91 protein-coding genes, 6 tRNA genes and 1 pseudogene (2 of these 98 only partly in view) are annotated in these 115343 nt (G+C 60.6%); 58 read left to right on the forward strand and 40 right to left on the reverse strand.

The window, feature by feature from the left end:
- On the reverse strand, nt 1-565 hold the 5' portion of the coding sequence (locus V6943_RS17825; protein ID WP_197445122.1) for a phosphoadenylyl-sulfate reductase. 170 nt of this gene lie to the left of the window's left edge; the window shows 565 of its 735 coding nt (coding positions 1-565); its start codon is at nt 563-565; its stop codon lies beyond the left edge, outside the window.
- 185 nt (nt 566-750) lie between these two features.
- Here V6943_RS17825 and thrH point away from each other — a divergent pair, with 185 nt between their 5' ends.
- A complete protein-coding gene (gene thrH, locus V6943_RS17830; protein WP_131648925.1) occupies nt 751-1368 on the forward strand; it encodes a bifunctional phosphoserine phosphatase/homoserine phosphotransferase ThrH in 618 nt (205 codons plus the stop codon).
- A 133-nt stretch (nt 1369-1501) separates the two neighbouring features.
- On the opposite strand, the gene V6943_RS17835 is transcribed toward thrH, so the two are convergent.
- The 8 genes from V6943_RS17835 to rloA form a co-directional block, all read right to left on the reverse strand.
- Nucleotides 1502-2182: a DUF7281 domain-containing protein gene (locus V6943_RS17835; RefSeq protein ID WP_340554909.1), complete on the reverse strand. Its 681-nt coding sequence runs from the start codon at nt 2180-2182 to the stop codon at nt 1502-1504.
- Between the two features lie 128 nt (nt 2183-2310).
- Entirely contained in the window at nt 2311-3531 is a 1221-nt protein-coding gene (locus V6943_RS17840) for a phosphoenolpyruvate carboxylase (protein ID WP_340554910.1), read from the reverse strand.
- The gene (locus V6943_RS17845; protein WP_181104067.1) at nt 3528-4169 is read right to left on the reverse strand and encodes a hypothetical protein; all 642 of its coding nucleotides are present in this window, start codon (nt 4167-4169) and stop codon (nt 3528-3530) included. The genes V6943_RS17840 and V6943_RS17845 overlap by 4 nt, the downstream gene beginning before the upstream one ends.
- Nucleotides 4169-7843: an ATP-binding protein gene (locus V6943_RS17850; RefSeq protein ID WP_340554911.1), complete on the reverse strand. Its 3675-nt coding sequence runs from the start codon at nt 7841-7843 to the stop codon at nt 4169-4171. Before V6943_RS17850 ends, V6943_RS17845 begins: the two co-directional genes overlap by 1 nt.
- 68 nt (nt 7844-7911) lie before the next feature.
- Nucleotides 7912-9258, reverse strand: coding sequence for an aminodeoxychorismate synthase component I (gene pabB / locus V6943_RS17855; RefSeq protein ID WP_340554912.1), 1347 nt, complete (start codon nt 9256-9258; stop codon nt 7912-7914).
- Between the two features lie 59 nt (nt 9259-9317).
- Complete coding sequence (locus tag V6943_RS17860) at nt 9318-10301, reverse strand: alpha-L-glutamate ligase-like protein (RefSeq protein WP_131648919.1); 984 nt, start codon at nt 10299-10301, stop codon at nt 9318-9320.
- A gap of 3 nt (nt 10302-10304) precedes the next feature.
- A complete protein-coding gene (rloB, locus tag V6943_RS17865; RefSeq protein ID WP_131648918.1) occupies nt 10305-11831 on the reverse strand; it encodes an osmotic stress tolerance membrane protein RloB in 1527 nt (508 codons plus the stop codon).
- Between the two features lie 4 nt (nt 11832-11835).
- Nucleotides 11836-12372, reverse strand: a complete 537-nt coding sequence (gene rloA, locus V6943_RS17870; protein ID WP_131648996.1) for a retropepsin-like aspartic peptidase RloA — start codon at nt 12370-12372, stop codon at nt 11836-11838.
- 276 nt (nt 12373-12648) lie between these two features.
- Between rloA and V6943_RS17875 the strand changes: the two genes are divergently transcribed.
- From V6943_RS17875 to prpF, 5 genes are all read left to right on the forward strand, one after another.
- Complete coding sequence (locus V6943_RS17875; protein WP_256058998.1) at nt 12649-13371, forward strand: GntR family transcriptional regulator; 723 nt, start codon at nt 12649-12651, stop codon at nt 13369-13371.
- A complete protein-coding gene (prpB, locus tag V6943_RS17880; RefSeq protein WP_131648916.1) occupies nt 13368-14255 on the forward strand; it encodes a methylisocitrate lyase in 888 nt (295 codons plus the stop codon). Before V6943_RS17875 ends, prpB begins: the two co-directional genes overlap by 4 nt.
- A gap of 79 nt (nt 14256-14334) precedes the next feature.
- Complete coding sequence (prpC, locus tag V6943_RS17885; protein ID WP_340554913.1) at nt 14335-15462, forward strand: bifunctional 2-methylcitrate synthase/citrate synthase; 1128 nt, start codon at nt 14335-14337, stop codon at nt 15460-15462.
- Nucleotides 15463-15534: 72 nt separating this feature from the next.
- Nucleotides 15535-18138, forward strand: a complete 2604-nt coding sequence (acnD, locus tag V6943_RS17890; RefSeq protein ID WP_340554914.1) for a Fe/S-dependent 2-methylisocitrate dehydratase AcnD — start codon at nt 15535-15537, stop codon at nt 18136-18138.
- Between the two features lie 115 nt (nt 18139-18253).
- Nucleotides 18254-19441, forward strand: a complete 1188-nt coding sequence (gene prpF, locus V6943_RS17895; protein WP_340554915.1) for a 2-methylaconitate cis-trans isomerase PrpF — start codon at nt 18254-18256, stop codon at nt 19439-19441.
- A gap of 192 nt (nt 19442-19633) precedes the next feature.
- On the opposite strand, the gene ppsR is transcribed toward prpF, so the two are convergent.
- Nucleotides 19634-20452 carry a posphoenolpyruvate synthetase regulatory kinase/phosphorylase PpsR gene (ppsR, locus tag V6943_RS17900; protein WP_131648912.1) on the reverse strand — a complete coding sequence of 273 codons (819 nt, stop codon included), beginning with the start codon at nt 20450-20452 and terminating at the stop codon, nt 19634-19636.
- Between the two features lie 155 nt (nt 20453-20607).
- On the opposite strand from ppsR, the gene ppsA reads away from it, so the two are divergent.
- Entirely contained in the window at nt 20608-22980 is a 2373-nt protein-coding gene (ppsA, locus tag V6943_RS17905) for a phosphoenolpyruvate synthase (protein ID WP_340554916.1), read from the forward strand.
- A 161-nt stretch (nt 22981-23141) separates the two neighbouring features.
- Entirely contained in the window at nt 23142-23630 is a 489-nt protein-coding gene (gene rraA / locus V6943_RS17910) for a ribonuclease E activity regulator RraA (protein ID WP_340554917.1), read from the forward strand.
- Between the two features lie 517 nt (nt 23631-24147).
- Here the strand turns inward: rraA and acnB are convergent.
- Nucleotides 24148-26757, reverse strand: coding sequence for a bifunctional aconitate hydratase 2/2-methylisocitrate dehydratase (gene acnB / locus V6943_RS17915; protein ID WP_340554918.1), 2610 nt, complete (start codon nt 26755-26757; stop codon nt 24148-24150).
- A 403-nt stretch (nt 26758-27160) separates the two neighbouring features.
- Between acnB and V6943_RS17920 the strand changes: the two genes are divergently transcribed.
- Nucleotides 27161-27628, forward strand: coding sequence for a DUF1289 domain-containing protein (locus V6943_RS17920; RefSeq protein ID WP_340554919.1), 468 nt, complete (start codon nt 27161-27163; stop codon nt 27626-27628).
- A gap of 50 nt (nt 27629-27678) precedes the next feature.
- Here V6943_RS17920 and V6943_RS17925 read toward each other — a convergent pair whose 3' ends face one another.
- A complete protein-coding gene (locus V6943_RS17925) occupies nt 27679-28542 on the reverse strand; it encodes a universal stress protein (RefSeq protein ID WP_181104028.1) in 864 nt (287 codons plus the stop codon).
- A gap of 180 nt (nt 28543-28722) precedes the next feature.
- Here V6943_RS17925 and V6943_RS17930 point away from each other — a divergent pair, with 180 nt between their 5' ends.
- A complete protein-coding gene (locus V6943_RS17930) occupies nt 28723-29328 on the forward strand; it encodes a tRNA-(ms[2]io[6]A)-hydroxylase (RefSeq protein WP_340554920.1) in 606 nt (201 codons plus the stop codon).
- 5 nt (nt 29329-29333) lie between these two features.
- Here the strand turns inward: V6943_RS17930 and lpxH are convergent, their stop codons facing one another.
- Complete coding sequence (lpxH, locus tag V6943_RS17935) at nt 29334-30056, reverse strand: UDP-2,3-diacylglucosamine diphosphatase (protein WP_340554921.1); 723 nt, start codon at nt 30054-30056, stop codon at nt 29334-29336.
- Nucleotides 30057-30062: 6 nt separating this feature from the next.
- Nucleotides 30063-30557, reverse strand: a complete 495-nt coding sequence (locus V6943_RS17940; RefSeq protein WP_131648904.1) for a peptidylprolyl isomerase — start codon at nt 30555-30557, stop codon at nt 30063-30065.
- A gap of 194 nt (nt 30558-30751) precedes the next feature.
- Here V6943_RS17940 and V6943_RS17945 point away from each other — a divergent pair, with 194 nt between their 5' ends.
- Together V6943_RS17945 and cysS are read left to right on the forward strand one after the other, a co-directional pair.
- On the forward strand, nt 30752-32431 hold the full coding sequence (locus tag V6943_RS17945) for a glutamine--tRNA ligase/YqeY domain fusion protein (protein ID WP_340554922.1): 1680 nt from the start codon (nt 30752-30754) through the stop codon (nt 32429-32431).
- Nucleotides 32431-33816 (forward strand): cysteine--tRNA ligase, encoded by a 1386-nt coding sequence (gene cysS, locus V6943_RS17950; RefSeq protein WP_340554923.1) that lies wholly within the window; start codon nt 32431-32433, stop codon nt 33814-33816. The genes V6943_RS17945 and cysS overlap by 1 nt, the downstream gene beginning before the upstream one ends.
- 440 nt (nt 33817-34256) lie before the next feature.
- Here the strand turns inward: cysS and V6943_RS17955 are convergent, their stop codons facing one another.
- Nucleotides 34257-36122 (reverse strand): sigma-54-dependent Fis family transcriptional regulator, encoded by a 1866-nt coding sequence (locus V6943_RS17955; RefSeq protein WP_340554924.1) that lies wholly within the window; start codon nt 36120-36122, stop codon nt 34257-34259.
- A 218-nt stretch (nt 36123-36340) separates the two neighbouring features.
- Between V6943_RS17955 and V6943_RS17960 the strand changes: the two genes are divergently transcribed.
- The 6 genes from V6943_RS17960 to V6943_RS17985 are packed head-to-tail and all read left to right on the forward strand — an operon-like array spanning nt 36341 to nt 42267.
- A complete protein-coding gene (locus V6943_RS17960) occupies nt 36341-37423 on the forward strand; it encodes an ABC transporter ATP-binding protein (RefSeq protein WP_340554925.1) in 1083 nt (360 codons plus the stop codon).
- A gap of 11 nt (nt 37424-37434) precedes the next feature.
- A complete protein-coding gene (locus tag V6943_RS17965; protein ID WP_131648899.1) occupies nt 37435-38532 on the forward strand; it encodes an ABC transporter ATP-binding protein in 1098 nt (365 codons plus the stop codon).
- Nucleotides 38529-39392: a carbohydrate ABC transporter permease gene (locus tag V6943_RS17970; RefSeq protein WP_131648898.1), complete on the forward strand. Its 864-nt coding sequence runs from the start codon at nt 38529-38531 to the stop codon at nt 39390-39392. The genes V6943_RS17965 and V6943_RS17970 overlap by 4 nt, the downstream gene beginning before the upstream one ends.
- Nucleotides 39393-39406: 14 nt before the next feature.
- The gene (locus tag V6943_RS17975; protein WP_131648897.1) at nt 39407-40207 is read left to right on the forward strand and encodes a carbohydrate ABC transporter permease; all 801 of its coding nucleotides are present in this window, start codon (nt 39407-39409) and stop codon (nt 40205-40207) included.
- Between the two features lie 11 nt (nt 40208-40218).
- Nucleotides 40219-40491, forward strand: a complete 273-nt coding sequence (locus V6943_RS17980) for a DUF2160 domain-containing protein (protein WP_131648896.1) — start codon at nt 40219-40221, stop codon at nt 40489-40491.
- A 42-nt stretch (nt 40492-40533) separates the two neighbouring features.
- Nucleotides 40534-42267: an ABC transporter substrate-binding protein gene (locus V6943_RS17985; protein WP_340554926.1), complete on the forward strand. Its 1734-nt coding sequence runs from the start codon at nt 40534-40536 to the stop codon at nt 42265-42267.
- A gap of 143 nt (nt 42268-42410) precedes the next feature.
- Here the strand turns inward: V6943_RS17985 and folD are convergent, their stop codons facing one another.
- Nucleotides 42411-43265: a bifunctional methylenetetrahydrofolate dehydrogenase/methenyltetrahydrofolate cyclohydrolase FolD gene (folD, locus tag V6943_RS17990; RefSeq protein WP_340554927.1), complete on the reverse strand. Its 855-nt coding sequence runs from the start codon at nt 43263-43265 to the stop codon at nt 42411-42413.
- Nucleotides 43266-43536: 271 nt separating this feature from the next.
- Here folD and V6943_RS17995 point away from each other — a divergent pair.
- The 3 genes from V6943_RS17995 to V6943_RS18005 all read left to right on the forward strand — a co-directional run bounded on the left by V6943_RS17995 (nt 43537) and on the right by V6943_RS18005 (nt 43853).
- Nucleotides 43537-43613: transfer RNA gene (locus V6943_RS17995), tRNA-Arg, on the forward strand.
- A 33-nt stretch (nt 43614-43646) separates the two neighbouring features.
- Nucleotides 43647-43722 (forward strand) — tRNA-His (locus V6943_RS18000).
- Nucleotides 43723-43768: 46 nt separating this feature from the next.
- Nucleotides 43769-43853 (forward strand) — tRNA-Leu (locus tag V6943_RS18005).
- A gap of 371 nt (nt 43854-44224) precedes the next feature.
- Here V6943_RS18005 and V6943_RS18010 read toward each other — a convergent pair.
- Entirely contained in the window at nt 44225-45511 is a 1287-nt protein-coding gene (locus tag V6943_RS18010) for a hypothetical protein (RefSeq protein WP_340554928.1), read from the reverse strand.
- Nucleotides 45512-45639: 128 nt separating this feature from the next.
- On the opposite strand from V6943_RS18010, the gene V6943_RS18015 reads away from it, so the two are divergent.
- Nucleotides 45640-46404 carry an SDR family NAD(P)-dependent oxidoreductase gene (locus tag V6943_RS18015; protein WP_340554929.1) on the forward strand — a complete coding sequence of 255 codons (765 nt, stop codon included), beginning with the start codon at nt 45640-45642 and terminating at the stop codon, nt 46402-46404.
- Nucleotides 46405-46593: 189 nt separating this feature from the next.
- On the opposite strand, the gene V6943_RS18020 is transcribed toward V6943_RS18015, so the two are convergent.
- Together V6943_RS18020 and V6943_RS18025 are read right to left on the reverse strand one after the other, a co-directional pair.
- Entirely contained in the window at nt 46594-47034 is a 441-nt protein-coding gene (locus V6943_RS18020; RefSeq protein ID WP_231752173.1) for an HU family DNA-binding protein, read from the reverse strand.
- Nucleotides 47035-47144: 110 nt separating this feature from the next.
- A complete protein-coding gene (locus V6943_RS18025) occupies nt 47145-47948 on the reverse strand; it encodes a redoxin family protein (RefSeq protein ID WP_340554930.1) in 804 nt (267 codons plus the stop codon).
- A 176-nt stretch (nt 47949-48124) separates the two neighbouring features.
- Between V6943_RS18025 and V6943_RS18030 the strand changes: the two genes are divergently transcribed.
- The 8 genes from V6943_RS18030 (at nt 48125) to V6943_RS18065 (ending at nt 62594) form a co-directional block, all read left to right on the forward strand.
- Nucleotides 48125-48601: a GreA/GreB family elongation factor gene (locus V6943_RS18030; RefSeq protein WP_340554931.1), complete on the forward strand. Its 477-nt coding sequence runs from the start codon at nt 48125-48127 to the stop codon at nt 48599-48601.
- Nucleotides 48602-48896: 295 nt separating this feature from the next.
- Complete coding sequence (locus V6943_RS18035) at nt 48897-50069, forward strand: isochorismate synthase (RefSeq protein ID WP_340554932.1); 1173 nt, start codon at nt 48897-48899, stop codon at nt 50067-50069.
- Nucleotides 50066-51688 (forward strand): (2,3-dihydroxybenzoyl)adenylate synthase, encoded by a 1623-nt coding sequence (locus V6943_RS18040; protein WP_340554933.1) that lies wholly within the window; start codon nt 50066-50068, stop codon nt 51686-51688. The genes V6943_RS18035 and V6943_RS18040 overlap by 4 nt, the downstream gene beginning before the upstream one ends.
- Nucleotides 51689-51699: 11 nt before the next feature.
- The gene (locus V6943_RS18045) at nt 51700-52572 is read left to right on the forward strand and encodes an isochorismatase family protein (RefSeq protein ID WP_197445103.1); all 873 of its coding nucleotides are present in this window, start codon (nt 51700-51702) and stop codon (nt 52570-52572) included.
- A complete protein-coding gene (locus tag V6943_RS18050; RefSeq protein ID WP_340554934.1) occupies nt 52569-55664 on the forward strand; it encodes an amino acid adenylation domain-containing protein in 3096 nt (1031 codons plus the stop codon). The genes V6943_RS18045 and V6943_RS18050 overlap by 4 nt, the downstream gene beginning before the upstream one ends.
- Before the next feature lie 11 nt (nt 55665-55675).
- Complete coding sequence (gene dhbA / locus V6943_RS18055; protein ID WP_445324153.1) at nt 55676-56434, forward strand: 2,3-dihydro-2,3-dihydroxybenzoate dehydrogenase; 759 nt, start codon at nt 55676-55678, stop codon at nt 56432-56434.
- A 155-nt stretch (nt 56435-56589) separates the two neighbouring features.
- On the forward strand, nt 56590-61152 hold the full coding sequence (locus V6943_RS18060; protein ID WP_340554935.1) for an amino acid adenylation domain-containing protein: 4563 nt from the start codon (nt 56590-56592) through the stop codon (nt 61150-61152).
- Nucleotides 61149-62594, forward strand: a complete 1446-nt coding sequence (locus V6943_RS18065) for an amino acid adenylation domain-containing protein (RefSeq protein ID WP_340554936.1) — start codon at nt 61149-61151, stop codon at nt 62592-62594. Before V6943_RS18060 ends, V6943_RS18065 begins: the two co-directional genes overlap by 4 nt.
- 38 nt (nt 62595-62632) lie before the next feature.
- Here V6943_RS18065 and V6943_RS18070 read toward each other — a convergent pair whose 3' ends face one another.
- The 7 genes from V6943_RS18070 to V6943_RS18100 form a co-directional block, all read right to left on the reverse strand.
- Nucleotides 62633-63577 (reverse strand): iron-siderophore ABC transporter substrate-binding protein, encoded by a 945-nt coding sequence (locus V6943_RS18070; RefSeq protein WP_340554937.1) that lies wholly within the window; start codon nt 63575-63577, stop codon nt 62633-62635.
- Nucleotides 63574-64425, reverse strand: a complete 852-nt coding sequence (locus V6943_RS18075; protein WP_340554938.1) for an ABC transporter ATP-binding protein — start codon at nt 64423-64425, stop codon at nt 63574-63576. Before V6943_RS18075 ends, V6943_RS18070 begins: the two co-directional genes overlap by 4 nt.
- Nucleotides 64425-65468 (reverse strand): FecCD family ABC transporter permease, encoded by a 1044-nt coding sequence (locus tag V6943_RS18080; protein ID WP_340554939.1) that lies wholly within the window; start codon nt 65466-65468, stop codon nt 64425-64427. Before V6943_RS18080 ends, V6943_RS18075 begins: the two co-directional genes overlap by 1 nt.
- Before the next feature lie 2 nt (nt 65469-65470).
- Nucleotides 65471-66508, reverse strand: a complete 1038-nt coding sequence (locus V6943_RS18085) for a FecCD family ABC transporter permease (protein ID WP_340554940.1) — start codon at nt 66506-66508, stop codon at nt 65471-65473.
- Between the two features lie 56 nt (nt 66509-66564).
- Nucleotides 66565-68568: a TonB-dependent receptor domain-containing protein gene (locus V6943_RS18090; RefSeq protein WP_340554941.1), complete on the reverse strand. Its 2004-nt coding sequence runs from the start codon at nt 68566-68568 to the stop codon at nt 66565-66567.
- Nucleotides 68569-68628: 60 nt separating this feature from the next.
- Nucleotides 68629-69846, reverse strand: coding sequence for an MFS transporter (locus V6943_RS18095; RefSeq protein WP_340554942.1), 1218 nt, complete (start codon nt 69844-69846; stop codon nt 68629-68631).
- Between the two features lie 217 nt (nt 69847-70063).
- On the reverse strand, nt 70064-71803 hold the full coding sequence (locus tag V6943_RS18100; RefSeq protein ID WP_340554943.1) for a glycoside hydrolase family 5 protein: 1740 nt from the start codon (nt 71801-71803) through the stop codon (nt 70064-70066).
- A gap of 522 nt (nt 71804-72325) precedes the next feature.
- Here V6943_RS18100 and V6943_RS18105 point away from each other — a divergent pair.
- Both V6943_RS18105 and V6943_RS18110 read left to right on the forward strand, forming a co-directional pair.
- A complete protein-coding gene (locus V6943_RS18105) occupies nt 72326-73465 on the forward strand; it encodes an aminotransferase class V-fold PLP-dependent enzyme (protein ID WP_340554944.1) in 1140 nt (379 codons plus the stop codon).
- Between the two features lie 222 nt (nt 73466-73687).
- On the forward strand, nt 73688-73906 hold the full coding sequence (locus V6943_RS18110; RefSeq protein WP_177493025.1) for a hypothetical protein: 219 nt from the start codon (nt 73688-73690) through the stop codon (nt 73904-73906).
- Between the two features lie 166 nt (nt 73907-74072).
- Here V6943_RS18110 and uvsE read toward each other — a convergent pair whose 3' ends face one another.
- Nucleotides 74073-75101: a UV DNA damage repair endonuclease UvsE gene (gene uvsE, locus V6943_RS18115; RefSeq protein ID WP_340554945.1), complete on the reverse strand. Its 1029-nt coding sequence runs from the start codon at nt 75099-75101 to the stop codon at nt 74073-74075.
- A gap of 168 nt (nt 75102-75269) precedes the next feature.
- On the opposite strand from uvsE, the gene V6943_RS18120 reads away from it, so the two are divergent.
- On the forward strand, nt 75270-77240 hold the full coding sequence (locus V6943_RS18120; RefSeq protein WP_340554946.1) for a DEAD/DEAH box helicase: 1971 nt from the start codon (nt 75270-75272) through the stop codon (nt 77238-77240).
- An 82-nt stretch (nt 77241-77322) separates the two neighbouring features.
- Complete coding sequence (locus tag V6943_RS18125) at nt 77323-77943, forward strand: glutathione S-transferase (RefSeq protein WP_340554947.1); 621 nt, start codon at nt 77323-77325, stop codon at nt 77941-77943.
- Nucleotides 77944-77949: 6 nt separating this feature from the next.
- Here V6943_RS18125 and V6943_RS20535 read toward each other — a convergent pair.
- The 5 genes and pseudogenes from V6943_RS20535 to V6943_RS18145 all read right to left on the reverse strand — a co-directional run.
- Nucleotides 77950-78047, reverse strand: a pseudogene (locus V6943_RS20535) (LysR family transcriptional regulator); the annotation flags it as partial.
- A gap of 106 nt (nt 78048-78153) precedes the next feature.
- On the reverse strand, nt 78154-78921 hold the full coding sequence (locus tag V6943_RS18130) for an SIR2 family NAD-dependent protein deacylase (protein WP_197445095.1): 768 nt from the start codon (nt 78919-78921) through the stop codon (nt 78154-78156).
- A gap of 91 nt (nt 78922-79012) precedes the next feature.
- Nucleotides 79013-80509, reverse strand: a complete 1497-nt coding sequence (locus V6943_RS18135; protein ID WP_197445094.1) for a methyl-accepting chemotaxis protein — start codon at nt 80507-80509, stop codon at nt 79013-79015.
- 74 nt (nt 80510-80583) lie between these two features.
- Entirely contained in the window at nt 80584-82008 is a 1425-nt protein-coding gene (phrB, locus tag V6943_RS18140) for a deoxyribodipyrimidine photo-lyase (RefSeq protein ID WP_181103469.1), read from the reverse strand.
- A 10-nt stretch (nt 82009-82018) separates the two neighbouring features.
- Nucleotides 82019-82975, reverse strand: coding sequence for a YbgA family protein (locus V6943_RS18145; protein ID WP_181103472.1), 957 nt, complete (start codon nt 82973-82975; stop codon nt 82019-82021).
- Nucleotides 82976-83134: 159 nt separating this feature from the next.
- Between V6943_RS18145 and V6943_RS18150 the strand changes: the two genes are divergently transcribed.
- Together V6943_RS18150 and hemH are read left to right on the forward strand one after the other, a co-directional pair.
- Nucleotides 83135-83341 (forward strand): hypothetical protein, encoded by a 207-nt coding sequence (locus V6943_RS18150; RefSeq protein ID WP_340555025.1) that lies wholly within the window; start codon nt 83135-83137, stop codon nt 83339-83341.
- 58 nt (nt 83342-83399) lie between these two features.
- Nucleotides 83400-84425, forward strand: coding sequence for a ferrochelatase (gene hemH, locus V6943_RS18155; RefSeq protein WP_340554948.1), 1026 nt, complete (start codon nt 83400-83402; stop codon nt 84423-84425).
- Nucleotides 84426-84434: 9 nt separating this feature from the next.
- Here the strand turns inward: hemH and V6943_RS18160 are convergent, their stop codons facing one another.
- The gene (locus V6943_RS18160) at nt 84435-84881 is read right to left on the reverse strand and encodes a PAS domain-containing protein (protein ID WP_131648868.1); all 447 of its coding nucleotides are present in this window, start codon (nt 84879-84881) and stop codon (nt 84435-84437) included.
- Between the two features lie 139 nt (nt 84882-85020).
- Here V6943_RS18160 and V6943_RS18165 point away from each other — a divergent pair, with 139 nt between their 5' ends.
- The gene (locus tag V6943_RS18165; protein ID WP_445324155.1) at nt 85021-85965 is read left to right on the forward strand and encodes a MerR family transcriptional regulator; all 945 of its coding nucleotides are present in this window, start codon (nt 85021-85023) and stop codon (nt 85963-85965) included.
- Nucleotides 85966-86063: 98 nt separating this feature from the next.
- Nucleotides 86064-88589, forward strand: a complete 2526-nt coding sequence (pqqF, locus tag V6943_RS18170; protein ID WP_181103475.1) for a pyrroloquinoline quinone biosynthesis protein PqqF — start codon at nt 86064-86066, stop codon at nt 88587-88589.
- Nucleotides 88590-88663: 74 nt separating this feature from the next.
- Here the strand turns inward: pqqF and V6943_RS18175 are convergent, their stop codons facing one another.
- Nucleotides 88664-89086 (reverse strand): VOC family protein, encoded by a 423-nt coding sequence (locus tag V6943_RS18175; RefSeq protein WP_131648866.1) that lies wholly within the window; start codon nt 89084-89086, stop codon nt 88664-88666.
- A 63-nt stretch (nt 89087-89149) separates the two neighbouring features.
- Entirely contained in the window at nt 89150-89857 is a 708-nt protein-coding gene (locus tag V6943_RS18180; protein ID WP_181103478.1) for a 3'-5' exonuclease domain-containing protein 2, read from the reverse strand.
- A 288-nt stretch (nt 89858-90145) separates the two neighbouring features.
- Between V6943_RS18180 and V6943_RS18185 the strand changes: the two genes are divergently transcribed.
- On the forward strand, nt 90146-91507 hold the full coding sequence (locus V6943_RS18185; protein WP_219853137.1) for a pectate lyase family protein: 1362 nt from the start codon (nt 90146-90148) through the stop codon (nt 91505-91507).
- Nucleotides 91508-91625: 118 nt separating this feature from the next.
- On the opposite strand, the gene V6943_RS18190 is transcribed toward V6943_RS18185, so the two are convergent.
- The gene (locus V6943_RS18190; RefSeq protein ID WP_340554950.1) at nt 91626-92825 is read right to left on the reverse strand and encodes an MFS transporter; all 1200 of its coding nucleotides are present in this window, start codon (nt 92823-92825) and stop codon (nt 91626-91628) included.
- 334 nt (nt 92826-93159) lie between these two features.
- On the opposite strand from V6943_RS18190, the gene pqqA reads away from it, so the two are divergent.
- From pqqA to V6943_RS18220, 6 genes are all read left to right on the forward strand, one after another.
- Nucleotides 93160-93231 (forward strand): pyrroloquinoline quinone precursor peptide PqqA, encoded by a 72-nt coding sequence (gene pqqA / locus V6943_RS18195; protein WP_110660746.1) that lies wholly within the window; start codon nt 93160-93162, stop codon nt 93229-93231.
- Between the two features lie 45 nt (nt 93232-93276).
- A complete protein-coding gene (gene pqqB, locus V6943_RS18200; RefSeq protein ID WP_340554951.1) occupies nt 93277-94188 on the forward strand; it encodes a pyrroloquinoline quinone biosynthesis protein PqqB in 912 nt (303 codons plus the stop codon).
- 77 nt (nt 94189-94265) lie between these two features.
- A complete protein-coding gene (gene pqqC / locus V6943_RS18205; protein ID WP_340554952.1) occupies nt 94266-95018 on the forward strand; it encodes a pyrroloquinoline-quinone synthase PqqC in 753 nt (250 codons plus the stop codon).
- A gap of 136 nt (nt 95019-95154) precedes the next feature.
- Complete coding sequence (gene pqqD / locus V6943_RS18210) at nt 95155-95433, forward strand: pyrroloquinoline quinone biosynthesis peptide chaperone PqqD (protein ID WP_131648861.1); 279 nt, start codon at nt 95155-95157, stop codon at nt 95431-95433.
- Nucleotides 95405-96559 (forward strand): pyrroloquinoline quinone biosynthesis protein PqqE, encoded by a 1155-nt coding sequence (gene pqqE / locus V6943_RS18215; RefSeq protein ID WP_340554953.1) that lies wholly within the window; start codon nt 95405-95407, stop codon nt 96557-96559. Before pqqD ends, pqqE begins: the two co-directional genes overlap by 29 nt.
- Before the next feature lie 37 nt (nt 96560-96596).
- Complete coding sequence (locus V6943_RS18220; protein ID WP_340554954.1) at nt 96597-98531, forward strand: alpha/beta hydrolase family protein; 1935 nt, start codon at nt 96597-96599, stop codon at nt 98529-98531.
- Nucleotides 98532-98543: 12 nt separating this feature from the next.
- Here V6943_RS18220 and V6943_RS18225 read toward each other — a convergent pair whose 3' ends face one another.
- Nucleotides 98544-98870, reverse strand: coding sequence for a YnfA family protein (locus V6943_RS18225; RefSeq protein WP_340554955.1), 327 nt, complete (start codon nt 98868-98870; stop codon nt 98544-98546).
- Nucleotides 98871-99022: 152 nt separating this feature from the next.
- Nucleotides 99023-99754, reverse strand: coding sequence for a hypothetical protein (locus tag V6943_RS18230; protein ID WP_340555023.1), 732 nt, complete (start codon nt 99752-99754; stop codon nt 99023-99025).
- A gap of 219 nt (nt 99755-99973) precedes the next feature.
- Between V6943_RS18230 and gacA the strand changes: the two genes are divergently transcribed.
- The 8 genes from gacA to V6943_RS18270 all read left to right on the forward strand — a co-directional run bounded on the left by gacA (nt 99974) and on the right by V6943_RS18270 (nt 104529).
- Nucleotides 99974-100618 (forward strand): response regulator transcription factor GacA, encoded by a 645-nt coding sequence (gene gacA / locus V6943_RS18235; RefSeq protein ID WP_131648857.1) that lies wholly within the window; start codon nt 99974-99976, stop codon nt 100616-100618.
- On the forward strand, nt 100618-102438 hold the full coding sequence (gene uvrC / locus V6943_RS18240; RefSeq protein WP_371924032.1) for an excinuclease ABC subunit UvrC: 1821 nt from the start codon (nt 100618-100620) through the stop codon (nt 102436-102438). The genes gacA and uvrC overlap by 1 nt, the downstream gene beginning before the upstream one ends.
- A 34-nt stretch (nt 102439-102472) precedes the next feature.
- Nucleotides 102473-103030, forward strand: coding sequence for a CDP-diacylglycerol--glycerol-3-phosphate 3-phosphatidyltransferase (pgsA, locus tag V6943_RS18245; protein WP_131648855.1), 558 nt, complete (start codon nt 102473-102475; stop codon nt 103028-103030).
- Between the two features lie 67 nt (nt 103031-103097).
- A tRNA-Gly gene (locus V6943_RS18250) sits at nt 103098-103173 on the forward strand.
- Between the two features lie 44 nt (nt 103174-103217).
- A tRNA-Cys gene (locus tag V6943_RS18255) sits at nt 103218-103291 on the forward strand.
- Between the two features lie 288 nt (nt 103292-103579).
- Nucleotides 103580-103666 (forward strand) — tRNA-Leu (locus tag V6943_RS18260).
- 174 nt (nt 103667-103840) lie between these two features.
- The gene (locus V6943_RS18265) at nt 103841-104113 is read left to right on the forward strand and encodes a hypothetical protein (protein WP_340554956.1); all 273 of its coding nucleotides are present in this window, start codon (nt 103841-103843) and stop codon (nt 104111-104113) included.
- Between the two features lie 143 nt (nt 104114-104256).
- Nucleotides 104257-104529, forward strand: a complete 273-nt coding sequence (locus V6943_RS18270; protein WP_340554957.1) for a hypothetical protein — start codon at nt 104257-104259, stop codon at nt 104527-104529.
- A gap of 55 nt (nt 104530-104584) precedes the next feature.
- Here V6943_RS18270 and V6943_RS18275 read toward each other — a convergent pair whose 3' ends face one another.
- Nucleotides 104585-104830, reverse strand: coding sequence for a hypothetical protein (locus V6943_RS18275; protein WP_131648852.1), 246 nt, complete (start codon nt 104828-104830; stop codon nt 104585-104587).
- A gap of 165 nt (nt 104831-104995) precedes the next feature.
- Between V6943_RS18275 and V6943_RS18280 the strand changes: the two genes are divergently transcribed.
- Entirely contained in the window at nt 104996-105745 is a 750-nt protein-coding gene (locus V6943_RS18280; RefSeq protein ID WP_131648988.1) for a FadR/GntR family transcriptional regulator, read from the forward strand.
- A 192-nt stretch (nt 105746-105937) separates the two neighbouring features.
- Here the strand turns inward: V6943_RS18280 and murJ are convergent, their stop codons facing one another.
- Nucleotides 105938-107404, reverse strand: coding sequence for a murein biosynthesis integral membrane protein MurJ (murJ, locus tag V6943_RS18285; protein ID WP_340554958.1), 1467 nt, complete (start codon nt 107402-107404; stop codon nt 105938-105940).
- A 273-nt stretch (nt 107405-107677) separates the two neighbouring features.
- Here murJ and V6943_RS18290 point away from each other — a divergent pair, with 273 nt between their 5' ends.
- The 4 genes from V6943_RS18290 to V6943_RS18305 all read left to right on the forward strand — a co-directional run.
- Nucleotides 107678-108925, forward strand: a complete 1248-nt coding sequence (locus V6943_RS18290) for an MdtA/MuxA family multidrug efflux RND transporter periplasmic adaptor subunit (protein WP_340554959.1) — start codon at nt 107678-107680, stop codon at nt 108923-108925.
- A complete protein-coding gene (locus V6943_RS18295; protein WP_340554960.1) occupies nt 108922-112002 on the forward strand; it encodes an MdtB/MuxB family multidrug efflux RND transporter permease subunit in 3081 nt (1026 codons plus the stop codon). Before V6943_RS18290 ends, V6943_RS18295 begins: the two co-directional genes overlap by 4 nt.
- Before the next feature lie 181 nt (nt 112003-112183).
- Nucleotides 112184-115288 (forward strand): efflux RND transporter permease subunit, encoded by a 3105-nt coding sequence (locus V6943_RS18300; RefSeq protein ID WP_197445077.1) that lies wholly within the window; start codon nt 112184-112186, stop codon nt 115286-115288.
- Nucleotides 115285-115343 carry the start of an efflux transporter outer membrane subunit gene (locus V6943_RS18305; RefSeq protein ID WP_340554961.1) on the forward strand. It continues 1417 nt past the right edge of the window, so the window shows 59 of its 1476 coding nt (coding positions 1-59); the start codon lies at nt 115285-115287; the stop codon falls past the right edge of the window. Before V6943_RS18300 ends, V6943_RS18305 begins: the two co-directional genes overlap by 4 nt.

Here is a 115343-nt window from a genome sequence, read left to right on the forward strand (position 1 = left end):
CCAACATGCGGATATAGCCCCAGACTTCCTCGCTGGTCATCTGCGCCAGGGGGTTGAATTTGTACAGTGTGTGTTCAGGCGTTGAAAAAGCACTGTCGACTTCCAGCACCGAAACCTGACTGCGAGTGCCTGGGCTCTGGTCGCGGCGCTGGCCAGTGGCCCAGGCGCGAACGCCGGACAGTTTGCGCCGAAGCGGCTCGATTTTGCGTATGCCGCAGCATTCGCCATGGCCGTCGCGGTAGAAGCTGAACAATCCTTTTTCGTTGATCATCGGCTGGAGCAGGGCAGGATTGGGCGTCATGATCTCGATCGCAATGCCGTAGTGCTCTCGCACCTGCTCGATGAAACGGTAGGTTTCGCTGTGCAGGCGGCCGGTATCGAGGCTGAACACTTTTACGTTTTTGTTCAGTTTCCAGGCCATGTCCACCAGCACGACGTCTTCAGCGCCGCTGAACGAAATCCACAGGTCATCTCCGAAGAGGTCGAAGGCGAGCTTGAGAATCTCTTGCGGGGATTTGCCGGCATAGGCCGCGGCCAGCTCGGCTACTTCAATTTGGTGAGTCATCAGGCGGCTTCCTTGATTGGCGCTTGGGCGCTCTGCTGGCCGCGGATGGTAACAAATAGGCTTTATGACGCTAAATAACGTTTGCTGAGGCGCCGCCTAACTTTAGTGAATAAGGCGTCGCGTTGCACCGCTCCGCCCTTGTCGTTAGAGTGCCGCTTCAATTTTTCTGCTTTAAGGAGTGGCCCGTGGAAATAGCCTGTCTTGACCTGGAAGGTGTGCTGGTTCCGGAAATCTGGATCGCCTTTGCCGAGGCCACTGGAATCGAATCCCTCCGGGCGACCACGCGGGACATTCCTGACTATGACGTGCTGATGAAGCAGCGGCTGCGCATCCTTGACGAGCACGGTCTGAAATTGTCGGATATCCAGGCCGTCATCGCGACCCTGAAACCGCTCGACGGCGCCGTCGAGTTCGTCGACTGGCTGCGCGAGCGCTTCCAGGTTGTGATCCTGTCGGATACGTTCTATGAGTTTTCGCAGCCGCTGATGCGTCAGCTGGGCTTCCCGACGCTGCTTTGCCATCGCCTGATCACTGACGAATCAGGGCGTGTCGTAAATTACGAGCTGCGCCAGAAAGACCCCAAGCGGCAGTCAGTGATCGCGCTGAAGAGCCTGTACTACCGCGTCATCGCGGCGGGCGACTCCTACAATGACACCACCATGCTGTCCGAGGCGCACGCCGGCATCCTCTTCCATGCACCGGACAACGTCATCCGCGAGTTTCCGCAATTCCCGGCTGTGCATACGTTCGAGGCGCTGAAGCAAGAATTCCTGAAGGCGTCGAACCGAGAGCTATCGCTGTAAGCGCGACGGTTCAAGCGACGCAGCAGGAAGAATCGAGATCAGGTCGATGGCCAGCGACGAGCGGTGACAGGCTCGACTTGATCTTCGAGTGCCGTTTCAAGCTGCCGGTGAGTTGTGCCTCAGGCTCACACAGCTAGCGCATTACCAACTGTAAGTCTGCATCAAATGCCAGCATGTGCTGCTGTTTGATGCTCAACCGCTGCTCACGCATTGCCTGCCAGACGGGCTGCCAGCCATCCAGTTGCAGTTGATCCAGATGCTTGCTTTGGCGGTATTGGCGCTCGAAATGATCGCGGTGGCTTTTATCCAGTAGCACATTGCTGAGCGCCGGAACCAGCAGGCCGCGGGCTGGCGTGCTGATCGCGATTACCAGACCCGCCGGATCGAAATCGGCAAAGACATGCAGACTCACCGACTCGGGCAATTGTGCGAGCAGCTTTCGCGCGCCTCGGGCCAGACCGCCATGGCCTCGGTACAACACCAGGGCGTCGTTGAGCGTTTCTGGGATGCGGTACTCCTGCCACTGGTCAAAGCTGTCCAGGTTCTCTACCAACACGAGATTGCGAACCTGTGCCAAGGCTAGTCTGTCCAGCGGGACTCGTAGGCTGAGTTCTGCGGGCAACTGCGGCAGTGGCGCAGGCAGGTTACCCTTGACCAGTACGAAGTTATCGCCCGGGCGTTCCGCTCCTCGCTTGTCATCTCGGGATTGGCGGGCGATCTCCGTGCGATTACCGGCAGGCGGTGGCGTTATCGGGTCCCAGCCTTCTACCCGAAGAAAAAACGTACGCAGCGCCCGGTAATCGGCGTCGTTCAATTTTAGTTTTCCACTACGCGGCGTACCGATTTCAACGTGGCGGCGAATATCTTCCCAGATAGTGCCGAGCGTCACCGCGAGTGGTTTGTTCCGCACCGCACGGTGAACAGCATTGAGATGGCGTGTCTCTAAGCGAGCCACAGGGCAATGTCTCGCACGATGTAGTTGCCGCTGTAAATCGGATGGGACTCGCCCTGCAGGTCCAGTTCGAAATGGCTTTTCTGATCATCGGGCAGGGCGTCGTAGCCGCCGATCACCTGGTAGAGCCAGGATTCCGTTTCCCAGGGCAGCGCCTGTTGCGAATGCCAAGTCAGGGCTGTGACGGGGTGACCGTTCTCGATCACATGGCAGAGATAGTCCTGCACTGCTTCCTGAATCGGACTGGTCTGCACCTCGAAGCCTTCGACTTCCTGTAACAGCAACTCTTCCGCTTCTGGTAGCGGGGTGAGCATATTCTCCGCTTGTTGCGAGGCCTTGATTTGCGCGAGCAGGGCGAGCAGGTCGGCTTCATGACTACTGGCATGGATGTTAACTGCGGCTGGGCCCAGGGTAGGCGGGGCTAGGCTGAAAAGCTGCGGCAATTGTGAGCGGGCCGTGTGATTGCCGACCTGATAGTCCGGTTGCTGCTCGCCGTGCAGCAGCCAGCCCTTGAGCAACAGGGTGCGGCCTTGAATCTTTCGAAAGCGGCCCAGCAGCTCCAACAAACGGCCCTGGACGATACTCAGCTCCTGCGAACAGGCACTGACGCTGCGTTGCAGGCTGGCCACCAGTAGACGGCGTAGCTCTCTTAAATCGCCCGCGGTATCTGCTAGCTCCTGGAAATCGATCATTTCCAGCCCATTGAGCAGTTCGCTCACCTGCGACTGGGCCAGCTCGTTTTCGCGGATTTTCGCAGTCAGGCTGCCGACATAGCCGAACTCGTTATTGATCCGGCTCCACAGCACTCGAATGCTGTGGCTCAGCCCTTCGGTAAAGCTGTAGACGTGCTCGCGTAAATCGGCCAGATAGGCGTCTGCCGCCGGGAAGTCACCCTGGTGATGGGCTTCCTTGTAATGCGCCGCCAAGGTCTTGAACGTAACAAGTGTCGAGCCGGTGTTGGCGTCGATCTGCCGATTGCGGTCGTCGCGCAGCGCTTCCTCGAGTAGCGCGCGTACCACACGGCGCAAGTGCAGATCGGAGCCAGGCTCGGGGCGATACAGAATGCCGTCCTTGATCAGGCGCTCCTGTACGCCGGGCTCAAGGCTCTGGTCAGGCACAGAGCCCGCCAGATAGGCACCCATAATTGGTTCGGCATGGCGCCCCAGCTGGCGTAGGAAGCGCACGCCGGCCTGATGCAGGTTGTTATTCATATCAGATTGCCCTGGCTGGAGGCTTCGGCACGCTCCTCCAGTGCCAGCCCTTCTGCTTCATCGATGAAACGGATCACTTCGTAGAGGTAATCAAGCTTACCGGTGCCGAGAAATATCTGTTTGTCGGGATTTGGGCGCAACAGATAGCCCAGTTCGCACAGCTTTTTAAATACCTGCTTGATCTGAGCGTCGACGTTGCTACTGGTAGAGCGAAACAAGGCGTAATGGCTGATACGGTTGAGCTGCTCGCGGAACGCCGGCGTGTCTTCGACGATGCTTTGCAGTTCGTTGAGACGAATCGGGCTTCCTTCAGTCAGCGGGGCGTCCTGGGCGCTGGCTTCCTGTACCAAGACCAGCCACTCCGCGAGCGGCGTCAGCGCATTGCAAATGTCGCGGAATTGCTGGCTGACGATCCGTCGCTCGGCGTCTCCCAACTGGCGATAGCCGCAGAAGAACACGTCGGCGTCGGCAGCGCCACCGACCGTGGCGACAACTCGGTTGAGGGTGTTCAGGTACTCGTCCACTTGTTCGCGGTTGGCCGGGTTCTTCAAGAATCGCCAGCCCTCTTCATTGCTGGTCCGGCAGATGAAAGCCCCTTGCAGCAGCAATTCAATCACGTTGCCTTTGATGGATAACATTAGACGGTCTCCTCGGCCATGCGCGCCTTGAGGCGTTCGCCGATCACGTCCAGACGCGGTTTGACCACCTGCAGCTGGCGGGTCTGTTTGTTGACAATGTAGCGATTGGCAAACAGCGACAGCACTTCAGAGTCCGGGTTAGGGAAAGCGCCGAGGATGCGGATCGAGTTGTTGCCGCAAGCATCGAAGATTTTCTTCACGTTGGCGTGGTGTAAGGTGCCCAGCTCGTCGATCGGCCAATGAATAACCGCGGGCGCGTTACCTCGTAGCAGCCGAGTAAACGCCAGCAGAAACTTGCAGAGAATCAGATAAGCCATCCCGTGACTGGAGGATTCATTGAGCTGGCGGTCGGTGCGGATGACGAGATCGCTTCGGCCTTCACGTAGACGCAGTTCGATTTCCAATAAACCTGCAATACCGCTGTTCAACGCAGAGCGGCCAAGAACTTCCAATGCGCGGCGCATGCTGCCGGTGTAGTCGCCATTGGGCAGCTCGGCAAAGCCGCTTTCTTCCCAGGCTAGGTAGGCACGAGCGAAGGCACGCAGCTCCGGCCAGAACTCCAGTTCGGTGATGCGTGAGCGAATCGTCACCGCGGAATTGGATACGCCTTCGAGAAGCAGGTCCTCGCTGACTTCACGAGTGATGCGGGCGCTCTGGTTGGCGATGCGTTTATCGATATCCGTCAGAATGTCGAAGAAGGTAAACAGCTCGTTACCGAAGATCCGCCCTTGCTCGCGCAGGCCGTTGAGGCTTTGCGGAACCAGCTTGTTGAGCAGCTCGTCGAGCGCCGGTACCAGGCGGCGATAATCCAGGCTGGGGATGCCACGTTCGTTGATTCGGCTGCATTCTTCACGGCTGCGCTCCCAGGTTTCCGCCAGGCTGGAGCCGGACTTGCTTGCGATGAGGGTGTCGAAGCGGTCCACGTGCTGTTTGATGGCGGCGAGCAGGGCGTCGCGGTGATGCAGTTGTTCCTGGCCGTGCCGCAGACGCTCATCGAGCTCGCCTTCTGCGAGCGTGCCTTCGCGCGGCAGCTTGAGCTCGCCCAAACGACGCAGCAGTGTTTTCAGGCTGTCCAGCTGGTCGCCGACAATGCCTTGGGCCTGCTGAGCCTGTTGCTTCTGCTTTTCCAGAGCTCCGCGGTTGGCCTTGAACCGGGTGGAGGCGGCATCCAGCTGCTGCTTGAGATCGGTGGCCAGTACCTTCTGGCTGGTCAGCTCATCCTGCAGCCTGGGTTTGACCTTCAGCCAGCTCAACGCATACCACTCCTGGTAGCGGTTGACTTCGGCTCGGCGGGCTTCGGTGTCCCTGATGCGCTGGTCGAGCGTGCGCAGATCGGTTTTGAGCTGGATCAGCTGGGTTTCATCCACGCCGCGAGATTTCAGTTCGTTCTGGTACCACTGTTCACAGGCGGCCAGTTCGGTCTTACCAGTGCGACGCTGGTTGTCGATCTGGGTCTTGAGCTGCGTCAGCCGTTGATCCAGATCGCCGATGACCTGCTGCCAATGCGCAAGAGTTTCCATTCGTGCTTCCTGGAATTGCGCTTCCAGCTCTTCCTGCAGGTTTTCCTGTTCCAGCTGGAGTTGTTTGATCACATTGTCCAGCTCACTGAGCTGTTTCTTGGCTTCAAGTCGCCGTTCGGCTAAGGCAGTCTCCAGACGCCCCTTGAGCGCAGCACGTTCTTCCTTAAGCCGCTGATGATTGTCCTTGCGGTTCTGAAGCTCTGTACGTGCTACCACAAGGCGGGGGTTGAGCGCTTCCAGGACGGCGCTGGTTTCCGCCAGTTCCTGCTCCGTCTGCTGCTGCTGATGCTGCGCATCCTGCAGGTTGTCTTCGGCAAGTTGCAGGCGATGGCGCAACTCGACTTCGCTAGCCGCATGCTCCGGTGTTTCCAAGGCAGCCAGTTCGAGGTGCACGCCATACAGGCTATCGCTCTGCAGCTCGCTGAGTACGGGTTTCAGGTCGGTTCGCTGCAGCAGGGCAGGCTCGATCACCTTCCCCAGCTGCAATTCCCAACCAGGCTGTTCGCGGCGCAGGAATTCGAGCAAGGTATTCTGGCGTGGGTAGAGGAGCTGTTCGGCTTCATCTCGCGTCCGCTGACGCTCGGCCACGCGGCGAGCGGCCAGGTTGAGTTGCTGGCTGCCTCCTTCTCGCTGTCGCAGCAGCTTGCGTTCTTCTTGAATCAGGGTATCCAGCGTCTGGCTGGCTTCTTCTCGCTTGTGTTCGGCATCATCCAGGCGGCGGTCGAAAATGTTCAGGCTAAGGACTTCTTCCTCGCTGTAGCTGAAACTGGCGATCTGCTGTTCCAGGCTGCGCTGCTCTAGCTGGACGGCGTGTTTCTGCTCGCGAAAGCGACCATCAGCTTCCTGTTGGCGATTTCCGAAAGATTTTTCCAACTGGCCAATGGCGCTGTTCTTCTGTTGGTTGCGTGCGGCCAGCTCGTCGTGCAGTTGACGCTCCTGATCGTGCAGGCGTTCCAGCGCTTCCTGCTGTTGCTCCTGAATCTCCTGTTTGCGCTCCAGGTAAGCGTTCTGAACGTCCGCATGCTGCTCGGTAAGCAGTCGCAAGCGCTCCTTGAGATTGTTGAGTTCAAGCTTCCAGCCATCGAGCTTTTCCAGGTCGGCCTTGGCCTGATCGATGTTGACGTCAAGGTAACCCTGATATTGCTCCTCGATGTGGGTCAGCTGAGTTTCTGCGCTTTCAATTTGGCCTTGGGCCTGGGAAAGCGAGAGGGAGAGCTCGTCGCGCTCGTCGCGCCACTTTTCTTCAAGCTGCTTGAGCGCGAAACCGGTCTGTTCGAGCGTGTCCTTGAGTTGTTCCTGGCGCGCAAACAGCACGGGCTCGTCAGTGCGATAGGCCAGCAGCAGGCCGCTCAGGCGAGCCTCGCAGCTTTGCAAGTCTTGATGATCGCCTTCCAGCCGGGCGAACTCCGGTCGAATCGCATCGAAGCCCTGGATCAGCTGGCTGTCGCGAATCCAGTCCTCGACCCGCTGGGGGTTCAGGTGAGTAGTCGGCGGTGTCACACCATCCTCTTCGAGAATGGCCGCGATCATCGACTTGATAGTCTCCATCTTGCCTTCGCGCGAATGTACGGCGCGCACCAGCTTTTCGATATGCCGTAGAGAATGCTCGCCCGCGCACAGGGAGAATTGGCGAGCCAGACTGCGTAGCTCGCTGCGCTGGTTGTCGGCAGCGAGCAGGCTGCGATCGTTTTGAATGATCGCGCGGAACTGACGAGTATTCAGCTGATTGGTCGTGGCCACACCCATCTGTTTGAAGTGGCGGCCCAGCTCATTCATGGTCAGACAGCTGATGCGGTCGCCCTGGCGGTTCTTGATGTAATCGTCCAGTTCGAACGCCTTGTGCACCAGGCGATAGTCGACACCCCGGCCGTCACTGGCGGCTGCGAGCACGGCCTGACACAGCTCGTCGTCCATGCGCCGGTACTCGAACACGATGAAGCTCTGGTCCGTCGGTAGATACCAGCGCTCGAAACTGTCGCGGGTGGAGGGCACCACGCGGCTCGGATATTCGCCATAAAACACCGGTACCAGGCGCTGGAGGGTGGTTTTACCGGAAGCGTTGGTACCGCAGATGTTGGTGTGATCATCCACCACCAGCTCGACCACACCCTTGAGGTGGGTGTTTATGAGAATGATGCGATTCAGGCTGGGCATTGGGTTTCTTCTATCAATGGTTATGTGTCCGACCGTGGACGGCAATTCGAGCCATGCCTGGCGCATGGTTAATGAGGGATGGTTTCCAGCACTTCCATTAGCACCTTGACCTTGCCTATGGACTCCTCGTATTCCGCTTGCCAATCGGAGTCTGCGACGATTCCGCCACCACCCCAGCAGGTAACCTGCTGGTCTTTTATCAGCAGGGTACGGATGGCGATGGAGCTGTCCATTTCGCCGCGAACGTCGATATACAGCAGAGAGCCACAGTAAATCGAGCGACTGGTGGCTTCCAGTTCGTCGATGATCTGCATCGCGCGGATCTTCGGTGCGCCTGTGATCGAACCGCCGGGAAAGCTGCCAGCAAGAAGATCGAACGCGTCCTGACCATCGCCCAGGGTCCCGCTGACGCAGCTGACCAGGTGATGCACGTTGGGATAGCTTTCCAACGCGAAGAGCTCAGGCACCTGCACGCTGCCGATTCGGCAGCTGCGGCCGAGGTCGTTGCGCATCAGGTCGACGATCATTAGATTTTCCGCTCGATCCTTGTCGCTTGCCAGCAGTGCCTGAGCTTGCTCCGCATCGGTGTGCGGGTCCATACCCCTTTGGCGGGTGCCCTTGATCGGCCGGGTTTCAACGCGACCTTCCTCTAGCCGAAGAAAGCGCTCTGGTGAAAAGCTGGCAATAGCACCACCGTCGAGCGCGATAAAGCCAGAAAAAGGCGTGGGGCAGACGTTACGCACACGACGATAAGCATCCCACTCATCGCCCTGACAGGGCGCCTGGAAGCGCTGGGCAAAGTTCACCTGATAGCAATCGCCTTCCTGGATATAGCGCTGGATCTTCTCGACGGCCTGCTTATAGCCGTTAAGCTCGAGTTCGGCAGTGAACTTCGCTTGGAGCTCGAATGGCTGGCGTTCATATTCGGCATCGGTCTCGAATAACCGTATCAGGCGCTGGCGGTCTGTATCGCCAAGGTTGGGATGAAATACCAGATGGCTGCGCTTGAGCTGATGATCATTGATCAATGCCCACGGGTAGAGGCCGAACCGGGCGGCGGGTAGCGTCAGGTCATCCAGGGCACGGTTCGGTAATGCCTCGAGCCGTCTGCCGAAGTCGTAGGCCAGCAGGCCGATCAAGCCACCCGCAAAGGGTAAGGGGCAATCGTCAGGGATGTCGGCGCGGCCAAGCAGCTCGAGCGCCTGGCGCAGGCGCTGGAAAAAAGCTGCACCGGATTCGTTTGCGCCGGGCTCGAAGATGCTGAGCGGCCAGGCGCTGAGCAGATCATAGCGACCACGCTCGGCGACTGGCCTGCCGGAGTCCAGCAGCACCGCGCCGTGGGCGTGACGAATTCGCTCGAACCAGCTCGCGGGATCAGGTTTGTATTCGAGGGCGTATAGGGTACAGACAGGCATTGGCGATGATTGGCTGGACAGGAGCGCCCGACCGCTGAGGGTCGGGCGAGAGCGGTAAGCTAGTCGTGGGCTGGAATATGCCCGAACAGCTGTTGGGCGAATGCCACTCGCTCTTCCGGGGTCTCCTGGATGCCTTTTTCCTTAAGCTGGGCGATGCGCGATTCTACCGCATGCGCCCGGTGAGTCAGACCGCAGTCATTGGCAATCTGGATGTTCAGGCCAGGGCGTGCGTTGAGCTCGAGAATCAGTGGGCCCTTGTCCTGGTCGAGCACCATGTCGACGCCGATGTAGCCCAGCCCGCACAGCTCATAGCAGCCGGCGGCGAGCTTCATGAAGCCGTCCCAGTTGGGTAGCTGCACGCCATCCACCGCGTTGGTGGTGTCGGGGTGCTTGGTGATCTTGTTGTTCAGCCAGGTGCCGCGCAGGGTGATACCAGTGGCCAGATCCACGCCGACGCCGATGGCGCCCTGGTGCAGGTTGGCCTTGCCGCCGGACTGGCGGGTCGGCAGGCGTAGCATGGCCATGACCGGGTAGCCCATCAGTACGATGATGCGGATGTCCGGCACGCCTTCGTAGCTGATGCTCTTGAAGATCGGGTCCGGCGTAACGCGGTATTCGATCAGCGCCCGATCGCGGTGTCCGCCCAGGGAGTAGAGCCCGGTGAGGATGTTGGAGATCTGATGCTCGATCTCCTCATGGGTGATGATCTTGCCCGAAACCGTCCGGTAGCGGCCCTCGAATCGATCGGCGATCACCAGAATGCCGTCTCCACCAGCGCCCTGTGCCGGCTTGACGACGAAATCGGGGCGCCCCTTTACGATGTCCTTGAGCTTCTCGATATCCTTCTCGGTCTCGATGATGCCGTACATTTCCGGCACATCGATACCGGCTTCGATGGCCCGTTCCTTAGTGATGATCTTGTCATCGACGATCGGGTACAGATTGCGCTTGTTGTACTTGAGCACGTAGTCCGCGTTGCGGCGGTTGATGCCCATGATGCCCTTGGCTTCCAGGGCCTTCCACGTCTTGATCAGACCGAACATGGCTCAATCCTTCAGAAAGGCTTTGAAACGGAACAGCTCGGTCAGGCGGTAGCCACGATAGCGACCCATGGCCAGCATGAAGCCCACCATGATCAGCAGCACTGCCGGGAAGGTGAAGATGAAGTAGGTCAGTTCCGGGATGTTCATCAGCATGAACGCCAGGCTTGCCGCGATCAGGGTGCCGACCGCCACCTTGAAGGCATGACCGCCACCGCGTTCTTCCCAGGTGATCGACAGGCGCTCGATGGTCATGGTCAGGATCACCATTGGGAACAGCGAGACGGAGAGTCCGCGCTCCAATCCAAGTTTGTGGCTCAGCAGGCTGATCACTGCAATCAACACGACGACGAACGTGAGTACGACCGAGAGACGCGGCAGCATCTGCAGCTTGAGGTGTTCGAGATAAGAGCGTAGGGACAGACCAAGCGCGGTAATGAGGGTAAACAGAATGATGCCGAAGCCAATCTGGGTTTCACGGAAGGCCAGGGCGATCAGTACCGGGGTGAAGGTGCCCAGCGTCTGCAAACCGCCGAGGTTGCGCAGAATCAGAATCACCAGTACGCCGATCGGGATCATGATCATGATCTGGTAGGTCTGCTGAGTCTGCAGCGGCAGGCCATACAGCGAGTATTCGAGGAAGTCCGCGTCGGTGTTCTCATCCGTCAGCTTCGCCAGGCGGATGGCGTTCATCTCGCTGCTGTTGAGGGTGAACGTCACTTGCGCGTTACGCCCACCTTCGAGAGTCAGGAGCGGTTCGCCACCGGTCCACCAGACCAGACGATCCTTCGGCAGACCCTGCTCGCCGGTTTCCGGATTGAAATACAACCATTTGTCACCGTTGAAGCTGCGCAGCCAGAGCTCGGGCGTTTGCGCCATATCGGCGAGCAGGCGAACGGTGTGCACGCGCTCCATCGGCACATGGGCGATGGACAGCAGCAAATCGATCACGCGGGCCTTGTTCGGAGTCGACGAGTCGCCGCCGAGCAGCAGCTTAACGTTGTCATCATCGACATTGTTTACACGCTTGATAGCTTCGCTGATGAAGGTCTCGACATCGGCCGAATGCTGGCGGATCGGTGAGAGCAGGGCCTCGGCAGCAATTTTTTCGGCCCCTTCGACCGGAATGCTGTCGCGGAAGATCGGGCCGGTGGCCGCGGTTTGTTCGCCGCTGTAGCGTCTGGTGAGCACCAGGCGGTAGTAGAGCGTCTGATTACCACTGGCGCGCCGCGCCGACCAGGTGACACGACGGTTGCCGTCGGCGCGGTTGATGCTGACACCGTAATTGTTGGAGATGAAGCTTTCGTTGAGGCTAACGAACTCCTGGTTCAGCGGAGGTACGTACATCTGCAGCTTCACGGGCTCGCGCGGGCTGGCCTGGAACTCGACTTTGGCGTCGATATTCCATAGGTCATCGGTTTCGTCTTCGGTAATCGGGATGCCGAGGACGAAAATCTGGTACGCGGTGATCGCGATGCCCAGCGTGACGAGCAGGAAAATCAGGACTTTGAGATGCAGGGTAAGGGCGCGCATGGAATTACTCGTCAGCGTCGGATTCGATAATGCAGCCGGGTTTGCCAGCAGCGTACTTAAGGCTTGGATCGACCAAGGCACCGAAGCGAGTAAGCGCATCGGAACCTATTAAAAGTGGATATTGGAATGCACTTCTGTCCGTGAGGTTCACTTCAATGCTGCGTTTGGCCTTGCCCATGCACAGCTCGAGCTCCACGACGGGGCGCGGTGTATAGGTTTTTTCTTCTTCTGGATCGAAGTCTCCAGCGCGACGTTTGATCTTGCTGATGCGCTGCAGCGGCAGCTCGATCGGGTGGTCATGAGCCTCGTCGACGGCGAGGTAGAAGCGAACCCACTCCTTCCCTTTGCGCTTGAAGTTTTCGATATCGCGCGCGCTGAGCGAGGCGGTTTGCGCGCCCGTATCGAGTTTCGCGGGTAGCTCGATACCAAAGTTGGGTAGAGCGACATGTTCGTTCAGGCCATAGATGGTTTTGCCATCCGCCTGGGCGAAGAGCGGGGAGGCCAGAAGGCACAGCGACAGAAGGAAGGGTTTGGCGCTCATAGGTCCAGGATTAGTCGAGTCGGAAAGCATGGGCGGAACGGCAGCCCGTGAGCTTGGAGGGCATGGCGAGGCGAGCGCCAGGCGCGGAATACCGGCGCATTCTACATGTCCGTTCGTTCGCCCGACTAGGCTTATGCCTTGAGCTCGGCTGCGTAAAGTCATCGATACCAATCGCGCCTCGCTGGCCATATTGTCGACAATCTACTTTCGTCCCATTGACCATCTGGCGATTAAGGGCGTAATTTATTGCCAATTGTTATCCGTGGTGTCAACAATATGCTCGATACCGTCGAAAACCTCCGTTCTGATCAATTAGATAGCGGAACCCTGTCCGAACACGTGTTCCGGCTGATCCAGGCGGCCATCGTCAAGGGCGATATCGCACCCGGCAGCAAGATTTCCGAGCCGGAGCTGGCGCGCACCTATGGCATCAGTCGTGGGCCGTTGCGCGAGGCGATCCACCGCCTGGAAGGGCAGAAGCTGCTAGTGCGGATTCCCCATGTGGGCGCACGGGTTGTTTCCCTCAGCCATGCCGAGCTGATCGAGCTCTACGAGATCCGCGAATCCCTGGAGGGCATGGCCTGTCGGCTGGCCGCCGAGCGCATGAGCGACGCCGAGATCGAAGAGCTGCGGCGCGTGCTGAGCACGCATGAGCGCGATGAGGCCTTCCAGGCGGGCGTCGGTTATTACCAGCAGGAAGGCGATTTCGATTTTCACTACCGGATCATCCAAGGCAGTGGCAATCGCACCCTGGCCAAGTTGCTCTGCGACGAGCTTTATCAGCTGGTGCGCATGTATCGCATCCAGTTTTCCACCACGCCGAACCGGCCGCATCAGGCCTTCGCCGAACATCACCGAATCCTCGATGCCATCGCCGAGCGCGATGGCGAATTGGCGGAGCTGCTGATGCGCCGTCATATCGCGGCTTCCAAGCGCAACGTCGAGCGTCACTTCCAGGGCGTTCTCGAACAAACACCATATGAAAGGGGCAATGCATGACTCTTCCTACTGCCGGTCAGCGTTTCCGTGACGCCGTGGCCAGTGAGCACCCGCTGCAGGTCGTCGGCGCGATCAATGCCAACCATGCGCTGCTGGCCAAGCGCGCCGGCTTCAAGGCCATTTACCTGTCCGGTGGCGGTGTCGCGGCCGGTTCGTTGGGACTGCCGGATCTTGGCATCACCGGGCTCGACGATGTGCTGACCGATGTGCGCCGCATCACCGATGTCTGCGATCTGCCGCTGCTGGTGGATGTCGACACCGGTTTCGGCTCCTCGGCCTTCAACGTGGCGCGTACCGTCAAGTCGATGATCAAGTTCGGCGCGGCGGCGATCCATATCGAGGACCAAGTTGGCGCCAAGCGCTGTGGCCATCGCCCGAACAAGGAGATCGTTTCCCAGCAGGAGATGGTTGACCGCATCAAGGCGGCGGTGGATGCGCGCACTGATGACAGTTTCGTGATCATGGCGCGCACCGATGCGCTGGCAGTGGAGGGGCTGGAGTCCGCCCTCGAGCGTGCCCAAGCCTGCATTGAGGCGGGCGCTGACATGATATTCCCCGAGGCCATCACCGAGCTGTCGATGTACAAGACATTTGCCGATCGCGTGAATGCGCCGATCCTGGCCAATATCACCGAGTTTGGAGCGACGCCGCTGTATACCACCGAGGAGCTGGCCAGCGTCGACGTCTCTCTGGTGCTCTATCCGCTATCGGCCTTCCGCGCCATGAACAAGGCGGCGGAGAACGTCTACACCGCGCTGCGCCGTGACGGCACGCAGAAGAACGTGATCGATACCATGCAGACCCGCATGGAGCTGTACGACCGCATCAACTACCACGCTTTCGAGCAGAGCCTCGATGCGTTGTTCGCTCAGAAGAAGAGCTGAGCGCGTCCGGTTCCGGCAGAACCGTCGGAGCCTTCCACCGATGTGCGATATCCAGAATAAATCCAATAAGGAGATAACCATGGCTGAAGCAAAAGTATTGAGCGGGGCGGGCCTGCGCGGTCAGATCGCTGGACAGACCGCTTTGTGTACCGTCGGCAAGGAAGGCGCCGGTCTGACCTATCGCGGTTATGACGTTCGCGATCTGGCTGCCGTGGCCGATTTCGAGGAAGTGGCCTACCTGCTATTCCACGGGGAGCTGCCCAATGTCGAGCAACTGGCGGCTTACAAGAACCGCCTGAAGACGCTACGCGATCTGCCGCAGGCGCTGAAGGAAGTGCTGGAGCGCATACCGGCCAGCGCTCATCCGATGGATGTCATGCGTACCGGCGCTTCGGTGCTCGGCACTCTGGAGCCGGAAGTCAGCTTCGAGCAGCAGCGTGACGTCGCCGAGCGCCTGATGGCCGCATTCCCGGCGATCATGTGCTACTGGTATCGCTTCACCCACGACGGCGTACGCATCGAGTGCACCAGCGACGAAGACACCCTGGGCGGGCATTTCCTCGCGCTGCTGCACGGCAAGAAGCCGAGCGACCTTCACGTCCGGGTGATGAACGTCTCGCTGATCCTCTATGCCGAGCACGAGTTCAACGCCTCGACCTTCACCGCGCGGGTCTGTGCTTCGACCCTGTCCGACCTGTACTCCTGCGTGACCGGCGCCATCGGTTCGCTGCGTGGCCCGCTGCATGGCGGCGCCAACGAGGCGGCCATGGAGCTGATCGAGCGCTTCAATACTCCCGAAGAGGCCCGCGAAGGCCTGTTGGGCATGCTCGAGCGCAAGGAAAAGATCATGGGCTTCGGTCACGCCATCTACAGCGTTTCCGATCCGCGCAACGAAGTCATCAAGGTCTGGGCTGAGAAATTGGCCGAGGAAGTCGGCGATACCGTGCTGTATCCGGTATCGGTAGCTGTCGACGAGACCATGTGGGAGCAGAAGAAGCTCTTCCCCAACGCCGACTTCTACCACGCTTCGGCCTATCACTTCATGGGCATCCCCACCAAGCTGTTCACGCCGATCTTCGTCTGCTCGCGTGTCACCGGCTGGGCGTCCCATGTGTTCGAACAACGCAGCAACAACCGGATCATTCGGCCGAGCGCCGATTACATCGGTCCGGAACAGCGCAAGGTCGTACCGATCGCCGAGCGCTGATCGGAAGAGGGGAGGCCCGCAAGGGCTTCCCTTCCTTGCTTTACGGAACATTTCTGATTGAGTTCTTCCGGCATGAATACAGAACACCGCAAACTCCTGCCTGGCACCGTGCTTGACTACTTCGACACCCGCGAGGCAATCGAAGCGATCCAGCCGGGCGCCTACGACACGCTGCCCTATACTTCCCGCGTGCTGGCCGAACAGCTGGTGCGTCGCTGCGAGCCGGCGATGCTGACCGACTCGCTGAGCCAGATCATCGAGCGCAAGCGCGACCTGGACTTTCCCTGGTACCCGGCCCGCGTGGTCTGCCACGACATTCTCGGCCAGACCGCGCTGGTGGACCTGGCCGGTCTGCGCGATGCGATCGCGGAGCAGGGCGGTGATCCAGCCAAGGTCAACCCGGTGGTGCCGACCCAACTGATCGTCGATCACTCGTTGGCGGTGGAACATGCCGGCTTCGATCCGGATGCCTTCGAGAAGAACCGTGCGGTGGAAGAGCGTCGCAACGAAGACCGCTTCCACTTCATCGAGTGGACCAAGACTGCATTCAAGAACGTCGATGTGATCCCGGCCGGCAACGGCATCATGCACCAGATCAACCTGGAGAAGATGAGCCCGGTAATCCAGGCGCGCGGCGGCGTCGCCTTCCCGGATACCTGCGTCGGCACCGATTCCCACACCCCTCACGTCGATGCCCTGGGCGTGATCGCCGTCGGTGTCGGCGGCCTGGAAGCCGAGACCGTCATGCTCGGCCGCCCCTCCATGATGCGCCTGCCCGATATCGTCGGCGTCCGGTTGACCGGCAAGCGTCAGCCCGGTATCACCGCTACCGATATCGTCCTGGCGCTGACCGAGTTCCTGCGCAACGAGCGCGTGGTCGGGGCCTGGGTGGAGTTCTTCGGCGAAGGTGCCGACAGCCTGTCCATCGGCGACCGCGCCACCATCTCCAACATGTGCCCCGAGTATGGCGCCACGGCGGCGATGTTCTATATCGATCAGCAGACCATCGATTACCTCAAACTCACCGGTCGCGAGCCGGAGCAGGTGGCGCTAGTCGAGAATTACGCGAAAACCACCGGCCTCTGGGCCGATGCGCTGATCAGCGCCGAATACGAGCGCGTGCTGGAGTTCGATCTGTCGACCGTGGTGCGCAACCTGGCCGGCCCGTCCAACCCGCATCGCCGCCTGCCGACCAGTGCGCTGCAGGAGCGTGGTATCGCCAGCGACGCTCAACTGGCGGCTGCCCAGGCGGAAGAAGCCAAAGGCCTAATGCCCGATGGCGCGGTGATCATTGCCGCCATCACCAGCTGCACCAACACCTCCAACCCGCGTAACGTGGTCGCGGCCGGTCTGGTGGCGCAGAAGGCCAATGAACTGGGCCTGCTGCGCAAACCTTGGGTCAAGACATCCTTCGCGCCGGGCTCCAAAGTCGCCAAGTTGTACCTGGAAGAAGCCGGCCTGCTGCCGGAGCTGGAAAAGCTCGGCTTCGGCATCGTTGGCTACGCCTGCACCACCTGTAACGGCATGTCTGGTGCGCTGGACCCGAAAATCCAGCAGGAAATCATCGACCGCGACCTGTACGCCACGGCCGTATTGTCCGGCAACCGCAACTTCGACGGCCGCATCCATCCCTATGCCAAGCAGGCGTTCCTCGCCTCGCCGCCGCTGGTGGTCGCCTATGCCATCGCCGGCACCGTGCGCTTCGATATCGAGCAGGATGTGCTGGGCCATGACGCCCAAGGCAACCCTGTCACCCTCAAGGATCTGTGGCCGAGTGACGAGGAGATCGACGCCATCGTCGCAGCCTCGGTCAAGCCTGAGCAGTTCCATCAGGTCTACATTCCGATGTTTGACCTGGGCAATGTGGAAGAGGCCGAAAGCCCGCTGTACGACTGGCGCCCGATGTCCACCTACATCCGCCGTCCGCCGTACTGGGAAGGCGCGTTGGCCGGCGAGCGCACGCTCAAGGGCATGCGCCCGCTGGCGGTGCTGCCGGACAACATCACCACCGACCACCTATCGCCATCCAACGCCATCCTGCTGGATAGCGCCGCTGGCGAATACCTGCACAAGATGGGCCTGCCGGAAGAGGACTTCAATTCCTACGCGACTCACCGGGGCGACCACCTCACGGCGCAACGCGCCACCTTCGCCAATCCGCAGCTGGTCAATGAAATGGCCGTCGTCGATGGACAGGTGAAGAAGGGTTCGCTGGCGCGCGTCGAGCCGGAAGGCACCGTCATGCGCATGTGGGAAGCCATCGAAACCTACATGAACCGCAAGCAGCCGCTGATCATCGTCGCTGGCGCCGACTACGGTCAGGGTTCGTCCCGTGACTGGGCGGCCAAGGGCGTGCGCCTGGCGGGTGTGGAGGCCATCGTCGCCGAAGGCTTCGAGCGCATCCACCGCACCAACCTAGTAGGCATGGGCGTGTTGCCTCTGGAGTTCAAGCCGGGCACCGACCGCAAGACCTTAGGGATAGACGGCACCGAGACCTATGACGTGATCGGCGAGCGTACGCCGCGCGCAACGCTGACGCTGGTCATTCATCGTCGTAACGGTGAGAGCGTCGAAGTGCCGGTGACCTGCCGTCTGGATACTGCCGACGAAGTGTCGGTCTACGATGCGGGAGGCGTGCTGCAGCGCTTTGCCAAGGATTTCCTAGGGCAGGCCTGAGCGCGTTTTCGCTGATCGATCTCCTGCTGTCGACGACAGCAGAAAGATCGGTCTGGCAGAGACCGCATTCCATTCCCGTTGCCGCCGTGGCGGCAACGTTTCATGAGAACTCTTTATGGCTTGTGTGCCCCAGACCAAGATTCCCGCTACCTATATGCGTGGCGGCACCAGCAAGGGCGTGTTCTTCCGCCTGCAGGACCTTCCCGAGCGCTGCCAGCTTCCAGGCGCAGCCCGCGACAAGCTGTTCATGCGCGTGATCGGCGGCCCAGATCCTTATGCCGCGCATATCGACGGCATGGGCGGCGCCACCTCCAGCACCAGCAAGTGCGTGATCCTCTCGAAGAGCAACCAGCCCGATCACGACGTGGATTACCTCTACGGCCAGGTTTCAATCGACAAGGCGTTCGTCGATTGGAGTGGTAACTGCGGCAATCTGTCTACCGGTGCCGGCGCCTTCGCCATTCATGCCGGACTGATTGATCCGACGCGCATTCCCGAGAACGGCACCTGCGAGGTTCGCATCTGGCAGGCCAATATCCAAAAGACCATCATCGCCCATGTGCCGGTCAGTAATGGCCAGGTGCAGGAAACCGGCGATTTCGAGCTGGACGGCGTGACATTTCCGGCGGCCGAAATCGTGCTCGAATTTCTCGACCCGTCCGATGATGGCGAGGAGGGCGGCTCTATGTTCCCCACCGGCAACCTGGTCGACGAACTAGAGGTGCCGGGCATCGGCGCGTTGAAGGCGACCATGATCAGCGCCGGTATCCCCACTGTGTTCGTCAATGCCGAGGACATTGGCTATCAGGGCACGGAGCTGCGCGAGGATATCAACGGCAACCCCGAGGCGCTGGCGCGTCTGGAGGCCATCCGCGTGGCCGGTGCGTTGCGCATGGGGCTAATCAAGACGGCGGACGAAGCGCTGACCCGCCAGCACACGCCAAAGGTCGCCTTCGTCTCCAAGCCGAAAACCTACGTGGCTTCCAGCGGCAAGACCATCGAGGCCGGCGAAGTGGACCTGCTGGTGCGTGCGCTGTCCATGGGCAAGCTGCACCATGCCATGATGGGCACCTGTGCAGTCGCGATCGGCACGGCAGCGGCGGTTCCGGGTACGTTGGTCAATCTGGCGGCCGGTGGCGGTGATCGCGAGGCGGTGCGCTTCGGCCATCCATCCGGCACCCTGCGGGTCGGCGCCGAGGCGAAGCAGGTAGATGGTCAGTGGACAGTGACCAAAGCAGTCATGAGCCGCAGCGCGCGCATCCTGATGGAGGGTTGGGTGCGCGTGCCGGGCGACTGCTTCTGAGCCGAGCCACTTTGGCTAGAAAGCCGAAAGTACTCAGCCGAGGCAGGCTGTTGGGTCGAGCCTCGGCGGGATGAAAGAGGGGGTTAGCTTCGCGTTGTCCGCCAGTCCTGCTTTTTGCTTCCAGAAGGAATCACTCAAAAAACCGCTATCGGTTGCACCTATCAGGCTTTTTGTTGTCTAGCGAAGCGGTGCTTATTTCAGTCTGCGCTCGACGCCTTTTTCCACCAGGATCTTGGCGGATATTTCTTCAACGGAGAAATGCGTGGAATTGATGTAATTGATGTTCTCGCGGCGGAACAGGTTTTCCACCTCGCGTACTTCGAATTCGCACTGAGCGAAACTCGCATAGCGGCTGTTGGGTTTGCGTTCGTTGCGAATGGCGGTGAGGCGGTCCGGGTCGATGGTCAGGCCGAAAAGCTTGTCCCGGTGAGTTTTCAAAGCGGTCGGTAGTTGCAGGCGCTCCATGTCGTCTTCGGTCAGCGGGTAGTTGGCTGCCCGGATGCCGTACTGCATTGCCATATACAGGCAGGTCGGGGTTTTGCCACACCGAGAGACGCCGACCAGAATCAGGTCCGCTTTGTCGTAGTAATGGGTACGGGCGCCGTCATCGTTATCCAGAGCGAAATTGACCGCGTCGATTCGCTCCATGTAGTTGGCGTTATGGCTGATCGAATGGGATTTGCCGACCGAATAGGAAGAACGTGACATCAGTTCATGTTCCAGCGGAGCAAGGAAAGACGAAAAGATGTCGATCATGAAGCCATTGGACTCGGCCAGGATGTCGCGAATCTCCTGGTTCACCAGCGTATCGAATATGATCGGGCGCGCGCCGTCGCTTTCCGCCGCTTTATTGATTTGCTGTACCATCAGCCGCGCTTTGTCGGCGGTATCTATGTATGGCCGAGTCAGCTTGGTGAAGCTGATGTTTTCGAACTGTGCCAGCAGGCTCTGGCCAAGTGTTTCGGCCGTGATGCCGGTACCGTCGGATATGAAGAATGCAGTTCGTTTCATTGCACCTGGGGCCTTAAGTCAAGAACGGTTCTCAGCTATAGTAGCCCCCTTCGCCGAGCCACAAGTGGCGGGCATTGTCACCCATTTTGCAGGGGCAGGCCACCGGATCGCGGATGGAGCCGACCGAGTTTCCAACACAATGTGGAGAGAGCACCTTGGTAGAGTACGTAGTTTCCCTCGATAAGCTCGGCAATCATGACGTTGAGCGTGTAGGGGGCAAGAACGCCTCCCTAGGCGAGATGATCAGCAACCTTGCTGGCGCGGGCGTTTCGGTACCTGGTGGTTTCGCCACTACGGCACAGGCCTATCGTGACTTCATGGAACTCAGCGGCCTGAACGAGCAGATCCATGCGCTCCTCGATGCGCTGGACGTAGACGACGTGAATGCACTGGCCAAGGCCGGTGCTCAGATTCGCGGCTGGGTCATGAAGGCTGAATTCCCTCAGCAGCTGGATGCCGATATCCGCGCAGCCTTCGCCGAGATGTCCGCCGGTAACGACAATCTGGCGGTAGCGGTGCGCTCTTCGGCAACTGCGGAAGACTTGCCCGATGCTTCCTTTGCAGGTCAGCAGGAAACTTTCCTCAATATTCGTGGCGTGGATAACGTGATCCGCGCTGCCAAGGAAGTGTTCGCCTCCCTGTTCAATGACCGTGCCATTGCCTATCGCGTGCACCAGGGCTTCGACCACAAGCTGGTCGCCCTATCCGCCGGCGTGCAGCGCATGGTGCGCTCCGAAACCGGCACTGCTGGCGTGATGTTCACGCTGGACACCGAGTCCGGCTTCCGCGATGTGGTCTTCATCACTGGCGCCTATGGCCTGGGCGAGACCGTGGTGCAGGGCGCGGTCAACCCTGACGAGTTCTACGTCCACAAGCACACCCTCGAAGCGGGCCGTCCGGCAATCTTGCGCCGTAATCTCGGTAGCAAGGCGATCAAGATGATCTACGGAGAAGAAGCCAGCGCCGGCAAGTCGGTCAAGACCGTCGATGTCGATCAGGCTGAACGCATGCGTTTCTGTCTCACAGACGAAGAAGTCAGCAATCTGGCCCGCCAGGCGATGATCATCGAGAAACACTACGGCCGCCCGATGGATATCGAGTGGGCCAAGGATGGTGATGATGGTCAGCTTTACATCGTCCAAGCGCGCCCCGAGACCGTAAAAAGCCGCACCAGCGCCAACGTCATGGAGCGCTATCTGCTCAAGGAAAAAGGCACTGTGCTGGTCGAAGGCCGCGCCATCGGTCAGCGCATCGGCGCAGGCCCGGTGAAGATCATTCGCGACGTCTCGGAAATGGACAAGGTTCAGCCGGGCGATGTTCTTGTATCGGACATGACCGACCCCGATTGGGAACCGGTGATGAAGCGCGCCAGTGCCATCGTCACCAACCGCGGCGGCCGTACCTGTCACGCGGCGATCATCGCGCGTGAACTGGGTATCCCGGCGGTCGTGGGTTGCGGCAATGCCACCGAGCTGCTGAAGGACGGTCAGCGCGTCACCGTCACCTGCGCCGAAGGCGACACCGGCCTGATCTTCGAAGGCGAATTGGGCTTCGATATCCGTCAGAACTCCATCGACGCCATGCCGGAACTGCCGTTCAAGATCATGATGAACGTCGGCAACCCGGATCGCGCATTCGACTTCGCTCAGTTGCCGAACGAGGGCGTGGGCCTGGCCCGCCTGGAATTCATCATTAACCGCATGATCGGTGTGCATCCCAAAGCGCTGCTGAATTTCGACGGCCTGCCGGCGGATGTGAAGAGTAGCGTCGAGAAGCGCATCGCCGGTTATGGCGATCCGGTCGATTTCTATGTGGAGAAGTTGGTCGAAGGCGTAAGTACGCTGGCTGCGGCGTTCTGGCCGAAGAAAGTCATCGTGCGGCTGTCGGACTTCAAGTCCAACGAATACGCCAACCTGATCGGCGGCAAGCTTTACGAGCCGGAAGAAGAGAATCCGATGCTCGGCTTCCGTGGCGCCTCGCGCTACATCAGCGAATCCTTCCGCGACTGCTTCGAGCTCGAATGCCGGGCGATGAAGAAGGTCCGCGACGTCATGGGGCTGACCAACGTCGAGCTGATGGTGCCTTTCGTACGTACGCTTGGCGAGGCCTCGCAGGTCATCGACATTCTCGGCCAGTTCGGCCTCAAGCGCGGTGAGAATGGTCTGCGCATCATCATGATGTGCGAACTGCCTTCCAACGCGCTGTTGGCCGACGAGTTCCTGGAGTTCTTCGATGGTTTCTCCATCGGCTCCAATGACATGACCCAGCTCGCGCTCGGCCTTGATCGCGACTCCGGCATCATTGCCCATTTGTTCGACGAGCGTAATCCTGCCGTGAAGAAGTTGCTGGCCAGCGCCATCCAGGCGTGCAACAAAGCGGGCAAATACATCGGGATCTGCGGGCAGGGCCCATCGGATCATCCAGATCTAGCCAAGTGGCTGATGGAACAGGGCATCGAAAGCGTATCCCTGAATCCGGACTCCGTGCTAGACACTTGGTTCTTCCTGGCCGATGCCGAAATCGGCTGATAGGGGCTGGAACGAAAGGGCGGATATTCCGCCCTTTTCTATGCGCAATATCTTATTTGGCGGCTTGTTAATCGCGGTTTTGCTTGGTCCGCTTCGCTAGGTTCACGAGGAGTGGAACGCCGACTAAACCAAGATGGTTTCAAAGGTGAAAGGAGATTTCCATGCAATATGTCACGCCTGATCTATGCGATGCCTACCCTGACTTGATTCAGGTGGTAGAGCCGATCTTCAGCAACTTTGGCGGTCGCGACTCCATTGGTGGCCAGATCGTCACGGTCAAGTGCTTCGAGGACAACTCCGTGGTCAAGGAGCAGGTCGAGCTCGATGGCACCGGCAAGGTGATGGTGGTCGATGGTGGTGGCTCGCTGCGCTGCGCCTTGCTGGGCGACATGCTCGCCGAGAAGGCTGCACGTAACGGCTGGCACGGCTTGGTCATCTACGGGTGCATTCGCGACGTGGATATCGTTGCGCAAACCGATCTCGGCGTGCAGGCACTGGCCAGCCATCCGTTGAAGAGCAACAAGCGTGGTGTCGGTGAATTGAATATCCCGGTGACCTTCTGCGGCGTGACCTTTCGTCCTGGTGAATACCTCTATGCCGACAACAACGGCATTGTCGTCTCGCCTGAAGAGTTGAAGATGCCCGAGTGAACCGAAGATCCGGTTATGCCGTAATGCTGTTTACGTTAATGGAGCGGCTTTACGGTTACCGGTTAACGTTACCGAGTCTTTGAAACGCGGCCGTCCAGGCTTTGCAGGCCTGGGCGGTTTTTGTACATCCCTCCGCAGCAACTCCTTTGCCGCAGTGATCGCTTCCCCGCTGACAAGGTTTTTTGAACAGATAGCAATTACTGCCGTTCTGGCTTGTACGAGTCAGGCTCAGCAGCCAATCGCGTTCAGAAAATCCACAGTCTTGTCAGGTGCGCTCTATGTTCCCGACTCACCACTCCCTTGCAGATACCGTTTAACCGGGTCGGGGGTCTGCAATGCTCTGACTGAAGTACTCAGATCGGCGCGGACAGATTACCCAGGCCGGACCATCGTTATTGGTAAGGCAAAAAAAAATCCGATGCCAAAGCTTGGCATCGGATTTCGAGGAGACCCGGCATTGGCTAATGCTGAGTGAAACAGCATTTAGCCGACGCGGGCTGTTTCCATCTTTACAGCGTCAGACAGCGACTACGTCGATCCTTGCCTTGGCCGCGGACTCGCGGAACTCAGCGATCTGATCGAAGCTCAGGTAGCGGTAGACGTCCGCTGCCATGGTGTCGATCTGAGCGGCGTAGACCAAGTATTCCTCAACAGTCGGCAGGCGGCCGAGAATCGAAGCGACCGCCGCCAGTTCGGCGGAAGCCAGGTATACGTTGGTCGCATCGCCCAGGCGGTTCGGGAAGTTACGGGTCGAAGTGGAGACCACGGTCGAGCCGGTTTCTACCCGTGCCTGGTTGCCCATGCACAGCGAGCAGCCCGGCATTTCCAGACGCGCACCGGCGCGACCGTAGATGCCGTAATAGCCTTCCTCGGTCAACTGATGCTGGTCCATCTTGGTCGGCGGCGACAGCCACAGACGAGTCGGCAGCGAGCCTTCGACCTTGTCCAGCAGTTTGCCGGCGGCACGGAAGTGACCGATGTTGGTCATGCAGGAGCCGATGAAGACTTCGTCGATCTTCTCGCCCTGTACGCTGGAAAGCAGACGGGCATCGTCCGGGTCGTTCGGAGCGCAGAGAACCGGCTCGGTGACTTCGGACAGATCGATTTCGATAACTTCAGCGTATTCGGCGTCGGCATCGGCAGCAAGCAGCTCCGGCTTGGCCAGCCAGGCTTCCATCGCCTGAGCGCGGCGCTCGAGGGTACGCGCATCTCCGTAACCTTCGCTGATCATCCAGCGCAGCAGGGTGATGTTCGACTGCAGGTACTCGGCAATTGCGCCTTCCGGCAGCTTGATGGTGCAGCCTGCAGCGGAGCGTTCGGCGGAGGCGTCAGATAGCTCGAATGCTTGCTCGACGGTCAGGTCGTTCAGGCCTTCGATTTCGAGGATGCGGCCAGAGAAGATGTTCTTCTTGCCCTTCTTCTCGACGGTCAGCAGACCTTTCTGAATCGCGTAGTAGGGGATGGCATGAACCAAGTCACGCAGGGTGATGCCAGGCTGCATCTTGCCCTTGAAGCGAACCAAGACCGATTCCGGCATGTCCAGCGGCATGACGCCGGTAGCAGCGGCGAACGCGACCAGGCCGGAACCGGCCGGGAAGGAAATGCCCATCGGGAAGCGGGTATGCGAGTCACCGCCGGTACCTACGGTGTCCGGCAGCAGCATACGGTTCAGCCAGCTGTGGATGATGCCGTCACCCGGACGCAGGGAAACACCGCCGCGGGTCATGATGAAGTCCGGCAGGGTGTGATGCGTGGTAACGTCGATCGGCTTCGGATAAGCGGCAGTGTGGCAGAAGGACTGCATCACCAGGTCGGCCGAGAAGCCCAGGCAAGCCAGGTCCTTCAGCTCGTCGCGAGTCATCGGGCCGGTGGTGTCCTGAGAGCCGACGGTAGTCATCTTCGGTTCGCAGTAGGTGCCCGGACGGACGCCTTTGCCTTCCGGCAGACCGCAGGCGCGGCCAACCATCTTTTGCGCGAGGGTGAAACCCTTGCTGCTCTCGGCGGGGGCTTCTGGCTTCTTGAACAGATCCGATGGACCCATGCCCAGTTCGGCGCGGGCTTTTTCGGTCAGGCCGCGGCCGATGATCAGCGGAATACGGCCGCCGGCGCGCACTTCGTCGAGCAGAACGTCGGTCTTCAGTTCGAAGGTGGTAACCAGCTCATCGCTATCGTGGCGGCGAACTTCACCCTTGTATGGGTAAACGTCGATCACGTCGCCCATGGCCAGATCGGAGCAGTCGAACTCGATCGGCAGTGCACCGGCGTCTTCCATGGTGTTGTAGAAGATCGGGGCGATCTTGGTGCCGAAGCAGAAGCCACCTGCACGCTTGTTCGGTACGTTCGGGATGTCGTCGCCGAAGAACCACAGCACCGAGTTGGTAGCCGATTTACGCGAAGAACCAGTACCCACCACGTCGCCGACATAGGCGACCGGGAAGCCTTTGGTCTTCAGTTCTTCCATCTGCTTGAGCGGACCAACCGAGCCGGGAACGTCGGGGTTGATACCGTCGCGGGCCATTTTCAGCATGGCCAGGGCATGCAATGGGATGTCCGGACGCGACCAGGCGTCAGGCGCTGGCGACAGGTCATCGGTGTTGGTTTCGCCGGTCACCTTGAACACGGTCAGGGTGATTTTTTCGGCAACCGGGGCGCGGTTCTTGAACCACTCGCCTTCGGCCCAGGACTGCATTACGGCCTTGGCGTTGGCATTGCCGGCCTTGGCTTTCTCGGCCACGTCATGGAAGGCATCGAACATCAGCAGGGTGTGCTTGAGTTGCGCTGCGGTGGTATCGGACAGTTCCGGATCGTCCAGAAGATCGACCAGCGTGACGATGTTGTAACCGCCTTGCATGGTTCCCAGCAGCTCGACGGCATGCTGCTTGCTGATCAGTGGTGAAGCGGCTTCGCCCTTGGCGATAGCGGCCAGGAAGCCAGCCTTGACGTAGGCTGCTTCGTCCACGCCCGCGGGGACGCGGTTGGTGATCAGATCGAGGAGGAATTGTTCTTCGCCGGCTGGCGGGTTTTTCAGAAGTTCGACCAGGCCTGCGGTCTGCTCGGCGTTCAGCGGCTGGGGCACGACGCCCTGGGCGGCACGCTCTTCTACGTGTTTGCGATAGGCTTCAAGCACAGTTATATACCCTCATCATTGGTCCCTTGGGTGTCTCGGGACGCGCATCCGGAAGCTGTTTTCAAAGTTTTACGCCGGCGGCGTGACGGGTGCGCAGGAGAGAGGGATCTGCGCACCCGACGGATGACCGGTTCAACTGTGCTCGTGACGCTTTGAAAACAGCTTCGTACGGATTGTGGCGCCGAAAACGGCGGAGCGATTCTACTGGAATGGGTCCGTAAAGTTAAGTGAAACGCCATGGCGCCCGAATATCGAGGGTTCTGTCGGGCGTTCGCGAAAGTCTGCTGGAGCGCCGGGCGGCGCGGGGTACACGGCCAGAAAAGAGGCGCTGCAGTGGATTCATTCGTGACCTGGCTTGGACAAAAGTCTAAGATGCGGCGCTGTTCATCGACTCACCCTCGCTATGTCCAACCAGCGCATCAAAACCCCTTGTGTGGGTCTCTGTTCCACTGTTTATGGTGATCTCGTCTGCCGTGGCTGCAAGCGCTTCCACCATGAGGTGGTGAGTTGGAATGCCTATGAGGAGGAGAGCAAGCGCTCCGTCTGGCGGCGTTTGGAGCTGCTCCTGGCGCAAGTGATGGCCGCCAAGCTTGAAATCTTCGATGCCGATTTACTTCGCCGCCAGATGGAAAGCCGGCAGATCCGCTTCGTCGCGGAGCAGTCACCGTATTGCTGGGCTTATCAGCTTATCGCTCGAGGCGCACGGGTTATTCAGCAGCTCGATGCTTATGGAGTCGTGTTGCTGCCGGAGTTTCGCGAGTGGGCACTTCCCGAACTTCGCGACGCCATCGATCGGGAGTTTTTTCTGCTCTCCGAGGCGCATTACCAGCGCTATATCGCGCCTCGGTTTCTCAACGATACGGCTGAATGAGTGTCTGCCTTCACCGGAAGCGCGGCAGTATTCCGCCCGGGTGAAATGAGTCAGCGATGGGCTACCAGCTCCTCGAGGTGGCCAATGATGTCTTCCGGTTTGAGAACCAGCACGTCGCTTTCCAGCGTATCGAGTACCACCTCGGCGGTATTGCCCATCAACGCGCCGGAAAAACCGGTGCGGGCAACCGTGCCGATGACCGTCACGACGGCCTGAATTTGATGGCAGACGCGTGGGATCAGCGCATCCGCAGGGCCTTCCTCGATATGCAGCTGCCCATCGGGGATGCCGTAGTCGGCCTGGAATTGCTTGCAAGCGCTGCGATAGCGTGCCTCGATAGTTTCTTTCAGTTGAAAAGCCGGATCGGCTGCCGACAGCATCGGCGAAGGATGGGCGCTGATGACATGCAAATTGCCTTCGGCAAGCGCGGCGATCTGGTAACCATGATTGATGATGCTCGAGTGCAACGTACGGTGTTCGATGTCGGCGTTACCGACGTCCACCGCGGCGAGAATATTGCCGCCGGTCCAGGGTGCCTCGGTTTTGACCATCAGCACGGGACAAGGGCAGTAGCGCAGCAGCTTCCAGTCATCGGGCGTCAGCAAGGCGCGCTTCAGTGGGTTGTCGGGCACGTGTTGCTTGATTACCAGACCGCAGCCTTCAGCTTGTTGCACCGTGACGATCGTGTGATGCAGGTTGTCATGCCAGGCTTGCTGCGTGGTAACGGTGTGCCCTTGCTCCTCCAGTTCTGTGCGGATTTTGGCGAGGTAGGCGTTGTGATCCTGCTTGGTATCGCAGACGAGTAGATGCAACTCCGATTGGCTGACGCTGGAAATGAGGCGCGCCCGCTTCAAAGCCAGGTTTTCAGGAAGTTTCGGGTCAATTATCACAAGGATACGGCGTATGGCTTGCATGATCGGCTCCGTTTCCAATATCGGTTGAACTCACTATAGACAACGCAAGCGCGCCGGCTACTGATCCATATCAAGCAGCTCTGGCTGTCTGTCGTTGGCTTCGTATAATGCGCCGCTGGCGGCAGCGCTGACGTCGATCGCCGCATCCATCACTTTTTTGCGAATACCAAGACCTCACCCATGCTCCCCAAATTGAACGAATTTCTTGGCTGTGCCACTCCGACCGCCTGGGTCGAGGTTGCGCTGCAGAACCAGGACGTGATGCTCATCGATCACGGCAACTGCGAGAAGAAAGCTGCCGGGGCCGCTTTTCAGCTTATGTTCCGGTATGTCGACAAGCCTGATCTGCAAAACAAGATGTCGCGTTTGGCTAGAGAGGAGCTGCGGCACTTCGAGCAGGTGCTTTCCATTATTCGCAAGCGCGACATTGGTCTGCGAAACATCGGCTCGTCACGCTATGCGGCGGGTCTGCGGGAGTTGGTGCGCAATCACGAGCCCTATCGACTGACCGATACGCTGGTGATCGGGGCGTTCATCGAGGCCCGCTCGTGCGAGCGTTTCGCGATGCTGGTGCCGCATCTGGACGAGGAGCTCGGCAAGTTCTATCACGGCCTGCTCAAGTCAGAAGCGCGGCATTTTCAGGATTATCTGAAGCTGGCTTATCTGTACGGTGACGCCGTCGACATCGACGCGACCATCGTCCGAGTGCGGGCGCGTGAGCGCGAATTGATTGAAAGCGTCGACACTGAGTTTCGCTTCCATAGCGGCGTTCCGGTCGCCGGCTGAGCGGCTCAGCTCAGTTCGAACGGCGCCTGATGAACGCCTGATTCATCGATCTGTAGCGCCCAACCTTGTCGGTCCCAGTCGCCCAACACGATGCGCGTAGCGGGTTGACCGGCAACCTGTAGCCTGTGGTTTGCTGGGCGGTGAGTATGGCCATGGATCAGGGTCCGGACGCCGTAACGCTGCATGACATCAATGACCTCATCAGGCGTGACGTCGACGATGTCGCTGGCTTTCATGCGCGTCTCTTCCTTGCTGCTCGATCGCAGTTTCTGCGCCAGCTTCTGGCGTCTGGCGAGCGGCAAATGGTGAAGGATGAACAGGCTGGCGGGATTACGCAGCCACCGTCGTAGCCGCATATAGCCTTGATCTCGCGTACAGAGGGTATCGCCGTGCATCAGCAAGACCCGTTGGCCGCCGAGCTCGGCAACGTGCGTATCAGGTAGCAATGTGCAGCCCGCCTCGCGACAGAACGCCTTGCCCATCATGAAGTCGCGATTGCCGTGCATCAGATAGATGCGGGTTCCGCTTTCGCTCAGGACGCGGAGGGCAGCGGCGATCTCGTGCTGATAGGGTGTCATACCGTCGTCGCCGACCCAGACCTCGAAAAAGTCACCGAGGATATAGAGCGCCTCGGCCTGGATTGCTCGAGTTTCGAGAAAACGAAGAAACGCCCGGGTGATGTCCGGGCGTTCTTCTTCGAGATGCAGATCTGAAATCAGCAGAATCAACGAGGCTTACTCGACGATCTCGGCTTTCTCGATGACCACGTCGTCCACCGGAACGTCCTGATGGCCGGACTTCATGGTGGTGGAAACGCCCTTGATCTTCTCGACCACGTCCATGCCTTCGACCACTTCACCAAACACCGCGTAGCCCCAGCCTTGCACGGTCGGTGCGGTGTGATCCAAGAAGTCGTTGTCCTTTACGTTGATGAAGAACTGCGCGGACGCCGAATGCGGCTCCATGGTGCGCGCCATGGCCAACGTGCCGACCTTGTTGGAGAGCCCGTTGTTGGCTTCGTTCTTGATCTGTGCGCGGGTAGCTTTCTGCTTCATGCCCGGCTCGAACCCGCCGCCCTGGATCATGAAATTGCTGATCACGCGATGGAAGATGGTCCCGTCGTAGTGACCGCTCTTAACGTATTCCTTGAAGTTGGCCGTGGTTTCTGGGGCTTTGTCTTCGTACAGCTTGACGGTGATGACGCCGTGGTTGGTGTGGAGCTTGATCATTGGGAGTCTTCCTTATGAAGGGAATAAACCGCGCCGCGATAACAGGGCGGCGCGGCAACGGAGAAGGACCGCTGCTGCAGAGCGATGCGGCCGGGCGCTTTGCTCTGTCAGGGGGTTGACGGGTCCGCTATGATAAGCGCTTTGATTTGGCCGGCCTACCCTGAGCCGCGCACTCGCAGATCGTTAAGGACACCATGAGCAAGCCTGAGACTACCGCCGCCACCAATTTTCTCCGCCCGATCGTCCAGGCCGACCTGGATTCTGGCAAGCACGCCAGCATCGTCACGCGCTTTCCGCCCGAGCCCAACGGCTATTTGCACATTGGCCATGCCAAGTCGATCTGCCTGAACTTCGGTCTGGCCCAGGAATTCGGTGGCGTCTGCAACCTGCGTTTCGACGACACTAACCCGGCCAAGGAAGACCAGGAATATATCGACGCGATCAAGAGCGACGTGCAGTGGCTGGGCTTTCAATGGGCCGGCGAGGAGCATTACGCCTCTGATTACTTCGACCAGTTGCATGCATGGGCCGTCCATTTGATCGAGAGCGGCAAGGCTTATGTCTGCGATTTGACGTCCGAGCAGGCACGCGAATACCGCGGCAGCCTGACCGAACCGGGTAAGAACAGCCCGTTCCGCGAGCGCAGCGTCGAAGAGAACCTCGATCTGTTCGCACGCATGAAGGCCGGCGAATTCCCCGACGGCGCCCGTGCGCTGCGGGCGAAGATCGACATGGCCTCGCCGAACATGAACCTGCGTGACCCGATTCTCTACCGCATCCGCCACGCCCATCATCATCAGACCGGCGACAAGTGGTGCATCTACCCTAGCTATGACTTCACCCATGGCCAGTCGGACGCCATCGAGGGCATCACTCACTCGATCTGTACCCTGGAGTTCGAGGACCATCGCCCGCTCTACGAGTGGTTCCTGGAGCAACTGCCTGTGCCGGCACAGCCGCGTCAGTACGAATTTGCCCGTCTTAACCTGAACTACACCATCACCAGCAAGCGCAAGCTCAAGCAGCTGGTCGACGAGAAGCACGTGAGTGGCTGGGACGATCCGCGTATGTCGACGCTGTCCGGCTTCCGTCGCCGTGGCTATACGCCGGCTTCGATCCGCAACTTCTGCGACATGATCGGCGTGAATCGCGCCGGCGGCGTGGTGGATATCGGCATGCTGGAATTCGCTATCCGTGAAGACCTCGATGCCAACGCGGCGCGAGCCATGTGCGTGCTCAAGCCGCTTAAGGTGGTAATCACCAACTATCCGGAAGGGCAGTTGGAGAACCTGGAGCTGCCGCGTCATCCCAAGCAAGACATGGGCGTGCGCGTACTGCCGTTCAGTCGCGAGATCTTTATCGATGCCAGCGACTTCGAAGAAGTCCCGCCGACCGGCTTCAAGCGTCTGATTCCCGGTGGCGAAGTGCGTCTGCGCGGCAGCTACGTGATCCGCGCTGATGAGGCGATCAAGGATGCCGAGGGCAACGTCATCGAACTGCGTTGCTCCTACGACGAGAACACCCTGGGCAAGAATCCCGAGGGCCGCAAGGTCAAGGGCGTGATCCACTGGGTACCGGCTACGGAAAGCGTCGAGTGCGAGGTGCGACTGTACGACCGCCTGTTCCGCTCCGCCAATCCGGAGAAGTCCGTTGAAGGCGAAGGGCAGGGCGGCAGCTTCCTCGACAACATCAATCCCGAGTCGCTGGTGGTACTTGCAGGCTGCCGCGCCGAGCCGTCCTTGGCCAACGCGCAACCCGAGGAGCGCTTCCAATTCGAGCGCGAAGGTTACTTTGTCGCTGATCTCAAGGATTCGCAGCCCGGCAAGCCGGTGTTCAACCGGACTGTCACCCTGCGTGATTCCTGGGGGCAATAATGGCGCTGTCGATCTACAACACCCTGACCAAGGCCAAGGAACCGCTCAAGCCGCTGATCGATAACCAGGTACGCATGTACGTCTGTGGCATGACGGTCTATGACTTCTGCCACATCGGTCATGCGCGGGTGATGGTGGCCTTCGACGTGGTCTCGCGTTGGTTACGCCAGCGCGGGTACGAGCTGATCTACGTGCGCAACATCACCGATATCGACGACAAGATCATCCGTCGCGCTCAGGAAAACGGTGAAAGCTTCGAGGCGCTGACCGGTCGTATGGTCGCCGCGATGCATGAGGACGAGGCTCGGCTCAATGTGCTGCGCCCCGACCTCGAGCCGCGTGCCACCGAGCACATCGTCGGTATGCACGGCATGATCCAGACCCTGATTGACAAGGGCTTCGCCTACGCGCCGGGTAATGGCGATGTTTATTATCGGGTCGGTAAATTCGTCGGTTACGGCAAGCTCTCGCGGCGCAAGATCGAGGATTTGAAGATCGGTGCCCGTATCGAGGTCGACGAAGCCAAGGAAGATCCGCTGGATTTCGTGCTCTGGAAAGCAGCCAAGCCTGGCGAGCCGAGCTGGGATTCGCCTTGGGGCAAAGGCCGCCCGGGCTGGCACATCGAGTGCTCCGTTATGTCCACCTGCTGCCTGGGCGAGACCTTCGACATTCATGGCGGCGGCCCGGACCTGGTCTTCCCGCACCACGAAAACGAAATCGCCCAGAGCGAGGCGGCGACCGGCAAGCTCTACGCCAACGCCTGGATGCACGCCGGTGCGGTACGGGTGGACGGCGAGAAAATGTCCAAGTCCCTGGGCAACTTCTTCACCATTCGCGAAGTGTTGGAAAAGTATCAGCCGGAAGTAGTGCGCTATCTGCTGGTTTCTAGCCATTACCGCAGCCCGATCAACTATTCCGAAGACAGCCTCAAGGAAGCCAAGGGCGCGCTGGAACGTTTCTATAACGGCCTGAAAGGCTTGCCCGAAGCGGCGCCCGCAGGTGGTGAGGAGTTCGCCGAGCGCTTCAGCGCCGCGATGGACGATGACTTCAACTCGCCGGAAGCCTGCTCTGTGCTGTTCGAGATGATCCGAGAGGTCAACCGCTTGCGTGACACGGATTTGCAATCCGCTGCTTCGCTGGCTGCGCGCCTTCAAGAACTGGCCTCCGTACTCGGCGTGCTGCAACTCGAGCCTGAGGCCTTCTTGCAGGCCGGGGCCGCAAACAAAGTGGATGCGGCTGAAGTTGAAGGCTTGATTGCTGCGCGCCTGCAGGCCCGCACCGAGAAAAATTGGGCAGAGTCCGACCGCATTCGCGATCAATTGGCGGCCATGGGCGTGGTGCTGGAAGACGGCAAGGGCGGAACGACCTGGCGTCTAGGTGAATAAGTTGCACACTCCATCGAGGCCGCCGCGTGCGGCCTCTTTTGTTTCCGGTAAGCGAACAGAAGCTTTCGTCAGGTGCGGATAAACAGGGCTGGATTACCGATCCCTGTCGACCGGTAGGGCCAAGCGGCGTCCGCTTCAGCCTCGCGAACCGTCAGCCCTCCACAATCGATCAGGTACTTCCGGTGGGCTGAAGCCCACCCTACGTCGCTGAACTCGAAGCGGACAGGCAGCCGGGGCGGGGATTCGAGCGCCGGTGTTCTTGTCTGGACGGGGCGATCCCGCCAGGGTTCGCCTGAACGAGGTAGAAGTAGGACGGGCCGGGCGGCGTTCCGCTTCAGCCCACCGCTGCGAGGACGGAGCCTTGGAACATTGGTGGGCTAAAGCCCACCCTACGTCGGGCCGTATCGACTCAGGTCGTTGAAACGCACTATGCAGCGAACTTAACCTGGATAAAGACCCTCGGCGCGTAAGCGCTTGTAGAGAGTGTTGCGGCTGACGCCTAAATGCCGGGCGAGGTGCGAAACGTTGCCACGACAGGCTTCGAACTGTGAGCGCAGCGGCTGGTTCGTGGGTAACGAAAGCGAAGGCGCCATGCCGATAGAGTGGGTTGGCTCTGTTCTTCCGTTACTTTCGGCGCTTTCGATATCCACGAAGAAGTCGTCAGGCAAATGCTCCGGGCGGATTGGCTGATCGTCGGCCAGTACCAGGGCAACCTGAATGACGCTGCTCAGTTGGCGGATATTCCCCGGCCAAGGGTGACGTTCGAACAAGCGCTGCACTTCGGCGCTCAGTCCGGCCCATTGCCGAGGTTCTCGATGTTGTTCCCAGACGCGCTGGAAAAGCGCGAGCTTGTCGTGACGAGCACGCAAGGGCGGCAACTCCACGCTGAGGCCGCTGACGCGGTAAAACAGATCCTGGCGAAAGCGACCGCTATCGACGTCCTGGCGTAGCGAGCGGTTCGTGGCGCAGATCAGGCGAAAGTCGACCGGGAATGGTTCTCCGCCGCCGAGCGGTTGCACGCTGCGATCCTGCAGTACGCGCAACAGGCGCGCCTGCAGGCTCATCGGCATGTCGCCGATCTCGTCGAGAAACAGCACGCCTCGGTCCGCCTTGCGAATCAGGCCGAGGCTGCCTTTCTGGTGGGCGCCAGTGAAGGCGCCTTTCTCATAGCCGAAGAGTTCGGATTCGATCAGCTCGTTGGGGATGGCAGCGCAGTTCACCGCGATCAAGGGCGCATCGGCTCGCGAGCTGGCTGCGTGCAGTGCCTTGACCAGGACTTCCTTACCGACACCCGTTTCCCCCTGTACAAGAATCGGAACGTCCTTTTCGAGCATGAGCTGTGCCTGGCGGATCACCTTGTGCACCTGCGGATCGCCTTGATCGATGCTGGTTAGATCGAGCAACCGTTCCCGCCCCGACGTCGTACGGAAGTCCCGCGGCTGGATGCATGGTTTCTGTGGGCGCCGAACGATGCCATGGAAGCGGTGGCGACCCATCGCCCGCAGCAGCAGGGGCTGATCTTCCGGTTGATTGATCAGTTGCAACAGCGGCACGTCGAACAGCCTATCGATGCGGGTCCGCGTCAGCTCCATGCCGAGCAGGTTGTCGGCGCGCCGGTTGGCCGACACGATGAGCCCGGATTCATCGAATATCAGCAGCCCGGCCCACTGGCTGTCGAGATTGTCCTGTCCGGTATTGAAAGTCAGCTGAAAGTAATCATCGTGGAACAGGTTGAGAATCAGCCGATTCTCAACCGACTGGCTCATCATCTTCACCATGCCGAGCGTGTGCGAAGGCGGAAGGTAGCTGTCGCTGGACACATCGAGCACGGCGATCAGCTGGCGTTGCGCATCGAAGATCGGCGAAGCCGCACCGGATAAGTAGCGGTTGGCCTTGAGGAAGTGCTCGTCGCGCTGGATATGCACGGCGTGCCCACTGGCCAGCGCCGTGCCGATGGCATTGGTCCCCGTATCGCGCTCCATCCAGCTGGCGCCCGGTTTGAATCCGCGTTGCTGGGTTGGCTCGACGAAGCGCCGATCACCCCACGATTCAAGCAATTGGCCACCGCTGTCCGCCAGCAAAATCAGACAGCTCGAATTCGAAAGAATGTTTTCGTAGTAGGGCAGTACTTCACGTTGGGTGGTTTGTACCAGACTGCGTTGGCGCTCCAACAGGGCGTTCACTTCCTGCGTGGCCGGCTGACCGAAGCTTGGCGTGCTGAGCGGATTCAGCCCGTAGCGCTCGCAGCGGCTCCAGGAATCTTCGATCAGCGTCTGGTGTGCGATGGACTGGGCTGGGTCGGCCATGTTGCCCTCTGAAGATGCAAATTCTTGTTGTTATTCGCTACTGCCGTAGCGCGCATCTTGAACAGTTTTGTTCATTTCTACGCGCTGTCAATGTTCAAAAATGTTCAGTTTGAACACTTGAGAAAACAGCACTTTCACCTCAGGCCCGACCTAGAGCCACATGCAACATTGGCACGGATATCGCTTCCTATCCTTCACAACAATTAGAAGGATGCAGCATGTCCCTCACGCTGGAACACGTCAGCAAGACCGTCGATGGCCACGTGCACATCGCTGACGCGTGTCTGAACTTCGAACCAGGCTCGTTCAACGTGCTGATCGGGCGAACGCTGTCGGGCAAGACCTCGCTGATGCGGCTCATGGCGGGGCTCGACAAGCCGAGCAGCGGACGCATCCTGATGAACGGCGCCGACGTTACCGGCGTGCCGGTCCGCAAGCGGAACGTGTCGATGGTTTACCAGCAGTTCATCAACTACCCCACGCTGAGCGTGTTCGAAAACATCGCCTCTCCGTTGCGGCAGGCGGGTGCTGGCAAGGCAGAGATCGAGCGAAAGGTTCGTGAAACCGCCGAGATGCTGCACATCGAAAACTTTCTGCAGCGATACCCGTTGGAGCTTTCCGGGGGCCAGCAGCAGCGCACCGCCATGGCCCGGGCGCTAGTCAAGGACGCGGATCTGATCTTGTTCGATGAGCCGCTGGTCAATCTCGACTACAAGTTGCGCGAAGAGCTGCGGCAGGAAATGCGCGAGCTGTTCAAGACGCGCCGCAGCATTGCCGTTTATGCGACCACCGAGCCCAACGAGACGCTGGCGCTGGGCGGAACGGCGACAGTCCTGCATGAAGGGCGCGTCATCCAGAGCGGTCCCACGTCGGAGGTCTATCACCGGCCAAGCCGGATGCTCAGCGCCGAACTGTTCTCGGAACCGCCGATCAACTTGCTGCCGGGGCGTATCGCCGCCAACGAGGTCAGCTTTCAGGACTGCATGCACTTTCCGCTCAATGCGGACCTGCGAACCCTGAGCGAGGGCGATTACCGCTTCGGCATACGGCCCAGCCATATCGGCCTGGTGCCGTCCAACGACGACGACCTGGAAGTCTCCGGCACGGTCGAGCTGGCTGAAATCAGCGGTTCGGAAAGCTTCCTTCATGTGCGCAATGAGCACCTCAGCCTGGTTCTGCACCTGCAGGGGGTACATGACTACCCGGTGGATTCGCCGATTCGCGTGTACATCCCAACCCACAAGTTGTTCGTGTTCGATGCTGCCGGCGAGCTGGCTCAGGCACCGGTCCGACGCGTCTGAAGGAGCACACCATGTCGGAGATTCGATTGCAGAACCTTGCCCACAGCTATAGCTCGCAGCCGCAAGGTGCGGCGGACTATGCGATTCGCGAGATGGATCATGTGTGGGAGCAGGGCGGTGCCTACGCGTTACTGGGGCCGTCCGGCTGCGGCAAGTCGACGTTGCTCAACATCATCTCCGGCTTGCTCAGTCCATCCGAGGGACAGGTGCTGTTCGACGCACGCGAGGTGAACAGAATGACACCCGAGCAGCGCAACATCGCCCAGGTTTTCCAGTTTCCGGTCGTCTACGACACCATGACCGTTTTCGACAACCTGGCCTTTCCGCTGCGCAATCAGGGCGTTTCGGAGGCGCGCGTGACCAGCAAGGTGCACGAGATCGCCGAGGTGCTCGACCTGCATCCGCTGCTCAAGCGCAAGGCCCGCAATCTCACTGCGGACGAGAAACAGAAGGTGTCCATGGGGCGCGGCCTGGTGCGCGATGACGTATCGGCGATTCTCTTCGACGAGCCGCTGACGGTCATCGACCCGCACCTGAAATGGAAGCTGCGTCGCAAGCTTAAGCAGATCCATGAGCAGTTCAATATCACCATGATCTACGTCACCCACGATCAGTTGGAGGCCTCGACCTTTGCCGACAAGATTGCCGTGATGCATGGCGGGCAGATCGTTCAGTTCGGTACGCCGAGAGAGTTGTTCGAGCGGCCACAGCACACTTTCGTCGGATTCTTCGTTGGCAGTCCGGGAATGAATCTGATCGAGGTGCGTGCCGAGGAGGGCGGTATAGGTTTCGGTGATTTGCATCTGCCGCTTTCCAGCGGATTGGCGGCGCGTTTGCCCGAGCTGGCGATGAGTCGACTGCAACTCGGTATTCGTCCGGAGTTCGTACAGGTTGGTGAGGAAACGGCTTCCGGCGGCATGCGGGCCGAGGTGGTGCGGGTGGAAGATCTGGGCACCTATAAAATTCTTACGCTTCGTCTGCAGGGACATCTGCTGAAGGCGCGTTTGCCGGAAGATCACCCCATCCCGAAAGGGCAGGCTTGGGTGAGCTTTCCCGCTCAGTGGCTGATGCTCTATGCCGACGACCGGCTGGTGGAGGCCAGGCCATGATCAAAATTCAGGATAACCGTGCCTGGTGGCTGGTGTTGCCAGTCTTTCTGCTGGTGGCTTTCAGCGCCATTCTGCCAATGATGACTGTGGTGAATTATTCGGTTCAGGACATCTTCGATTCCTCGACCCGGTTCTTCGTCGGTGCGGACTGGTATCGCCAAATCCTTCACGATCCTCGTCTGCATGACTCGCTGCTGCGGCAGTTCATCTTTTCCGGCTGTGTGCTGCTGATCGAAATTCCGCTGGGCATCGCGGTTGCGCTGACCATGCCGACTCGTGGTCGCTGGGCCTCGCTGTGCCTGATTCTGATGGCGATTCCGTTGTTGATCCCATGGAACGTGGTGGGCACGATCTGGCAGATTTTCGGCCGTGCGGACATCGGCCTGCTGGGCTACGGCCTTCGTGAGTTGGGCATCGACTACAACTATGCATCCAACACCCGCGATGCCTGGGTGACGGTGCTGGTCATGGATGTCTGGCACTGGACCTCGTTGGTCGCGCTGCTCTGCTATTCGGGCTTGCGGGCCATACCGGATGCCTATTACCAAGCGGCGCGCATCGACCGCGCCTCGGCCTGGGCCGTGTTCCGCTACATCCAGCTGCCCAAGCTCAAGAGCGTGCTGCTGATCGCCGTGATGCTGCGCTTCATGGACAGCTTCATGATCTATACCGAGCCCTTCGTACTCACCGGTGGCGGGCCGGGCAATGCCACAACCTTTCTCAGTCAGACGCTCACCAAGATGGCGGTGGGGCAGTTCGACCTTGGGCCGGCGGCGGCGTTCTCGCTGATCTACTTCTTGATCATCCTGTTGGTGTCCTGGCTGTTCTATACCGCCATGACCCACGGCGACCAGAAATGACGAGGGTCTGCTGAATGCATCTGCGCAAACGAATGGTATTGATCCTCTACATCGTTTTTCTGATGGTGCCGATCTACTGGCTGATCAACATGTCGTTCAAGAGCAACACCGAGATCCTGGGCGGCCTGACGCTTTGGCCTCGGGCTTTCACGCTGGACAACTACCGAGTGATCTTCACTGACCGTAGCTGGTACAGCGGCTACATCAATTCGCTGTACTACGTCTGCCTGAACACGGTCATTTCACTCACCGTGGCACTGCCGGCGGCCTATGCTTTTTCCCGCTTTCGCTTCCTCGGCGACAAACACCTGTTCTTCTGGCTGCTGACCAATCGCATGGCGCCGCCGGCGGTCTTTCTGCTGCCGTTCTTTCAGCTGTATTCGTCGATCGGGTTGTTCGATACGCATATCGCGGTAGCCCTGGCGCATTGCCTGTTCAACGTGCCGCTCGCGGTGTGGATTCTCGAGGGGTTCATGTCGGGTGTACCCAAGGAGATAGACGAAACCGCCTACATCGATGGCTACAGCTTTCCCAAATTCTTCGTGAAGATTTTCGTCCCGCTGATTGGCCCCGGCATCGGTGTGACGGCGTTCTTCTGCTTCATGTTTTCCTGGGTCGAACTGCTGCTGGCCCGCACGCTGACCTCGGTGGATGCCAAACCCATTGTCTCGGTGATGACGCGCACCGTCTCGGCTTCCGGTATCGACTGGGGCGTGCTGGCGGCCGCCGGGGTGCTGACGATCCTGCCGGGGATGCTGGTGATCTGGTTCGTCCGCAATCACGTCGCCAAGGGCTTCGCCCTCGGCCGGGTATAGGAGAATCACGTATGAACTGGATGGCCTGGACCACGCCGACCGCCGTATTTTTTGCCGTGATCGGCCTGACCCTTACATTGATGAGTGTCTGGGAACTGAAACGGCCTTGCGTTGCGCGCAAAGGTTTCCTGCCCATCGTCACCACGCGGGGCGATCGGTTGTTCATCGGACTTCTGGGCAGCGCCTATTGGCATCTTCTGCTGATAGGGCTGACCGACTGGAGCATCTGGATAGCGTCCGCGCTATCTCTCGTCTGGTTGTTTGCAGTGATGCGCTGGGGTTGAGCCGCGCGGCCCATCCCTCCGAAAAACCCAAAGGAGGTGTGTATGTTCGAGAATAAAAACAACACCCGACATTGCATGGCGCTCGCGGCCCTGCTGACGTTGTCCGGTACTGCAGGTACGGCATGGGGCGATGCCCAGGAGGAGGCGGCGAAGAAATGGATCGAGTCGGAATTCAATCCCTCGACCCTGTCGCCGGAACAACAGATGGAAGAGCTGCGATGGTTCATCAAGGCTGCCGAGCCGTTCCGCGGAATGGAGATCAACGTCGCGTCAGAGACCATTACCACACACGAATACGAGTCCAAGACCCTGGCGAAGGCGTTCAGCGAGATTACCGGGATCCGCCTGCGGCACGACTTGATGCAGGAAGGCGATGTCGTAGAGAAGCTGCAGACGCAAATGCAGTCCGGCAAGAACATCTACGACGGCTATATCAACGATTCCGACCTGATCGGCACGCATTTCCGCTATGGAAAAGCAGTCGCCATCAGCGACATGATCGAAGGCGAAGCCAAGGATTACACCTCGCCGACCCTTGATCTCGACGACTTCATCGGCATTTCGTTCACCACCGGCCCGGATGGCAAGATCTACCAGCTGCCCGTTCAGCAATTTGCCAACCTCTACTGGTTCCGTGCCGACTGGTTCGAGCGGGACGATCTGAAACAACAATTCAAGGAGCGTTATGGTTACGAGCTCGGCGTGCCGGTGAACTGGTCAGCTTATGAGGACATCGCCGAGTTCTTCAGCAAGCACGTCAAGGAGATCGACGGCCAGCGCGTCTACGGCCACATGGATTACGGCAAGAAGGATCCGTCGCTGGGCTGGCGCTTCACCGATGCCTGGTTCTCCATGGCGGGCGCCGGTGATAAAGGGCTGCCGAACGGCTTGCCGGTGGACGAGTGGGGCATTCGCGTCGAAGATTGCCATCCGGTCGGCTCGAGCGTCGCTCGCGGCGGCGCCACCAACGGGCCGGCTGCGGTCTACGCGACGCAGAAATACGTCGACTGGATGCGCGAGTACGCACCGCCGGAAGCTCAGGGTATGACCTTCTCCGAGTCCGGACCGGTACCGGCACAAGGCAACATTGCGCAGCAGATATTCTGGTACACCGCCTTCACCGCGGACATGACCAAGCCCGGCTTGCCCGTGGTCAACGAAGATGGCACGCCGAAATGGCGGATGGCGCCATCGCCGAAGGGGCCTTACTGGGAAGAGGGGATGAAGCTCGGGTATCAGGATGCTGGCGCCTGGACCTTCCTTGAATCGACACCCGAAAAGCGTCGTTTGGCGGCCTGGCTGTACGCGCAGTTCACCGTGTCGAAGACCGTGTCGCTGAAAAAAACCTTGGTCGGGCTAACGCCGATCCGGGAATCCGACATCAACTCCGATGCCATGACCGAAGCGGCGCCCAAGCTGGGCGGCCTGGTGGAGTTCTATCGTAGTCCGGCGCGCGTGCAGTGGACGCCAACCGGAACCAACGTACCGGATTACCCGCGTCTGGCTCAGCTCTGGTGGCAATACATCGCCGAAGCTGCCAGCGGTGACAAGACGCCTCAGGAAGCGCTGGATGGCCTTGCTGAGGCACAGGACACCATGATGGCGCGGCTGGAGCGTGCCAACGTACAGCCGAAGTGCGGGCCTAAGATGAACGAACCGCGCGACCCTGAATACTGGCTTAGCCAGCCTGGCTCGCCGAAACCCAAGCTGGAAAACGAGAAGCCCCAGGGGCAGACCGTCAGTTACGAAGAGCTGAACAAATCTTGGAACCAGTAACGTTAAACCACGGATAGCGGTTAGAAGCGACAATCAAACGGCACCCTAGGGTGCCGTTTGATTTGAAACGCCGAAGATATTTACACCATCTGGAGATCTCGCCGAACCTCTGAAGGATACGGCTCCTCTGATGGCCTGCGTGATCAGTCGTGCAGATGTTCCGCGGCATGCAGCGTGTTTTCCAAGAGGCAAGCGCGAGTCATGGGGCCAACTCCGCCGGGCACGGGTGTAATCCAGCTGGCGCGCTGCACCGCCACGTCGAACTCGACATCGCCGACCAGTTTGCCATCGGCCTGTCGGTTGATGCCGACATCGATGACGATGGCGCCTTCCTTGATCCATTCGCCTTTTACCAGGCCGGTGATTCCCGTCGCGACCACGATCAGATCGGCGCGTTTGACGTGCTCGGCCAGGTCCTGGGTGAAGCGGTGGGTGACGGTGGTCGTGCAGCCTGCCAGCAGCAACTCCAGTGCCATGGGGCGACCGACGATATTGGACGCGCCTACAACTACCGCGTTGAGGCCGTGCAGGTCGACACTGGTGCTCTCGAGCAACGCCATGATGCCTTTCGGTGTGCAGGGGCGGAGCAGGGGCATGCGCTGCGCGAGGCGTCCGATGTTATAGGGGTGGAAGCCATCCACATCCTTGTCGGGCCGAATGCGTTCGAGCAGCTGCGAGGCGTCCAGGTGCTTGGGCAACGGCAACTGCACGAGAATCCCGTCGATAAGCGGATCGTCATTGAGCTGATCGATGAGCTCCAGAAGTTCGCCCTGGCTGGTCGTCGCCGGCAGATCATGGGCAGTGGACTTGAATCCCACTTCCTCACAGTCCTTGCGCTTGTGCGCGACATATACTTGCGAGGCCGGGTCCGAACCCACGAGGATCACTGCCAGCCCCGGAACTCTGAGGCCCTGCTGGGAGCGCTCGGCCACTCGGCCGGCGATCTGCAGGCGGATATTGGCAGCAATCTGTTTACCGTCGATCAGTTTTGCGGTCATGACGCGTGATTAACCATCGAGAAGGATTGAAAAAGGAGGCGCATTCTCTCACGGTGACACCGTCCGGCAAAGGCGATGCGGTGTCCCCTATCCGTAACTCCTTTACCTGCCTGAAATTTTTTCGGTTTAGCTGTTGACGGCCCGCGGACAGGCCATTAAGATTCGCCCCGCTTGTCGAGCACAGCTTGCTGCTGGGTAAGACGGCTTTTGGAGGTAAATTCTCCATTAGCCGGAGCTTGAAGTCTGCGCTCCGAATAGATTGCAGATAAAAGCGCCCGTAGCTCAGTTGGATAGAGCATCCGCCTTCTAAGCGGATGGTCGCAGGTTCGAGTCCTGCCGGGTGCGCCAGTTTCTGGGCTCTGGCACAAGCAATGCAATATGGTGGGCGTAGCTCAGTTGGTAGAGCACAGGATTGTGGCTCCTGCGGTCGTGGGTTCGAACCCCATCGTCCACCCCATATTCCGAAACGCCAGGCGTAGCCTGGCTTTTTCGTTTGAAAGACTGCGGACGTGGTGAAATTGGTAGACACACCAGATTTAGGTTCTGGCGCCGCAAGGTGTGAGAGTTCGAGTCTCTCCGTCCGCACCATCTACAACGCTGAAAGCCCCGTAATTCGGGGCTTTCGCGTATCTGAGGCAGCGTAAAAGGGCGTGTGTTTGTTCGCCGCGCGTTCCCATGGAAAGAGAGACGGCAGACCAAAAAAAACAAACCGGGGAAAACCGCGATTTGGTTGAGCGTTAGTGCCTCATTTCTCAGCGTATTACTAGAATTTGCTCACCCGAGTGCATTATTCCAGCTACCAATAGGCGCTTGCGTCAAGGCTGGGCCTATTGCTTGAGCTCGGAGGAAAAACTTACGTCGTCACGGCGCGCTGGCGTTGGTCCAGCACGCCGGCCCATGATCGAGCCGATACGAGCCTTGGTTGCAGCACTAGCTGTTAATCGGCTCGCCGAAACGACTTACTGACCCTGGGTCACGAAGGCCAAATTTCCAGTACCGTTTTGCATGATGAGCGCCGTTTCCTGAGTGACGCTGCTGGAGTTTCCGATCTGCACCAGCGATGCATAGTTCTCGGTGCCTGTCTGCTGGATGTCGCCGACACCGTAGTAACCCGTCTGGTCAACGTCGATCTCGTTGCGAGTACCGTTCTGGGCGATGGTCAGGCTGCTGCCGTCGAAGTCCTGACGAATGTCTACACGGTTGAAGTCGCCGGTGGAGGTGCCTTCTACCGTGGTCGAGCGACCACCGTGCTGGGCGGTCAGCTCATTTCCCGTTCCGTCCTGGGTGAAGCTGAAGCTGCCGAAGCCGCTGCTTTCCGATACGTCGGCGATATTGCCCGCGCCGATCTGTACCAGGCGCACGTCGCCTGCGCTGTATCGACTGGCTTGCTGTGAGAGGTTGACCTCGTTACCGGTACCGTTCTGACTGATTGAGGAAAAAGCGCCGGAAAATGCGCCGTCCTGATGAAAGTTGATGGCGTTGGCAGTCCCGGTCTGGCTTATATAGGCGGTCGTGTTCCCGAACTGCTCGACCAGAGCGGTATTGCCGTCGCCGGTCTGCTCCGCGTCGAGGTGGTTGGCCGTCATTTGTTGAGTCACGTCGATAGAGTTGCCTTCACCGTTCTGATAAATGTCCGAGACGCTGGCGGCCCCGTCAATTTGCTCGATGTAGGCGAGATTCTGACTACCGATCTGCGAAAGGGTCACCGTATGGCCGACCTCCTCGTTAGTCTCCTGATAAACCGTGGCGAGGTTGTAGTTGCCGTCCTGCGAAACGTTCGCTTGGCTGTTCATCCCATTCTGCTCGATCGTCGAGATATTGCCCGCGCCGCGTTGCTCGCTAGAGGCTGACAATAGCGTCCCGCTCTGCAGTGTGTAGGAGACATTGGCGTCTCCATCCTGGAGCTGGCTGCTGTAGTTGTCCGAACCGATCTGCTGCACCACATCGGCATAGTTATCGGTGCCGGTCTGGTCCTGTTGCGCGTCGTTGAGGGCCGCGGCCTGATTCGCAATCAGTAACGAGATGGCGCCTGCTAGTAGTGTTTTTGTTTTAAGCATTTCAGATTCCTTTTGAAGGGGCGGGAGCCCGGCTTTTAACTGGCGCTTTCCCGGCTGGGAATAAGCCTCAAGGGCTATACAGACTGAACGGCGAATTAATCCCAAAACGAACCGTGCTGAAAGGTCGAGAAATCGTGCTCGATCGGCAAAAAGGCCATCGTTGTGCTTTGTATTTTGTTGGAATAACAAGACTGGTCGTTCAGTTGTTAAGAAATGAAGCGGAGAAACCGCTCGAACTTTTCTTCCTATGCACGGACCATAACCATCGATACCACCGCGCGCTTCTACGAGCGCGCCAATCGGAAAAGAGGAAAAGCATGAACAGCAAGGTCGTATTCATCACCGGTGCCACATCAGGTTTTGGTCGCGCTACGGCTCGCCGTTTTGCTGAAGCAGGCTGGTCGCTGGTACTGACCGGTCGACGCTCGGAGCGACTAGAAGCACTGAAAGAAGAGTTGGCCGACAAGGTTCCGGTGCATGTTGCAACGCTTGATGTGCGCAAGAGCGAGGCGGTCAAGGACGTCGTCGCCGAACTGCCCGAAGCCTTCCGTGCCGTGACTTGTCTGGTCAATAACGCGGGCTTGGCACTGGCTCCGGAACCTTCGCAGAAGACCGATCTGAACGATTGGCACACCATGATCGACACCAATATCACCGGCCTCGTAAACGTAACCCATGCATTGCTGCCAACGTTGATCGAGACAGGAAAGGGCGCCAGCATCGTCAATATCGGCTCCGTAGCAGGCCAATGGCCCTATCCCGGAAGTCATGTCTACGGTGCCAGCAAGGCATTCGTCCAGCAGTTCAGCTACAACCTGCGCTGTGACCTGATCGCCACGGGCGTGCGGGTCACCGACATCGCGCCTGGTATGGCCGAAACCGAGTTCACGCTGGTGCGGACCAAGGGCAATCAAGCGGCGTCCGACGCGCTTTACAGCACCACCACGCCATTGTCCGCCGAAGACATCGCCGAGCAGATCTTCTATGTCGCCACGCTACCGGCGCATATCAATATCAACCGGCTGGAGATCATGCCGTCGCGGCAGGCCTGGGCGGGCTTTGCGATCGACCGCGACAAGTGAGTCGCAACGACGAATAGAGCTGGCATGGCTGGGTCGAGCCTAGGCGGCTGACAAAGCCCACGCTTCGTTCCGGTTATGCCCGAGAGCAAATGTAGCGGGGAGTGGAGCGGGGTGCGCGACCGAGGCGGTCAACGCCAGGCGCTGCGTCCGTAAGGACGTCAGCGACCCGGTATCCGAGATATGGATGGATTAGTTCACCGCATCCTTCAGCGACTTGCCTGGCTTGAAGCCTGGCAGCTTTGCTGCGGAGATCTTGATCGTTGCGCCGGTCTGCGGATTGCGGCCGTCACGGGCGGCGCGCTCCTTGACAGCAAAGGTACCGAAGCCAACCAGCGTCACGCTGTCGCCGTTCTGCAGGGTATTGGTCACGCTTTCGGTGAAGGCGTCCAGTACGCGAGTGGCGGTACTCTTAGGGACATCGGCGGAGGCTGCGATCGCTTCAATCAACTCGGCTTTATTCACGGGTGTGGCTCCAGATTGGATGGGGGGACAGTATAAGCAGCGTCTCGCTCTGTCGCCTGCGGCAAATTTCCTCTTTTTTAAAAATATCCCGCGCGGGCCGACAAATCCGCATGCTGCGGCTGATTCGAACGCTTCTGTCTGGACAGCGGCTTTTCGGCTTCGGTTCATTCATCTGCAGCCCGGCTATCGGCAGCGCCGATGACTTGCGGCTGTTGCAGAAGTGTGACTGGGTAGACGTCCGACCAGCGCGTTCAGGTAGATGTGTGGGGTATCGAGAGCTATTGCCGCAGTGCTTTCATCGCTCTTGCCAGGCTGGCGCGTGACAGCTCGCCTAGATGGCTGCCGACTTGCCGACCGTCTGCGTCGTAGAACAGCGTTGTCGGAAATGCTCGCGAGCCGACGTGCTGTCCAAGGCGACCACCGCTGTCGATCAGCACGTTGCGTAATCCAAGGTCGTGACTCTGCAGAAATTGCCTGATTTCGCCTTCACCTTCGCCCTGGTTGACGAACAGGAAGACCAGCTCATGGTTGTTCGTCTGTGCCTCGGCGAGTACCGGCATTTCACGGCGGCACGGTGGGCACCAGGTGGCCCAAAGATTGATGACCATCGGCTTGCCGCTGTAGTCGGCCAAGCTGACCGACCTGCCGTCTATGTCGCGCAGGGCTATCTCAGGCAGACGCGTCCCTCGTTCGAAGGCGTGCCAGCCAAAGCTGGCGAAGGTCCAACTGGCGAGTCCTACCACCAAGGCGAGGCCCAATGGTTTGCGCAGTTCTCGGTCACGCCATATCAGCCAACCACCGGCCAGTAATGCGGCTCCGATACCCGGCCAGGCGATGAAGCCGCCGTCGCGGATATCCAGTACTCGCCACCAGGCGCCGGAAAAATCTTCGATGTAGACCGCTACGAAGGACAGGCGCGCGACCAGCACAGCCAGCAGCATAAGCCGGAATATCTGTCGCTCGGGGTTCCGCCCGTGCGGTCGGCCCGCCCACCAGCCGGTCAGCGTCGCCAGTAACAAACAGCCGACCAATATCAGATGGGGTATGCCGATCGTCAGCGGGCCCAGGCTCAGGGTAAGCATCTGTCTCGATCCTTTGCGTTGGTTGGTTTCGAATAGGGTCGCACTTTACCTGTCATGTCAGGCGGCTCTGTGTTCGACAGGTCGCCGGATGTTGCAGAAAGACGTATTCAGTCGGCGTGGCTCTGTGGGCGTAGCGATGCCATGCTAGAGGCCCGGCACTACCGTCCCGAGCCTGCATGAACAAGACCGATCTCCAAGCACTTATCATCGAAAAGCTGCAAGCCGATCTGACAATTGCCAAGGACGCGCTTAAGGCCTCTCACGAGGCGGCAACGCATGCCGAGAGCAAGGCGGAAAACAAGTACGACACTCGCGGGCTCGAGGCTGCCTATCTTGCTGACGGGCAGCGTCGCCGTGTGCATGAGATCGAGACGGCGCTGAGCCGCTATCGCAATCTTCCGGTGCGCTCGCAGGTCGATGAGCCGATCACGCTCGGCGCGCTGGTTTCGCTGGAGCAGGCCGGTATCGGGCGCTGGGTTTTCCTCGGCCCGGATGCCGCTGGGTTGAGAGTGGTTGTTGCAGAAACAGAGGTACTGGTGATATCGCCGCGATCGCCGTTGGGCCACGCGTTGCTTGGGCGCTGCGATGGTGATGAGGTTGAAGTGCTTGTGGATCGGCGCCGCCAGCAATACGAAATTGTCGAGGTTCGTTAGTAGACTTTTGCCTGTCTCTCTTATGCTGGTTTTATTACACAAATCAACTGGTTAAGCGAAATATCTAAAGTACTTTCAATGGTTATAGCCATGACGACATGGCCGTATAGCCGGCGACCGATACCCCCTCTCGCTCCATCCCTTCTTAAACCAGCCGCAACCGCCTTAGACCTAACCGCCAGCAAAACGTCTCTGCGCCCCGCGAACAGAAATAATTTGACGCATCTATCACCGATGACTATCGTTGCCGCCGGCAAATGATAATCAATACCATTATTGTTATGTGGAGGTGGTGGTGAACGCATTGACTCGCGTCGCCTACGACGGACCAGGCGTGGGATACAAATTCCCGCCGTCGTATCGATTTTATTCACCGGCAGGCGGCATTGAAGCCAGCGGTTGTTTCAAGACGATAGACACACCGGCCGAAGGCGCCGGACCGGGCCTGGAGCATGACGTTCAGCGGGCTTTCGCCGAAGCGCAGGCAGCCGGTTTGAAGAATCCCGTGCTGGTTGGCGTGATTCCCTTCGACAAGCAGCAATCCTCCAGTCTGTTCATCCCGCGACACGTTTCCCATCTTCCTCCCGCGTCACCTCCGACCGCGATTTGCGGGTTCGCCTGCGGCGCGGCGCGTCAGTGCACCGAACAGCCCGATCAGGTTGGCTTTCAAAAAGCCGTTACCCGCGCGCTGGGCGCGCTGCGCAGTGGTCGGCTGGATAAAGCGGTGCTGTCACGCCTGCTGCAGCTTGAGTTCGACGCACCACCCTGTGCCGCGACAATCTTCCAGGGGCTACGCCAGCAGAATCCCGAAGCGTTTCATTTCTTCACCGATCTGCCGGATGGCGGCGTTCTGATCGGCGCCAGCCCTGAGCTGCTGCTGCGCAAAACCGGTAAACGCCTGGAGACCAATCCGCTGGCCGGTTCCGCCAGACGCTACGCCGATCTGGCAGCGGACGAACAGTCGGCGCGAAGCCTGCTCGATTCGGGCAAGGATCAGCATGAGCATCGCCTGGTGATTCGAGATATCGAACGCCAGTTGCGTCCGCTATGCCGGGAGTTGCAGATACCGGCGGCGCCTTCGTTGATGAGCACCGCCAAGCTATGGCACCTGTCGACGCGGATCGAGGGTGAGCTGACTGCGCCAATATCGGCGCTGAGCCTGGCGTGTCAGCTGCACCCGACGCCAGCGCTCTGCGGCTTCCCCACGACTGCGGCCAAACAGCTGATCGCCGAATTGGAGCCGTTCGACCGTGGTGTGTTCGGCGGCATCGTCGGTTGGTGCGATGCGGCCGGCAACGGCGAATGGGCCGTGGTGATCCGCTGTGGCGTGATCGATGAACGCAAGGTCCGGTTGTTTGCTGGCGCGGGGCTGGTCTCGGCGTCGTGCCCCGAATCGGAATGGCGCGAGACGGGAACCAAACTCGGCACCATGCTCGCCGCGTTCGGACTTGATCAGGAGGCAGTATGAGCCTGGTTCCGTTCACCCGCTGGCCCGAAGCTTTTGCTGAGCGTTATCGCCGCGCCGGATATTGGCGGGGCGAACCGCTGAGCCAGATGCTCACCAATCAGGCAGGCCTTCAGCCGGACGCTATCGCGGTAGTTTCCGATAGTCGGGAATTCAACTACGCCGAGCTGGATGAAATGTCGACGCATCTCGCCCAACGGCTGGCCAATCGCGGCTTGGGGCCGGGCGATAGGGCGCTGGTTCAGCTCGGAAGTCAGGCTGAGCTGTACATCGTATTTTTCAGCTTGATGAAGGCTGGCATCGCCCCTGTCAATGCCTTGTTCAGCCACAACCGCCTGGAGCTAGTCGCCTACGCCGCGCAGATTCGTCCGCGGCTGCTGGTGGCCAGTCGCGAGCATGCGCTGTTTGCCGGCGACGCATTTCTCGATGAGCTGGCCGAGCTGATACCTGAACTCGACACCGTCTTGCTGCACGACGACCCGCAGCCGGAATTTCGTTTGAATCGCTGGTTTGAGCCAGCAGCGGCAGAGCGCTCATTCGCTCCGACACCAGCCAGTGAAGTGGCATTTTTCCAGCTATCGGGCGGCAGCACCGGCACGCCGAAACTGATTCCTCGCACCCACGATGATTATCTTTACAGCGTCCGTCGCAGCGTGGAGATTTGCCAGTTCGACCGCAACACCCGCTACCTCTGCGCGCTGCCTGCGGCGCACAACTTCCCGCTCAGCTCGCCCGGCGCGCTGGGTGTCTTCCTCGCCGGCGGACGGGTGGTGCTCAGCGCCGATCCAGGCCCGGCAAGCTGCTTTCCGCTGATCGCGCACCATCAGGTCAACGTGGCCGCCCTGGTGCCGTCGGCCTTGTCGCTGTGGTTGCAGGCCGCGCCCGCACACCGGGATGAACTCGCTTCGCTGGAACTGTTGCAGGTCGGTGGCGCCAAGCTGCCGGAGTTGCTCGCTCGCCGTGTCCCGCAGGATCTCGGTTGTCACTTGCAGCAGGTCTTCGGCATGGCCGAAGGGCTGGTCAACTACACCCGGCTGGACGACAGCGACGAGCGTGTCTACCTGACCCAGGGTCAGCCAATGAGCCCGGACGACGAGGTAAAAGTCGTCGACCGCGACGGCAATCCGGTGCCGACGGGCGAGGTGGGGGCTTTGATGACCCGTGGCCCCTACACCATCCGCGGCTATTTCCAGAGCCCGGCATACAACGCCAGCGCATTCGATGCAGAGGGTTTCTACCGCTCCGGCGATCTGGTCCGGCAGCGCGAGGACGGCTATCTGGTCGTTGTCGGGCGGATCAAGGATCAGATCAACCGTGGTGGCGAAAAGATCGCTGCTGAGGAAGTGGAAAACCTGCTGATGGCGCATCCCGCCGTTACCCAGGCGGCGCTGGTATCAATGCCGGACGCGGCCATGGGTGAGAAGAGTTGCGCCTTTATCGTCAGCCCCGAACTTCTCAAGGGCATCGTCCTGCGCAAGTTTCTACGCGGCCTCGGTCTAGCCGATTACAAGCTGCCGGACCGATTCGAACACCTCGACGCACTTCCCATGACAGCCGTAGGCAAGGTGGACAAGAACCGCCTGCGTCGCCGTCTCGCTGAACAACTGACCGTTACCGAATAAGGATTCGCTTCATGGCTATTCCCACTTTGACGCCCTACAGCCTGCCCAGCGAATGGGCCGCGAACAAAGTCCAGTGGTCGGTCGATCCTGATCGCGCGGTGCTGTTGATCCATGACATGCAAGGCTATTTCTGCGACTTCTGGGGTGAAGACAGCGCCTTCATCGCCGCGCTGGTGGCACGCCTGGCGCTGGTTCGCGAATGCTGCAAAACCCTGGGCATTCCGGTCGTATACACTGCGCAGCCGGTCGAACAGGCCGCCGCGGATCGGGCGCTGCTCACCGACATGTGGGGCCCTGGCATTACCCAGCATCCCGAGCGCCAGGCCATCGTTGCCGGGCTGGCGCCTGCTGCCGACGACACCGTGCTGACCAAGTGGCGCTACAGCGCTTTTCAGCGCTCGCCGCTGCAACACATGATGGCTGAGCTCGGCCGCGATCAGTTGATCATCGGCGGAATCTACGGGCATATCGGCTGCCTGATGACGGCCTGCGATGCCTTCATGCGGGACATCCAGCCTTTCATGCTGGCGGACGGCATCGCTGATTTTAGCCAGGCCGAACACCTGATGGCACTGGACTACGTGGCAACGCGCTGCGGGCGGGTGATCCGCTGTCGTGACGTGCTCGACCTCGGTAAGCCACAGGCATCGCTGCCGACCCGTGAAGCACTCGAGGCGCGGTTGCTGGCGATGCTCGACGAGATGGACGAGCCGTTCGATCCCGACGAGAACCTGCTCGATTACGGTCTGGATTCGATCCAGATCATGTCGCTGCTCAGCGAATGGCGCGAGCAGGGCCTCGAACTCAGCTTCACCGATCTGGCGAAGACGCCGACGCTCAACGGTTGGTGGACGCTTATTCGTGAACACGGGGGTGCGCTATGAGACCGCTGGGTATCGCTCAGCAGGGGCTCTGGTACGCCTACCTGCTCAACGAAGACCGCGCCATGTTCAACACCGCCGAGTGCATTGCCTTCGCCGGCAAGATTGATGCAGCAGCATTGACCACTGCGGTGCAGCAAGCAGTGCGCGAATGCGAGGCATTGTCCGGTCTGTTCGTTGCCGATGAAGAAGCGGTGCTTTTCAAACCTTGTGAATTGCCGGTCGAGGTGCGAAAAGTCCAGGTGCCGACGGGCGAGGAGGCCGAACGCTGGGTGCGCGATTGGGCCATGCGTGACATCCGCGTCGCGCTGGATCTCGAACGCGAGCTGCCGTGCCGCTTCGTGTTGCTGCGGGCTGATGAAGGTGATTTTCTCTACAGCTGCGTGCATCACATCGCCCTCGACGGTTATGGCACCAACTTGTTGTACCAGCGAATCGCCGAGCTTTACGGTGCTGCGCTGAAAGGCGAAACCGCGCCGCCTAGCGGGTTCGGTCGTTATAAAGATGTGCTAAAGGAGGACGCAGAACGGGACGCCCAGGGCCGCACCGCCGCCGCGCGCGGCTACTGGCTGGAAACGTTGTCACGTATGCCGGAGCCTGTGAGTTTCAGCGAGCGCAGCGCGCCCATCTCCGCCACCTTCATTCGTCACGGCGCGACATTCCCAGCGCCGCTGTGGCAAGCCTTGAACGAAGTCGCCGATGCCCACAGCATCGGCTGGCCGGATCTGCTGTTGGCCGGCGTCTCGGCCCAGCTGCGGCAGGTCAGCGGCAGCCGGGCGCAGGTTCTTGGATTGATGGTGATGAACCGCATCGGCTCGGCGGCGTTCAACGTGCCTTGCATGCAGATGAACATCGCGCCCTTGTGCCTGGATTTGCCGGATGACGCTGATCTCATCGGCTGCGCGAAAGCCATCGGCAAGCTGCGCCGCAGCAGCCGCAAGCACCAGCATTACCGTTACGAATCGTTGAGGCGCGACCTCGGCCGAGTCGGTGGCGAACAGCGCCTGTTCGGCCCGCTGATCAACATCATGCCGTTCGACCGTCCGCTAGCGTACGGTGATTGCCCGGCCCGCACGCTGAACCTCAGCGCCGGCCCGGTGGAAGACCTGACCCTGGAAGTGCAGGTCGGCGCAGACGGCATGCCGGTGCTCGATTACGACGCCAACCCGGCCTGCTACAGCCTGGAGCAGGTGCGTGGCCTGCAGGAAGAACTGTTCGGCCTGCTCGAATGCTGGCTGGCCGCGCCGCAGCAGCCGCGCGACGTGTTGCTCGACGAGCTCTATGCCGTGCGGCGCGCCTGGCAGCGCCTGAGCGCGCCGGCTGTTGGCAACCTTGGGCAGCCGGGCAGTGTGCTGGATGCGATACGCCAGCAAGCGCACGCCCAGCCGGAACGTATCGCGCTGATCCAGCATGAACAGGCGCTGAGCTACGGCGAGCTGCAAGCGCGTGCCGAAATGGTTGCCGCAGCATTGGTGGAGCAGGGCATTCAGCCGGGCGAGCGGATCGGAATGATGCTGAGCCGGTCGCCGCTAGCGATTCTGGCGCAGCTGGGAGTTCTGCTGGCTGGAGCGGTATACGTACCGCTCGATCCGGAGCAACCAGCGGATCGCCAACGGCTGATCTGCGCGAGCGCCGACCTTGCGTTGGTGATTACCGAGGCGGTCTACCGCCACAGGCTTGCCGATATCCATCGCGGCCCGATCCAGCTGATCGGCCTGCTGACCTCGGCCAATCGCGAGTACCGCCCACGCGATGGCGATGCGGCCAGCTACCTGATGTTCACGTCCGGCTCCACCGGCACGCCGAAAGGTGTGGAAGTCAGTCATCGAGCACTGGAGCACTTCGCCGTGGCGGCGCAACAGCGCTACGGGATCACTCCGACTGACCGGGTGTTGCAGTTCGCGCCGTTCAACTTCGATGCCAGCATCGAGGAGGTCTTCGTCAGCCTGTCCGCCGGCGCCACGCTGGTGTTGCGCACCGACGCGATGCTTCAGTCGATGACCGCTTTCGTGGAAAGCCTGGAGCAGCAGGCAATTACCGTCGTCGATTTGCCCACGGCGTTCTGGAACGAATGGGTCGTCGCACTGCGCAGTGACCAGGCGCGGATTCCCGCGCCGCTCAAGACGGTGATCATCGGTGGCGAAGCGGTGTACCCGGAGCAGCTGGCCGCCTGGCAAGGCATGAACCGGCCGGATGTGCGCCTGATCAATACCTATGGGCCGACCGAAACCACCGTGGTCGCCACCACTTGCGATCTGCAGCGCATCGACCCCAACCGCGAGCAGTTGCCCATTGGCCGGCCGCTGGCCGGCGTCGAGGCGCTGATTCTCGATCGCGGCGATCGCCCAGCATTGGAAGGCGAGCTGGTGTTGTTCGGCGCTCAATTGGCCAACGGCTATCTCAACAGCGATTCGCCGGCATTTGCCCATCTGCGTATCGGCGATGAGACGGCACGGATCTACCGCACCGGTGACCGAGTGCGACTGGTGGACGGGGAACTGGTGTACCTCGGTCGGCTGGACAACGAATTCAAGATCAGCGGCTATCGCATCCAGCCGGGCGAAGTCGAGGCCAGGCTGCTGGCACTCGATGGCGTCGACGAGGCCTGCGTGCTGGGCTTGGAACTGGGCGCCGGCGTGCGCCGGTTGGTGGCTTTCGTCGCTGGTCCGCGCGACGACATTCGCAGCATCAAGCGCGAACTGAGCGAAGTGTTGCCCGCCGCGATGGTGCCCACCGATTACCGTCACTTTTCCGCCTTACCGCGTACCGGCAGCAACAAGCTCGACCGCAAACGTCTGCACCAGGAATACCTGGGTGGCGCTCCGGAGCGCGCCTTGAGCGACGAGGCCCAGCGCCGGGTCAGCGCCATCTGGCAGCAGATTCTCGGCGTCAGCGGCATTCAGCCTGAAGACAACTTCTTCGAACTCGGCGGCCAATCGTTGCAGACCATCCAGATCGTCAATCGTCTGGGCGCCGAATTCGGCGCTGCGATGAAGGTTTCGGATGTCTTCGATCATCCGCAATTGGCGGACTTCTGCAGCTTCCTCGACAGCCGCATACAGCAGCGGGAAGAGCAGGTGGAAATGGTTTGGTAAGGGGCAGGCAGATGAACGATCAGATGGATTTCAGCGGTAGAAGCGTCTGGGTCACCGGCGCCGGGCAGGGCATCGGCCGCGCGGTTGCCGAGGGATTCGTGCGGCTGGGCGCACAGGTCACCGGTTTCGACCGAGCCTTTCCGGAACGGGATTACGGCTTCACCCCTTACGTGCTCGATGTCAGCGATGCCCACGCCGTGCAACAGGCCTGTAGCGAGCTGCTCGGCGCGCAGCAGACGGTGGATGTGTTCGCCAGTGTCGCCGGAATCTTGCGGCTGGCGCCCATTGAGGAGTTGAGTTCGGCCGATTGGGACGCGTCGATGCGGGTAAATGTCTCCGGTCCCTTTTATCTGCTGCGCGAGTTGATACCGCGCTTCAAGGCGCAGGGGCACGGCGCGGTCGTCGCCGTGAGCAGCAACGCGACCCACGTCCCGCGCATGCAGATGGCCGCATACAGCGCGTCCAAAGCGGCGCTTTCCAGCTTGATTCGTACCGCCGGCCTGGAGCTGGCGGAGCACGGCGTGCGCTGCAATTTGGTTTCGCCAGGTTCCACCGATACCGCCATGCAGCGCGGTATGTGGCACAGCGAAGATGCCCGCGAACGCACCATTGCCGGCTTCCCGGAGCAATACAAACTGGGCATTCCGCTACGCAAGATCGCCACGCCCGAGGAGGTTGCTCGCACGGTGCTGTTCCTTGCATCCGACCTGGCCAGCCACATCACCCTGCAGGACATCGTCGTCGATGGCGGCGCCACCCTGGCAGCCTGAAAAACTTGTTCAACGTCTCGCGAGCTAGAGGCCTGCAAGGCGAAAACAGGCGAGGGCGCGCAGTTTACGAGCGGTAAATGAGCACCCGAGCCTGTTTTCAACGCAGCAGGCCCGACGCGCAGCAGACGTTGAATAGATTTTGAGAGGTTAAGCAGATGCACAAGAACATCATCGGCCTGCTGAAGCACCTGGCTCAGCAGGGGGTGCAGCTTGCACTCAACGAACAGGGACAACTGGTTTCCCAATCGAGCAAAGACGCCGTCACGCCCGCCCTCGGCCAGCAGATTCGCGACAACCGCGACGCCATCATCGAATGTCTGCGCGCGCGACAGTCCTTCGAGGCGCCGATCGCACCGTGGCACAGCAGCGCCGGGCCGCTGTCCTCGTCGCAGAGCGGGCTGTGGTTCATCGAGCAGTACGAGCAGGACTCGCAGCTGTACAACATGCCGGTGTTCTTTCGGTTGACCGGCGAGCTGGATGTCGCGGCGTTGGCGTTCGCCTTCGATGCGCTGGTCGCCCGCCACGCCAGTCTGCGTACGCGCTTTCAACGCAGCGCCGAGGGGCGCGGCGAGCAGGAGATTCTGCCGCACAGCGGGTTTCAGCTGGTGTACGAGAACCTGAGGGATCTCGAATCACAGGCACGTGCGGAACGCGTGGCGCAGCGGGTACGCGAGGAAATCCAGCGCCCGTTCGACATCACCAGCGGCAAGCTGACGCGGGTCAACCTGCTGGAGCTGGGCGAGCGCGAGCATCTATTGATGATCAACCAGCACCACATCATCTCGGATGGCTGGTCGGTGAAGAATATGTTCGCTGATCTGAAGACGGCATTTCTTGCCTACCAGAATCGCCAGCCGTTGAGCTGGGACGAACCGCCGCTGACGTACATCGACTACGCGCACTGGTTCAACTCGCCGTTGTTCCGCGATTACCACGAGCAGTTCAAACCCTTCTGGGTCGAACGCCTGGCTGGCATTCCCGAGGTACACAGCCTGCCGCTAGACAAGCCACGGCCGGCCCAACCGGCCAGCGGCGGCGAAGTGGTGTTCTCGACTATCGACAACACCTTGTGGGAGCGCTTCAAGCAGCTCTGCCAGCACCATAACACCTCGCCCTTCATCGGCCTGCATGCGTTGTTCGCGCTGTTGCTGGCTCGGCACTCCGGTGAGCGCGACATCGTGGTCGGCACACCGCTGGCCTATCGCGAGCGAGCGGATATCGAGCCGCTGGTGGGCTTCTTCGTCAATACGCTGGTGCTACGCACGCAGCTGCCCGAGGCGCAGTCTTTCGTCGACTATCTGCGCCAATGCCGGACGGACGATCTGCGTGCCTTCGATCACCAACTCTATCGCTTCGAGGCCTTGAGCGAAGCGTTGGGCATGGACCGCCACACGGCGATCAATCCGATTTTCCAGATCATGCTGGTGTACCAGGCGCGGGTGGATTTCAACGACCTGATTCCAGGCTGCGACGCGGTGGAGGAGACCTCGCCAGTGCTGCCGGCCAAGACCGATATCTCAGTCAAGGTCACCGAGTTGATGGATTCGGTCCGGGTCGACTGGCTCTACGCCACGGCGCTATTCGAGCGTAGCAGCGTCGAGGGTTATGCCAGCCGGTTGCTGCGCCTGCTCGAAGCGGTGGTGGTCAACCCGCAACAGGATATCTGGCAGCTGCCGATGCTCGATGAGCCGCTGCTGACGCAGACTGCTCGGTGCCTGAACGAACTGCCAGCCGCTTATCCCGACGGAGTGACGGCCTTGTCGTTGTTCGAGGACATGGCCCGAACGCACCCGTCTCGACCCGCGTTGCGGCAGGGCAAGGGCAGCGTCAGTTATGCAGAACTGGATGCACGCGCCAACCGCTTGGCCCATTGGTTACGGGCTCAGGGCTGCGCTGCGGGTGAGCTGGTCGGCGTGCTCGCCCGTCGTGAAAATGCCTTTGCCGTCGCACTGCTCGCCAGCTGGAAGCTCGGCGCCGCCTACGTCCCGCTGGATCCCGATTACCCTCAGGAACGGCTCTCGCACATCATGCGTGACGCCAATGTCCGAACCATTGTTGGCCAGGGCGCGGCGCCCTTTGCGCTTGAGGCGGACCAACGTTGGGTGGACCTTGGATGTGCCGAGGTTCAGGCCCAACTGGATGCGCAATCCCCAAATTCGCCATTGAGCGAACACAATCCTCAGCGACTCGCGCAGGTGATCTACACCTCAGGCTCCACCGGCGTGCCGAAAGGCGTGATGGTCGAGCACGGATCGCTGGCGAACCTGCTGCTGGACCACGGCCGCCGGCTGGATGTCGCGCCGGGAGATCGCATGCTGGACTGCATGTCGCTGTCGTTCGACGCCGGCAACATGTGCGCGCTGGTCCCGCTCGTCCACGGTGCCTGCCTGCTCTGGGCCGACCCCGGCGAGGGCCTGCTGGATGAGATCGAGCGAACCGAAACCACCCACATGATTTTTGCCACGGCGCTGTTGGCGACGCTGCCGGAACGCCCGTTGCCGGCGATGAAAGCTGTGGGCTTCGGCGGCGAAGCCTGCCCGCCGGCGATTCCGCAACGCTGGGCAAGTCAGTTCCGCCTGATCGACATGTACGGCCCCACCGAGGCCACCGTGACCGCGCTGACCAAGCCGCTGGTGCCAGGCAAGCGCCTGACCATCGGCGCGCCCATCGAGGGCATGCAGGCGGTGGTGCTGGACCGGCACGGCGCGCTGTGCCCGGTCGGCGTGCCCGGCGAACTCTGCTTGGCCGGTCTGGGCCTGGCTCGCGGTTATCTCAACCAGCCGGAGCGCACCGCCGAGGCCTTCCGTGAACAACGCGTGGCCGGCGTACAGGTGCGCCTGTACCACACTGGCGACCGCGCACGCCTATTGGCCACCGGCGAATACGAATACCTGGGTCGCCTCGATGCGCAGATAAAACTACGCGGTTACCGCATCGAGCCGGGCGAGATCGAGGCCCAGCTGTACGCCAGTTGCCCGAGCTTGCAGGAAATCAAGGTGATCGTCGCCGGCCGGGCAGCGCGCCAGGCGCTGGTGGCCTACGCCACCGTCAAACCCGGCGAGCCCATTCCCGAGCCGGATGCCGTATTGCAGGCCGTGGCGCGGCGACTGCCCGAATACATGGTGCCGCTGAAATTGATGCTGCTCGAAAAAATGCCGCTGACCGCCAACGGCAAGCTGGATCAGAAGCGCTTGCCGCCGGTGGAACTGGCTGCGACAGAACAGCGGGTGGCGCCCGTCGGGGAGCTGGAGCGCCAGGTGTTGGATATCTGGCAAGGCGTGCTGGAGCAACCGCTAGGCGTGGAAAGCGATTTCTTCCGGCTGGGCGGCGACTCCATCCTCAGCATTCAATTGGCAACACGTCTTCGCGACGCGGGTTACCCCTGCAGCGTCAAGGAAGTGTTCGAAGCCAAGACCGTGCGCCGACTCTGCCGAGTGCTGGCGGGCTCGCGCGAGGCGCAGGCGGTCCGCGCCGAGCAGGGCCTTCTCGCCGGTGACTTCGCCTTGCAACCGATCCAGCAATGGTTCTTCGAGCAGCCATTTGCCCGCCCGCAGCATTGGAACCAGGGCGTGGTGCTGCGCCTGCCCGGCGACGTGGGGACGGCGCAGCTGATGGATTACATGCGCCAGCTGCTGCAACAGCACGACGCGCTGCGCCTGGTCGCCATCCCAACCGGTCAGTGCTATCAGCAATACCTACCGTTAATCGAGCCTGCTCATCTGGATGCGGCTGCACTGGACGCAGTCGGGCTTCAGCAGGCATTAACCGAGCTGCAGGCGCACCTGGACCCGGCCAGTGCACGGACCTTGGCCTGGGCGCTGATCGATGGTTTGCCGAACGGCGCACGTGGGCTGTTCATCGCCTTCCATCACCTGGTTATCGATGCCGTGTCCTGGCGCATCCTGGTGGAAGACCTGCAGCGGTTGGCGCGCGGTGAAACCTTGTCCGACAAAACCAGCAGCTACCGACAATGGGGCGAAGGGCTGGCGGCCTATGCCCAGCGTGCGGAGGCGCAGCTGCCGTACTGGCGCGGACAGATCGCCGGGATGAACTACCGCATCGCCGCCGATTGGTCGTCACAGCCGGCCGAACCGCAGCTGTTGCAATTGGACGAAGCCATCACGCGTCAGCTGACTCAGTGCGCCACTCGGCATTTCGCGGTGGATGTTCGGGAGCTGCTGCTGGTGGCGCTGACGCGCGCGCTGGTGGAGCTGGGGCTCGGTGAGCAGCACTGGATCATGCTCGAGGGCCACGGGCGTGAGGCGATCGATCCCGCGCTGGACGTCAGCCGCACGGTGGGTTGGTTCACCAGCATGTTCCCGGTCGCGGTGCAGAATCAGGCGGACTGGCCTGGTTTGATACGGCATGTCGCCGAGCAGTTGCGTCGGGTCCCGGACAAGGGCGTCGGTTATCTGCCGCTGCGCAGCCACCCGGCCCACCGCGACAGCCTGCCGCTACCGCCGGTGGCGCTGAACTATCTGGGCGTCTATCAGAGCGGGGCAGGCGACTGGCAAGCCTTGCCGTTGCAGCCTGGCAATCCAAGCGAGGCCGACAATCTGTCCGCCGAGCTGATCAGCCTGCACGGCGGCGTCTTCGACGGCCTGCTGACGCTGCGCCAGATCGGCAGCCTGCGTGAGGATCTGAGCGCTCGTCTGCTGACGTCTATGCGTGACAACTTGCAGGCGCTAGCAGTGCTGGCCGAGGACGCTGAGCGATGAGCACGATCAACGCGCATTTCGCCGATGTGTTTGCCCGCCACGCCGCGCGACCCGCTCTGGGTTGTCTCGGCGCGAGCTTCAGCTATGCCGAGCTGCACACGCGGGTTGCGGCCATCGTGCTGCAACTGCGTGAACGCGGGCTGGTCGCGGGTGACCGCGTAGGGCTGCATTTGAATCGTGGTCCGGACCTGATCGCCACGCTGTTGGCCTGCCTGCATGAGGGGTTGTGCTTCGTGCCGCTGGAGCCAGACTTTCCTTTGGAACGGTTGCAGGGCATCGCAGACGATGCGCAGGTGCGCTGGATCATTCAGGACGAGCAGGCGCCGCGGGCGCTGACACCGTCCTTGCGCTTGCAGCCCGGGCTGGCGCAGATGCCCGAGCCGCCGCGGCTGGATGAGCGCGTACCGGCTTATATGATGTTCACCTCCGGCTCCACCGGAAAGCCCAAGGGGGTGATCATCGAGCGCGCCGCACTGAGCAATTTTCTGAACGCCGCAACCCGGCGTATCGGCGTCAGTACGGCCACGCGCTGGCTGTTCACCACCACGCCGGCATTCGATATCGCTCTGCTGGAGATGCTCGGCCCGCTGTGGTCAGGCGGTTATGTGGAAGTGGTCTGCGCGCCAGCGCACAAAGACCCGGTGGCGTTGCTGCAACTGCTCGAGAGCCGCCCGGACCTGAACACCCTGCAAGCGACCCCGGCATTCTGGCGGATGCTGCTCAAGGCCGGCTGGCAGGGCCGCGCCAAATTGGTTGCGCTATGCGGCGGGGAAGCTTTGGATGTGGACCTGGCGATGCGCCTGGGCGGTATGGTGGGCCAGCTCTGGAACTGCTACGGCCCCACCGAGGCGACCGTCTGGTCGATGATGTCGAGCGTCGAGCTGCCGCTCGGCGAGCAAGGCGTGCGGCTCAGGCAGTCGCTGGATGGCTATCGGCACCTGGTGCTGGATGAGCAAGGCATCGACGTTGCGCCGGGCGACGAGGGCGAGTTGTGCATCGAAGGGCCGTCGCTGGCGCAGGGCTACTGGCAGCGTAGCGACCTGACCGAGCAGGCCTTCATTGCATGGCAGGGCCGGCGCCTCTACCGGACCGGCGACCGGGTGCGGCGTATCGGCGAGGATGAGTTCCAGTATCGCGGCCGTCGCGATGATCAGATCAAACTGCGCGGTTTTCGCATCGAACTGGGTGAAATCGAAGCGAGCCTACGTCGCATCGATGGTGTGCTGGAGGCTGCGGTGCGGCTGCTGGGGGAGGGCGATGAAGCCTGTCTGGTGGGCTATGTGGAACTGCGCAACGCTGGCCCGACTCGGTTGGAGATTCGCCGGCAGCTGCAGCGCGGTCTGCCGCATTACATGATCCCGAGCCGTATCGTGCTGCTCGATTCGTTGCCCAAAACCGCCAGCGGAAAGATCGACCGCAAGCGTTTGCCCGAGCCGGTGTGAACATTGTTTCAGCGACCCCACGGGGTCGCTGAATGCGATCAATCCTTCGCGACCGGCTCGGCATCGGCCTTGCCAACGATCCCCTCGATGTCCTCGATCACCTGCATGGCCGCCATCGGGCCACCAACCGAGGTCCATAGCGAGCCGTCGACCGCGCCGAAGCGTTTGGTCTGGATGGCCGAGAGCTGACGGAACGCAGCGGTTTCCTCGGCCTGGCGCATGGCTTCGACCGCTTCACCACTGGTCGCCAAAGTGCCGATCACCAGCCAGTCGGCGTCCAGCAGCTCCAGCGACTCCAGGCTCAGCGCCATCGAATGCGTATGGCCGGCGTCCTGCTGATGCGCCGGACGCACCAGGCCGACATCCTTGGCAACGGTGCTGGCGAAGGAGTCCTTGAACATGTACGACGGACCCTTCGGGTTCCAGCGCACGATGCTGAAGGTTTCGCCCTGATGATCGCTCAGCCGCTCGCGAGCCTCGGCGGTACGGGCTTCATAACGCTGGAGAAATGCTTGGGCTTCGGCATCCTTGTTCAATATTTGAGCTGTGCGCTGCATGCTTTGCTGCCATGGCTGCCCCCAGTTGAAGGTGACCGCGGTCGGCGCGATCTCGTTGAGGATGGCCAGCTGCTCCGGCTTTACCGGGCCGGTCAGGATCAAGTCGGGTTGCAACTCCAGCAGCGTCTCCAGGTTGGGGTTGTCGAGATCGCCGACCACCTTGATACCGGACGGCAGCTTGCCTTCCAGATAGCGCGGCGGTACCGCCTGGCCACGCCCGTTGACGGTGCCGACCGGTGTCACACCGAGGGTCAGCGCGGTATCCAGGTCGATCTCGCTGAGGGTAACGACGCGCTCGGGCGTAGCCGGGACGGTCACGCTGTTGCCAAGGGCATCTTCGATCTGGCGGTTTTCGGCATGAGCGTTGAGAGTCAGCACGGCGGTGATCAGCGCTGCGGTTAAGCGCCAGGGGTTTCGTTTGATCATGGGGTCGTGTCCTGTTGAGCGAGTTCATGCACCGCAGGGGTGCGAGTGGCCGATGGGGTGGAAGCGGAAAGCGAACGGCGGCGCGGCACGATCACCGGTGCGCCGTCGCCGGGCGCGGGGAGGATGTCCACCTCTGTCTGGTAGAGGCGGTCCACCAATGCTTTGGTCATCACCTGGCGAGCCGGGCCCATGGCCTGGATATGGCCGTCGGCGAGCGCAATCAACTCGTCGCAATAGCGGGCGGCGATGCCCAGGTCATGGATGACGATCAGCACGGTGCGGCCCTCGGCAGCGATCCGGTGCACGGCTTCCATGACTTCAGCCTGGTGACCGATGTCCAGCGCGCTGGTGGGTTCGTCGAGCAGAATCAGGTCGGTGTTCTGCGCCAGGATCATGCCCAGCCACGCGCGTTGCGCCTGTCCGCCGGAGAGTGACGAGGCCTGGCGATGCCAGATGGCGTCGAGTTGCATCGCCGCTCGCGCACGGGCGACCTGGCGGGCGTCTTCCTCGCTCCACTGGTTGAACCAGCCCTGGTGCGGATGGCGACCGTACTGCACCAACTGTTCGACGCGAATCCCCTCGGCCATCACCGGTCGCTGCGGCAGAAAGGCTAATTGGCGGGCCAGGCTTTTCATCGAATGGCGGAGCAGAGGCTGGCCGTGAATCTCGATCTCTCCACGCTGCAACGGCAGCTGGCGAGCCAGCAATTTGAGCAAGGTGGATTTGCCGCTGCCGTTGGGCCCGACGATGCCGATCAGCCGACCTTTGGGAAGGGAAAAGGACAGGTCGTCCAGAATCACCTTGTCCTGATAGGCGAAATGCAGGTTTCGTACGCTCAGTACCGTCATCAATCGGCCCCTCGTCTGTCCTTCAATAGCAGGCCAAGCAGCAGAATGCCGCCAAGCAGGCGCGTCATGATCCCGGTGGGGATTTCCTCCGGCTGCGCCAATACGCGTACCAGGGTGTCGCTGCCCAGCAATAGCACCGCACCGCAAATAGCAGACAGCCAGAGCGGGGCGAGGTTGTCGCGCGCCAGCCACGACGCGAGGATCGGTGCGGCCATGGCGATAAACACCACCGGCCCGCCGATCGCCGTGCCCAGTGACGCCACGAGAATCGCCAGACCGAGTACGCCGAGTTGCACCAGCGGCACCCGTATGCCGAGGTTATGTGCCGTGGCATCGCCGAATCGCAGCAGCGCCAGCGGTCGGTTGAGCAGCGCCATCAATGGGCACAACAGCAGCAGTATCAGTGCGATGGGGCTGACCGTTTGGTAGCTGATGCCAGCGAAGTGGCCCATGGTCCAAAGGTAAATGCTGCCCAGGTGCACCAGCGGTTGGGTGGACATGGCGAAGTCGCCCAGCGCGCCGAACAGTTCGGACAGCGCAATGCCGATGACGATGAACAGATAACCTTGCTCGCCGGGGCGACGGCATAGGGTAAACAGCGCCGCCGCGGCCAGCATTGCGCCCAGCGGCGAAGCCCACCAGGGCCAACTGCCGAGCGTGAGATAAAGGGAAAAGCCCACCACCGCCAACGAGGCGCCTTCGTTCACGCCGATCATGTCCGGCGTGGCCAGGCGATTACGCACCAGCGTCTGGATCAGGCACCCGGCCATGCCCATGGCGAAGCCCGCGACGATGGCTGCGGCAACCCGTGGTAAACGAATCTTGAACAGCATGATTTCGTTCAGCTTGCTGCCATGGCCAAACAGGGTCGCGAGCACATCGCGCATGCCCATGTGGCCGGATCCGAGGCTGATGGCGAAAACCGCCAGCGTTGCCAGCAACAGGGTAAGCAGGCCGCACATCAGCCAGTTGCGACGATGCAACAACAGGCTCATGCCGCCCAGGCGCAGCGTCCAAACGCCGCTGGGAGTGATTGACGTCATGCTTACCTCACCGTCAGCAGAGAACGGAAACCGCCGCGCAGCACGATGGCGATCAGCGCCGGCGCGCCCAGTGCGGCCAACAAGGTGCCGACTGGCAGCTCGAAAGGTTGCAGCAGCCAACGCGCGAGCACGTCGGCCGCCAGCAGAAAAAGCATGCCGAACAGCGTCGAGAACACCAGTTGACGCAGCAGCGCGACCGGCTCGATCAGCCTTGCGCAATAGGCCGCGAGAAAGCCGACGAAGCCGACCGGGCCGGCGAGGGAAATTGCGCAGGCGGTGAGCAATGTCGAGGCAACCAGTACACCCAGGCGCACCCAGGTGGTGTGAATGCCCAGCGCCCGCGCCTGGCTGTCGCCCATCTGCATCAGAGTCAATTGCCGGCAGAGCAGGGCAGCCAGGAACAGGCCGATCACGGCGACCGGGGCCACGGTACTCACGGCGTCCAGGCTGGAGGCCGACAGTGATCCTAGGTTCCAGAAACGAAACTGCTCCAGCGCCACGCGGGTCTGGAGCAGCATGAAGTTGGAAAGCCCGCCGAAGATCGCGCCCAGCGCAACGCCGGCGAGGATCAGTTTCAGCGGGCTGGCTTGGCCAAGCATCAGGCCAACGCCCAGCACCACGAGATTCCCCAACAGCGCGCCGGCACCGGACCACAGCAAATAACCGCGAGTGGACTCGACGCCGAAGAAGATCAGGCCGATCACCAGCCCCAGCACCGCACCGGCATTGACACCGAGCAGACCGGGCTCGGCCAGCGGATTGCGCGTCGCGCTTTGCAGCAGCGAGGCGGCAATTGCAAGACTGCCGCCGACCACCAGAGCCGCCAGGGTGCGCGGCAGGCGCAGGGTTTCGACCACCAGCGCGAGCTTGTCGTCCGCCACGGCAAGTGGATCGCCCAGCAGGTAATGCAGCACTTCGACTGCGCCGTAAACGCCGGCACCGGTGCTCATCGACAGGATCAACAAGCCCAGCAGCAGCCCGCCGCCCCCGAGGAGCACCGCTTGCTGGTAGTTGGGGAGTACCGCCTCGGTTCTGGTCATTGTCGCGCTGTAGTTCTCCAGGTAGTCCGGCGACGGGAGCCGCCGGGGCAGGTGGGTCAGATGTCGTAGCTGAAGCCGACGAAAGCCGTGCGTCCCATGAGGATGTGATCCACGGATTGGGCGACTTCGTCGCGCTTTTCGTTAGTGAGGTTGTTCATCCCAGCGTTGAACGTGAGCTCGTTGGTTGCATGGAACCGAGCGCCCACTCCCAAGGTGTGGAAGGCATCGGAACGCTGGCTGTCGGCAAGAGCCGGAACGTACACCATCTGGCTACCGGTGTACTGATAATCCAGATTCAGGTCGAGTTGGGGCAGCGCGCGCCAGTCGAGCCCTATATTGCCGACGTGCTTTGGCGTGTAATCCAGCTCATCGCCGGTGTCGCGGTCCTCGCTGTCGGAGTAGGTGTAGTTGGCGCGCATCGACAACGCATCGCTGAGGGCGTAGCGGCCCTGCAACTCGTATCCCTTTATGCGCGCCTGGGACAGGTTGTAATAGCTCAGTTCGGAACGCAGCGGGACGGGGCGGCCCAAGGTTGGGTCGAATACCAGGCGGGTGGTCTCGGTGATGATCAGGTCTTCGATGTCGTTGTGGAAGAACATCACACCGGCTTCGAGCCGTTCGTCCTGATACTGGGTGCCGAACTCATAGCTGGTGGACGTTTCAGGCTTGAGATTCGGATTGCCATACACCGTGCACAGACCACGGCAGGCCAACACGCCGTAGCTTGGGTCGGACTGGGAGATGCTCGGCGCCTTGAATGCCTTGCCGGCGCCGCCCTTGATGACCCAGCTGTCGCTCAGGTTGTAGACGCCGTAGGCACGCGGGCTGAACTCGCTGCCGAAGGTTTCATGGTGATCCCAGCGTCCGCCGAGTGTGATATCCAGATCACCGAGCGAGAACTCGTCTTGTAAATAGATAGCTTTCTGGTCTACCTCAGTGTCAGCTCCGAGGTTCTGATTGTGGGTAAGCTCGGTGCGGCGGAATTCGCTGCCTAGCGTTAGCAACTGATTACCGAGAAACGCACTGACCTGGCCATCGACGGTGTGGTTGGTCTGGTTAACGTCGCCTTCGACGCCACGCATATTGGTCATCAACTCAGAATCGTCCATGAGCTCGACGTCTTCGTAGTAATAGCGCAGGCGTGTGTTGAACCCGTCCCATTGCCCGTTATGCGTCAGGCCCAGCGTCCAGCGATCCATTTCCTGCACATTGGTTGTAAGGGGCTGCGGCGCGCCGGCGTTGTTCCAGCGCGCCTTGCGGTCATCTTCCCGATAACTCATATCCAAATCCACGGTCTGACGCTCGTCCAGAATCCAGCTCAATGTCCCCATCGCGCTGACGTTCTGGCGCTTTTCGGCGGCGTCGCTGCCCTCAAGTCGCAGTTGGTCCGATTGCCAGGCGGCCTGATCGGTCGTATCCAGGATCAGGTTGCCGAGCAGCTTGTCCTCCACGAGAGCGCCGCTCACATATCCGCTGGCCTTGTGGCTGTCGCCCGAGTTCCCCTCGGTCGGGTGTTCATAGCTGTAGGCGACGCCGGCCTCGGTCTGGTTGGTCGGTTGCCGCAGGATGACGTTGATCACGCCGCCCATGGCATCGGCGCCGTAGAGAGAGGTCATCGGGCCGCGGATTACCTCGATGCGCTCGACGGCGGCTACAGGAATAGCGGAAAGGTCGAAGTCGTTGGCGTAGTTGGAGGTCAGCGCGTCGCGTGAATTGATACGACGGCCATTGACCAGCAGCAGGGTGTAGTCTGAATCCAGCCCACGAATCTTGATTTCCTGGCGACCGTAAGTGGACGACGGATTGAGATGCACGCCCGGCAGGTATTTCACCGCATCGGCCAGGTTGTAGACCGGCCTCTTTTCCAGCTCTTCGCGGGTCACGACCGACACGCTGGCCGGGGCGCTGAGCTCACTGTGCGCAGTTTGTGTGGCGGTGATGACTTGCTGCTCCAGTGCCACGGGCTCGTTCGCCAGTGCGGCGAAAGGCAGAAGGCTGGCCAAGACGGTAAGGGATAGGTGACGAGGGCGGCTGATGCCCTGGTTGCTTACGATAGTCATTGCATGCTCCGTTGCTGCTCGGTGTTTCGAAATGGACTCATCACGTATCCCTCGGCGGGTTCATCCCGCCTGTTGTTCTGCTGTTGCTGTCGGGTTTGCGTCGCGCTGTTTGATGCCATGGATCAGGTACAGCACGCCCAGACCGGCCACGATGCCCAGCACTGCGTAGAGCGCTGCCAGCTCTTCGAAGCCGAGTAGTTGATGCTGTGGCCCTTCGGTTAGATAGCGCGCTGAAAGCAGGCTGCCGAAGCCGGCTGCGATATTCGAAACTGTCCCCTGAAACGCCATGAACGCGGCACGCTGGTGCGCCGGCGGAATTCCTGCGGCGATGGTCATGGTGCTGTTGCTGCGCACGGCGCTCAGCGCCATGAACAGGGTGAAAACGACGTAGAGCGAAATGCCCAGCGGCGCAGCGAAACCCAGCAGGGTCACCAGTGCTAGGCTGCCGCTGCTGACCAGCGCGACCGTCACGGTACTGCCGCGATCAATCCAGGCGCCGCCAATGCGCATCGCCGCGATGCTCGCCAAGCCACCAAATAGATAGAGCAGGCCCAGGTTTTCGCGGGGGAAATCCACGTTGAACTGGAAGTAGGTGGCGAAGTGCGGCACCAGGAGGAAATGCCCGAACATCTGCAACGTGGTGATAGCCAGCGCCGCCAAACACAGGCGCGAGGCAAGCAACGGCCTGATCGAACCCGAAGGACGATGCGATGAAGCCGGTGCGGGAAAGAACAGCTGGCAAAGCAGCGCCAGAAACAAACCGGTGCAGCCGAGCAGCACGAAGGGCGTCGTCCAGTTCCAGCGCATCGAGCATTCCAGCGCCAGAGGAATGACCAGAATCGCTGCCAGGGAAAACCCCATTCCGATGTAGGCAAGTTTTCGGCCGCGTTCGGCTGGCGGAATCAGATCCAGCATCGTGGCCATCAGGATCGCGCCCATGGGCCCGGCGACCAGCCCGGAAAGTACGAACAGCGCGATCAATTGGGTTGGGTCGGCCGCCAGCGCGCAGCTGAACAGCAAGGCAAAACGCAGCACCAGCAAGATGATCAGCGCGCGTTTTCGGTCGAAGCGATCCAGCCATGGGGCTGCGATAAGTGCACTCAGGGCGGCGGCGAGGGTGGCGCCGCCACTGATATAGCCGACGTGGCTAGCCTCCATTCCAAGGTGACGCACCAGATCCGGACCAAGCGGCATGACCATCATCAGGCTGCCCAGCGACAGCATGTTGATCAGCATCGCAAGGTGGACGGCGATCCTCGACTTGTCGGCAACATTCATAAGGTGCGGCACGCTCTGTTGGCAGGCGGGCAGCATCCTAAGGCATCGCAAACGCCATATCAAACACAAATCGTTCGCATTTATATTTTTACTAGGACAGGACGGTTCTCAGGCATATCGGCCTGGGGCATCTTCGCCAGCGAAGTGCAGGCGTGCTCAAACAAAAGGCCTGACACACAGGGTGTGCCAGGCCTCGGCGGACGTAGCGAAGCGGAAATTACATCGGTTCGCCAATGGCCGCGCAGTTGTTCGGTGTTGCGGCGTGCTTTCTCAGGATCGGCAGCTGCGGTTGCTCGGCGCCTCCCGATACGTCCAGCGCGAGGATGTACTTGCCCCACCACGGACCGGCAGCCCAGTAGGTGAGCGGTACGCAATTGTCACGCAGGTAGCCCAGCAGGTTATCCATCGCGACGATGGCATCGGGCGCATAGTTCGGGACGCCCATCTCGCCGATGAAGCCGCGCAGGTTGTTGGTTCGCAGCCAATCCACGAATGGCTTGGCGCGATTGATGCCTAGATCCGGTGCGAAGGTTTCGGTCTTGTCGACGTACATCCCCGAGGTATCGCGATCGAGGTACATGTGTGCTTCGAAGATCAGGTTGTTCTGTGGATCGCGCATCCAGGGATCGGCGATGAGCTGAGTGTTGGATTGCGGCCAGTGCCATGCGCTGGAGAAACGGTCGCCGGCGACATAGATCCAGTTGGTCTTGTCCACGGTGCGGATCTCTTTAGCGGCGGCCAGGGCTGCTTCAGGCCAGAGCCCTTTGGTGTTCGGCTCGTTCATCAAGCCATAACCGCTCAATGCCGGATGGTTGCCGACTTTCAGTGCGATTCGCTTCCAAGTATTAGCGAACGACTTGATCGGCACGTTTTCAGAGCCGATCGGCTGCTTGTAGTAGCGGTAATAGTTGTGCATGTCGAGCACGACCTTGACGCCGTGCTTCTGCGCGAAATCGAGCGATTGGGTGAGCAGAGCCAGTTGCGCGGCGTCCAGCTCGGTATCCAGTTGCGGCTGTATACGCTCCCAAAGGAACGGCAAACGAACCAGCTTCAACCCTTGCTCGGCGTATTTCTTGTAATACGACTCGGCCGGATAGATGTAGTTGGTGCCGTGCTTGCCGGGCAGCACCGACGGCCCGAAAGCGGCGCCGGACAGCGCGACGCCTACCAGTTGCACGGGCTCGGTCGTTGTAGGTGCGGCATCTGCGATCGGATCGGGAGACAGGGCTGGGCGGGACGTCGGAGCCGCGACCAGGCTCAGCTTGTTCGGGTAGCCAATGATGTTGCCGTCGAGCACGGGACCGTCCATGAATACGGTCAGCGCGCCGCTTGCAGGCTTGATAGAGGTGACGGTGCGTACCTGGCCGTCCGCCGTGCGTACCGATGCGCCGACGACGAAGGCCGCGCTGTTCTGCGCGGTAGCAGCGACCGAAACGCCGGCCGATGCTCGCCAGGAGCCATTCAGCCAATAGCTGTTGGTGAATTTGTTGATCAGCGCAGCGTGGGTTGGCGCTGCGACCGGCGGGCTATCCGGTACGGTGACGTCCGGCTTCGGGCTTGCCATGTTGCTGACGCTGAGCCGGTTGGGATAACCGATCACGCTGCCGTCCAGCACTGGCCCCGTCAGGAAGACCGTCAACGCACCGCTGGCGGGTTTGACCGAAGTGACGGTGCGTATCTGGCCATCAGCTGTTCGTACCGAGGTGCCGACACGAAAAGCGGCGAGGTTCTGCTCTGTGGCAGCGACCGAAACGCCAGCCGATGCGCGCCAGGAACCGTTCTGCCAATAACTGTTGGTGAACTTGTTGATCAGCGCCGAGTAGGAGATCCCTGACGTGCTGGTGCTGCCAGCGGCTGCCGCGCTGACATTGCTGTTAGGGAAAAAGCTCAGCAATGCGGCCAGGGCGATTGCAGACATGAGGCCTTTACGGGCGCTTGGAAAAACTGTGACGGACATTTCGGCTCACCGTGACTATGAACGTCCAAACGCGATACACGGGACGTAGTGACAGGGAGGTTGATCAATAAGAGGGCTGCCCACGGAGGCGAATTTCCACAAAGACCGAACCAGAGGCGAGACGGGACCCAGGGGGCTCTTCGTCTCGCTGGCGCTTTTATAATTTGTTTTTCTAATGATTTAAACAGCTGAAGACAGAATGTCGTCGCCAATAAATTGTCTTTTTAAACAGATGGTAACGTTTGTCATCCGTCGATAGGCAGTTCCCGTAAGCCAACACCGCATGGACGGCGCCTCTTGGAGTTTGCGGCGCCATTTTTTTGAACGACACACCGTACGATTCGTTTAGGTTTCCGATAAATGGTAGGAACTATTCGGGTCGGCACACCGTGGCTGTTTCGCTACCGATTTTCTCATCGAAACTACGAAGGGTTATCGAATAGAGTCGGGCTTTGTAACGCTTGTAATGCATTCCGGCTTCGGGCAGGGTCGATGCCAGCTCTCTTGCTGCGGAGTGAACCCATGTCAGACCTTTTTTCTCGTATCGATCCCGATGGATTGATTGAATATTCGGTCGTGTACACCGACCGTTCGCTAAACCATATGTCCCGGTCGTTCCAGACTGTCATGAACGATATCTCCACCACACTCAAATCCGTCTACAACGCCCACGCGGTCGCTGTGGTGCCGGGCAGCGGTACGTTCGGTATGGAGGCGGTGGCGCGTCAGTTGGCGCATGGCCGCAAATGTCTGGTGATTCGAAATGGCTGGTTTAGTTACCGCTGGACGCAGATTTTCGACATGGGTGGAATTCCCGCATCGTCCACCGTGCTCAAGGCGCGGCCGCAGAGCCAGGCTTCCCAGGCTGCATTTATCCCGCCACCCATAGATGAGGTGATCGCAACCATCGCCGCGCAGAAGCCTGATCTGGTGTTTGCGCCTCATGTGGAAACTTCGTCAGGGATGATCCTGCCGGACGACTATCTACGTGCGGTGGCAGATGCCGTGCATGCGGTTGGCGGGTTGTTCGTTCTCGATTGCATCGCCTCCGGCGCGCTCTGGGTGGACATGCAGGCAAGCGGCGTCGATGTGCTGATCAGTGCGCCGCAGAAAGGTTGGAGCGCTTCGCCTTGCTGTGCGCTGGTGATGCTCAGCCAGGCTGCGCAGTCTCGTGTCGAAGCGACCCAGAGCAGCAGCTTCGCCTGCGACCTCAAGAAATGGCTGCAGATCATGCAGGCTTACGAGCAGGGCGGGCATGCCTATCACGCGACCTTGCCGAGTGATTCCTTGATGCGTTTTCGCGACGTCATGCTGGAAACACGGGACTACGGCTTCGACGTCCTTCATGCCGACCAGCTGGAGCTGGGCCGGCGGGTGAGGGCACTGCTGGCTGAAAAAGGATTCAGAAGCGTTGCGGCCGATGGCTTCGAGGCGCCAGGCGTGGTGGTCTGCTACACCACTGACAGCGAAATCAGGAGCGGCAGCAAGTTTGCGGCGCAGGGTTTGCAGATTGCCGCTGGCGTCCCCCTGCAATGCGACGAGCCAACCGACTTTCAGACCTTCCGCATCGGCCTGTTCGGATTGGAAAAGCTGAGAAACCTGGACCGCACCGTCGAGATTCTCCGGCGCGCGCTGGACAAGATTCTCGGAGCGGATCGTTGATCCACTGACATCAAACGTCGCCGCGTGTCGCCATGGCTGGATGTGACGTCACGGTGACGGCACTGCTGATCGATCCGTGGGCGTTAACGGAACTCTCGGAAAAAATCGCTGTAACCGGCGTGCTAGACACATTAATGACACAAAAATATGGTTGCGCATGCGCGCAGGGTAGCTACGCTGAAGCTTGTACAAGGCGATTAAAACAACAAAGAGGGGCTCAGTATGATCAACAACCAGAATGCTCAGGTCGTTGCACTCGAATTGTGGCGCTTCTGTGCACATTGCATGGCCATACTCGTCGTCGTTGGAGCTGTATTGATCGGGTTCCTTGGATCCTGGGACCTCGCGCTCAAGGTGGGCGTGCTGCCACTACTGGCCCTTGTGGCCGCCGACGCGCTGGCCAAGCGCAAAGAACAGGAAATTCTGCTTCGAAACTTCTGATCCCATGATCACCCTGCGCAAACCGACACGGGGCTTGCGCAGGGTCAACGAGTCCGAGTACATGCCCAGCCGGGGCATAGGCGCAAACAGTGATTCTCATCCTGCGCCAATCCCGATTTCCAGAAAACCCAATACTGATTAGTCAGCCTTGCATACCGCCACGGCATCATGGGTCAACGCTGTCCGCCAGATAATCGGTGTAGTAATCCAGAGCAGCAAGATTCTTGTCCTTGGCCTCGAACATCATGTCGAAGCGGTCCAGGAATTCGCGGGCGTACAGGTTGGTCCAGTGATTCCACATGCGCTTGCTGTGGCTGTAGAGATCGCGCTTGCTGACGTGTTGGAGGAGGGTCAGCATCTCCAGCTTCTGTTTCGGTGAAAAGCCACGTTCAATCAGGCTTTCGGGTGGCTGCGAGTAGTGCATGGCTGGGCGCACACCGCGCCAACTGTCGATGATTCGGGCAACGCGTGGGTCATGCGGGTCGATGTAGCGTTCCTCATTGATCCAGCAATGATGGATGTCCAGCACCACCGGCGCGAGGTCTGAGAGTTGCAGGCAGTCGTCGACCCCGTAGGTCTTTTCTTCATTTTCGAAGGTGATGCAGTTTCGCGCTTCCTGCGACAGGCGCGGCCAGACCGTGCGAATCCCATCGACGCCCAGCCGCCCGGCGATATGCACGTTGCACTTGAAGTCCTGAAACTGCCGGCCAAAGCCCATCATGCGAATCATGTCGGCGTGATATTCGAATTCCGCCAAGCTGTTTTCCACCACCTGCGGCTTGTCCGAGCCGAGCACGCAGTACTGCCCTGGGTGTAACGAGAGGCGGATGCCCAGCGCCCGAGCGCAGTCACCGATCTGCGCAAAGCCCTTCTCGATCACATCCCGCACCTCGGTCTGGCGATAGAAATCGGATGCTTCCGGATGGCTGTAGAAGGGCAGCAGATCGCTGCTCAGCCGTAGCATGTGCAGCTCGTTCGGCAGCGTCCCGACGTATTCGAGTAGCCGCAGCTGCGCAGCCAGGTTGTGTTCGATGATGCCGTTCAGCTTTTCGCGAGCCGCGTCCTGGGACACGCTGTTGAGCCAGCGCAATGTGGTCGAACGCGGGTTGAAGGCACGCTCGATGGCCTCCAATTCCTTCAGCGATTCACTGTGGCCGGGATGGCGATACATGCAGGCGAAACCGATTCTGTGCATAGAAACCTGAGCAGCCGGTTATATGGATGAGATTCCATTTAGTGACCCGCACGCGCGCAGAGGTGCGGAGCAACCGACGAACGCATCGCGTCAATTTGCGTTGGGAAGCCAGACGTCAACGAAAAACCCTTACCATATCAGCCACTTGTTCATGTCTGGTTGATCGTCATGTTGTCTGCCGTCAAACGCTACAAGCGCCTGGTTTCGGGAGCATTGGCGCGTTGCTTTCCACGCACCTCGGCCTATTTGCAATCGGAAGAAGAGTTGATCCTGCACCGTTGGCCCGGCTCCGTTCCCAAACAGGCCGGCAAGCGAGTCGCCAAACACACCGGCAAGCCGCCCGCCGCAGTTGGTCGCAAAGTCAAGCAAGCAGATGCAACCGCCAAACCCAGAGCGAAACCCCGCAAGCCCGCCAGCGAAGGCATCTACGGGCCGGCGAAACTGTCGGTCGAAGATCAGCAGATCCAGGCGATGCGCCTGCGAGTTGGCCGTGCTGTCGACGCCGGGGTGATCTGCGCGCCGTCCGAGGAACAATGGGCGATGATCCTCAGCGACAGCCCGGTAACGCGGATCTTCGCCGGTGCCGGCTCGGGCAAATCCACCACGCTGGTGCTGCGCGTGGTGTTCATGCTCTGTCACCTGGAGATCCCACCGGAGCGGCTGACGGTGATTTCCTTCACCAATGCCTCCTGCACGCAGCTGCGCGAGCAGTTGGTGCGAGTGCTTGGCTTCTGGAACTTCGCGTTCGACCCCGCTAGCGCGCGCCAATGCGTACGGACCTTTCATTCGGCGATGGCGGTGCTGACCAAGGACGTGCTGGGCAAACCGGTCTGGTTCGAACAGCTGGACGAAAAGGGCGCCTCGCCCACCGAACTGGACAATCCGCTGGCCGCCTCGCGTTTGCGACCGGCGCAGCAGCGGCTGCTGAAGCAGGCCTACCAGAGGTGTTATGCCGAAGAGGAAGGCTTCCGAATATTGGTGCACCAGTTGCTCGACCTGCCATCGCCGGTTACCGACCAGCGCAAAACGCCGAAGGCGCCGCTGGATGCGTTCAAGCTGGCGGGCGAATTCGTCGCTGTCCCGCTGTTCGAAGCGTTCTATGCGCAGGCGGGTTTCATCGAGAGCATCGGCATCCGCATCGAACAGATGCAGACCAGTCGGATGACCTGCTCGGAACGTGAACGCTGGTTCATCGATGCCCTGGTCCTGTTCTGGAAGCATTTCCAGACCGCGCTACAGGCGCAGGGGCTGATGACCTTCAACGGCGCGTTCCAGCTGCTCACGCAGCGGCTGGCAGCAGGCGGGACGGGAGCCGACGCGCTGGCGCCATTCAGCCATTTGCTGATCGACGAGTTTCAGGACATCTCACCGCAGATCGTCCAGTGGTTGCAGGCGACGCATCGGTCGTTGGCCGGTCTGGGCGAGCCGATCAGTCTCATGGCTATCGGCGACGACTGGCAGTCGATTTACGGCTGGCGCGGTAGCTCGCCAGAGCTGTTCATGGATTTCGACAAGTATTTTCCTAGCAAAGGCGCGTCGAAGAAGAGCCTGGTGCTGATGCTGGAAACCAACTATCGCTCCATCGAACCGATTATCCGCGATGGTGAGGCGGTGCTGGCCGGCGTCGAGTTCAAACAGAACAAAACCAGCAAAGCCGGCAAGGCCACTCAGCCAGGCGATCACGGGGTGAAGCTGGTGACAGGCTTCGACCTGAAAGCCCGCCTGCCGGACCTGATCAGGCAGATCGAGGCGCAGTGCGCGCATGTCGAAGCCCGGCCAGACGCCGATCGCAACGCCGTGCTGGTGCTGAGCCGACGCAACGAGCCGTTGCGCGCCATTCAGGCCAAGCTGGACAAGAAGTTGCCGGTCAAGACCTACACCATTCACCGCGCCAAGGGATTGCAGGCGGAGGTCGCGATCATCGTCGATGACTGCTCACCGCCGGAAAAGCACCCGCTGCGCAACGCACTGTATGCCTATTCAGGTTTTTTCCGAAACAGCTATGACCAGGCCATGGCCGACGAGAGTCTGCGCCTGGCCTATGTGGCGATCACCCGGGGCGTCAGCCGGGTGCTGTGGTTCACCCAGAAGGCGCAAGGCGCAACGCGTTTGCTCAAGGCGCGAAGAAAAGCCCTCTGAGCGGCTTGAACGTTGCGGGCGACATAAAATGCGCTAGGGTTTGGCCCCGGCGATGAACGCCGAACCGACGGAGGACGATTGCATGTTGAAGCTATGGGGCCGAATCAATTCGACCAACGTGAGGAAGGCGCTCTGGTGCCTCGAAGAGCTTGGCGTCCCTTACACCCGCGTCGATGCGGGAGGCGCATTTGGCGTGGTGGGAGAAGCCGAGTACATCGCAAAGAATCCGAATCGCCTGGTGCCATGCCTCGAAGACGGCGAGCTGGTGCTATGGGAATCGAACACCATCGTTCGCTACCTCGCCGCACAGTATGGCGAGGGCACGCTCTGGAGCACCGATCCGCGCCAGCGCGCCGGCGCTGACAAATGGATGGATTGGGCGACCTCATCCCTGGCCACATCCTTCCGCCCGCTGTTCTGGAACGTCGTGCGCACCGCCCCGGAAAAGCGGGACATGACCGCCGTGCAAGCAGCGCTGGAGGAGTGCGGCAAGCTGCTCGCCATCGCCGACCGAGCCTTGGCAGAGCAGCCGTACCTGTCGGGTGATTCATTCGGCATGGGCGATATCCCCCTAGGTTGCTTCGCCTACGCCTGGTTCGAGATGCCCATCGAACGACCAGACCTGCCGCATCTGCGGCACTGGTATGAGCGGCTGCAACAGCGCCCTGCGTATCAAACCGCGGTGATCACGCCCTTGACCTGACAGGCCTTAGCGACTGACGGCCTCGCTATTCAGCCAGTCGAAGAAGGCTTTGACCGGTGGGTGCCGGTCACGCCCGGTACGCAGAGCGTCATGTAGGTTGCGCCGGGCATGGTGGCTCCGGCGCGGTCGGACCAGACTTTGCGACACCTTCACATTGCGAGTTCGCCGGGATGGCGTTCGCCGATTCCTATCAGGCGGCGCAGCCGGCTTTCAGTCTCTGGAGCTTCCAAACGTCTCCTGTATGAGTTCAGGCAACTTTTCGCCAGCCGGGCCAGCCAATGCGTATTCCCGTTTACCGTGGCTGGCCATGGCCTGGGGATTGACGTGGATGACAGTCGCACCGGCACGCCAGGCCAGCCCTGGCATTTCTGCCGCCGGGTAGACTAGGCCGGAGGTGCCTACCGATATCAGCACATCACAGTGCTCCGCCGCAGCGAATGCGGTGTTTAGCTGATCGACCGGCAGGCTCTCGCCAAACCAGACCACACCGGGGCGCAACGGGCCATCGCAGACCGCGCATCGAGGTGGCTGTACTCGGCGGCCGCCTTCCGGTTCGTCGGGCATGCCGAGCGGTCCGTTCGGAGCTTCGCCGCATTCGAAACAGCGCGGCCGATGCAAACTGCCATGCAGATGAACGACCTCATCGCTGCCGGCACGCTCATGCAGATCGTCGACGTTCTGAGTGATCAGCGTGAGGCGCGGTACATGCCGGCTCAGCTCGGCAATGGCCCGGTGCGCCGGGTTAGGCTGAGCTTGCAGAACCTTCATGCGGCGCCATTCGTACCAGCCCCAGACCAGTTCCGGGTCCGCGCAGAAGGCCTCGGGTGTGGCCAGCGAGGCGGCGTCGAAGCGTTCCCAGAGCCCGGTCAGCGAGTCGCGGAACGTTGGAATACCGCTTTCGGCCGAGACGCCCGCTCCGGTGAACACAACGATGTGCTGGGCGCTGCGCAAGGTTTCGATCAACGGGGCGGGGATCATCGGCACGGCTCCTATTGGTTACTGATGGCAGAAATGCACAAGCGCCCATCAGACCATTTAAATATCGCCGATTCCAAACCCTGTGATCGCTTCAGTTCAGGGCAAAGCGGCCGCTGAGCGAGCCTAGCCGCGAGGCCAATGCGCTGAGATCGCTGCTGTCCTGATCGAGCCGATTCGCATCTGACGCATTCTGATCGGCGATCTGCTGGACGCTCTGCAAGTGACGGGCAACATCCGCCGATACGGTGGTCTGCTGATGAGTCGCTGCGGCAATCAGTTCGTTCATCTGGCTGATCGCATCGATTTCCTGCGCGACCGCTGCCAGCAGCAAGGTCGTCTGCTGACTGTCTGCGACGCAGCGGCCGACGCTGTCACGGCTTTGCTGCATGGATTCGACGGCCTTGCGGCTGTCCTGTTGCAGGCGGCTGATGATTTCGTGGATTTCGCCGGTGGACTCGGCTGTCTTGCTCGCCAGGTTACGCACCTCTTCGGCGACCACAGCGAAACCCCGCCCTTGCTCGCCGGCCCGCGCCGCTTCGATCGCGGCGTTGAGCGCGAGCAGGTTGGTCTGATCGGCAATGCTTCGAATCACATCCAGCACGCGGCCGATCTGTTCGGACTGGACGGCCAGGTCCTGCATCGTTGCATCGGTGGCGTCGATGCGCCGGGCGAGCCCGGTGATTTCCTTCAGGCTGGTCGACACGGCGGCTCGCCCCTGTTCGGCCTTCATATTGGCCGAGTGTGCGGCCTGGGCAGCCCGGTCGGCGTGGCTCGCGACGTTATCAATGGCGGTCGACATCTGCTGCATGGCGTTGACCATGTAGGCGGTCTCTGCAAGCTGCCGATCGGCACCCTCGCGCATGTCGCGAGTAGCTTGGTGCAGGTGGCTGGCGGTGTCGTCCAGGCCCCGTGTATCACGGACCGTTGCGCCAACCAGCTCGGCGAGCTGATCGAGAAAGTGGTTGAAGCGCTGGGCGATCGGCCCGCTGGCACCGCTGCGTTGGCGCAGATCGATCTGCACGGGATCGCGCGTAATGTCGGCAGCGGCACTTAGCAGCGCTTCGCCTTCGCGCGCCTCGGCATTGGCGCGCACGGCCAGATAGATCAGGATTGCGCTCTCCAGCACCACATAGAACGCATGCAGCATCACCACGCCCCAGCTGCCGTCGGGCATCACGAATACGCCAGCCTGCTGCTGTTGCAGAGCAAAGAAGCTCAGGTGATGAATAGCAATGGTGGTGGCCGCCACGACGATTGGCAGCCAGTCTCGGTAGTACACCAGAAAGGCAAGCAGCGCGAAGATGCCGAAGTGCATTTCCAGCATGCCGTGGGCGAGGTTGATGTGCAGCGCGGCCATGACCATGAAGCCTGCACCGATCAGACAGCGCAGCAGACGCTCTCCGGCAATCAGGCCATGCAGCAGCGTCATGGCCAGTGCCGTACCGCTGCCGATAGCAATGGCCTGCGCCCAATTGCCATACAGCGTGGCCAGGCCGAGCGCGTAGGCGGTCAGAAACCACAGCACACCAAGCATGATGCGATCGGCTTTGCGGTAGTGATCCTTAAGCGTGAAGGTGTCGCTGGACATGCTATGTCTCCGAGACGAGTCGCGTGGTGTTTGCAGTACTGAAATAGCGCTTCGGCGTGACATTCGCGGATCAGTCATAAGCGCTTTGCCAAATGTCTGAAGGCAGACAGGGCGCGCTCACGGCTAGTCGCCAACTCGGTGATCGGGTGTGGGTAGCCGTTGAGATGAAGGCCCTGGCGGAAACTCGGGTCATGGATGTCGCGATCGTTCAAGTGCGCCAGCTCAGGCAACCACTGGCGGAGGAAACGGCCTTGCGGATCGAATTTCGCCGACTGGCTGAGCGGATTGAACAGGCGGAAGTAGGGCACCGAGTCGGTGCCGGTCGAAGCGCTCCATTGCCAGCCGCCGTTGTTCGCGGCGAGGTCGCCATCGATCAGGTGCCGCATGAACCAACGCTCGCCTTCGCGCCAGTCGATCAGCAGGTTCTTGCTCAGAAACATGGCGACCAGCATGCGCAGGCGGTTATGCATCCAGCCGGTCGCCAGCAGTTGCCGCATGGCCGCATCGATGATTGGAAAACCGGTGCGCCCCTGCTGCCAGGCAGCCAGCTCATCGGGCGCGTTGCGCCAGGGCAGGGCTTCGGTTTCAGGGCGAAAGGCGCGCCCCATCGATACTCGCGGATAGCCCACCAGCACATGTTTGTAGAATTCGCGCCAGAGCAGTTCGTTGATCCAGGTGACAGCGCCCGGATTACCGCTGTCGAGCTCGCCCCGGTTCGTTGCCAGAGCGGCGTGAAGACATTGCCGGGGCGAAATGACGCCGGCGGCCAGGTAGGGCGACAGCTGACTGGTGCCAGGCTCGGCGGGAAGGTCGCGGCGCTGCTGATAATCGGCCATGTCGTCTTCGACAAAGCAGGCCAGACGTGTACGTGCGAAGTCTTCGCCGGCGGGCCAGAACGAGCGCAGTTGCTCGGTAGGCGGCGCGAAGCCTTCTATCGTCATTGGGAGCGGATCGCGTGACACGGGCAGCCACGCTTGCGGCGCGGGTACCGGCAAGCAGCGCGGCAGTGAATGGCTCAGGCGTGAATAGCAGACCTTGCGGAACGGGCTGAAGACCTTGAAGCCCTGGCCGGCCAAGGATTGCACGCTGCCTGGTGCAAAAAGCAGCTGGTCCAGATGCTGTCGCAGCGACGCGCCCGTGTGGAGGAGTGCTGCGGCCACCGCCTCGTCACGTCGTTGCTCGTTCACGCCATATTCGTCATTGATATGCACGCTGCCGATTTCGTGCTCGCGGCAGAGATCGGCGACAAGCGCGGGCACGGCTTGCCAGTCATCGACGCAGCGGATCAGTAGCGGCACGTTCAGCTCGGCGAGACGTGCCGAGAGAGCGCCCAGGTTGCGCAGCCAAAAATCGACCTTGCAGGCCGCGTCGCCATGGGCGAGCCACTGCACGGGCGTGATCAGGTACAGCGCGATGGTCGGGCCAGCGTTCATCGCGGCGGACAGGGCGGTATTGTCGGTCACGCGCAGATCGCTGCGCAGCCAGATCAGCTGATTCATGTGCAAGTATTCAGATCCCGTTGCGCAAGCTGAGGTCTTCAGGATGCGGCTGCAGATAGGCCTGGCTGGCTACGTAGCGATCCGGATGCCGGCGGAAGTGGTGTTTAAGCAGCGTCAGTGGCACGATGAGGGGTACGATGCCTTCGCGATACTGGGTTATCAGGCGCTGCAGTTCCTGTTTGTCGTCGCCTTCGAGATATTTTTTTAGATAACCACTCAGGTGCTGCAAAACGTTGCTGTGGTTGCCGCGCGAGGCGTTCTTTTTCAGCGCCGCCATCAGCTGGCTGAAGTAAGCCGGTGCGAATTCCTCCAGCGATATATTGCCGACGCCCCCGACCATCCGACCGAGCGCTTTGTATTGCAGCGGGTCGCTCGCCATGAGCTGGTACTTGTGGCGTGAATGGAAATTCACCAGGGCCTTGCGTGTCAGGCCCGTACGCAGCAGGCGCTGCCATTCGGCATGGGCATATATTCGCGTCAGAAAGTTCTCGCGCAGCACCGGGTCATTGAGTCTGCCAGCCTCTTCGATCGGCAGATCTGGCCGCATCCGCATCAGGCCCTGGGCAAACAGGCCGGAGCCGCCGCCTTCGGCCGGATGGCCGCTGGCCTGGTACACCTTCACCCGCTCCACGCCGCAGGAGGGGGATTTCTGCATCAGGATGTAGCCACTGATGTCATCCAGCTCGGTGGCGATCCGCTCGCCATAAGCAACTAGCGCATCAGTGACATCCAGCTCCAGATGCACCGTGCCGACCGCGCGCGGGTGCTCAGGGGCGCCAACCAGCCGGATTGGCTCGCGAGGCGTGCCCAGCCCGATGGCCACTTCGGGGCAAATCGACACGAACTGGAAGTGACGAGCCAGCGTTTCGCTGCATAGACGCGACTCCTTGTGCCCGCCATTGAAGCGCACCGGATTGCCAAGTAGACAAGCGCTGATACCGATCTTGATGACAGTTGACGTAGACATCGGGCTGGCCTCGATACGTACCTGTACAAGGCGTTTTGTTTGTACAGTATTTGCCGGCATCTTAAAGTCGGCCTTGTACAAGTCAACCTGATTTGTACAATTCAAGCCGCGCCGGGCATCGCTAGCCGTGACAGCCGTACCACGCAGAAAGGCGTTTCGATGCAACGTGTGCGTAACCAGAGCGAACGAATTGCTCTGATAGATTTTCTGTTGCAGCAGCCCCCTGCGCACGGCCCCTACAATGCCTGCTCGCCGCAACCGGTGCGCAACGCGCTATTGCCAGGGGACGAACGTGCCGACTTCCCGGCGTTGGGGTTTCTGGATGCGGCATTGGCGGACCTGCGCAAGCTGTGGTCGCCTGTGTGAAAATGGCGCGCCGCCCGGCAGGGCTGTGTAGTTGTTCAATCAGTAGTCAGGAATGTGCATGTCTGAGCAGGCGTTGTTATTGGTAAACCTGGGGTCACCGGCTTCCACCGATGTGGCGGGCGTGCGTCGCTATCTCGACCAGTTCCTGATGGACCCTTACGTCGTCGATCTGCCATGGCCGGTTCGCCGCTTGCTGGTGTCGCTGATTCTGCTTAAACGCCCCGCGCAGTCCGCTCATGCCTACGCATCAATCTGGTGGCCGGAAGGATCACCGCTGGTGGTGCTCAGCCAACGGCTGGCCGATGCGGTGCGCCCTCACTGGACGGAGGGTCCGGTGGAGTTGGCGATGCGCTATGGCGAGCCCTCGATCGAGCGCGCTTTGGTCGGGCTGGCGAAGCGGGGCATCAAGCAGGTGACTTTTGCGCCGCTGTATCCGCAATTCGCTGATAGCACCACGACGACCGCCATCGAGGAAGCACGCCGGGTCATTCGAGACAATCGTCTGGATATCAGGCTGTCGATCCTGCAGCCCTTCTACGACCAGCCCGAATACCTCGATGCACTGGTCGACAGCGTGAAGCCATACCTGGCGCAAGAATACGATCATCTGCTGCTGAGCTTTCACGGCCTGCCCGAGCGTCATCTGCACAAGACCGATCCAACCGGTTCGCACTGCCTGAAAGGCGCCGATTGCTGCCAGCGGGCCGAGGGCGCCGTACTCGCAGGTTGCTATCGTGCTCAGTGCATGCAAAGCGGCGCTGCGTTTGCCGAGCGCGCCGGATTGCGTGCGGAGCAGTGGTCGGTGTCGTTCCAGTCACGGCTCGGTCGTGCCAAATGGATCGAGCCTTATACCGAAGCGCAGCTGGAAGAATTAGCGGCCAAAGGCGTCAAGAAGCTGCTAGTGATGTGCCCGGCATTCGTTGCGGATTGCATCGAGACACTGGAAGAGATCGGCGATCGTGGCCGCGAGCAGTTCATCGCTGCGGGTGGGGAAGAGCTGCACCTGATTCCCTGCCTCAATACTCATGAAAGCTGGGTGCAGGCACTGATCGCCCTGTGCCGGCGCGCCCCGCAGGCACTGTGAAAACCGCAGTCATTGCTTCAGTGTGGCGAGCTGTTCCTTGAGTCGCCGCACTTCGGCTTCCAGTTCGACTACGCGCTGCCTGGCCTCGACCTCACGGCTGACATCCTTCTGGATACCGATGAAATAGGTCAGTTGGTCAGCTTCGTTGAACACTGGAGTAATCGAAAGCTCGTTCCAGAACGCGCTGCCATCCTTGCGGTAATTGCGAAGCGTCTGGCGACACGGCTGGTGGCTTCTGATCGCTTTGCGAATCGCCGCGATCCCGGGCTGGTCGCGGTGGCCGGCCTGTAGAAAACGACAATCCTGATAGAGAGTATCGTCCACATCGTAGCCGGTCAGCCGCTGAAAGGCGGGGTTAGCGTAGATGAGGATGTTGTCGTCGCCTTCCTGCTCGGCGACCACGATCCCGTCGTTGGAGGCTTCGATTACCAGTTGCAGCAGTTTGGCATTGATCATCGGGATGTCTCTTATCGGTGTTGCGACATTCTAGGGCAGGTTCGGACGGCTCGGCACGAGGCGCTTGGCGCCGGCTCGTGCGGTTCAGGCGTAACCCTAAGCTACAATGCGCCAATCCTTCTACATGAGCTGCCGCGTCATGACTCAACTTGACCGTGCTTGCACGATGCCTGCTTTAGATCCGCTCAAGCGGGACGAACTGTTCCCCATTGGGGAAGTCTCGCGCCTGACAGGCGTCAACGCGGTCACGCTGCGCGCATGGGAGCGCCGCTACGGCCTCATTCAGCCCACTCGCACCGAAAGCGGCCATCGCCTCTATTCCATGGCCGATATCGAAGCGATTCGCAGCATCCTGGCCTGGATTGACCGCGGCGTCACGGTAAGCAAAGTGGGCAGTATCCTGTCTCGCGACGCTGCAAAGTCTGAGGGGCGGTGGCATGCGGACGCAGCCGAGTGGGGCGATTGGACGGCGCAGGTGCAGCGTGCCGTGGGCAGCTTCGATCACTCCTGGCTTGAACAGATATACGGGCAGCTCATTTCCACTTATTCGCTGCTGATAGTCCTTCAGGATGTGATGCTGCCGTTGTGGCAGCGGCTGTCGCTGCGTCAGGGCGAATATGGCCAGACCAGCGAATGGCTGTTCCTCGATGCCTTCCTCCGTGCCCGCGTGCTGCAAAGCTTGCAGCTTGATCGCGATCAGGCGAAGAGTCGGGTACTGCTGGCTGCGGTCCCGGGGCAATGTCGTGAGCTGGAACTGCTGGTCACTGGCCTGTTGCTGTCCAGCGATACGGTTGCGCTCAATGTGCTGGCAGTCGGTCAGCCACTGAACGAGTTGCCACTGGTTTGCGAGAAAACTCGCCCGAGAGCGTTGGTGCTGTATTCCAACGTACCGCCGAACGCGGTGCTGCTGCGTCAACTGGCCAAACTCGCGTTGGGGCTCGATTGCCCATTGGCGTTGGCAGGCGAGGCGGCCGAGTTTTCAGAGCAGAGCTTGCGAGGCTCACCGATTGCGCGCCTCGGCAATTCGGGCGAACTTATGCAACGCCGTCTGCGGCAGTTTCTCGATGGACGTCTGGACACCTGACGTTTTCCTGAGCGGAGCATCGGTTCCGCTCCTGAATCATTGTGTCTAACTCCAGTTGGCGCGATGCTCAGTGACTTCAGCCGAAACACGATGCCGTCATGCACCAGTTTGCCGATCTAGCCCAACGCCCGCTGCAACTGACTCTGACCAACGGGTTGCGAGTGCGTCTGGTGCGGCTGCCGCACAGCGCGCAGGCCGCAGCCCTGATACGGGTGCATGCCGGTTCCCATGACGCGCCCCGATCCTATCCGGGGCTCGCCCATTTTCTCGAACACCTGCTGTTTCTTGGCAGCCGGGATTACCCGGTGGCGCAGAGCCTGATGCCCTTCATCCAGGCCTGCGGCGGGCAACTGAACGCATCGACGCGAGAGCGACACACTGACTTTTTCTTCCAGCTTCCGGCTGGCCAGCTCGAGGAAGGCTTGCGCTGTCTGCTGGATATGCTGGCGTATCCGCTGCTCGATCCAGACGCTCAATTGCGTGAGCGCGAGGTGTTGCACGCCGAGTTCCTTGCCCGCGCTAAGGATCGGGAGACGCTATCCGATGCAGCGTTGGCCCGCGCAATCGACTCCACGCACCCAGCCAGCGGCTTTCATGCCGGCAACCGGGAAACCTTGCCGGTAGATGAACCAGATTTCCAGCAGGCGCTGCACGGCTACCATCAGCGCTTCTATCGGACAGGGCAGATGGAGCTGCTACTGGCCGGTCCGCAGAGCGAAGCTGTATTGCAGCGCCTTGCGGAACAGGCCGACATATCGCTGATCGCAGGTGCTGCCGTGCGGCGATCCCCGCCCGTGTTGCATGCTCGCACTGAGGGATGGTCGAGGCTGCAACTGGAACAAACCCAGCCGCGTTTGCTGCTCGCCTTCATTGTCGACGGTTTGGATGAGCACGCCTTGCCGGCGCTGGATTACCTCGCAACCTGGATCGCCTCTGAAGCGCCGAATGGTTTGTCGCAGCGCTTGCAGGCGGCGGGTCTGTGCCAGGCGCTGTCGCTACGGGTGCCATACTGGTTCGCAGGGCAGGGCGTGTTGGCCATCGAGGCATCGTTGACGAGCAAGGGCCTGGCGCAGCGAGCCACGGTGGTCGATGCGCTGACGGATTGGCTGCGCTTCTTCGTTGAACCATCCTGTTGGCAAGCGTGCTGGGATGAGTACCGACTGATAGCCGAGCGCAGCCTGCACGGCGCCGAGCTTTTGAGGCTGCTGCGCCATTGGGTGGAACCGCTGGCCTGGGCCGCCGACTCCGATGAAGCCGGCATAGGTGATGCGCTGCGCACCCTGATAAAGCGAATGACGGACATTGGATCTGTGGTTCTCACCGTCGATACGGCTCCGTGCGGCTCGGTCACTAGCGATGGATTTCCGTTGCGCATGGCTAGCGAGCCGCCATTAACCGCCCCGCGCCGCGACTGGCACTGGCAGATTCCACAAGCCAATCCCTGGTTGAAGACCGCCGTGTCGGATGGCAAGGCTGCCAACCCCGTCGCCGCATTGCGCTGGCTGGGACAGACAGAGGAGAGCAACAAGGCTGCATTGATGCTGCGTTGGCGCTTCGCTGAACTGCCGGTGTCTGCACTCTGGCATGGGCTGTCGCATGCGTTGCAAAGATGCGTCTGGGCAGCACGGCAGGCGGGCGTGGAACTGCGATTCGAGGACATGGGGCATAGCTGGACGCTGAGTCTGCGTGGTTTCGCTGAAGCCGTGCCACCCATTCTTGGCGACATTGCCTACTTGCTCGCCAAGCCTCCCGAGGCGTCGCTTGCCCAGTGTGCGCGGTTGGCAGAACAGCACCGTTCGCTGGGGCAGGATGAAATGCTGCTTCGTCAGTTACTCAACCGCCTGCCACGTCTGGTTGCGGGAATGCACCAGTCAGCCGAGCCGGCCAGATCAGTTAATCGCGAACAGCTTCACGCCGCCTGGAGTGATGCGCGCTGGGATGGGCTGGCGGTTGGTTTCTCGTCGCAGACCTCTACGGCGCTGCTGGCATCGGTCGGCGCGCTGCCTGGTCAGCCTGCGCTGGGCAAGGATTGGCTTGAGGCGCCGCCTACGGAAAGTCACTGGCATCAGGTTGGAGACGGGGCGGTCACCAGCGACACGGCATTCATCCTGTTCTGTTCCCTCGCTGATCGCGGCCTTGAAGGCGAGGCGGCGTGGCGTGTGCTGGGGCGTTTGCTGGAGGGCGAATTCTTTCGTCGGATTCGCAGTGAGCTACAGCTGGGTTACGCGGTGCTCAGCCGGTTCTGCCAGTTTGCCGACCAGCCAGGCATGCTCTTCGCGGTGCAGTCGCCGACCGCTTCGGCGACTGAAATCCTCCGCCAAATCGAGGCGTTTCTGGATACCTTCGCGCTGCAGCTGGCAGAGCGCTCGACAGAAGATCTGACAGGGATCGCCCATGCGACAGCCGATCAGCAAGCCGCTGCTTCTGCCGATCTCAATGGCCATGCCGAACGAGCCTGGCAGGCGGTGCTGGCCGGGCATGAATGCGATCGGATCGGGCAAGTGATCAGAGCGATGCGCGAGCTGCGGCCAGCGGATCTTATGGCGGCCTTGCATGACCTGCGCGGTGGCGCTGGCCGGCTGATCGTAACCAATGCGCCTGCGCCGAGTGGTTGGGGCCGATAGGCAGCGCTGCCATTTTCAACACCGAATGCACTCGGTCTGTTCCCGAGAGACTCGAACATCGCTGACCCGCGCGATCAGCCGCCCAGGCTAGGGTCCCTTTCGTTTTCGTACGGTTCATTCGGAAACTGAATCAGGCAAAAGCCGTTGCCGAATGGGTCGCTCAGCGTGACCAGCCTGCCCCAAGCGAACACGCGTATCGGTGTTTCCTGGCGTGCACCGGCCGCTACCGCGCGTGTGGCGGACGCTTCGATATCGTCAACGACGAAGTCGGGATGAATGGGCGTCCAGTGGCGGTCATAGGTACGAATGCCATCGCCGATTGCTGTGGCCGGTTCCGATCCGGCGTGCTCGATCAAGTAGATGCGGCAGCCAGCACCCAGCATTTCCGCTGCCGCCCCGTTGAACAGGGAGCGCGTATGGCGCAAGCCGAGGGCGTCCCGGTAGAAGGGGATCGCCTTGTCCAGATCTGCGACGTCGATGTTCAACAGAAGCTCCATTGTCGTTCGTCTCCGTCATGCTTTTGAACAGCTAAATCTGTACGTCCTGCGGGCTTGGCGTTCTCACGCAGACTGGCTTGCCGACCCGGTGACGATACGGTCCGCCGGCAGCTGCCCGGCGCCATCGCCTAAGGCTAGGTATACCTGTAGCGCGGCGTAGGCGTCGTTTGCGGCGTAATACCGTTGTGCATCGGTCAATGTTCGATTTGCCCAGTTGGACGTAGAGACGCTGCGAGATTTACTCACCCGAGCGCCCAGCACCGCTGCGACCGCGCCTCGCAATCCGACCTGGCCTTTCTTGCTCTGATAGCGCAGCGTCGTGCCAAGGTCGATGTAATGCCGCAACTCGATGCCCAGGCGACTGCGCAATCGGCTTCGATCCGAGCTCAGGCCAAAGCCGACCTTCAGTAATTGGTTCGACTCCAGCACGGCTTTAGCTGCGTCGACGCAACCGTCCACGCCGACCTGAAACAGATAGGCGGTTTGCGGCGTGGCTAGCTGGATCACGTGAGGCCCGGTGGAAGCCTCGCCTATCTTGAAGGTGGGTTTGGATTCGGTATCGAAGCCGATCTGCGCGACGCTCAGGAGGTCAACGACGGCTTGGGAGAACTCCGCCGGTGTCGAAGGCGTGACGATGCGGTCGAGCGTGAGTCCTTCGAAGCGGGGCAGGCCGTCGACTGCCAGCTGTGGGATGCGGATGATGATAGACCTCCATTTCAGAACGCCGCTGCGATCGAGGGTGAGCGGACGGCTTTCAGTATTAAAGCGCATGGCTTGTCAGCCGCGCAGGCATGACAGTTGTTTTTCCTAACTGGTGGGCAGACGGCTTCCAGCGGAGCCGGCCCAATTCTTTAGATTGCGCTCACCTCGAAACGTGACCTGCTCTCGTTCAGCTCCAGCGAAGCATTCCGTCGGAAAATACTAAGCCAGAAGGTATGACGTCATACATTTAATTGACGTTGCATCGGGCTTGCCTAGACTCCGAAACGCCGTTTCACATGAAAAATCGGTGAAAAGCAAATAGCGAAGTATGACAACATCAAAAATAAGGATAAGAAAATGCGAAATGTTGTAGCAGTTATGACGATCTCGTTGGGCATTGGTCTTTCCTCAGCACCGGCCGGTGCGTCGGTAGTCGTCAATGCCGGCCTTGCCGGAGGAAGAATTCCGCTGGAGCGGCAGACGCTTCCGATGCGCGATGGATTTGCATCGATGGGCGGTGGGACCAGCGGTGGCGCCTACGCGGTGCCCGGCCGTGTCTACGATGTCACCACGCGCGCTCAATTGAAGTCGGCGTTCGATGAAGCGGGGGACGAACCCAAGATCGTTCGCGTTCACGGCGCGCTTCTTGGCAACTCGGATGATTCAGGCAATCCGCTGACGTGCGAAGACTATGCGCGGGGGACCGGATATACCCTGGACAGCTACCTGGCTGCATATGATCCAGCGGTCTGGGGATGGGATACGGAGCCCTCCGGTGGTCCGGAGAACGCGCGTCGCCAGTCCGCTGAGAATCAGAAAAACACCATGGTGATCGAGGTGCCGAGCAACACGACGATCATCGGAGCGAACCCCAAGGCGAGCTTGATAGGGTTGTCGTTGCGGATAGACGGCGAACGCAACGTGATCGTGCGTAACCTGAACCACAAAGCCGTCAGCGACTGCTTCCCGCAATGGGACCCGACCGATGGCTCGGACGGAAACTGGAACAGCGAATACGACATGGTTCAGATCATCAACGGCGCGTCCAACATCTGGATCAATCACAACTACTATACGGACGATCCGAACTTCGACGACCAAGCGCCGATGTATTTCGGCAGACCTTTTCAGCAGCATGATGGCTCGGTCGATATCACCTATGGGTCGGACCTCGTCACGGTGTCCTATAACCGCTTCGCGGATCGGGACAAGCTGATGCTGGTCGGTTCCACCGATTCTCCGACGGCGGGAGATCCGGGCAAGCTGCGGGTGACGATTCACCACAACGAGTTCATCAATATCGGTCAGCGCGCCCCGCGCCTCCGCTGGGGGCATGCGGACGTCTACAACAACCATTTCATTCGCAACGACGACGCGCGTGTCCCCTTCGGTTACGCCTTCGGCGTTGGCTATGACTCGCACATCTGGGCGGAAGCCAACGCCTTCACCTTTAGCCCCTCGGTGGACTCGACGCGAATCATCAAGCATTGGAAAGGGCAGGCGATCACGACCATTGGTAACGTCATCAACCGCCGCAAGGTCGATTTGCTCGCGGCTTATAACGCCAACGCCGCAGCCGAGCTGCAGCTAGTGAGCGATACCTCTTGGCGACCGACGCTACGCACCAGGGTCCATCCGGCGCAGGCTATCCCGGGTCTGCTCAAAAGGAAGGTCGGGCCGGTCTTGACGCTGGATAGGGGGCGCAAGCGGCACCGTTAATACATAGCGCCGGGCTCCAGCCTGAATGGCTTGGCAAACGGAGCGGCAAGCTGACAGGAACGCCACTACCGCGGTGGCGTTCTTGCACGACGGACCGGCAGTCTGAGGGCGCGGCGGTTCAGGCCAACCGCATCCGTGGATGCCGGAAAAACCAGATTGCCAGCGGCGAGGCGATCACGATCACGCATAGTCCCAGCAGCGTGATCGCTGCCGGCAGGCCGTGGTGGTCGGCAATCCAGCCTGCGGCGATCAAGGGCGCGATGCTGCCGACGTAGCCGCAAACCAGGTAGGTCGAAATCAGCCCTGAGCGCTCGGTTGGTGTGGCGATGCGGTTGACCATGCTGATGCCGGCCAGCAGGCACATGCCATGTCCTGCTGCCGCGGCGCAGACACCGACGATGAACACGATGGGCGATCCGAGCTTGAAGTTGAGCACGAGCATGGCGTTGCTGAGCACGACCGCCAGCAAGCCGAGAAATCCGCACCAACGCAGGCTCATCCTGGCGCACGCCAGCTGCATCATGGCCGAAGCCAGCAGGATGACGCCGATGGATGTACCGCTCACCACCGGCCCATGCCAAGGCAGCATCTTCTCCAGAAATAGCGGGGCCATCGACGCGTAGATACCGAACACACCGAAGGCGAAGAACGGGCAGGCACAGGTGAGCGTGAACGCCAGCGAATCGCTGCGGCCCGTCCAGGCCAGGCGCGGCATGAAGGTTCGCCAGCTCGGCGATGCGGTCGCCAATTCATCTGTATGCGGTTTTAGTTGCACGCGCATCAAGGCATACACCGCCAGCACACCCAACAATAGTGAGGGTACGTAGGTCACCATCAGCGGGTTCGGTAGCCACTGACCGGTGATGCCGCCCGTTATCGGACCCAGACCAAAGCCAAAGGCGAGCAGGAAGCTGGTGATCATCGATATCCGTTGCGAAGCCCCGTCGCGCGAGATCTGTACCAGTCCGACCGTGGCGCTGGTGACGATCAGACTGGACGACAGACCCACCGCGAAGCGACCCATGTTCAAGGTCGACAGATCCCACGCGAGCATCGTCAGCAGGGTGCCGCCCCAACCCAGCAGCAGGCCGGCCAGCATCACCTTGCGAAAGCCCAGCGTGTCCGACAGGCGCCCCATGAACAGCAGGCCGAACAGCGCGCCCACCATGTAAACCACGTAAATCAGCGAGACGTCACTGGTACGCAACTGCCAGGCCTGCTGGTACAGCGGATAAAGCGGCGAAATGAGCGCTGTGCCCATCACACCCACGCACATGGCGAAGCAGACCCAGGGGAAGGCCGACCAGTTTTCTTTCATCTACACGCCTGCATAACGAAAAGTGAGTGGAAACAATCTCGGTGGCGTTTCCATGAGCAGCCTAACGGTTTTTCGTCGGTGGAGCGATTGCCGAGGCGAACGTTTACGTGACTGCAATCGCAGCGATTCTTAGAGACAAGGCACCGAAGCTGTCTGATGACGCTGAGCTGGACCGGCACTTCCGCTAGAGGTGTTCCGCCGATGACGAGGCGACGCGCTGGGCACTACCCGGACGCTGCGTTGTCTCCTTCTGTGCCATTCTGCTTTTCAGTGGACTAGGGTGTTCAATAGGCTGTCGGGCCAATCCGCAGCCGTAAATAGAGGGGATCGAACCATGTGGACTAAACCTGCTTTCATCGACCTGCGTATCGGTTTCGAAGTGACCATGTACTTCGCCAACCGCTGATTATTCGCCCCGGCCCAGGCCGGGGCTTCGTTTTAAAGGACTGCAATGTTCATCCAGATTCTCGGTTCTGCTGCGGGCGGCGGCTTTCCTCAGTGGAACTGCAACTGCGCCAATTGCGCCGGGTTGCGTAACGGCACCTTGCGCGCACAGGCGCGTACCCAGTCATCCATTGCCATCAGTGATGATGGCGAGCATTGGATACTGTGCAACGCCTCGCCGGACATCCGTGTGCAGCTGGAGTCGTTTCCCGCCCTGCAGCCGGCACGTGCGCCGCGCGATACGGCAATCGGCGCGATCATCCTGCTCGACAGCCAGATCGACCACACCACCGGCTTGCTGACGCTGCGTGAAGGCTGCCCCCATGAAGTCTGGTGTACCGAGATGGTTCATCAGGACCTCACGACCGGTTTTCCGCTGTTCAAGATGCTCGAACACTGGAATGGTGGCCTGCGCTGGAACCCCATTGCACTGGGAAGCAGCTTCCGCACTCCGACCTGTCCAGATCTCGAAATTACGCCAATTCCGCTGCGCAGCGCCGCACCGCCATACTCGCCGCATCGCAACGACCCGCATCCGGGCGACAACATCGGCCTGCTGATCGAGGATCACAACACCGGCGGCGAGCTGTTCTACGCACCGGGGCTGGGCAAAGTCAGCCCCGAGCTGCTGGAACTGATGCGCGGCGCCGATTGCCTGTTAGTCGACGGCACGCTCTGGCGCGATGACGAAATGCGTGTGCGTGAAGTGGGAACCAAGCTCGGGTCCGAGATGGGCCATCTCCAGCAGAGCGGCCGCGGCGGCATGATCGAGGTGCTCGATGGGGTGCCGGCGGCTCGCAAGATCCTCATCCACATAAACAACACCAATCCCATCCTCGATGAAGACTCGGTCGAGCGTGCAACCCTCGACGAGCACGGCATCGAAGTAGCCTTCGATGGCATGAGCATCGAGCTGTAGTGCGCAGAGCGCACCCTATGAGAGCAACCCTTCCCGCGTTGTGCATTGCCGCAGCGGGAACAGCAAAGGAAGCCGCGATGACCCTGCCAGCCATGACCCGCGCTGAGTTCGAGCAGGCGCTGCGCGCCAAGGGCGACTACTACCACATCCACCACCCGTTCCACCGCGCCATGTACGAAGGCCGCTCGACCCGTGAGCAGATTCAGGGTTGGGTAGCGAACCGCTTCTACTACCAGGTGTGCATACCGGTGAAGGATGCTGCGATCCTGGCCAACTGCCCGGATCGCGATACCCGGCGCGAATGGGTACAGCGCATCATCGACCATGATGGTGTGCCCGGCGAGGAGGGCGGCATCGAAGCCTGGCTGCGGTTGGCTGAAGCCGTGGGGCTCGATCGCGAACAGGTTCTGTCGCAGGAGCTGGTGCTACCGGGCGTACGTTTTGCGGTGGATGCCTATGTCAACTTCGCGCGTCGTGCGGTCTGGCAGGAAGCGGCGAGCAGCTCGCTGACCGAACTCTTCGCTCCGACCATCCATCAGTCGCGCCTGGATGCTTGGCCGCAGCATTACAGCTGGATCGATCCGTCCGGTTACGACTATTTCCGCAAGCGCCTGAAAGAAGCGCGCCGCGACGTCGAACACGGCCTACGCATCACGCTCGAGCACTACACCACTCGTGAGAGTCAGGAGCGCATGCTGAACATTCTTCAATTCAAACTCGACGTCTTGTGGAGCATGCTGGACGCCATGAGCATGGCCTACGAACTGGACCGCCCGCCGTACCACACCGTGACCCGCGAGCGCGTCTGGCACAACGGCATTACGTTTTGACACTTCGGTAGTTCGGGCCGGCGGCGCTTCGCTTCGGTAGTAGGGTGGGCTTCAGCCCACCACGAAGCCCGCTCAAACGATTCGATTCACCAACCAGGCTAAGCCACCGCCTGTCCCACTGGCGAGACAACGGACCATGAGTGACATCCAACTGACCCAGATCCCTGCCTTGCGCCGCGGCTTCCGCTTCCAGTGGGAACCTGTGCAGAAATGCCACGTGCTGCTCTATCCCGAAGGCATGATCAAACTCAACGAGAGCGCCGCCGCGGTACTGGCTGAAGTTGACGGCGCTCGTACCGTCGGCGCCATCGTCGCCGATCTGCAGGTGCGCTATCCCGAGGCGGAAGGGATCGAAGAGGATATCGTCGCATTCTTGGAGGTAGCCGTTGAGCGGTTCTGGATCGAGCTTCGCTAAGCCGGGCTTCGAACCCGGTCCGCCGCTATGGCTGCTTGCCGAGCTGACTTATCGCTGCCCGTTGCAGTGCCCGTATTGCTCGAATCCGCTGGATTTTGCCCGCAGCCATGACGAGCTGAGCACTGCCGAATGGATTGAAGTATTCCGCCAGGCGCGCGAAATGGGCGCGGCACAGCTGGGATTCTCGGGAGGTGAACCGCTGGTTCGTCAGGATCTGGCTGAACTGATCAAGGCGGCGCGGGACCTTGGCTACTACACCAACTTGATCACGTCGGGCATCGGCCTGACCGAGGAGAAGATCGCCTCGTTCGCCGACGCTGGCTTCGACCACATCCAGATCAGTTTCCAGGCCGCCGACGAAGAGGTGAACAATCTGCTGGCCGGCTCGAAGAAGGCTTTCGCGCAGAAACTGGCCATGGCGCGTGCGGTGAAAGCCCACGGCTATCCGATGGTGCTCAACTTCGTCACCCATCGGCACAACATCGACAATATCGAACGCATCATCCAGCTGTGCCTGGAGTTGGAAGCGGACTTCGTTGAACTCGCCACCTGTCAATTCTACGGCTGGGCCGAACTCAACCGTATCGGGCTGCTGCCCAGCAAGGAGCAGCTGGTTCGTGCCGAGCGCATCACCAACCAGTGGCGCGACAAGTTGGCCGCCGAAAATCACCCCTGCAAGCTGATCTTCATCACGCCCGATTACTACGAAGAGCGGCCGAAGGGCTGCATGAACGGCTGGGGCAACCTGTTTCTCGACATCACGCCCGACGGCACTGCGTTGCCATGCCACAGCGCGCGTCAGTTGCCGATCAGCTTTCCCAGCGTGCGCGAGCAGAGCATTGAGCAGATCTGGAAGCACCCGTTCGGCTTCAACAAGTTTCGCGGTTTCGACTGGATGCCTGAGCCTTGCCAATCCTGTGACGAGAAGGAAAAGGACTTCGGCGGCTGTCGCTGCCAGGCTTTCATGCTTACTGGCGATGCCGCGAATGCCGACCCGGTGTGCAGCAAATCCGCCCATCACAGCGTAATTCTCGCCGCGCGCACCGAGGCCGAGCAGACGCCGCGCGGGCTGGATGAGCTGACCTTCCGCAACGAGAAGGCATCGCGGCTGATCCTCAAAGTTTGAGACCGTTACGTTACCGCCGACCGGAGCCAACCGAACGATGAACAAAATCCCATACGGCTTCTGGCCCAGTGACTGGACTGCCGAGAAAGCCGCCTCGGCGAGCCGAGATTTCGCCGAGCTCAGGGCAGGGCACGGCGGGCTGTTTTGGATCGAGTATCAGCCAACGGATGCTCGCTGCACCCTTTGGTACTGGCGAGACGGGCGGGCTGTCTGTGTGACGCCGCCAGACGTATCGCTTCGCAGCCGGGTCTATGAATATGGTGGCGGAGCCTTCTGCCTGACGGATGCAGGCGTTGCGTTCGTCAATGAGAAGGATCAGCAGATCCATCTGCAGACCATCGCGGACGACGCACACGAGCCCCTTGCACTCACGCAGCAGCCCGATTGTCGCTACGGTGATCTGCAGTTCGATTCTCAGCATGCCGCCATCGTGGCGGTCGAGGAGGACCAGGCCGGCGAGCGCGTGGAGCATCGGCTGGTCAGTTTCTCGCTGAGTGCCGGCCAGCGCAGCGTTATCGCCGAAGGTGCAGACTTCTACTCGTCGCCAACGCTCGATGCCGAAGCCCGGCGCATGGCCTGGATCCAGTGGCAGCGCCCCGAGCAACCCTGGACCGCAACCAGCCTCTGGATGGCCGAGCGCGACACCGATGGCACATGGCAGACGCCGCAATGCCTGGCCGGACGCGAAGGTGATGAATCCCTGCAACAACCACGCTTTGCATCGGATGGCACGCTTTACTGCCTGAGCGACAAAGCAGGCTGGTGGCAGCCCTGGCGGGAGCAGGATGGCCGATTGGTCCCGGCGCTCACGTCTGCGAATGGCGAGTCCGGGCCTGATGCGGTTGGCCCGGCGCAGCTGGCATTCGACCATGCGCCCGCCCCGTGGCAGTTGGGCACAAATAGCTATTTGCCGCTTGCCGAAGGCGGCCTGCTACTGACGCGCATGGTCGACGGCTACGGCCTGCTGTTCGAGCGGGACGCCGGGGGCTGCGAGCGCCAACTGGCGATGGCATTCAGCCGGTGCCGGCAGCTGGCCGCCGATAATCGGAACTACTACTGCATCGCCGCAGCCGTCGATCGCGCGCCAGCGGTGCTGGCCATAGACCGGCGAACCGGCCAGGCCGACATCATCGTGGGTGGCGAGCAGCCGCTATCGACCGACGCGTTGTCGCATCCGCTGTCGTTCAGTTTCGTCACCGGGCGTGACGAAACTGCTCACGCATTCTTCTATCCGCCGCGCAATGCCAACTGCCGGAGCCTGGACGGCGAGCGCCCACCGCTGGTGATCTTCTTGCACGGCGGGCCGACGTCGGCCTGCTATCCGGTATTCGATCCGCGGATTCAATACTGGACCCAGCGAGGATTTGCCGTGGCCGATATCAACTACCGAGGCAGCAGCGGTTTCGGTCGCGCTTACCGGCAGCGGCTGCGTGGGCAATGGGGTGTTGTCGACGTGGAAGATGCACGCGCCGCCGTCAGTGCGCTGGCTGAGGACGGGCAGATCGATCCGGCCCGCGCCTTCATTCGCGGTTCGAGCGCCGGCGGCTTTACCTCGCTCCGCGCGCTGGCATCCGATGCCGGCTTCAGTGGTGGCGCCAGTCTTTATGGTGTCAGCGACCCGTTCGCGTTGCGGCGCGTCACGCACAAGTTCGAGGCGGACTATCTGGACTGGCTGATCGGCGATCCGCAGCGTCATGCCGAGCGTTACCGTCAGCGCGCCCCGCTGCACAATGCGGCGCAGATCAAGGTGCCGGTGATCTTCTTTCAGGGCGGGCAGGACTCGGTGGTGCTTCCCGAACAGACCGAATCAATGGTGGCGGCGCTTCGTCAGAGAAACATCCCGGTCGAGTACCGTCTTTATCCGCAAGAACATCATGGTTTCCGGCAGGCAAGCAATCTGGCGGATGCGCTGGAGCGTGAGTGCCGTTTCTATCAGGGGCTGCTTGCTAAGCGTGCGGCGGAGCGGCCGTAAGTCGGTTCTAGCTCAGGTCGCTCGCGGTGCGAACATGATGATTGCCATGCCGAGGAAGGCGACTGCACAGCCGAGCAAATCCCAATGAGTTGGCCGAACGCCATCCACCAGCCATAACCAGAGCAGCGCTACGCCCACATAAACGCCGCCGTACGCGGCATAAACCCGGCCCGCGGCGGTCGGGTGCAGTGTCAGCAGCCATGCAAAGAGTGCCAGCGACAACGCGGCGGGTATCAGGAGCCAGGCGCTTTTGCCGTGCTTGAGCCAGAGATAAGGCAGGTAGCAACCGACGATCTCGGCAACAGCTGTGACAGCAAATAGTGCGAAGGTTTTAAGCATGAAAGTCTCTTGGTGACCCGTTGCGTTGATCGAAGTCCTGGGGGAGTGCACCGCCCGAATCCGTGCTCAGCAGCATCAACCAGCCTGTGCCTTACGTGAGCGGCGTGGTTGTGATGGCTGAATCGAATGTCGAGTAGTCGTGGTGTCACGGGTCAGCTGACATTCTGAAATCCGAGCAACAACAGCGAATAACCGACCGAGCCGATGAGAAAGGCGCCGAAGCGGCTGTTGCGCTCTTCCGGCAGCTCCTCTTTGAGCACGTTCAATATGATCGAGCCACCAATAAATGCGGTCAGCGCCGAAACGGCCAGTTCTGAAACATCGGTCATGGCCCCGAAGCCCCACCCAGCCAGTGGCATCATCGCGAGTACCCAGCGGCCCCGGCGTTTGAACAGATCTTTGTGGTCGCTTTGCAGCGCGAAGTCATTGACCAGAAAGTGCATCCCCATCGCGACGCAGTAGAGCAGCAGCGAGTACGGTTTGTCATTCGCGCCATGCGTCAACAGGTAACCAATTAGCCCGTTATAGAGGGCGAAGGCAGCGATGTGCAGCCAGAACACCCCGGCATGGGACTCTTCATGTTCCTCCAGCTCGCTCCGGTGCTTCGTTATCAAGCGCTCCAAGCCATAAAAAGTGGCGAGGCCAAGCAATGACAGCAGATAGGCGTGATGCTCGAGATAATTGAGTAGCCAGATGTCGCTACCGTCTATCACTTCCTGACCTCGGGCCAGTTCCGGCAAGAGGTGAGCGAATACATATGCCACCGAAACGCCACCGGCCAACGAAAGCCAACGGCTACGAGGCAGATGGCCAAGTGCGCGCAGGCGCCCTGCGAGCAGGTGGACGGCAGCCAGGATGAGGGCTGCAATTAGACTTTCGAACAAAAAGCGGTACCGGTAACGAGAGCGATGTTGACCATAGATCGGACTGGTACGCCTGCCTATCCGTTCACGCAGAGTTCCTGACACTAGGCCAGAGGCGTGATGTCATCTGGCCATTTTGCGATGTATGGTCTGGGTAAGGCGGTGAGTTTTTGTTAAAGTCCGCCGCTTATGAAGCGAGCAGTCAGCCAGCTTTGAATTTGCACTGAAAGAGGTGTCTGCTTGATTAGGGTGCTGGTGGTCGATGACCACGATCTAGTACGCACAGGCATTTCCCGAATGCTCGCCGATATCGATGGCCTGCAGGTGATTGGGCAGGCTGAATCGGGCGAGGCGGCGATCAAGAAGTCGCGTGAACTCAAGCCGGATGTCGTCCTGATGGACGTCAAGATGCCGGGCATCGGCGGCCTCGAAGCCACCCGTAAGCTCCTGCGCAGCCATCCTGATATCAAGGTCATCGCTGTCACCATTTGCGAAGAAGATCCCTTCCCGACGCGATTGCTGCAGGCAGGTGCCGCCGGGTATCTGACCAAGGGCGCGGCGCTCGATGAGATGATTCAGGCGATCCGCATGGTTTTTGCGGGTCAGCGCTACATCAGCCCGCAGATCGCCCAGCAGCTGGCGCTCAAGTCATTCCAGCCCAAGGTCAACGGCTCACCTTTCGATCTTCTCTCCGAGCGCGAAATCCAGATCGCCCTGATGATCGCGAACTGCCAGAAGGTTCAGGCCATCTCTGACAAGCTGTGCCTGTCGCCGAAAACCGTCAACACCTATCGTTACCGTATCTACGAGAAGCTTTCGATTACTAGTGACGTCGAGCTGGCGCTGCTCGCTGTCCGTCACGGCATGGTCGACACCATCAATTGATGAGCGGCTTCGATTCCTCCGCATTTTTGGCTTCGTGCAGCGGGCGTCCCGGCGTCTACCGAATGTTCGATGCTGACGCCAAGCTGCTTTATGTAGGCAAGGCGAAGAATCTGAAGAAGCGCCTGGCGAGCTATTTCCGCAAGACTGGGCAGGCGCCGAAAACAGCCGCGCTGGTGGCCAAAATTGCCCAGATCGAAACCACGATCACGGCGAACGAAACCGAAGCGCTGTTGCTCGAACAGACTCTGATCAAACAGTGGCGCCCGCCGTACAACATCCTGCTGCGCGACGATAAGTCCTACCCCTATGTATTTCTTTCGAGCGGGGACTTCCCCCGTCTCAGCATCCACAGAGGTGCGAAGAAGGAGCCGGGACGTTATTTCGGCCCGTACCCCAGCGCCGGTGCGATTCGCGAAAGTCTGAGCTTGCTGCAGAAGGCGTTCTTTGTGCGTCAATGCGAAGACAGCTATTACCGCAACCGCACCCGACCCTGTCTGCAGTATCAGATCAAGCGCTGCAAGGCGCCCTGCGTGAATCTGGTCGACCCGGAAGAATATGCCGATGACGTCCGGCATTCCGTGATGTTTCTGGAGGGGCGCAGCAATGCGCTGGCCGAGGAACTGTCGAAAAACATGGAAAAAGCGGCGATGGCGCTTGATTTCGAGCGCGCCGCGGAAATCCGCGACCAGATCGGCATCCTGCGTCGCGTGCAGGATCAGCAGAGCATGGAAGGCGGTAGTGGCAACGTCGACATTGTTGCGGCGGTCGTAAGCCCAGGCGGTGCCTGCGTGCACCTGATTAGCGTACGTGGCGGACGAGTACTGGGCAGTAAGAATTTCTTTCCACAGGTCGCCATTGAAGAGAGCGTCAGTGAGGTCTTGCAGGCCTTTCTCGAACAGTATTACCTCGGCTCCATGGAGCGCGATTTACCGTCGGAGCTGATCGTCAATACGGTCCATGAAGACTTCGATACGCTGATTAACGCGATTTCAGAGCTGCGTGATGTGGAGCTAACCATCAGCCACCGTGTTCGCGGCACGCGCGCACGCTGGCAACAGCTGGCGCTGACCAACGCCGAGCAGGCGCTGGGTGCGCGCTTGGCGAATCGTCAGCATCTGGCTGCACGGTTCCAGGCCCTGGCCGAGGCGTTGGATCTCGAGGAGCCGCCGACACGGCTGGAGTGCTTCGATATCAGCCACTCCAGCGGCGAAGCGACCGTCGCGTCCTGTGTAGTGTTCGGTCCGGAAGGGCCGCTGAAGTCCGATTACCGCCGTTACAACATCGAAGGCGTTACCGCGGGCGATGACTATGCGGCGATGCACCAGGCGCTCTCTCGCCGGTTCAAGAAGGCCGTCGAGGGGGAGGGAAAGCTGCCTGACATATTGCTGGTTGACGGTGGCAAAGGGCAGCTCAACATGGCCCGCGAGGTGCTGCAGGAGCTCGCCGTGCCGGAGCTGATCCTGCTGGGCGTGGCTAAGGGTGTTACCCGGAAGCCGGGTCTGGAAACGCTGTATCTCAACGACGCAGCCCATGAATTCACCTTGCCAGGCGACTCCCCGGCACTGCACCTGATTCAGCAGGTTCGCGACGAGGCCCACCGTTTCGCCATTACAGGCCACCGCGCACGGCGTGGAAAAGCACGAATGACTTCTACGCTTGAAGGTGTGGCAGGGATCGGGCCGAAGCGCCGCCGCGAACTGCTGAAGCACTTTGGAGGTCTTCAGGAACTCAGCCGCGCCAGTCTCGATGAAATCGCCAAGGCGCCCGGTATCAGTAAAAAGCTTGCCGAGTCGATTTATGCCGCTCTGCACAGTGAGTAGAATCACCCTCTAAATCCGCGGATCAGTGGTATCGATGAACATTCCAAATATTCTCACCGTGCTGCGTGTGCTGCTGATACCCATCATCATCCTGCTGTTCTATCTCCCATTTCAGTGGAGTTATCTGGCGTCGAGCGCAGTGTTTGCCATCGCAGCGGTAACCGATTGGCTGGACGGTTATCTCGCTCGCAAGCTCAAGCAGAGCACTCCCTTCGGTGCTTTCCTCGATCCGGTCGCAGACAAGCTGATGGTGGCGGTAGCCCTGGTGCTACTGGTCGAAGAGCATTCCAACCTCTGGCTGACCTTGCCGGCGGCCATCATCATCGGCCGGGAGATCGTGGTATCAGCCCTGCGAGAGTGGATGGCCGAGTTGGGTGCGCGAGCGCAGGTAGCCGTATCCAACCTGGGCAAGTGGAAAACTGCGGCTCAGATGGTTGCGCTCATCATCCTGCTGGCCAACCCGCCACTGGCGACCATCTGGGTCGGGCTTGGCTACGCATTGCTGATCGTCGCCGCCGCTCTGACGTTGTGGTCGATGGTCAATTACCTGATGGCCGCCTGGCCTCATCTCAGCCCTACGGAAAAGAAATAAAACTTTTTAATCAAAGGCTTGACGCGGCGTGCTGAAACTATAAAATGGCGCCCGTCATCAAGACGACGCGGGAATAGCTCAGTTGGTAGAGCACGACCTTGCCAAGGTCGGGGTCGCGAGTTCGAGTCTCGTTTCCCGCTCCAATTTGTTGACGATGGCGCCGCAGTATGCGGCGTCTTCGTTTTGAGGCCGGTTGGCAGAGTGGTTATGCAGCGGATTGCAAATCCGTGTACGCCGGTTCGATTCCGACATCGGCCTCCATTAATAAAGAAACCGTAAGCGCAAGCTTGCGGTTTTTTTATGTCTGCGATTCAGCGTGGACGCTAGGTAACTACTCGCCACCGATAGAACATTGCCTGCTCCACGAGGCTTCGACTAGAGCGGCCACGACATACGGATGTCCGAGTCAGGATCAGCAAGGAATATCTGCGCTGAAGAGATACGCCAATCAGTGTCTGGAAACTGGTGTGGTCGAGCGCCGTTCGGGTTGCACCTGGGCGGGGGGCTGGTTATAGTCCTGCGCCGCGATCACGCATCGCGCTCCGTCCCGCCCGGATGGCGAAACTGGTAGACGCAAGGGACTTAAAATCCCTCATCCGAAAGGGTATGCGGGTTCGATTCCCGCTCCGGGCACCATGGACGTGGTTAGCACGATGTGCACGCTGATAGAAACCGGCCTTTGCAGCCGGTTTTTCCGTTTCTGCGGTCCGCTGAATGCTCGCGGGCTGCAGTGACCAACGGCACCTATCTGCTTGAACGCAGAAGCCCATCAATCCTCTTATCTGTACAGAACAACAGCAGAGGTGAGTGATGAGCGTCGATAGTCAAGATCAGCAACCGCTGAACGAACCCCGTACGAATGCCCAGGCCGAGGGCGACGATGGCATGGTGATTCCTGGTTCTGCGCCACCGTTGAGTCCCGGGCGCACCGATGTGAATCCGGATAACCAGGCGGGCGTCGACGAGCTGCCAGGAAATGAACTGGAAACTCCGCGGGATAGGTCGGATGTCCCCATCGAACGCGAGACACCTGATATCGACGTTGACAATGCCGAGATGGATGACGCACCTGACCCACGCTAGCGTCAGTGCCCGATGCAACGAAAAACCCGCAAGGATCGCTGTACTTGTCCCGAGCCGCGTCTGACGGTAGCAGCCAATGAGGCCCGCCGAGCCGCAGGTGCCGGGCGGCCAGTCTCGCTCAACCACATCGAGCCGAATTATCAATGAATAGCCTAAGCAGGCAACGCGCCGTTATCCTCGCTCCGGCGGTCTTGCTGATCGGCTGCAGCGCCATTGAAACCGTGTCCCCGGCAGACGGCACCGACGAATATGTATTCACTTGCACCAAGGTTGCGGGACAACCGGGCTGCGCGACGCGTGCGCGCGAGGTCTGCCCGGAGGGCTACGAAACCCTGAGCAGAGAAGAAAACTTCGATCGCAAGGAACTACGGGTTCGCTGCACCGGCGAGGGCGGCGAGGGCGGCGAGGAGATCTGACAGCCGCACCGAACAGCCGCCGATGTGGCAGATGCTCGGTGGTGAAGACGGAGGGCTATTCTGCTATGCCGAGCAAATCCTGGGCCTCTCCCAGCACCTCGAGCGATTGTTCATGCTCACCAGCCTTATGCAGCGCCTCTCCTTCGGCGCGCAGCTCTTTGACTCGGGTCAGAGTAGCGGGGTCGCTTGGCGGATTTGTTTTCAGGTGCTCGTCGATCTTTGCCATGTCCATCGGGCAATGCATTGCCCAAAGGGGCATGCTGACGACGGCGGCTGCGATGGAGAGAATGATGCGGCGCATGGTGTCGATCTCCTTAGAGGGGGCTTCATCAGTATAGGAGCCGCCTGGGAGCGGTGCGGTTTTCAGATATAAGGTTGGGACAGAGAATTAGGGTCGCCGCATAGTTATCGTACAACTACTGGGCTATGATACGGCTTACTTCGCTTCAAAGAGATCGATGTGTCCATGGAAAACCAGAGCATCCAGCCACGCGTTCGCCGAAAGCATCGCAGCCTTGCACAGGAGTTGGTGACCGAATTGTCCCAACAGATACGCGATGGCGTTATCAAGCGTGGAGACAAGCTGCCTACCGAATCTGCAATCATGCAGGCGCAGGGGGTGAGCAGGACGGTGGTGCGGGAAGCGATTTCACGATTGCAGGCGTCCGGACTGGTGGAAACTCGCCATGGCATAGGTACTTTCGTGCTCGACACGCCGAGTACGACTGGGCTGCGCATCGATCCGGCGACCATCGGCACGCTGCGTGACGTGCTTTCGATCTTGGAGCTGCGTATCAGCCTGGAGGTCGAGTCGGCAGGATTGGCGGCGACACGCCGAACACCGGAGCAGCTGGCGGCGATGCGGGCGTTTCTGGATTCGCTGCAGCAGAGTGCAGCGCTTTCCAGCGAAGCCGCCGTGTCGGACTTTCAGTTCCATCTGCAGATTGCCGAGGCGACCGGTAATCGTTATTTCACCGACATCATGAATCACCTGGGTACGGCGATCATCCCACGCAGTCGCCTCAACTCGGCACGCCTGGCTCACGATGACCAGCCGCACTATCAACAGCGCCTCGGTCGCGAGCATGAGCAGATCTACGACGCCATCGCGCGCCAGGATGCTGAATCCGCCCGCGCCGCGATGCGTCTGCACCTCACGAACAGTCGCGAGCGTTTGCGCCAGGCGCACGAGGAAGCTGAGACCGAGCCCAACTGAGAGGTTTCGCTGCTGTTTCTGGTAGCTCCGGAACGGTTCCTACAGGGGCTTCGTTCGAGCGGGCGGGCTCCAGATCAGCTCCTGGCTTCGCCACTCACCAAAATCAGGGTGTTGCTCATGAGCAACACCCTGATCCTCCCGCTGAAGCTCATTCCTGCCTGGCTACTCCCTGCTGGAGCGAAGCCGATACCGTCAGGCCTTCTTCATCGACCAGTAGCTTGGCCTGAACAGGTCCCGTTCACCGAGCAACACCACGCCCGCCGCGAAGGCACACAGCATCAACGCGATGTACAGGCACAACTGGAGCAATCCGTGCGGCGTGGGTAGCCAGTGCAGTAGAGCCGCAACGGTAACGCCTGTGGTGATCCAACGTAGGAGTACGCTCGGAGCCAGGCCTGTCGGCGATGCACGATAAACATATAGCCCCATGAACAGCGCCTGCAGTGCCGCTCCGCTGGAAAAAGCGAACGCCAGGCCTTCAGCACCGTATGGGCCGTAGAGCAGCGCATCGAGGCTGATGGTGAGCGCAGAGCTGACAAGCGTGATCACCAGAAACAGCCGTGACTGATGCTGAGCAAGCAGGGTGCGGCCCCATAACAGCGCCAGTCCCATCGCCGGCAGGCCAAGTGAATAGAGAACCACCAGCGATGCAGTGGCATCTGTTTGCGCAGCGCCGAATTGGCCTCGCTCCAGTAGCACCGACACCACGGGCTGCGGAAATGAGCAGAGCACCACCGTGGCCGGGACCAGGAAGAGCAGAGTGGCCAACAACCCTTTGCGTATCACTGCGGCGTGGCCAATGTAATCACCGTCATTCCAGCTCGAGACGAAGCGGGGGAACAGCACCGATAGCACTGACAACGCGTAGAGCGTAAGCGGGATGGTGACGATGCGGAATGCAAAAGACAGCATGGTGATGCTGCCTTCGTCGAGATAGGAGGCGAACATCCGTTCGGCAAGAATGCAGCCTTGTTGTGCCCCAGCGGCTAGCAGGACCGGCGCGAAGGCCAGGCCGAAGCTACCGCGGTGCCCCTCCGTTTCAACGCTTTCACTTCCACGCAGATAGACAATCCGCCTGTGCTGCAGCCAGATCAGCGCAAGCTGCGGCAGCAGCATGCCGATGAAGATCACCATCCCGGTGGGCTGGAACAGCAGAATTCCGATGATCGCACCGGCGTTGAGCAACACCGTGCGCGTCATTGGCAGAATGAAGATCTCATCCATGTTGAGGAGTGCGCCCTGGCAATACAGAACGGCCTGAACGGCAATCAGCGCTGCACCTACACAGAACACGATCTGGCCGGTGGCTACCTGAGCATCGGACCAACCGGGCGCCAGGAGATTGAGGATCCAGTAGCTGCCTGCGATGGCGACGGCACTTACCGCCGCCCCCATTCCCATCACGCGCCAATAGAGCCAGCGGCTGACGGTCTCGAACAGGGCTTGGGATTGACTGCGCAACTTCTGTAAGTACGGGATCATGGCGTCGCGAAGGGCGAGGCCGAGGAAGTTCTCGAAGAACATCGGCAGGATCAGCGCAACGAAAATCAGGTCGGCTTCCCAGCTCAGGCCGAAGGCCTTGGCGATGAACAGGTCGCGCAGAAAACCGAGAAGAAAGCTGGCGACAGTCAACGCCAGGATTACCAGTGATGCGTTCATTCCTTGATCCTGTGCAGGCCATTATCGGACGGCCTGATGAATAGCGGCATATCGCACCAGATGCGATGAATCGACAGAAGCCAGGTTCGCCAGCTGTCGAGTGAACGGTACATAGACTGGATGGCTCAAACATGGTTCCTGAGGCTGAAACGCACGCTTCGAAAGCCATGTTTGGCATCGACAAGCTCGGTTACGTAAAAATGCCGTAAATCCGCTTTCCCAGCGGGGCTCGACTGCTTATGGTTCACCCTCATTTCCAGGCGAACCCAGTTCATGTCCGAGGCAAACACTTCTCGCGCCGGCGCCTTGCAGCGCTGGCTGATCATTGGCGTCGTGGTCATCGCTATTGCGCTCCTGCTTTGGTGGCTATGGCCTAGCGCAGCGGAACAACCCCAACAGCAGCGAGCCGGTGGTCGTCCGGCATTCGGAGCGTTCGGCGGGCCAACGCCGGTGCGGGTTGCTCCGGTCGAGCAGGGGCGATTCGAGGTGTATTCCAAGGCGCTCGGCACTGTCACACCGTTGAACACGGTAAACGTACGCAGCCGTGTGGCAGGAGAACTCGTTGAGGTGCGCTTCGAGGAGGGCCAGCGCGTCAAGGCTGGCGATCTGCTCGCGATCATCGATCCGCGCCCCTACGAGGTGGCGTTACAGCAGGCGGAAGGCACTTTGCAGCAGAACCGCGCATTGCTGCAAAACGCGCAAGTCGATCTCAAGCGTTATCGGGGATTGTTTGCCGACGACAGCATCGCCAAGCAGACGCTCGACACCCAGCAGGCGCTGGTCAACCAGTACCAGGGAACACTTGCGGCCAACCAGGCAGCGGTCAATGAGGCCAAGCTGAACCTGCAATTCACTCAGATTCACGCGCCGATCGATGGTCGCGTCGGCCTGCGACAGCTGGATCAGGGCAACCTCGTCGCGGCCAACGACACCACGCCGCTGGTCGTCATCACCCAGACCCAGCCGATGGCCATCAGCTTCACGTTGCCTGAAGGCGAGTTGCCGCCCGTCATCAGCCGTTTCCGTCGCGGTGACGAATTGTCGGTTCAGGCGTGGGACCGCAGCGAACGAGTCCTCTTCGGCGAAGGCGTACTGGAGAGCGTCGATAACCTGATCGACACGACCACCGGCACCCTGAAGATGAAAGCCCGCTTCGACAACGAAGCCGAGCTGCTGATACCCAACCAGTTCGTCAATATCCGCTTGCGCGTGGAAACGTTGGAGGATGCCGTCCTGATCCCCTCCGCGGCGCTTCAGTTCGGCTCGCGCGGAAACTTCGCCTATGTGGTCGGCGACGATTCGAAGGTCGAGCTGCGTGTCCTCGAAGTAGGGCCGAGCAATGGTGAGCATACCGTCATCACCAAGGGCCTGAGCGTGGGTGAGCGCATCGTCATGGAGGGCACTGACCGCCTGCGTGATGGCAGCGAAGTGGAAGTGGTGGATCGCCAGAAGCTCGCTGAAGAAGCGGCCGAAAATCCCAAGGTCGACCCACAGAATGCCAAGGAGCGCCCGGCGCGATGAACATCTCGCGGCTGTTCATCCTGCGGCCGGTGGCGACCACGCTGACGATGATCGCGATTCTTTTGGCCGGCCTGATCGCCTATCGCATGCTGCCCGTATCGGCGCTGCCACAGGTGGACTATCCAACCATCCGGGTCATGACGCTGTATCCCGGTGCCAGTCCCGAGGTCATGACCAGCGCCGTAACCGCGCCGCTGGAGCGCCAGTTCGGTCAGATGCCGGGACTGACCCAGATGTCCTCGACCAGCTCGGGCGGGGCATCGGTGATCACGCTGCGTTTCTCCCTCGAAGTCGAGCTGGACGTGGCCGAGCAGGAAGTTCAGGCAGCTATCAATGCCGCAAGCAATCTGCTGCCCAACGATCTCCCGGCGCCGCCGGTATACAACAAAGTCAATCCGGCTGACACGCCGGTGATGACCTTGGCGGTGACGTCGGAAAGTCTGGCGCTACCGGAACTGCATGATCTGGTCGATACGCGCATGGCGCAAAAGCTGGCGCAGATCAGCGGCGTGGGCATGGTCAGCATCGCCGGCGGTCAGCGCCCTGCGGTACGCATTCGGGTCAACCCCGAAGCGCTCGCATCGTACGGATTGTCGCTCGCCGACGTTCGTTCGCTGGTGACCAGCTCCAACGTCAACCAGCCCAAAGGCAATTTCGACGGCCCAACCCGGGTATCGATGCTCGACGCCAACGATCAACTGAAAACGCCGGAGGAATACGCCGAACTCATTCTGGCGTACGAAGACGGCGCAACGCTGCGCTTGAAGGATGTCGCCGATATCATCGATGGCGCCGAGAACGAACGCCTCGCCGCGTGGGCCAACGAAACCCAGGCCGTGCTACTGAACATCCAGCGCCAACCCGGCGCTAACGTGATCGATGTGGTCGAGCGTATCCAAGCGTTGCTACCTGAAGTCACCGCCAGCATGCCGGCCGGACTCGACGTGGTGGTGCTCACCGACCGTACGCAAACCATCCGTGCCGCCATCACCGACGTGCAGCATGAGCTGCTGATGGCTACGGTCCTCGTGGTCATGGTCACGTTCGTATTTCTCAAGCGACTGTCGGCGACGATCATTCCATCGATTGCCGTGCCGCTGTCGCTGGTGGGCACCTTTGCAATCATGCATCTCGCCGGCTTCTCCCTGAATAACCTGACGCTGATGGCGCTGACCATCGCCACCGGCTTCGTCGTGGACGATGCCATCGTCATGCTCGAAAACATTGCCCGCCATGTGGAGGAGGGCGAGACGCCGCTTCAGGCAGCGCTCAAAGGGGCCAAGCAGATCGGGTTTACCCTGATTTCGCTGACATTGTCCCTGATCGCCGTGCTCATTCCGCTGCTGTTCATGCAAGACGTGGTAGGACGCCTGTTCCGCGAGTTCGCGATCACCCTGGCGGTCGCCATCCTGATCTCGCTCGTGGTGTCCCTGACGTTGACGCCAATGATGTGCGCCAAGCTGCTCAAACCGGCCACCGTGGATGAAGCCAAGCCGGACTGGGTCGAGCGGCTCATCAGCGGCTACTCGCGCTGGCTGACCTGGGTGTTGGGGCACCAGACACTGACCCTGCTGGTTGCCGTGTTGACCTTGGGATTGACAGTGGTGCTTTACCTGGCCGTACCGAAAGGCTTCTTTCCGGTGCAGGACACTGGTGTGATTCAGGGCATCAGCGAAGCGCCGCAATCGATTTCCTTCCGTGCCATGAGCGAACGCCAGCAATCGCTTGCGCGAGTGATTCTGGACGATCCGGCGGTGGAGAGCCTGTCGTCCTATATCGGCGTGGACGGTGACAACGTCACCCTCAATAGCGGTCGTTTGCTGATCAACCTCAAACCCCACGGTGAGCGAGACGTCACGGCCAGCCAGGTCATCGATCGGCTACGACCGGAACTGGCGAAGCTGCCGGGTATCGATTTGTATATGCAGCCGGTGCAGGATCTGTCGATCGAAGATCGTGTCAGCCGTACGCAGTTCCAGTTCAGCCTCGAATCGCCGGATGGCGAGCTGCTGCAGGAATGGACGCCGCGATTGGTCGAGGCGTTACGCGAGCGCCCGGAGCTGACCGATATCGCCAGTGACCTGCAGAGCAACGGCCTGCAGATCTACTTGGATATCGACCGCGATGCCGCAGCCCGTCTGGGAATCGAGGTTTCGGACATCACCGACGCACTGTATGACGCCTTCGGTCAGCGGCAGATTTCGACGATCTTCACTCAGGCCAGCCAGTACCGCGTGGTATTGGAAGCCGAGTCGGGCAGCCGTCTTGGCGCACAGGCGCTGGAGGAGCTGTTCGTGCAGAGCGAGGGCGGCACGCCGGTGCGGCTGTCGAGCTTGGCGACGCTGGAACAGCGTAATGCGCCGCTGCTGATCAACCATATCGGTCAGTTCCCTGCAGTCACTTTGTCGTTCAACCTGGCCGATGGCATCTCATTGGGCGAAGCGGTGGAGGTGATCGAAGGCGTCGAGGCCGAAATCGGCCTGCCCGCTGGCATTCAGAGCCGTTTCCAGGGCGCTGCTGAGGCTTTCCAGGCTTCGCTGTCGAGCACGCTGCTGCTGATTCTCGCCGCAGTGGTGACCATGTATATCGTGTTGGGCGTGCTCTATGAGAGCTATATCCATCCGATCACCATTCTCTCGACGTTACCGTCGGCAGCCGTCGGCGCCTTGCTCGCGCTGTTGTTGACTGGCAACGACCTGGGACTGATCGCGATCATCGGCATCATCCTGCTGATCGGCATCGTCAAGAAGAACGCGATCATGATGATCGACTTCGCGCTGGAGGCCGAACGTCAGCAGGGCATGAGCCCGCAGGATGCAATCTACCGGGCCGCGCTGCTGCGTTTCCGTCCGATCCTGATGACCACACTAGCCGCATTGTTCGGCGCAGTACCACTGATGCTCGCCTCTGGTTCCGGTGCCGAGCTGCGTCAGCCGCTGGGCCTGGTGCTGGTTGGTGGTCTGCTGCTGAGCCAGTTGTTGACGCTGTTCACCACGCCGGTGATCTATCTATTCTTCGATCGGTTGGGTCAGCGGTTTGCTCGTAAGGATGCGGCTGGGCAGGAGGCTCGCGTATGAGCGCTGAGCTGGAAGTTGGAAGTTGGAAAGCAGAGCAATCGGTGCAGCGTGGACGGCACCTAGTATCGGCTGAACTGAGTGATCGCCCCGTTCTGCTAGCAGCAATAGGCATCCCCGCAAACAGAGCCTTCAACTTCCCGCTTCCCGCTTCCCGCTTCCTGCCTGCCACTGGCTTACAGCTATGAACTTGTCCGCCCCCTTCATCGCTCGCCCAGTTGCGACCATGCTTCTGAGCCTGGCGATTCTGCTTTTGGGCGGAGTCAGTTTTGGCTTGTTGCCGGTGTCGCCGCTCCCGAACATGGATTTCCCGGTCATTACCGTACAGGCCAGTTTGCCCGGTGCCAGCCCGGAGATCATGGCCTCCAGCGTGGCGACGCCGCTGGAGCGGTCGCTGGGCAGCATCGCCGGCGTCAACCAGATGAGCAGTCGCAGCAGCCAGGGCTCGACGCGGATCATCATTGAGTTCGATCTGGACCGCGACATCAACGGCGCCGCGCGTGAGGTTCAGGCGGCAATCAACGCCGCGCGCAATCTGCTACCCAGCGGTATGCGCAGCATGCCTACGTATCGGAAGGTCAACCCGTCGCAGGCGCCGATCATGGTGCTGTCGCTGACCTCCGATGTACTCGACAAAGGCCAGCTCTACGACATCGGTTCCACGGTGCTTGCGCAGAAGTTATCGCAGGTGCCCGGCGTGGGTGAGGTGCAGGTCGGTGGCAGTTCGCTGCCGGCGGTACGCGTCGAACTGCAACCGCAACAGCTCGAGCAGTACGGCGTGTCTCTCGACGAGGTTCGTCAGACCATCGCCTCGGCCAACGTACGCCGGCCCAAAGGCATGGTCGAAGACGACCACCGTCATTGGCAGGTACAAGCCAGCGACCAACTGCACGAGGCGGCTGATTACCTGCCGCTGATCATTCGCTACCAGGACGGCGCCGCGTTGCGCCTGAGCGACGTGGCCAAAGTCAGCGATGCGGTCGAGGATCGCTACAACGACGGCTTCTTCAACAACGAACGCGCCGTGCTGCTGATCATCAACCGCCAGGCTGGCGCCAACATCATCGAAACCATCGAAGGCATTCGCAATGAATTGCCGGCCCTGCAAGCAATCGTGCCTGGTAGCGTCAAGATGGCGGTGGCGATGGATCGTTCTCCAGTCATCCGCGCGACGCTGCATGAGGCCGAGCGCACATTGCTGATCGCGGTGGGGCTGGTCATCGTGCTGGTGTTCCTCTTTCTCGGTCGGCTGCGCACGGCGTTGATCCCGGCGCTGGCGGTGCCGGTATCGCTGGTTGGCACCTTCGCCGTGATGTACCTGTTCGGCTTCTCGCTCAATGTGCTGTCGTTGATGGCCTTGATTTTGGCCGCCGGGCTGGTGGTGGACGATGCCATCGTGGTGCTGGAAAACATCGCACGACACATCGATGACGGCGTCCCGCCAATGCGCGCCGCGTACATAGGGACGCGGGAGGTGGGCTTCACGCTGCTGTCAATGAACCTGTCGTTGGTGGTGGTGTTCGTTTCGATCCTGTTCATGGGCGGGATCGTGGAGCGGTTGTTTCGCGAGTTCTCCATCACCCTGGCGGCGGCCATCCTGGTCTCGCTGCTGGTCTCGCTGACGCTGACGCCGATGCTCTGCGCACGTTGGTTGAAGCCCCACGACGCATCGCAGGAAGGGCGCCTGCATCGCTGGAGCCACGACGCCCATCAATGGCTGCTGCGTCACTACGACCGATCCCTCGGGTGGGCGCTGCGGCATCACCGGATCATGCTGTTCACCTTGTTGGCGACCATCGGGCTCAACGTTTTCCTCTATATCGAAGTACCCAAAACCTTCCTGCCCCAGCAAGACACAGGCCAGCTGACCGGCTTCATCCGCGGCGACGATGGGCTGTCGTTCCAGGTCATGCAGCCGAAAATGGAGATCTACCGCCAGGCGGTGCTGGCCGATCCTGCGGTAGAGAGCGTGGCCGGTTTCATCGGCGGACAAGGCGGCATCAACAACGCCTTCATGATCGTTCGCCTCAAGCCGCTGGCTGAACGCAAGATTTCCGCGCAGAAAGTCATCGAGCGCATTCGTGCCAATCAGCCGAAAGTTCCAGGCGGGCGCATGTTCCTCATGGCTGATCAGGATCTGCAGTTCGGCGGCGGGCGACAAAGCAGTTCGGCGTACTCCTACAGCTTGCTGGCCAGCGATCTGGCCGATTTGCGCGCCTGGGTGCCGCAGGTGACGCGCGCGCTGATGGCGTTGCCGGAGCTGACCAGCATCGATGCCAACGAAGGCGAGGGCGCGCAGCAGATCAGCCTGCAAGTGGACCGCGACGCGGCCAAGCGCTTGGGTATCGATATGAGCACGGTCACCACCTTGCTCAACAACGCATTCAGCCAGCGGCAAATATCCACTATTTACGAATCGCTCAACCAGTATCAGGTGGTGATGGAGATCGACCCGGCATACGCCCAGCATCCTGAGGTGCTGGAACAGATTCAGGTGATTACCAGCGATGGTCGGCGGGTGCCCCTGGCCGCTTTCGCAAGCTATGAGCGCAGCCTCGAAGAAGACCGCGTCAGCCATGAGGGGCAGTTCGCCGCGGAAAACATCGACTTCGATCTGGCGCCCGGTGTGAGTCTCGATCAGGCGACACGGGCGATCGAGCGTGCGGTTGCCGCCATCGGCATGCCCAGCGAGGTGCAGGGGCGTCTGGGCGGTACCGGAGATGTCTTCAAGGCCACGCAGGAAGGGCAGCCGCTGATGATTCTCGGTGCCTTGCTGCTGGTGTATATCGTGCTCGGCATCCTCTACGAGAGTTACATCCATCCGTTGACGATTCTTTCCACGCTGCCTTCAGCGGGTGTCGGCGCGTTGCTCGCAATCATCCTGATGCGCGAACAGTTCAGCCTGATCTCTCTGCTCGGTCTGTTCCTGTTGATCGGCGTGGTCAAGAAGAACGCGATCCTGATGATCGATCTGGCGCTGCAATTCGAGCGCAACGACCACTTGTCTCCGCAAGAGTCGATTCGCCGTTCCTGCCTGTTGCGCTTTCGCCCAATTCTGATGACTACCATGGCCGCGATCCTCGGCGCCTTGCCGTTGCTCATGGGCGGTGCCGAAGGCGCCGAGATGCGCCAACCGCTGGGCCTGACCATCGTCGGTGGGTTGATCCTCAGCCAGATCCTCACGCTCTACACCACGCCGGTCGTCTATCTGTATCTCGACCGCGCGCGTCATCGCTTCAACCGCTGGCGTGGTGTGCGCACCGATGCCGCTCTGGAAAATCCGCTATGAATTCGTCGTATTTGAAATCCCCCTTGCGCCCGCTGGCCCTGATGGTCATGGCGTT

Origin of the sequence: Pseudomonas sp. CBC3 (assembly GCF_037967085.1) — a bacterium.
Classification (GTDB): domain Bacteria; phylum Pseudomonadota; class Gammaproteobacteria; order Pseudomonadales; family Pseudomonadaceae; genus Stutzerimonas.

What these genes read in the sequence shown, in the direction of transcription:
- V6943_RS17840 (WP_340554910.1), bottom strand. Translation starts at nt 3,531, where the DNA reads ATGAATAACAACCTGCATCAGGCCGGCGTGCGCTTCCTACGCCAGCTG.
- V6943_RS17845 (WP_181104067.1), bottom strand. Translation starts at nt 4,169, where the DNA reads ATGTTATCCATCAAAGGCAACGTGATTGAATTGCTGCTGCAAGGGGCT.
- V6943_RS17850 (WP_340554911.1), bottom strand. Translation starts at nt 7,843, where the DNA reads ATGCCCAGCCTGAATCGCATCATTCTCATAAACACCCACCTCAAGGGT.
- pabB (WP_340554912.1), bottom strand. Translation starts at nt 9,258, where the DNA reads ATGCCTGTCTGTACCCTATACGCCCTCGAATACAAACCTGATCCCGCG.
- V6943_RS17860 (WP_131648919.1), bottom strand. Translation starts at nt 10,301, where the DNA reads ATGTTCGGTCTGATCAAGACGTGGAAGGCCCTGGAAGCCAAGGGCATC.
- rloB (WP_131648918.1), bottom strand. Translation starts at nt 11,831, where the DNA reads ATGCGCGCCCTTACCCTGCATCTCAAAGTCCTGATTTTCCTGCTCGTC.
- rloA (WP_131648996.1), bottom strand. Translation starts at nt 12,372, where the DNA reads ATGAGCGCCAAACCCTTCCTTCTGTCGCTGTGCCTTCTGGCCTCCCCG.
- V6943_RS17875 (WP_256058998.1), top strand. Translation starts at nt 12,649, where the DNA reads ATGCTCGATACCGTCGAAAACCTCCGTTCTGATCAATTAGATAGCGGA.
- prpB (WP_131648916.1), top strand. Translation starts at nt 13,368, where the DNA reads ATGACTCTTCCTACTGCCGGTCAGCGTTTCCGTGACGCCGTGGCCAGT.
- prpC (WP_340554913.1), top strand. Translation starts at nt 14,335, where the DNA reads ATGGCTGAAGCAAAAGTATTGAGCGGGGCGGGCCTGCGCGGTCAGATC.
- acnD (WP_340554914.1), top strand. Translation starts at nt 15,535, where the DNA reads ATGAATACAGAACACCGCAAACTCCTGCCTGGCACCGTGCTTGACTAC.
- prpF (WP_340554915.1), top strand. Translation starts at nt 18,254, where the DNA reads ATGGCTTGTGTGCCCCAGACCAAGATTCCCGCTACCTATATGCGTGGC.
- ppsR (WP_131648912.1), bottom strand. Translation starts at nt 20,452, where the DNA reads ATGAAACGAACTGCATTCTTCATATCCGACGGTACCGGCATCACGGCC.
- rraA (WP_340554917.1), top strand. Translation starts at nt 23,142, where the DNA reads ATGCAATATGTCACGCCTGATCTATGCGATGCCTACCCTGACTTGATT.
- V6943_RS17920 (WP_340554919.1), top strand. Translation starts at nt 27,161, where the DNA reads ATGTCCAACCAGCGCATCAAAACCCCTTGTGTGGGTCTCTGTTCCACT.
- V6943_RS17925 (WP_181104028.1), bottom strand. Translation starts at nt 28,542, where the DNA reads ATGCAAGCCATACGCCGTATCCTTGTGATAATTGACCCGAAACTTCCT.
- V6943_RS17930 (WP_340554920.1), top strand. Translation starts at nt 28,723, where the DNA reads ATGCTCCCCAAATTGAACGAATTTCTTGGCTGTGCCACTCCGACCGCC.
- V6943_RS17940 (WP_131648904.1), bottom strand. Translation starts at nt 30,557, where the DNA reads ATGATCAAGCTCCACACCAACCACGGCGTCATCACCGTCAAGCTGTAC.
- V6943_RS17945 (WP_340554922.1), top strand. Translation starts at nt 30,752, where the DNA reads ATGAGCAAGCCTGAGACTACCGCCGCCACCAATTTTCTCCGCCCGATC.
- cysS (WP_340554923.1), top strand. Translation starts at nt 32,431, where the DNA reads ATGGCGCTGTCGATCTACAACACCCTGACCAAGGCCAAGGAACCGCTC.
- V6943_RS17955 (WP_340554924.1), bottom strand. Translation starts at nt 36,122, where the DNA reads ATGGCCGACCCAGCCCAGTCCATCGCACACCAGACGCTGATCGAAGAT.
- V6943_RS17960 (WP_340554925.1), top strand. Translation starts at nt 36,341, where the DNA reads ATGTCCCTCACGCTGGAACACGTCAGCAAGACCGTCGATGGCCACGTG.
- V6943_RS17965 (WP_131648899.1), top strand. Translation starts at nt 37,435, where the DNA reads ATGTCGGAGATTCGATTGCAGAACCTTGCCCACAGCTATAGCTCGCAG.
- V6943_RS17970 (WP_131648898.1), top strand. Translation starts at nt 38,529, where the DNA reads ATGATCAAAATTCAGGATAACCGTGCCTGGTGGCTGGTGTTGCCAGTC.
- V6943_RS17975 (WP_131648897.1), top strand. Translation starts at nt 39,407, where the DNA reads ATGCATCTGCGCAAACGAATGGTATTGATCCTCTACATCGTTTTTCTG.
- V6943_RS17980 (WP_131648896.1), top strand. Translation starts at nt 40,219, where the DNA reads ATGAACTGGATGGCCTGGACCACGCCGACCGCCGTATTTTTTGCCGTG.
- V6943_RS17985 (WP_340554926.1), top strand. Translation starts at nt 40,534, where the DNA reads ATGTTCGAGAATAAAAACAACACCCGACATTGCATGGCGCTCGCGGCC.
- folD (WP_340554927.1), bottom strand. Translation starts at nt 43,265, where the DNA reads ATGACCGCAAAACTGATCGACGGTAAACAGATTGCTGCCAATATCCGC.
- V6943_RS18015 (WP_340554929.1), top strand. Translation starts at nt 45,640, where the DNA reads ATGAACAGCAAGGTCGTATTCATCACCGGTGCCACATCAGGTTTTGGT.
- V6943_RS18020 (WP_231752173.1), bottom strand. Translation starts at nt 47,034, where the DNA reads ATGAACCGAAGCCGAAAAGCCGCTGTCCAGACAGAAGCGTTCGAATCA.
- V6943_RS18025 (WP_340554930.1), bottom strand. Translation starts at nt 47,948, where the DNA reads ATGCTTACCCTGAGCCTGGGCCCGCTGACGATCGGCATACCCCATCTG.
- V6943_RS18030 (WP_340554931.1), top strand. Translation starts at nt 48,125, where the DNA reads ATGAACAAGACCGATCTCCAAGCACTTATCATCGAAAAGCTGCAAGCC.
- V6943_RS18040 (WP_340554933.1), top strand. Translation starts at nt 50,066, where the DNA reads ATGAGCCTGGTTCCGTTCACCCGCTGGCCCGAAGCTTTTGCTGAGCGT.
- V6943_RS18045 (WP_197445103.1), top strand. Translation starts at nt 51,700, where the DNA reads ATGGCTATTCCCACTTTGACGCCCTACAGCCTGCCCAGCGAATGGGCC.
- V6943_RS18050 (WP_340554934.1), top strand. Translation starts at nt 52,569, where the DNA reads ATGAGACCGCTGGGTATCGCTCAGCAGGGGCTCTGGTACGCCTACCTG.
- dhbA (WP_445324153.1), top strand. Translation starts at nt 55,676, where the DNA reads ATGAACGATCAGATGGATTTCAGCGGTAGAAGCGTCTGGGTCACCGGC.
- V6943_RS18060 (WP_340554935.1), top strand. Translation starts at nt 56,590, where the DNA reads ATGCACAAGAACATCATCGGCCTGCTGAAGCACCTGGCTCAGCAGGGG.
- V6943_RS18065 (WP_340554936.1), top strand. Translation starts at nt 61,149, where the DNA reads ATGAGCACGATCAACGCGCATTTCGCCGATGTGTTTGCCCGCCACGCC.
- V6943_RS18070 (WP_340554937.1), bottom strand. Translation starts at nt 63,577, where the DNA reads ATGATCAAACGAAACCCCTGGCGCTTAACCGCAGCGCTGATCACCGCC.
- V6943_RS18075 (WP_340554938.1), bottom strand. Translation starts at nt 64,425, where the DNA reads ATGACGGTACTGAGCGTACGAAACCTGCATTTCGCCTATCAGGACAAG.
- V6943_RS18080 (WP_340554939.1), bottom strand. Translation starts at nt 65,468, where the DNA reads ATGACGTCAATCACTCCCAGCGGCGTTTGGACGCTGCGCCTGGGCGGC.
- V6943_RS18085 (WP_340554940.1), bottom strand. Translation starts at nt 66,508, where the DNA reads ATGACCAGAACCGAGGCGGTACTCCCCAACTACCAGCAAGCGGTGCTC.
- V6943_RS18090 (WP_340554941.1), bottom strand. Translation starts at nt 68,568, where the DNA reads ATGACTATCGTAAGCAACCAGGGCATCAGCCGCCCTCGTCACCTATCC.
- V6943_RS18095 (WP_340554942.1), bottom strand. Translation starts at nt 69,846, where the DNA reads ATGAATGTTGCCGACAAGTCGAGGATCGCCGTCCACCTTGCGATGCTG.
- V6943_RS18100 (WP_340554943.1), bottom strand. Translation starts at nt 71,803, where the DNA reads ATGTCCGTCACAGTTTTTCCAAGCGCCCGTAAAGGCCTCATGTCTGCA.
- V6943_RS18105 (WP_340554944.1), top strand. Translation starts at nt 72,326, where the DNA reads ATGTCAGACCTTTTTTCTCGTATCGATCCCGATGGATTGATTGAATAT.
- V6943_RS18110 (WP_177493025.1), top strand. Translation starts at nt 73,688, where the DNA reads ATGATCAACAACCAGAATGCTCAGGTCGTTGCACTCGAATTGTGGCGC.
- uvsE (WP_340554945.1), bottom strand. Translation starts at nt 75,101, where the DNA reads ATGCACAGAATCGGTTTCGCCTGCATGTATCGCCATCCCGGCCACAGT.
- V6943_RS18120 (WP_340554946.1), top strand. Translation starts at nt 75,270, where the DNA reads ATGTTGTCTGCCGTCAAACGCTACAAGCGCCTGGTTTCGGGAGCATTG.
- V6943_RS18125 (WP_340554947.1), top strand. Translation starts at nt 77,323, where the DNA reads ATGTTGAAGCTATGGGGCCGAATCAATTCGACCAACGTGAGGAAGGCG.
- V6943_RS18130 (WP_197445095.1), bottom strand. Translation starts at nt 78,921, where the DNA reads ATGATCCCCGCCCCGTTGATCGAAACCTTGCGCAGCGCCCAGCACATC.
- V6943_RS18135 (WP_197445094.1), bottom strand. Translation starts at nt 80,509, where the DNA reads ATGTCCAGCGACACCTTCACGCTTAAGGATCACTACCGCAAAGCCGAT.
- phrB (WP_181103469.1), bottom strand. Translation starts at nt 82,008, where the DNA reads ATGAATCAGCTGATCTGGCTGCGCAGCGATCTGCGCGTGACCGACAAT.
- V6943_RS18145 (WP_181103472.1), bottom strand. Translation starts at nt 82,975, where the DNA reads ATGTCTACGTCAACTGTCATCAAGATCGGTATCAGCGCTTGTCTACTT.
- V6943_RS18150 (WP_340555025.1), top strand. Translation starts at nt 83,135, where the DNA reads ATGCAACGTGTGCGTAACCAGAGCGAACGAATTGCTCTGATAGATTTT.
- hemH (WP_340554948.1), top strand. Translation starts at nt 83,400, where the DNA reads ATGTCTGAGCAGGCGTTGTTATTGGTAAACCTGGGGTCACCGGCTTCC.
- V6943_RS18160 (WP_131648868.1), bottom strand. Translation starts at nt 84,881, where the DNA reads ATGATCAATGCCAAACTGCTGCAACTGGTAATCGAAGCCTCCAACGAC.
- V6943_RS18165 (WP_445324155.1), top strand. Translation starts at nt 85,021, where the DNA reads ATGACTCAACTTGACCGTGCTTGCACGATGCCTGCTTTAGATCCGCTC.
- pqqF (WP_181103475.1), top strand. Translation starts at nt 86,064, where the DNA reads ATGCACCAGTTTGCCGATCTAGCCCAACGCCCGCTGCAACTGACTCTG.
- V6943_RS18175 (WP_131648866.1), bottom strand. Translation starts at nt 89,086, where the DNA reads ATGGAGCTTCTGTTGAACATCGACGTCGCAGATCTGGACAAGGCGATC.
- V6943_RS18180 (WP_181103478.1), bottom strand. Translation starts at nt 89,857, where the DNA reads ATGCGCTTTAATACTGAAAGCCGTCCGCTCACCCTCGATCGCAGCGGC.
- V6943_RS18185 (WP_219853137.1), top strand. Translation starts at nt 90,146, where the DNA reads ATGCGAAATGTTGTAGCAGTTATGACGATCTCGTTGGGCATTGGTCTT.
- V6943_RS18190 (WP_340554950.1), bottom strand. Translation starts at nt 92,825, where the DNA reads ATGAAAGAAAACTGGTCGGCCTTCCCCTGGGTCTGCTTCGCCATGTGC.
- pqqB (WP_340554951.1), top strand. Translation starts at nt 93,277, where the DNA reads ATGTTCATCCAGATTCTCGGTTCTGCTGCGGGCGGCGGCTTTCCTCAG.
- pqqC (WP_340554952.1), top strand. Translation starts at nt 94,266, where the DNA reads ATGACCCTGCCAGCCATGACCCGCGCTGAGTTCGAGCAGGCGCTGCGC.
- pqqD (WP_131648861.1), top strand. Translation starts at nt 95,155, where the DNA reads ATGAGTGACATCCAACTGACCCAGATCCCTGCCTTGCGCCGCGGCTTC.
- V6943_RS18220 (WP_340554954.1), top strand. Translation starts at nt 96,597, where the DNA reads ATGAACAAAATCCCATACGGCTTCTGGCCCAGTGACTGGACTGCCGAG.
- V6943_RS18225 (WP_340554955.1), bottom strand. Translation starts at nt 98,870, where the DNA reads ATGCTTAAAACCTTCGCACTATTTGCTGTCACAGCTGTTGCCGAGATC.
- uvrC (WP_371924032.1), top strand. Translation starts at nt 100,618, where the DNA reads ATGAGCGGCTTCGATTCCTCCGCATTTTTGGCTTCGTGCAGCGGGCGT.
- pgsA (WP_131648855.1), top strand. Translation starts at nt 102,473, where the DNA reads ATGAACATTCCAAATATTCTCACCGTGCTGCGTGTGCTGCTGATACCC.
- V6943_RS18265 (WP_340554956.1), top strand. Translation starts at nt 103,841, where the DNA reads ATGAGCGTCGATAGTCAAGATCAGCAACCGCTGAACGAACCCCGTACG.
- V6943_RS18270 (WP_340554957.1), top strand. Translation starts at nt 104,257, where the DNA reads ATGAATAGCCTAAGCAGGCAACGCGCCGTTATCCTCGCTCCGGCGGTC.
- V6943_RS18275 (WP_131648852.1), bottom strand. Translation starts at nt 104,830, where the DNA reads ATGCGCCGCATCATTCTCTCCATCGCAGCCGCCGTCGTCAGCATGCCC.
- V6943_RS18280 (WP_131648988.1), top strand. Translation starts at nt 104,996, where the DNA reads ATGGAAAACCAGAGCATCCAGCCACGCGTTCGCCGAAAGCATCGCAGC.
- murJ (WP_340554958.1), bottom strand. Translation starts at nt 107,404, where the DNA reads ATGAACGCATCACTGGTAATCCTGGCGTTGACTGTCGCCAGCTTTCTT.
- V6943_RS18290 (WP_340554959.1), top strand. Translation starts at nt 107,678, where the DNA reads ATGTCCGAGGCAAACACTTCTCGCGCCGGCGCCTTGCAGCGCTGGCTG.
- V6943_RS18295 (WP_340554960.1), top strand. Translation starts at nt 108,922, where the DNA reads ATGAACATCTCGCGGCTGTTCATCCTGCGGCCGGTGGCGACCACGCTG.
- V6943_RS18300 (WP_197445077.1), top strand. Translation starts at nt 112,184, where the DNA reads ATGAACTTGTCCGCCCCCTTCATCGCTCGCCCAGTTGCGACCATGCTT.